Raw genomic sequence first — 96,159 nt, forward strand, 5'->3', positions numbered from 1 at the left:
CCGCCAGCGTTCGTCCTGAGCCAGGATCAAACTCTCCATTAAAGTAGTTCTTGATCAAAGCTTCAAAACTTGCTTGGCTAGTGTTTCTATCAAACATTTTACTGTTCAGTTTTCAAAGATCATTTTTCATTGCCGTCGATCATTTTCTCTCGCCGACAAGAATTAATTCTATCAGATTCTTTCGCTAAAGTCAACATGTTTTTTGAAAAAGTTTTTTCTTAACTTCTTTAACATCTTGTCTTTATTAGCCTCTCGTGAGGCGACAAGAAGTATCTTATCACGTCCAATACAGCTTTGCAACCCCTAATAATATATTCATATATTTCAAACTATAAAAGGAATGAAAAGAGACTCTAATAGATTATCCATGCCTTCAGAATCTCTTTCCTATTAAAATAAACAGCATGATATCCCCACTTAGTCTATTGTTTTTTTAATTGATTTATCATGTACACTTGTTCAATTCTTAAGGTAAAACCTAAATCAAGAAGTAAAGCATAAAGCCCCGTTTCTTCATATACAACCATATTGGTATTTCGTTCTATATTTTCTAATTCAGGACTTAGCACATATGTCAGCAATTCCTTCGTGATAACGTCCCTTTCCTCTCTGTCTAGTTGAGGATTCATTTCGCATTGCTGTAAAGTTATCCCTTCCATTTCGCCTGACTGATTAAACATTCTTCGGTATAGTGCATAGCCCACACATTGTCCTTCTTCGTTATAAGCAATTACCGATTCGCCATCCTGAATTCCCATAGCCTGAGCTTGATAAGGAGACCATATCTGATAAAAGGGGATCGTTAACGCCTCAGCAGCCATACCATGTTTCAAGATATATGAATGGGAAGGCTTATCTGGAATGATCCCCTTCTGTAGTGCGCCGCGTTGTTTCACCAAGACAATTCTGCCTGCAATCTGATACCCCATTTTTTCATAAAGAGATATCGCACTTCTATTCTCAGCAATCGCTTCTAAGGTAGCAATGTCTATATTTAGTTCCTCGTAGATGCTGAGCAATTCTTTCATCATCAGCTTCCCTATTCCACGTCCACGCCACTCTGGTTTGACTGCCGTTCCGCCATTCCAGGCCACCTTTTTCCCTTTGATCATACGCCAGCTGGTTAGAATAAACCCGATAGGCTCCTCGTCCTTACACGCTACAATAGATAAATCAGGAGAAAGCTCATCCTTACCTAAACGTTTCAAAAAAGAATCAGTATCAACCTGAATATCAACGAAATATTCAGAAAACCCTACATTCCAAAGCCGCACCGCTTCGTCAAAAGTCAGATGAGTCAGTCGTTTAAAAGTAATCATCTTCATCCCCCTTTAATCAATCATAAGCTACTTCAAAAGAAACGATGCTTCTAAATTTGTAACTCTTGCACAAAACAAGTTTATTCTCTCATTAGATTCTTCTTCATTCAATAAAAGCCGGATAAAGAAACTTATTTATCAAAAAAATCAAAATAAAATTCACCCGCTTCGCTTCATGCCTGCTGAACTACCCCACAGCCTCGGCTTACAAATTGATACACACTATCGGTAAGCTCCATGAGATCGTAATTTTGATCGTTCATGACCCAATTCGTCATCAAATCATCGACAACGCCAAAGACCATTCTACGAGTTACTTTAATATCCAAGAGTGGGTCGAATTCTCCATTCTCAATTCCCAGCTTTAATATCTTATCAATCATGGACAGATAATCCTTTAGAATCTTGTTGATTGTGCGCCGTACCTCTTTATCAGAATGCCTTAATTCTAATTGCGTTACCATCGCAAAATGAGGATTATTCGAGAATCGCGAAAAATGACCTTCTACAAATACTCGCAGCTTATCGGTCGCTTTGCTCGCCCGATCTATATCAGGAGACATTTCTTCTAAAAACTCTGTAATTTTATCTTCAAATAACGACAATAAAATGTCTTCCTTATTTTTAAAATATAAATAAACAGTACCGTCAGCAACACCAGCTCTTTTAGCAATCTTTGAAACGTGAGCCTGTTGAAACCCGTTTTCGGCAATAACGACAGTGGCAGCTTCTATAATCTTTTTATATTTCGGTTTTAATTTCCGCACGTTAACCCCTCACCTATTGATCCTGCTATTTATCAATCTCCCATTATTTTAGCCTATCATAACAGGCCTATCCCAACAATGCTTATTACATGTAATGCCAAAGGACCAATATCCCCTAGAACCATCCTATCTTTATACCCCTATGCAGCAAATCCTTGAAAGCAGACAAAGCTCTATAAAGGTACGTTGCCCGATATGTAGGAAAAGCCAGAAATACAATAAGTAAAAAGTCTTCTCCTGAATGCAGAGAAGACTTTTATACAACTATAGTAAAATGACATAAATAACCCCAAACAAACTGACTATACCTAATCCAAATAGTAGAGCAATTCCTTGAACGTCCAAATTCTGCTCCTTCCACCAAAGCTGCGCATATCGCTGACACTGACAGCGAATCCACTCCATAGACAGTCCCCCTTTCTCTCAACATATTCATTAGAGAAAAAGAAGGGCTAGACGTTTATCTGATAACGTACACCTATCTTTCCTTATGCTTGCGGTTCCTTCGCATAATGGTCAACTATTTGCTCACGTAATGCTCGTTTTAAGAATTTGCCTACAGATGTTTTTGGAATCTCTTTTACAAATAGGACATCATCTGGTAGCCACCACTTGGCAAATTTAGGTTTCAAATAGGCAAGCAGCTCTTCCTTTGAAACGCTTTGTCCTTCTTTTAATACAACGCACGCGATTGGTCGTTCTCCCCATTGCGGATGAGGTACACCCACGCAGGATGCCTCCGCTATAGCCTCATGACCCATCAGCGCATTTTCCACATCCACAGAAGAAATCCATTCTCCCCCACTCTTAATTAAATCCTTCGTGCGGTCAACTAGCTTCACAAATCCCTCTGCATCTACAGTCGCTACGTCTCCCGTATGTAGCCAGCCATCTTGGAATGTTTCTTCACTCCGCTCATCTTTATAATAGCTATCCGCAATCCATGGGCCACGAATTAACAGCTCGCCCATCTCTTTACCATCTGCCTTCACTTCTCCATTCGCCCCCACTATCTTCATCTGAAGGCCAGGAACCAATGTTCCCTGTTTGCAGAGGAAATCTAATTTTTCTTCCTCCGATAGATTTTCTTCCTGATAGCTTTTTAGCTTAGAGCAAGTAACTAACGGGCTGGTTTCCGTCATCCCATAGGCAACATAGAAGGGGATATTAAATTTTTTACGATACCGCTCTACTAAACTGCGAGGAGAGGCAGATCCACCGCAAACAACGGCTCGCAAACTGGAGGTTTCATATCGGCCATTCTCCAATTCCTGTAAAAGACCTAACCAAATCGTCGGCACTCCGGCTGTAATGCTGACTTTTTCTGTTTCAATCAAATCAGCTAAAATCTGAGGCGTAAAGCGCGGTCCTGGCATCACTTGCGTACAACCAAACCAAGTCGCTGCAAAAGGGAAGCCCCACGCATTTACGTGAAACATTGGAACTACTGGCATTGCGATATCTTTTTCAGCTAATCCTAGTGTATCTGCTAGCCCTATAGACATAGAGTGTAATACAATTCCGCGATGAGAATAGATAACGCCCTTTGGGTTCCCTGTAGTAGCGGACGTGTAACACATGCCTGCTGGATCTCTCTCTTGGATGTCAGTTGGATATTGATAGGAAGGGTCTGCTTCTTTTAATAGCTGTTCATAGGAATAAAGAGGTTGTAGATTTGAGGCAGGCAATTGATCGTGATCAGTCATCAGTACAAATGCCTTTACAGTGTGTAAGTGATCTTTTATCTGCTCGATTAAGGGAAGAATGTCATCGTCTATCAACAGAACCTGATCTTCTGCGTGATTAATGATATAGATGATATGCTCAGGAGATAAGCGGATATTAATGGTATGCAATACCGCCCCCATACTAGGAATAGCAAAGTAGGCTTCTAAATGTCGGTGATGATTCCACGCTAGAGTTCCTACTCGTTCCCCGCGTTTAATACCAAGTGTTTCAAGCGCACTGGCCAAACGTCTTGTTCTTTCTCCAATCTCCGTGTAGGTAAATCGATAGATACCAGTAGATGTACGTGATATTACCTGTTTTTTGCCAAACATTTTTTCTGCTCTTTCCATCATAGGCGCAAGTGTTAATTGTGCATTCATCATCGCAAACTCCCCCTATTCTATTTACTTTTTGGGACCGGAGCTCTTCTAGTTGCACGAACCGCCTGCAAATGTTTGCTTCTGAATATTCATTCTTGCTCATTCTTGTTTTTCCTTTCCCAAGCCTTAAAGAAAGTTGTAGAATAGTACAGATAAACAATTGTATATTTCTACCACAAAGGAGAATGTCAGCTATGGATATGATCGTTAAAATTTCTACAGAACAGCAATGGAATACTGCCCAAGAGCAAGGTACATACCTACATCCATCCCTAGACACGGAAGGATTTATTCACTGCTCTACTCCGGAGCAATTCGAAGGTGTTGCTAATCGAATCTACAAAGGACAACAACATCTGCTGCTCTTAGTGATTGATCCTACTCGGCTTAGCTCGGAATTAAAATATGATCTAGCGAAAGACGGACAATTGTATCCACATATTTACGGTCCTCTTAACCTAGATGCCGTCATTCGAGTAATATCGTTTTCATCTGACAAAAAAGGATATTTTTCCCTACCTGCCGAACTCTCTTCCTTGTAATGAAAGTAAAGTTATTAGAAGGGAAGTGTCAAAATGAACCCCGTTCAAAATTTTTTTGTCAAGCAAGTACCATTTGCTCAAACAATTGGAGTTACCATCACACAATCATCACCTGGTGAAGCATGTGCTAGGCTCCCCTTTTCACCTTCTAATGTAAATCATGTCGGCACCATACATGCTGGTGCCCTCTTTACATTAGCTGAATCAGCCGCTGCTGCTTCCATTTTGTCCACCTTTTCTGACTTAGTTCCTCATATTCTGCTACTGGTAACCAAAAGCTCTGTCGAATACTCTGCACCAGCTCAAGGTGATATTGTAGCGATAGCTTCTATTTCCAAGGAGACAGAACAACTGGTTCGTAACACACTTAATCAGCCCGGCGACCGGATACGTTTTACAGTACACACAGAAATCAAGCGAGAAGGAGCCGATGAAATAAGTGCATTGGCTCAATTTGAGATGTATATGAAACGTAACGAAGTCGATAGACAATAGGCTATCAACGTTACTAACACTGGATGAGACAGGTCGTGAATGATATGAATTTATTTTCTTCCGGTAACGATACGTTATTTCAGTCACTTATTGCCGAATCTCCGTTAGGCATCATTAGCGTAGCGGATACTGGTCACATCCTTAGCTGCAACCATGCAGCCAGTAGCACGTTTGGCTACCGGGAAGAAGAGATCATCGGCAAATCTTTTCCTATTTTATTTCCAACCATTCATGGATCTACCTTTCATTCTTTATTTCAGCAGGAAAACCAATCTATTCCCACGTACAATCAGGAATGGATTGGTCTACACAAGAATGGAGCTAGCTTTTCCATAGATGTACACACAACAATCATCACAAATAATACTCCACGAATTCTTGCTATCTATATTAAACAAAATCAGGCCCAGAAGTCTGACCTTTATCAATCCTTGTTTGAGCAGAATCCTTTCCTTGTATACTCTACAGATTTGCAAGGCAGAATTTTCAGTTTAAATCATGCGAGCGAACAGATTTTAGGCTACTCCGCACATGAATTAATCGGCCGTTCTTATCAGGATTTAATGATGTTTGAGGAAGATCGCACCGCTGAGAGTATCCGATTCCGGCGGGTTCTCCAAGGCGGACATTACAAACTAGAAATCCCCTTTTGCAATAAACAAGGACATCTTGTCTACATTTGCCTGATCAGCTTTCCTAAAGTATTTGAGTCACAGGTAGTAGGTGTCTATTTTATGGGATTCGATATTACCGCTAGAAAACAAACAGAACGCGCTCTCATGATGGCTCAGGAAGACTTAAAAAATACGCTTCAGATGCAAAAAGGCATGACCTTTAAATTCATTAAGTCTGGCAAGGAATTTATTTATACAATGGCAGATGGCGAATTGCTGTATCGTCTAGGTCTAACACCAGAATATGTAGTAGGCCGACGTATGCAGGACGTCCTCCCTTATTTGCAAAGTAAGCGAAGCTACTACGAAAGGGCTTGGCAGGGAGAGAGTGTTACCTACGAAGAAAATGTAGTAGGTGTCTGCTATGTAGCCTCCTTGCGTCCAATTGTCCGCAATGATCGTGTAGTCGAGGTAATCGCTTCATGCATTGATATAACGGAACGAAAAAAAGCAGAGGAAGAGCTACGTTCAACTAAGGATTTACTGGAATCTCTGTTTACCAACTCAACCGATGCGATCTATGTCTTAGATTTAGATGGTACTGTGCTACGAATTAATCGAGCTTTTGAAAAAATGTATGGTTGGAGTAGTGAAGAGGTAATTGGTCGACCTTTGCATGAATTTTTGCCAAATGATTCTCAGCAAATGATCTTTGTTTGCCGTGATAAGGAAGAAAATAATTACATTACCAGTTATGAAACACATCAAGAGCGAAAAGATGGTAGCAAGCTCTATGTCAGCCTGAGCTTATCTCCTATCCATGATGTAACTGGAAAAATTGTGGGAACAGCAGCTATTTCCCGAGATATAACAGAACGAAAAGCAACCGAGCAACTCCTGCTTAACTCTGAAAAATTGTCTGCTATCGGTGAACTAGCTGCTGGGGTAGCCCATGAAATTCGCAACCCTTTGGCAGCGTTACGTGGATTCGTACAATTGCTCCGTTCATCCGTAAAGGATTATCAGCCTTATTTTCAAATCATGCTGACGGAATTAGATCGTATTAATATGATTGTTAGCGAACTATTAGTTCTTTCAAAGCCACAGGTATTACGTTTACAACGGAAGAGCCTACAGCAACTGTTAACCAGCGTTGTTTTGCTGTTACAAACACAAGCCATTATTAGCAACGTCCAGGTGCTATTGGATTTTGGTGATGATGATCCTTATGTAGAATGTGAGGAAAATCAATTAAAACAAGTTTTTATCAATTTACTTAAAAACTCATTAGAAGCAATGGATAATGGTGGCATTATTCAAATTACGGTAAGTACAAAAGAAGAAAGTACTTATATTCAAGTAGTTGATCAAGGCTGTGGAATTCCCGACGAGCTTATCTCTCAGTTAGGTCAACCGTTCATCTCCACAAAAGAAAAAGGCACTGGGTTAGGATTAATGATTACACAAAAAATCATTAAAGAGCATCGTGGTAATTTGTCGATTAGTAGTGAAGTGGGCAAAGGTACAACCATCACAATCCGATTACCGCTCGCTCAATCCTCCAGCCTCTAAGAAAATAGCGGTCAAACTAACTCGCTTTCATGCCAGAATTACAAGCTTTTTTGGTGTCTCCTCTATGATCAATGAATTAGAGCCGATTTCGCCAATCTTGTAAGAGTAAGAGGAACGGCTCTTATTTTTAACATCCTTCTAATAATTAATCAAGAACAAGTATTGAACAAAAGGCTTCCATGACTTAAAGTAAAGATAACGTTTTCCTTTTTTATACTCAAATGGAAGAGTGTGCTCCAGTTTTTTAGAAGGTAGGGTGGTTTTTTTACATGAGTAACTTGAAAGCTCTCCCGTTCTTTTCCTCTGTATCGCATCAGGATATTCTTGATCATCTACCAACAGGAGTCATTCAGATCGATAGTAGAGGAATCATCGTTTATACGAACCATGTTTTACTCCAATGGATAGGGTATGCTGAAACCGAATTGATTGGTAGGCCGTTGCAAGAGTTTTTTCCTGACTTTACATTAAGAGACTGCGAAGAAGAGGCATCTCCTGTTGAACAGCATTATGAAATCAACACGATAGATAACGGCTCTCTTTATGTCAAAGCACTCATTCAATCCTACAGAAAGCAGGGCCAAACGACTCATCTCCTCCTTATTAGAAAGTTGGGCAAAAAAACGAAGTGGCGTGGAATTTTCGAAAAGTTCAAACAAAGCAACTCACACCTTTCACCTGATGATGCTTACATGACCCTAGATATTACAGGAGCTTTTCGGGATGTCAACGAGAAATGCAGTGTAATAACCGGATACACGGAATCTGAATTATTACAAAAAAACGTCTATGACCTACTACATCCAGATTATTGGACTGAAGCAAATCATATCTATGAACACCTTCAAACAGGGACTCCGTTTGCAACTACTCTTTCCATCCGGCATAAAAAGGGACACCCCGTGTGGCTACAGGTTATGTTTCTTCCCTTGCTTGCCTTTGATCAAATCGTTGGGATGCACGGAATCGCAAAAGAGTTTTCACACGAGCATATGTTAGAAGAAGCGTTATGGGAAAGCCAGCTTAAGTATCAAATTCTAGCAGATTATACTTCTGATCTCATCACTTTTCTAGATTCACGCGGTAAAGTAGTCTTTGTTTCCCCCTCTCATGAAACGATATTCGGACATCCTCTGCAAGACTACTATCAACAACACCCATTTGACTATCTGCATCCTGATGATATCCCTCATTTGCGCAAATGGTTTCATCATATATATGAAACAAAGCAAGTAGATGCTGATCCTATAGAATTACGGGTCAGGAATCATGACGGACATTTTCTCTTCATTCGTAATTCCTGTATTCCTATGCTTAGTAAAGACGGAGACATTCTGGGCTTTGCCCTCATCGGAGAGAACATTCATCATCAAAAACAAACCGAAAACCTTTTACAACAATCAGAAAAGCTTTCTCTGATTGGCGAATTGGCTGCGGGCATAGCTCATGAAATTCGTAATCCGCTTACGGCACTGCGCGGATTCACTCAGCTTTTGCAGACCCATCCTGAAGACAGCAATAAATATACAGACATCATGCTAAAAGAATTAGATCGTATTCATTTTATTGCAAACGAATTATTACTGTTAGCTAAACCACAGGGATATCAATTAGCGCCAAATGATATCTGCTCCTTATTGCAGGATGTAATTACATTATTAGAATCCCAAGCTATATTAGCTAATGTCACGATCTCTACTCATTGGGAACTGGATATCCCCTCTCTTCTCTGTGAACCCCGTCAGTTAAAACAAGTATTTATCAATATCATCAAAAACAGTGTAGAAGCCATGCCCGCTGGAGGTTGTATTCATATTGAAGTAACAAAGCTAGAGCATCATGTAGTAATCCGCTTTTCTGATGAAGGCTGTGGTATACCTCTGTCTACAATAGAAAAAGTAGGCAAACCATTCTATACAACCAAAGAAACCGGAACTGGGCTTGGTCTCATGGTTAGTTCCAAAATTATACGTGAGCACAATGGTACTCTTCAGCTACGCAGTGAAATGAATCAAGGAACTACCATTGAAATTACTTTACCCTACATGCCAGAAGTAACAAAGGAATGATAGAAAACGTGGGTTCTTTCCTTTTCAAAGACAGGAGCCTGATCCTAGCCCTGCCCTTGTATCGTGTTATTATAAAAAAATCACTCCCTAGTCCATATAAATTAGGGGAGTGATTTTGCTTGCGTCGAAACGCCGTTTTACTTCTTCGCGTCTTCCTCGAAGACAGGCTGTTCAATTTTACTGATGTATTTAATATCTGCATTTTTCACTAAAGTATGAATCCATTGATCAAAAAACTCTTTTTTGTGCTCGCTCATTGCCTTCTCTTTTACTTTATCTTTTACATTCTCATAAACAGCGTTATCACCAAATTCGGATTTATGCTGTTCAAAATATTTTTTTATTTCTTCGTCTTTCAATGGAATAGATGTAGCAAAGGCCTTCTCAGAAAGCTCGCTCATCTCCAAATCCTTACGCATGTCTGCTTCTGTAATTTTCTTGCGTTTTAAGAACTCTTCAAATTCTTCTTTCGTTCCCCAGCTTTTCTTAATCTGTTCTACTTCAGCATCTATTGCTTTTTGGTCAACTTGTACCCCAAGCTTTTCCGCTTCTTGTCTTATAACAATTTCTTTGATTGCATTTTCCATAACCTTTTGCTGACCTTTAGGGGTAAAGCCATTAATGACACGATCTTTTGTTATTGCCTCTCCGTTAACAGTAGCTACTGCTGGTTCTTGTGTTTCCTGCTTACCTGTCACACCTAGTATAACTAAACCTACTACTAGAATTGCAATAGTAAGCATGGTTACGTCAAATTTTTTCATCATTCTACTCCTTTTGCCATTCTATACTTTCCTTCCTAGTCTTCATCTAGTGTAACATAAAAGAAATAAGAACTTGTGTAAAAAATATGGAATCCTTGTAAGAAACTCAAACAAAAAACAACCTAACCGTGTCAGGTTGCGTAAACTTCTCCTGTTATGTTTTCTTAGGAAATACCGTAATCCTACGAATGACGACGTAGCAGTTGAAGTTGAACAATGTAGGTATCTAGCTGCTGGCTGATATGTACTACCCGCGAATCGACAAAATTACCTTTTTCTTTATAAGCTTGAATCATATCCGATCTTAAAATTTCGATTGTTGACTCTAACGTTACTTCTTCCATAACACCCTCCACACTTATACTTTCCTTACTAAGTATAGGTATGTTTCCAATTCTTTACTAGTAAAACCTTTCGACTTCCCATGTAAAAACATGCGAGAGCTTGTCATAATTACTCGTATTTCACTAATCAAAAAAAGTTTATCGATTGTTCCTTACCTATTTTCGAGAGAAAGCGCCAGCATTTCCTAATAAACAGACACTTTCGACACTTTCCCTCTCGTTGCTTATATTATCCTAATATATTCCAAATAAATCAATCTATTAATTGTTTTAAATGCTCGCTTCGATCCCACTCTTTTTGTAAAAGTTCCTCTAGATCACTAACAGACCCCTTTTTATACAGATCGTGTTTAACCATTCTTCTGACTCCATGCGGAAAAGCTAAGTCATGATACATGATCCACTGATCCGCTTGGGATAAAGCATTATTAGATAAATATTGGTCTATTAAAGTAGTAAAAGCTTTTCTGCTCCATCTAGCCTGTTTTTTTACAAGCAAATTAACCAAACGTTCCAAATCCTTAGAAGGAAAATCATGACGTGTAAATTCCCAATCAATCACCCAAAATTGCCCTCGACGCTTAAAAACATTTCCCCGATGAAAGTCCCCGTGACAAATCCACTGTTCAGCAACAGATCGGTATTTCAAATTAGCATAATAACTAGACCTCTGTAATGCTTGGTAAATCTCATAACCGGCCATCTGAAAATAGGGGAGATACTCGCACATCACCTGTTTTCGTTCCGAGGAGCTGTTCTTGTTTTTTTCATACCAGCGTTTCAAATAATACAGACCTGATTGATAGTGTTCATTCCAAGTATCCAATCCCATGTATTTTGGGCTCATGGGGGTGCTAAAACCATATGATGCACGATGCAACTGCCCTAATAAAACACCGCGCTCCCATATATTTTCTACGCTGGTTTCTCCCATGTCCGGATCAGTAGATGGATCACCATAAATGTATTGTTGCATTAAATAATATTGATTGTTCCAGATAAAATAGCGTTTTCCATCAACTGTAGGTAAAACATTTGGAATAGAAATACCCGTACTCCGAATTTGATCCTCTACTGCCAAGATAAACTGCAATCGTTCCTCATCCAGAATGATCCTCTTCAGGACGTAGTCTCCCTTTGACGTTTTCAAATGGATTACGATCGTTCTTCCCGTATCATGCAAAATATCCGTTTCTAGGATTTGCATACAATACGTATGTTCCACGGCTTTCCTTAACTCCGTGTTCAAAAGAATCACATCCCATCTGTTCATTCTCCTTCATCATACGCCGAGGGAATAGGAACGGATGGTAAAATGGACGAAAATAAGCACCCATTTTTCTTTTAAAAAAACTCTCCATCACTTAACGTGACAGAGAGCTTAAAAAGGTAAGATGTGTAGTTGGCATTGGCTTGGGTTGAAGCAGAGCTTGAAGGGAAGCTTTAGGATGGATCTCCATGCGACGAAGAGTATACATTCCTTGCTTTGGAATTGTCTTACTCGGAACAGTGGTAAATGCCATCTTATATCCCACTTCACGTACCGTTGGCAGCATGGCACGATTAAATCCTCCGTATGGATAAGCAAGAATGTCTATTTTTTTATGTAGTTTAGCCTCAAGCATGGCCTTGGACAGAGCTAATTCCTGATAAACAACATCAGGCGGTAGCTTATCTAGGTGAGCATGCGTCATTGTATGTGATTGAAAATCAATTAAACCACTGTTGTGCATTTCCTTTATGTGATCCCAAGTCATAAAGGAAGGTCTTCCTACTGATCCAGCTGTAACAAAAATTGTCGCTTTTTGCTTATATGCCTGAAAAATAGGATACGCAATCAGATAATTGTCGTCATATCCATCGTCAATTGTGATCACTACAGACTTGTCTGGCACCTGCTTACCTTCATTATAGTATTGAAGTAATTCAGTTGCTGTCAGAGTCTGATATCCTTCGTCATGCAACCATTTCATTTGTTCCTCAAACTCTCTAGGAGGTACACAATAGGGATTATCCGGCTTATCCGCAATAGAATGGTAGATCAATACAGGAATACCCTTCATTGAATATACAGCTCCCACAGAAGCTGGAAGCATGATTATTAATGCAATTACTTGCAAAAATAAAATTGTTTTCTTCATCAAAACCTCTCCCATGGTTAAAAATTACTCTTTCTGTTTGGCTTTCGCTTTTGCTTTCCCCACTTTTAACCGTGCATGCATTCGTTCCAGTTCTCTCTCTGAACGAATGTAATTATGTTTGAGCAATAGATATTGTTCAATTTCACTTAACAAATAAAAGAGCGAGGCCCTCACTTCAAATTCTTCACGTGTAACAGGCAAAGGCTCTTGGCGTACACGTTCTCTAATTTCTCGAATGCCATCTAAATATACATATGACGTATTGCCTGGATGTATTTTTACACTCAGCTCATCGAGAAAATCAGCAATCTGTTTTCCCTGAGGAACCTGTAAAGAGAGGCCTGAGACAATAGGCAGCATTCTCTCTAAAATATCGAATTGCTTCTCCCGTATACCAAAATAACGATAAATGGTTGATTCAGGTCGCAACAAATTATTTTCAACAATCAGTAAGGAAAGCTCTTTTGCTTTTTTTATCAAGACAGGTGTTTCCACCATTTCTGACCCTGGCCATCCATCTTCTCCATGGCGTAAATAGCCTGCCAATTCCTTTAAAATTACAGAGAAGTTTTTTTCTACTTTTTGCTGAAGCTCCCATAATTCCTTATCTTTGTTAGGCATATATAAATTCATCAGGAGCCCCATTCCTATACCGATCGTAACCAATTGTAATTCATTCCATAAGAAGCTCCAGCTTAAATCCTGCTTCAAATAGATATGTAACATAATAACGCAGCTGGAAATAAACCCCTCAATTACACGTAAGCGTACTAATGTCGGAATAAAGATCAACATCATCATCGTGATTGTGAAAGCATGAAATCCAACCCATTTAAAAAACAGAAGGCTGAAAACCATGGCGACTAAGCATGCGATAAATCGATCAATGGAAACGCTAAGCGAACGCTTTCGCGTAATTTGAATGCATAGGATCGTTAATGTACCCGCTGACGCATAGAACTCTAGTCCAAGTAATTGAGCAAGAAAAATTGATAATCCAGCACCAATTGCTGTTTTCAGTGTTCGGTAACCAATATACGGCATCTATTGCCCCCTTTCTTCCTCTTCTCCTCACTATACTATAAGCTTTTTCCTTTATTTGAAAAAGGACAGAAAAATCTTTTTCGAGCAAATAAAAAAACGGAGTGACAGGTAAAGTCTCCTCCGTTTGGCATTTCGATTCGATAATCCTACTCAATTTCAAACTGTACCGAAACAGTTGTTTCTACTTTAATTTGTCCAGGAGCGATTGAACTACCCTTAGCTGCTGAGTCCTGCATCGATAATTCATTTTTCGCTAGGATATAGGGACGTTCTACAACATTGCTCTCTGAAATGGTCAGTACTTTTTTCACTGTCACTCCAGATGCCTTGGCTAGCGCTTCTGCTTTAGCTTTTGCATTTTGAACAGCTAGTGTTAAGGCTTGCCCTTCATATTTGACTTGTTTATCTGTACTTAACTGAACGGAATCAATTCGATTAGCTCCGGCTGCTGACAGCTTATCCAACAAATTACCAATCTTATTGAGATTTCGATATGTTACTTTTACAATATGCTGGCTTTGGTAGCCTGTCAGGACAGGACCCGCTTTATCCTCGTAATTGTATTGTGGGCTAGTTGCAAATTGAATGGTTTGAATTTCTTTTTCAGATAAACCCTCCTGATTCAGCACCTTTTCCACTGCAGCAAAAATTTTTGCATTCTTTTCCTGTGCTTCCTTTGCTGTTTTCGCATTCGTCTCTACTCCTACTTGGAGATAAGCCACATCCGGGTCAATAGAGATACTACCTACTCCTGTCACATGAATGTTTCGAATAACCTGTGCCTCTTGAGCATGTGCGGCAGGTACAGCAGCCAAAAAACTTCCACCTGTTAACAATCCAAGTGTCAGAAATGACGCTACTACTTTATTCATTGCTTTTTTTCTCATGATTATTGCCACCTTTCACTCATGCGCTCGCTATTTCAGCATTCTGCCAATATACGCATTATCTGAATACCTGCTTTGACGAACCTATTGTTGAATTCGTTTCAACAGAAAAGATCACGCACTGCCACGTATGATAAACTTCAACGGTAGCTCTACTTTTTTAGTGACAATTTTTCTCTCCTTTAGCTTGTTTCTCCGCTCAAGAATCTGGTCGATAAATAACTGAAAAGCGACCTTGCCTGCTTCAAAACTAGGTACATTCATCGTGGTTAAATCAAGAATGCTTGCCAACGGTAAATTATCAAAGCCAATAATAGCCAAGTCCTCAGGAACACGCCATCCTAGTTTTTTTGCTTCTGTTATCATACCTGCTGCTGGCAAATCACCTGCAACCATAATTGCTTGTGGACGTTCCTTTAGCCGGGCTACTTGCTGCACAACCTGCGAACCATCCTCCATCTGATAGCAATTTTCAAAAATCCATTCTGGTCGAACAGGTTCTTTCAAGTCGGCAATCCCTTCTAAATACGCCTGCATACGTTTTTTTCCGTTATGAGTGCCGCTTGTCCCAAGAGAAAAGCCAATTTGTCGATAGCCTTTTTCCACTAAATAACGAAAGCATTCCTGCGTTCCCCTGTACCGATCAACATGTACATAAGAGATGACTTCACTGTCTACTTTTTCGCAAGCAACGATCGGTCCGTAGGAAGCATACGACTCTACCATCTCCCATTTGCCTTTTCTGGAAACAATGATCACTCCATCTATTTGCTTGGATTTAAGCATATCCAATACGCGCTTCTCTTCATTTTGATCATAATTGGTCTGGCATAAAATTAATCGGTAATTATTCAGCAATGCTTGTTCGGCAATTCCCTCCAGCACCATTCCAGCAAAGGGATGATTGACAAACGGCAATAGAACCGCCACCATTCCTGTTCGCCCTTTTACTAGATGAACAGCGTTACTATTTGGCGAGTAATTAAGCTTATGCACAGCATCCCAGACTGCCTGACGCTTAGCTTCCTGCACATAGGGATGATTGTTAAGAACGCGTGAAACAGTTGTAATCGAAACACCTGCTAGCTCGGCTATCTGTTTTATATTAGCCATGTGTCATCCCCCCTCTCTCCATTTTAAAATAAGCTGAGAATAGTTGCCATGTTCACATAGCTTGAAGAGAATCTGAAGAATTCTCTTGACCTGAAATGCTTTTCATACTGTAAGGTTTATCTTGTTAGTACCATCTGGTGTCGGCGTGACCGTTGGGCGTTACGACACAGTGGTATCCCTTAGATCAACTAGAAAAAGCGGAGGAAATTTACGTGGAGAGAAAAATCGTATTTTTTGATGTAGACGGAACCTTACTTACTGAAGATAAGCAATTACTGACAAGCACTCGCGATGCGGTACGTCGATTGCGTGAAAATGGAATCTATACTGCTATCGCTTCTGGTCGTATGCCTAAGCAATTAGAAGACATATGTAGAGAATTAGACATTCATTCTTATGTTTCCATAAATGGTCAATATGTTGTATTTGAAGGTGAAGAAATCTATAGTAATCCAATAGCGATAGAGCAGCTAACAGATTTAACTGATCTTGCCAACAAACACGGTCATGTCCTTACTTATGTAAATCATGAAATGCTATGCGCCAACCATCTTAACGATCCTCTTTTGGACGTAATTTATGGTGAACTACAATTGGCTAAGCCTTCTCTTGACCCTGATTTTTATAAGAAAAATCCAATTTATCAAAGCATTATCTTCTGCGCACCTGAGCTTGCTAAGGAGTATATGGAACGCTTCCCTCAATTTGGCTTTATTCATTGGCATGATTATGCCTTAGATATTATTCCATTGGGCAGCTCCAAAGCAGTCGGCATCCAAAAAATGCTGGAACACGGTCATTTTTCCCTTGAGCACACCTATGCCTTTGGTGATGGCTTAAACGATCTAGAAATGCTGGAAACCGTTGGACATGGTGTAGCCATGGGCAATGCCGTTTTGGAAGCAAAACAAAAAGCTCGTTATGTAACAGCAAGCTGCAATGAGGATGGGATTTCCAAAGGTCTCTCTATGTTAGGATTACTAGACTAATTGATTAAAAAAAGCTTCCTAAAAAAGCCGTTTTCTCTTTATACAGAAAACGGCTTTTTCTCCTATTGTCTTGTTACCTGTTTTATTTTATCCATCATCTGATTCGGTGTTAGTCCGTTTAATTCAGAAATTCCAGATCCCTCTAGAGCCACCGTTTTGCCCCCAAAAACAGGGTAGATTCCTTGCCATTTTTCTACGGTTGTGTAGGTATTGGAATCCATTTTTTTTAAGAATAAAAAATATTCACCATCCCCAAGTGCCCCTGGATACTGTAAATTTAAAGGGTCTCCTGCATCAGGCTTAGGCTCCAATCCATAAAATACAAGCCGGACTTGTCTCCCTACGCTCCCCTTCAGTGTTGCTTTTACTTGAAAGGTTTGTGTATATTTGACAACTTTTCTTCCTTGTACAGTTTGATTCGTCGCTTGTTCATGAACAGCCTCCAATGCTGTGGCACGAATGATTGCCTGAGAAGCATTGGTTAGTTCCTTGACAGAACTAAATTTTATTTCATTTTGGATCACCTGTACGTGCTGTGCCTCCTGAATAGATCTCCCCGTATCTGCGCCCCATTCTGTGTATCCGATCATTAATACCGTAAGCATCCAACTGCTGTACCACATGTTGTGCCTCCTGAACTTCATGTTTGCTGTTATTATGTGTTAGGACAGTATGAATATATACGATAGTTCTATGTAACCGGTTACACCCTAGAAGCATTTACCCATTGAACCTGCCATTCTTGATATTTATCTGCCCATTCCTCAGGTATTTCGCTATCACAAATAACTGTCTGAATGTCTTTTATATCTGCAATCTTATAAAAAGTCTGTAATTCCAATTTAGCCTGATCACACAGCACAATGCATTCCTTTGAATTCTCCATAAATTTGCGAACCAAAAAAGCTCGTTCGGCATCATGATGGCTCATTCCTTTTTGTAAGGATAATCCATCTACACACAGGAAAGCCTTATCTGCATGGAAATATTCCATCATTTTTTCTGTCATCAAGCCGCATACACGTGCATGCTTTTGATGGACCTTTCCACCTAAAAAGTAGATATCTCCTGTAAATTCGTCCTTTTTCTCCTGAAGAAAAAAGGCTTGCAGTAATCGCACAGAGCAAGTAATGATCGTCACGTCTTGTTTTTCTAATAAGTAGGGCAACATATATAGTGAAATGATCCCATCATCTAGAGCTACACTTTCCCCATGCTGCACCAAATTTGCTGCTGTCTGTGCAATATCTTTTACGCTGCTATAACAAACTTCTGAGTCGTCTTTATAAGAAAGCAGCTCGATGTCTCCGCTTACTTTGACGGCTCCCCCATACACCCGCCTGAGCCTCTGCTCTTGTTCTAGCTCTTCTAAATACCGACGTACGGATTCTGAAGAGACTTGTAGCTTTTCTACTAGCTCAGTTGTTTTTACTTTTCCTTCTTGTTGTAGTAGTTCTAAGATGAGCTCCTTTCTTTCCTCTCCCACTAATGACACACGAACCGCCCCTTTTTCGCCTCTTTTTGCTATTGTAACCCAACTTTTGTTTTTCAGATAGACTTTTGCTTAGATCATGGAGAAACTCTTACTAAAAATAGCCGACAAGCACTTTTGTAAATGTTTTCTCCTATCATACTTGATAAACAAACACTTTACAAACTTTTGTTTAAGTGATAAACTTTTGTTTGAAAGGAGGAGTGTCACATGGATAAAGAACAACAAATCTTGCACTATATCCGTTTGAATCCCTTCATCAGTCAACAAGAATTAGCCAATAAAATGGGAATTTCCCGCTCAGCCGTAGCAGGGTATATTGCCACTATGATGAAACAAGGCCAAATCAAAGGAAGAGCCTACATTTTAAAAGAAGAAGCTTCCATCACTTGCCTTGGGGGAGCCAATCTGGATCGCAAAGCTCGCAGCAAACAACAAGTCAAACTGCACTCTTCCAATCCAGTTAGCATCTCTCAATCATGTGGAGGAGTAGCCCGAAACATTGCTGAAAATTTGGGACGCCTTGGTTGCGTTACCTCTCTTATTACTAGCGTAGGCAATGACAAAGAGGGTGAATGGGTTCTTGCAGAAACCAAACAGCATGGGGTAGATGTTAGTCAATCCTGGATGCTCTCCTCTGAACAAACGGGTACCTACACAGCGCTACTAGATGTAGATGGTGAAATGTTCGTTTCCCTAGCAAACATGGATATTTATGAAAAAGTAACAACTGAGATGATCGCAGAGAAATGGGCTCATATCGTCGCTTCCGACATTGTGCTTCTAGATACGAACCTCCCTGAGGACGTGTTGGCATACATGATCAAACGCTGTCACGATGAGAACATTACTTTGTATATTGATCCAGTCTCTTCAGCGAAAGCCAAGAAATTACCCGAATCTCTCATGGGCGTCACAAGTATTTTGCCTAACCAGGAAGAAGCTGAGATTCTTTCTGGCATGAAGATTAACAATGTAGAGGATGTAAAAACAGCTTGCCAGTTCATTCGCAAACGCGGCGCTCTCAATGTCATCGTAACCATGGGTGAACAAGGTATTTTTGTTTCTTCCCCTGAACACGAGGTTTTACTTCCACCATATCCAGTGGATGTTGTAGATGTCACCGGTGCTGGTGATGCCTTTGCCTCGGGTCTGTTGCATGGTGTTCTACACGGTGAAGAGCTTTTAGACGCTTGTCGGTTAGGTCTTGCTGCATCAGCTCTGACATTGGTCACAGAACAATCTGTCTCTCCCGAATTACAGCCGGAAAAACTATATCAGTTCGTAAAGGAGAATGCACAATGAAAAACTACTTAACTTTTACTGAAGAGGTTGCACATGCTCTAGAAAATAAATTACCGATCGTCGCTTTAGAAACAACTATTATCTCTCATGGCATGCCGTATCCGCAGAACATGGAGATGGCGAAAAAGGTTGAGCAAATCATTCGCGATAACGGTGCTGTGCCAGCTACGATTGGTATCATGGATGGTAAAATTAAAATTGGTCTTACTGATCAAGAACTAGAAGAATTCGCTACTAACAAATCCGTCGAGAAAGTAAGCCGCCGTGATTTCCCTTATATCCTTGCATCAGGTAAAATCGGAGCGACCACTGTTGCCGGCACGATGATTGCTGCTGAACTAGCTGGAATTGAAATGTTTGCTACAGGTGGTATTGGTGGGGTTCACCGCGAAGGAGAGGTTACGTGGGACGTATCTGCTGACCTAACGGAATTGGCGAATACTAGCGTAGCCGTGGTATGCGCAGGTTGCAAATCAATCCTTGATATCGGACGTACATTAGAATACTTAGAAACCCAAGGGGTACCGGTTGTTGGATACAAAACAGACGAATTCCCTTCCTTCTACTCCCGTAAGAGCGGCTACGGCGTTGACTTTAAATTGGACACGCCTGATACAGTAGCTTCCGTGATGGATACAAAATGGAAGCTAGGTATGCAGGGTGGAATGGTCATCTCCAACCCTGTACCAGAAGAATCTGCTCTTCCATACGATCAGATTGAAGCAGCGATCCAACAAGCACTTGCTGAAGCGAAGGAAAATAATATCGCTGGCAAAAAAGTAACACCATTCCTACTTTCAAAAGTAAAAGAACTAACTGCTGGCAAAAGCTTAGAAACGAACATCGCACTTGTATATCACAACGCAGAGGTAGCAGCTAAGATTGCCGTTGAATACAAAAAGAAACAAAAGCAATAAGTTATCCACATCTAGTTAAATTTGTTGTAAACCATCTTGTTATAAACTCCTGACTATTTTAAAAAGGCAGTTCCAAAGTGATTTCTCTTTTGGAACTGCCTTCTTTTTATGTTAATAGCCTATCTATGATTGATTAGTAAGGACCATATCCAATGAACTGTGCAATAATGATAGCGATTCCCCCAACGACTATCTGCAAGCCAATTAGAGGCATAATCCATTTAAACCAGCGAATCCATGGAATTTTGGCTAAGGCTAGTCCAGCCATAAAATATCCAGAGGTAGGCGTCACAATATTAGTAAAGCCGTCTCCCAATTGAAAGGCTAATACGGCGGTTTGACGAGTGATACCCACCAAATCAGCTAAAGGAGTCATAATGGGCATTGTTAGTGCCGCTTGCCCACTCCCCGACGGGACAATCACGTTTAACAAGCATTGCAGAATAAACATGCCCGTAGCTGTTAAAGAGGAGGGTACTTGCTGAATCGCTTGAGCTGAATAGAACAGAATCGTATCCATTACCTGCCCCTCTGTCAGAACTAGCAAAATCGCCCGGGCCATCCCAATGATTAGTGCCCCTTCTAATAAATCTGCTGCTCCTCTCATAAAGCAAGTAACAAATTCATTTCCACTCATACGACAAATCAAACCAGATACCAACGCTAAACATAAAAAGATGGTGGCAATCTCTGAAATAAACCACCCTTGCTTGATGACACCAAAGGCAATTGTACCTAATGTCAGCATAAAGCTAAGCAGAACAACCTTGTGCTTCAAGAGAAATATTTTAGGGTCCTCGCCCTTTTGATTTTTTGCAGCCTGCAAAGTAGAAGACGCAAAATGACTATGATTCATCTCTTTACCAAAGCTATTCTCCACAAAGAAGCCTTTAGACGGATCTCTCTTCACTTTCATCGCATAACGATATACAAAGGTAACACTAACGATGTATAGAACCACGAATAGCCCAATTCGAAAGCTCATGCCAGAAAACAGTGGAAGCTCTGCTATCTTTTGAGCAACACCTATAGTAAAGGGATTAATAAGAGCGGTACTAAAACCGATTTGGGCCCCTACTAGTACAATCGCGGCACCTGTAATGACATCAAAGCCTAATGCCAAAGCCACCGGAATAAGCAATGCTAGATAGGGCAGGGTCTCCTCAGCCATCGCCATTAAAGAACCGCAGACGCCAAAGAATAGCATCATCAGTGGAACGAGCCACTTTTCCTGATTCCCCAATTTACGTGCCATGACTACTACCAAAGCTTCCATTGCGCCAGAATATGTAATAATTCCATATGTTCCTCCGACTATAAGGACAAAGAATATAATGTCGGCAGTCTCTACCATTCCTTTATGAATACTAATCAGCGTATCAAATGGATGGACAGGCTCAGATGGCAGAAAGTGAAAGCTAGCGGGATTGACCACGTTGCGCCCATCAACTTCAACGCGGGCATATTCTCCAGCAGGTACTATATACGTAAGTACAGTTGCTAATAATAAAATGCCTAGCAACAAGACGAAGACGTTTAATTCTCTAGGATGCTTGCTTCCTCTTTTCATCTTGAAAAATCGTGCATTCATGTAAAACAAAATCCCCCTTTCGCATCCGTCTATTATAACGTGAAAAAAGGAACTAACTTTTTTCAGTTCTATGACAGTTGGAAAAAGGGGGACTACTACCTATTTTGTTTCTCCAAAAAGCTCTTCATGCATCGCTTCACGAGCTGTCTTTACTGCCAGCATGATTTCTTCCTTGCTGGCTTGATCTATATGAATGCCTACAATAGCGGTAACTGTGCATTTTTGGTGTTCACAAGCTAGACTTGCACATTCAATCGCCAATTGATCTTCTTTATGACCAGGTAATGTGATAAGCTTCACTTTTACCTGCTCATCCTGCCAATAAGCGGTCGCAACTGCACCAATATGTACCACTCCCCCACCTATCAGGTAGACGATATCATCCCCCATCATCTGTCGACGCACTTCTATGTTAAACGGTCGTTTCTTCATTATGTAAACCCTCCCTCTGTCTTTATAGCTTTCATCCGTTTCATTTATTCTTTACTAACGCTACTAATTGGGTATCGACTGGTTTCAACGCTTGTCCCTCCTGCCTTACTCCCGTGCCAAAATGAACCTCCCTAACACCTGTTTCTTTTACAAAATCAGATACAGTCTCAATGGTTAAGCCGGCGCCCGCTAGTATGGTTACGTGTGTAGAAGCAGTTCGCTCTACCAACGCTTTCATCTGATCTACTGCTTGCAGGGCGCTTGACTTGCCACCAGATGTTAGAATGCGATCAATCTGTTTATAAGGCAGCAATTGTTCAAGCGCTGCTACTTGATCCTCTACCTCGTCAAATGCCCGATGGAATGTCACATGCATGTGTCCTGTTTCCGTTAATAAAGTCTCTAATGCTCGAAAATCAATGTGATGATCTGGCGTTAAAGCTCCCAGAACCACACCTGCTGCACCAAGTTCCCTGATAGTTTGTATATCTTTGAGCATCACATCTATATCGTTTGTCGTATAAACAAAGGATTGACTATGAGGACGCACCATCACACGTACGGGAATTTTCACCTGATTAACTACATTTTTTATGAGACCGTAGCTAGGAGTAAGTCCTCCTTCCCTAATACCTGTGATCAATTCCAATCGATCCGCTCCGCCTGCTTCTGCTCGCTTTGCATCATCTAGCGTAGTTGCAATTACTTCGAGTATCATGCTACCTTCACTCCCTTTTTGTACGCTTATTGATTTATTCCTTCTACTTTAGCATGGTAATTGACTACTATGCATCAAAAACGGCAAGAGTTCAACGACTTACCTTTTATCATTATGTAAGAGATGGCTTCGTTCAAACCATGCATGCACCAGTGTATAAAGATATAAAAAGAGAAGGCAGGACCCTTGTCGGATCATGCCCTCTTTATCGTGCTATTTTTATGATGATTATAGTTTTTTAATCTCATCTTTTAAAATCTCGGATTGTGTACCAAAAACAATTTGTACACTACCTTGACCTAAGCGCATCACACCTGCTGCACCTAGCTGCTTCAAGGCTGCATCATTTACCTTTTGGTCATCGTTTACTACTAAACGCAGACGAGTAATACATGCATCAATGTTCTTGATATTTTCTTTTCCGCCGATATTTGATAATACTTTTTCTGCTTTATCTCTCATAGCATCATTGGTTTTAGCCGTATTCCCATCGGCCGCTGCTGCGAAATCATCTTCGCGGCCAGGCGTTTTCAGGTTCAGCTTCTTAATCATGATACGGAACAAGAAGTAGTAAAGCACGAAGGTTGCAAGACCAATCGGCCAAAGCAGAAGTGGTTTTTGCGACCATTTAAAGTTAACAACGTAATCGATCAAACCAGCAGAGAATCCAAATCCTAGTCGTACGCCTAATTCAACAATAATAAAGGCAATAGCTCCTGTTAAAACGGCATGGATACCATATAGTAATGGAGCAGCAAACATGAATGCAAATTCTACTGGCTCCGTGATACCTGTCAAGAACGCCGCGATTGCTGTACTTAAGAAGATAGAAGCCACCGTTTTGCGGTTTTCAGGCTTCGCTGTGTGAACGATTGCAAGTGCGATCGCCGGCATCGCAAACATCATGATTGGGAAGAAGCCTGTCATAAATAGTCCGGCAGATGGATCTCCCGCAAAGAAGCGATTCAAGTCACCTTTTACGATTTCACCAGCCGCATCTGTAAACGTTCCAATTTCAAACCAAGCGATCGTATTAATAACATGGTGCAAACCAAATGGAATTAGTACACGGTTCGCGATACCAAAGATACCACTACCTACAGCCCCCATACTTACAACCGTATTACCAAATGAATTAAGCGCCTCTTGGACAGGACCCCACACAAGACCAAGCAGCAAACCTAACACGACCATGGTAGAGGATGTAATAATTGGAACAAACCGTTTACCACTAAAGAAGCCTAACCAATCGGGAAGCTTGATATTGTGGTACTTGTTGTAGAAGTAAGCAGCCAAACCACCGGACATAATACCGCCTAGTACGCCCATGTCCAATTTCATTGCATCGTCAATGAAAGCGAATGCAGGTGGAACCGCTTTCAATACATTAAGTAAAACCAATTGTGCAATTACTGCTGCTAAAGCGGCAACTGCGTCTCCTGCCAAACCAATGGCTACCCCGACAGCAAAGATTAAAGGTAAGTTATCAAAAATAGCAGAACCGCCTGCTTTCAGGAATGGAGCGATGTAATGATTTAAAAATTCACCAGTGGTGCCCATGTTAAAGTCTTTAACATAGTCGATCGCTCCAAAACGTAGCAATAGAGCGGCAGCTGGCAAGGTTGCGACCGGAAGCATCAAAGCTTTACCAATCTTTTGAAGAAAAGCCAACATATCATTTCCTCCTTTTGAAGTTATATATGAGTAGTGAAACCTCATGGCGTCCATAAGGTTTCACATCATATCGCTTGTTGTATGCGTTAGCCTTGAAGAATAGCCTCTCTGGATTCGTCTTGCAAAGGCAATAGCTCAGCCGTTGCACGATCTACCAATACGGTCAAATTAGGATGCAACTGTAAAATGGATACAGGCACTTGTGGATCAACTATGCCTGTGAATAAATGACGGACAGCTTCCGCCTTACTCTTGTCATTTACTAGTAACAGGACGTGGCGAGCCTTCATAATCCCACCAATCCCCATCGTCACAGCTTGCTTAGGTACCTCGGATATATCAGAGAAGAAGCGAGCATTTGCTTCGATGGTCTCAGACGCAAGTTCTACTACATGAGTAGATAATGTGAACGCTTGAGCCGGTTCATTAAAGCCAATGTGTCCATTATGACCAATACCCAATATTTGGATATCAACGCCACCTGCTTCTTCCATTGCCTTCTCGTATCGGGAGCACTCTGCCTTCGCATCGGTAAATATACCTGATGGAATATTCGTCTGTTCTTTTTTAATATTTACATGTGAGAACAAGTTATCCCACATGAAATAGCTGTAGCTTTGATCGTGGTCAGCAGTCAGCCCCACATATTCATCTAGGTTAAACGTGGTGATTTGACTAAAATCAACGTTTCCTGCCTGCTGCATGCTGATTAATTCTTTATACATCCCTATTGGCGTGCTTCCTGTAGCCAAGCCAAGCACAGATGTAGGTTTGTTTTCTATTTGTTCTGCCATGATTTCAGCAGCTTTTTTGCTTAGTTCCTGATAATTCTCTGATACAATTACCCTCATTACTTATCCCTCACTATCTACAAGATGTATAGTTGTTTAAAAGGATTAAGCTTTTAGCGTTACTTCAAGAACTTTTTCCTGACCACGAGTCACAGAAGCACCTACAAATTGTGTCATGCTTTCTACAGCATCGCTATTTGTAATAATAATTGGCGTGATTACAGGGTATCCTGCGTTTTTAATGATATCTAAATCAAATTCAATCAGGGTCTGACCCGCTTTTACATCTTGACCGGTCGTTACTTTTGCGGAGAAACCTTCGCCGTTTAAGTTAACCGTATCAATACCGATATGCATCAAGATTTCAGCACCATTAGCTGTCTGCAATCCGATTGCATGTCCGGTGTTAAACAAATGAACGACCTTCGCATCAACAGGTGCTACCAGAACACCTTCTGTTGGGTCGATAGCTAAGCCATCACCAGCAATTTTTTGAGAAAAAACAGGATCTGGTACTTCTTCTAAATGAACTGCCTTACCAGTAAGGGGAGCTAGCAGTTGAGTTGGCTGAACTTCTTTTTTACGAGAAAATAATTTGCTAAACATATAGGGCCTCCTTAGGTGTTCACTGACTTTATCAAATAGAAAAGGCATGAGCATAGAAAAATGGGTATGCCTAAACAAATTGATATCATTTAGGATACTCCATCCTCCACTGCTCATGCCTAGTCGAACTAGTAACACGCTGTGAAAAGACAATTATTCTTTTTTGTCCTTTACGAGTTGAAACAAGCGGAACAAATGCATAGCCATGTATCCCACTTCGTCCTCAGGGACTTTAACATCTAACTTTCGTGAAATGAGCTCTCCTAATTGCAAAGCAAGCTCATATGCCTCAGGAAGCATCGTTTTCACGCGATCCAATAAGGGATTTTCTATTGTTTTGCCTTCCATCAATCGTTCTAGAACGAAGCGGAAATGCGTAATCATTCGAGTATAATGCAAGCTTTCCTTTGTTACCTTCAATGTTAAACGCTCTTCCACCATCTGAATCATCTGTAGGATGAGGTTCGTATGCTTCACTGTCTGCGCTACTGGAATGTAGCTAACAGCTGAGTGAATATGCAGAGCCAAGAATCCGATTTCACTTTCTGGAACCGTAGTCGTGAAGGTGTCTTCGATTAAGGCCGCCGCTCGTTCAGCAAGGATGAATTCCTGCGGATACAGCGCCTGAATCTCGAATAGGAAAGGGTTTACAATTTCCATACCGCTTGACAAGCGATGCACAGCAAACTGGATATGGTCAGGTAAAGCAACGTGAATTAATTCATTGATCTCAGGCGTCATTTCATCACAAATCCATGAAATGATTTCTTCTGCAATTTCAATCACCGACTGATCAATTTGGGTCAGAAGCGATTGGAACTGATTTAAGTGAAGCTCATTTTCCATTCGAAAGCGCTTCTCAATACGTTCATCATTCTTCGCAATCGGGTTGCCTGCTTTTTGCCCAAATCCAAGACCCTTACCAAGCAAGACCATTTCTGTATTCACAGTTGGATCGCTTACCAAGACGACGTTATTGCTTAAAATTCGACTTATGTTATAATCTTGGCTTTTGTACACGCAGACACCACCATAGATCAGAATTACGAACTTGCATTGAGAATCCCTGCGTATCCTGCAACAGTCATAAAGTCAAAAAAGAGCCAACATCAGATTTTCTCCATGAAGAAACAAGAAAGAAAAATCCTTTGTGTGGCTCATGCCTGTCTGTAACAGTAACACGCCTGTAAACGCATTATTCGCTTCACATTCATTTTACTATAAAGTTGATAAAAGTCAATCATAACTTATCATCTTTATAGGACCTTCTAGCTAACGATATGCTTTAACGAAGCCTCATTTGTTCTCTGCCTCGTTTTTTATCCCAATATGGAAGTACTAGTCGATCTAAACCAAAGTATCCAGCATTGCGACCAGCAACTAAAATAAACGTGGTTAATAAAATCAAATATGGATTAATACTGACTGTACCACTAAATAAGAATGCGTAATTCATAGAAATGCCCATTAATCCAGCAAATGTGGTGAACAGCCCTAGTAATAACGCAAGTCCTACCAGGAATTCTCCCCAAGGAATTAAGAAATTGAAAAAGGAAGCTCCCGGCAATGCGAAATTTTCCAGAAAAGCAGCCCACCAGGCTTGAACAGAAGGATGATCACCAGTCGCTTTTTCAATCGCTCCTTTTAAGAAGCCCTCTGTCGCAAAGCCTCCCCCGCTTAACTTGCCCCAACCAGAGGTAATCCAGGTATACCCCAAATAAAGACGAACCAATAATAAAACAACGGAAGCACTTTGAGATTGTCGTAGCCAAGCTACCATACACACCACTCCTTTTTTCTCTGTAAAAAGCTTTTTGGTTTCTCTACATTTCTCTCTCCCACTACGTAAACCAATTACTCCTTGCTATGTTAAACAGATCTTTCTGCCTTTATCATACCCATGCTTCCTTATTTACACGGGACTCTTTTGGATATGTTGGCTGATTGACAAAGCTCCTTGAGCAACAAATGAACATTGTAAGATAGGGCTGTAATTCTTGTTTGTCATTACCGATAACCGCTATTTTATGTAGTCATTTAGACTTAAACCCTCGGCGCCTATCAGTTCTCTTTTCTTACTAGTATGCTTTGCTGCCAATTGACTTATTTCTATTATTTTTAGCAAGAAATTGGTTTTGGTGGTTATATTCTGCACAGCTAGAAATATTTCCTCTATTTCCCGATGTGCTTGTTGCAGCATTTCATATATTATTGTAGTCGTTACTCCATGTTGTAAAAATAGGTTCCTTGCTTCATTTTTCTTCGGTTCCATTGGTTCTACTAGAGTGCTATATGTTTGTATGTCTAGGTAAATCTTATTAACTGCTTCCTTGCATTCGTGCCAGATGACGGCAGACTTGTCCAGCAATTGCTTCACAGACTCTTTTATAGCCAAAGAAGCCTCATTGTCGTGATCATTTATTCGTTCACTATTCAACATGGTCTGTTTGGCCAAACGCTGTGTTTCTTTTGTTACTGTAGAAATGTCCAGCAGGATTTTTTCTAGTGCCTGAATATCACAATCACATTTTTGACTATTTGCAGCAAGCAATGGATTATTCTTTGTTTGACACTCCATTCGTGTAATAGTGTCTCCCTTCCTAACTTCTTGTATATACGTTATTTATCGAAATTTCTGCTGAACAAAAATAGGGTCATTTTACACAAAAATAAAAACACCAGGCAAAATTTACGTTTCACCTGGTGTCCTATTCTATTAATCATCGAATGCTATGAGAGTGGGCCAGCTATTTTTTGATTAATTCCAAATCAACTGGAATAAATTCTTCTACCTTTTCACCCTTGGATACTTTAATGGCAGTCTCTACCGCTTTTTTACCGATCTCAGATGGTTTTTGCGCTACAGTTGCCGCCAGTTTTCCATCCTTAACAGCAGCAACCGCATCCTCAGTAGCGTCAAAACCTACTACCTTCACTTCTTTTAAACCCGCTGCCTCCAATGCTTGTAACGCGCCTAAAGCCATTTCATCATTGTGGGCAAACACAGCTTGGATGTTTTTATTTCCTTGTAAAATGTTTTCCATAACACTCATGCCTTTTGCACGATTGAAATCTGCTGGTTGAGTAGCTGTGACTTTTAGACCATCTTTATTGTCTACCGCGTTGTGGAAGCCTGTACCCCGATCACGCGCCGCCGAGGAACCAGGGATACCCTCCAGCTCAACCACGTTCCCTTTACCGCCTAGGGAATCTAGTATGAATTGACCAGCCATTTCTCCACCCTTCACGTTGTCGGAAGCGATATGTGCGGTTACTTTCCCACCTTCTGCAGCACGGTCTACCGTAACTACCGGGATATTCGCTGTGTTGGCTGATTCAACTGCTGTGGAAATAGCTGCGCTATCGGTTGGATTAACCAAGATGACATCTACTTTTTTCTGGATTAAATCCTCTACTCCACTAATTTGCTTAGCAGTATCATCCTGAGAATCTACGACAATCAGATTTACCCCTGCCTCCTTGGCTGCCTTTTCTGCGCCTTCTTTTAATGTTACAAAGAATGGGTTATTTAAAGTAGAGATAGAGAGCCCGATGGTGACACCTTCTTTTTTCGCATCAGGAGCTGGTGCCTTGTTGTCCTCTAAGCTGGATTGGGTGGAACAGCCTGCTAGTACAGATAAAAGCATAGTGGATGCCAATGCTACTTTCACGTACTTCTTCATGTCGAAACCTCTCCTTTTTCTCATTCATTTATTTTTTAGAACGATCTAGCAAAACGGCAATCAAAATGACTGCCCCTTTGGCCACCAGTTGATAGAATGATGATACATTCAACAGGTTCAGACCGTTGTTTAGCACACCGATAATCATGGCCCCGATTAAGGTACCAACGATCCAGCCTTTACCACCAGACAGACTGGTTCCCCCTAGAACAACTGCCGCAATGGCGTCTAGCTCATAAGATGTTCCCGCCGTTGGTTGAGCAGAGTTAAGACGGGAGGTCAAAATAATACCCGCTAAGGATGCGAACAAGCCGCTGATAGAATATACCCAAATTTTAACCTTCGTGGTGGAAATCCCTGATAATCTAGTTGCCTCCTCATTGCTTCCTAAAGCATAGACATGTCGACCAAATGTTGTATGTTTTAAAATGAAATACAAGGCGACAAAGGAAAGTAACATCCAGATAACTGGCATCGGAATTTGTAAAAAGAAGCTTTTTCCTACCGATCCAAAGCTATCTGGCAGTCCTGTGATTGGTTTGCCCTCTGTATAAACTAGCGTTAATCCTCGAAAAACTGTCATGGTTGCCAATGTCGCGATAAAAGGAGCTACATTTCCCTTTGCGACCAAAATCCCATTGAATGCCCCCATTACCAAGCCTGCCAATAGTCCAACCACGATCGCTAGGAACGGATCGCCGCCACTAGCCATCAGCCCTGCTGACAATGCGCTGGATAAAGCTAAGGTAGAGCCTACGGACAGATCAATGCCTCCTGTTAAAATAACAAAGGTCATTCCAAATGCAATCAGCGCATTAATTGAAACCTGGCGTAGAACATTAAATATATTGCTTACCGTTAAAAAATCAGAGCTGACGATGGACAGGATAATCACTAACAGAAACAGTCCCAGTAACGGTCCCATTTGTTGCAAAAAGTTGCCTTTAAGCGTAAGCGTTGGTTTCGTTTGTGCTTGCAATGAAATGACCTCCTCCTGTTGCTGCGTGCATAATGCTTTCCTGAGTAGCTTCTTCTCTTGAGAATTCACCCGTTATTTTTCCTTCATGCATAACGATAATTCGATCGCTCATTCCTAAGACCTCAGGCAATTCTGAAGAGATCATGATGATCGCGACACCTTCCTGTGCCAAACGGTTCATCAAATCATAAATCTCTTTCTTGGCTCCAATGTCCACTCCGCGCGTTGGCTCATCTAAAATTAAAATCTTTGGAGCGGTAGCCAGCCATTTTCCAATCACAACCTTTTGCTGATTGCCCCCGCTTAACGAACCAACCCGTTGCTCACTGCTATGCGTTTTCACTACTAATTTATCGATTGTCTCTCTTGCTAGCTGCTGTTCCTTCTGCTTATGAAGGACCCCAAAGGATGAGAGACTGGACAGATTAGGCAACGCTATGTTTTCACGAACCGATAAGGACAGAACCAAGCCCTCTTCTTTTCGATCTTCCGTTACAAAGGCAATTCCTGCCGCAATAGCATCCTTGGGCTTGTTGATAGCTACAGACCTGCCTTCTACTTTTATGCTCCCTGCCTCCAGCCGTTCGAGTCCAAAAATAGCTTTAGCAACCTCCGAACGGCCTGCTCCCATTAATCCGGCAAATCCCAATATTTCGCCAGCTTTTACTGCAAAGGAGATATCCGTCAGTTTACCTTTAACAGATAGATGATCTACGCGCAGCTTCTCTTCGCCAAGGGACACCTTTACCTTTGGAAAGCGATCTGTAATTTCTCTACCTACCATCATTTTGACCAGCTCGTCCATGTTTGTCTCAGCCGTTACTTTCGTGCCAACATACTGACCGTCACGAAGAACTGTAATGCGATCGCTAACCTGAAAGATTTCCTCCATCCGATGCGAGATGTAAATCATGCCTACCCCTTTATTTTTAAGGGAGAAAATGACCTCAAACAAAGCATCGATTTCACGATTGGTAAGAGCTGCGGTTGGTTCATCTAGTACAAGGATGTCCGCCTGTAATGAAAGCGCTTTAGCAATTTCGATCATTTGTTGCTGACCAACCGATAAATCGCCCACCCTGGTATCGGGATCAACCTGAATGCCTAATTTGTCTAGATATACCTTTGCTTCCTGTCGTAGCTTTTTCCAATTCACAAATTTGGTTTTTCCATAGGTAAATTCGCGTCCCAAAAAAATATTTTCGGCTACAGATAAATGGGAAATCAGGTTCAATTCCTGATGAATGATTCCAATCCCCAGTTCAGCGGCTAACTTCGTGGTCATCTCCGGTACAGGCTGACCTTTAACCGTGATAGAACCGCTATCTTTGGTATAAATGCCACCTAGGATTTTCATAAGAGTAGATTTACCTGCACCATTCTCACCCATTAGCGCTACCAGCTCACCTGGACGCACTGTCAATTCAACCTGATCGAGCACCTTGACACCTGGAAACGACTTACAGATTCCCTTCATTTCTAACAATAGATCTGTCATACGTTCACACCGCCTTTAAAAAGTAACTCCAGCTTCTAAAATCACATTGGCATATGGCGTGCACTCTCCGGTACGTATGATTGCTTTCGCTTCATTCGTCCGTTTTTTAAATTCCTCATGACTGATGATGCTTTCTTCTACGTGAGGAAGCTCCTGTTTCATTTTTTCATAAAGAGCAGGGCTAACCTCGATCATCTCGTTCGCATAGTGGATACGCTCCACCTGCATTTCTTCTAATATTACTTGCAGCACATCCAGAAAGCTTGGCAAGCCTGCCTTGAGGGCCACATCAATTCGCTTCACCCCATCTGGAATCGGCAGGCCCGCATCGCAAATGACAATGCGGTCTGTATGTCCCAGCTTACTGATGATAGTTGATATTTCACTATTCATGATCCCGATTTTCTTCATGTTTCTCACCCTTTAGCTGTGTAAGAATTTCCCTAGCTGTAGCTGTTGCGACCCCAATCTGTCACGTCTAGCAAGAAGCTATTCCTTAGATTGAAACGCTAGGACTTCCTTCATTGTAGGCATTCCCTGCTGTGCTCCCAGCTTCGTTACAGCAAGTGCCGAGACAATGCTAGCAAACTCAACAGCTTCTGGAATGCTCTGTCCAGAGGCTAGTGCATAGGCGAGCCCTGCGTTATAAGAATCACCGGCCCCTGTGGTATCGACGACCTGCACTTTATGACTAGCAATCGTCCCAAAGGTCTCGCCATTCATTAAGTAGGCAGAACCCGTGGCTCCAAGTGTGGTAACCACATGCTTCACTCCTTTTGCATGGAGTGCCTTCATTGCAGCAGACAGTGTTGTTGCTTTGTCTGTCGATTGATTTTGTTCCAGCCCTGTCAAAAGATACAATTCTGATTCATTAGGTGTCATGACATCGATATAGCCAAATAATTCATCTGGAAGCTTCTGCGCTGGCGCCGGATTTAAGATGACCATTTTCCCGGCTTCTTTAGCTAGCTTTGCCGTGTGAACAACTGTCTCGATGGGGATTTCCAACTGTAGTAGCACGATGTCCGCCGCCTTTACCGTATCAGCATGCAGATCAACATCCGTCATAGAGGTATGCGCATTGGCCCCTGCCACTACAATAATTTGGTTATCTCCTTCTGCTAGTAAAATGGAGGCGATGCCGGTCGGAGCATTTTCAACACGTTTTATCGTACTTACCTGAATTCCTTCCTGCTTCATCGCTTGCTCCAAGGAATCTCCAAATGCATCTCTGCCTAAGGAACCAATCATGGATGTCTGGGCCCCTAGACGTGCGCAAGCAACCGCTTGATTCGCTCCTTTCCCCCCGGGGATAAAATGAACATGATCTCCGCTGATTGTCTCGCCCATTTTTGGCTGACGAGGTGCTTCTACTACAACATCCATGTTAAGACTGCCAATGACAGCTATGCGTGGTGGTTTCATGCTAATGGCTCCCTTCTGGTTGAACTGCGCTCAATAAAAATCGGCTCTAGTTCAAATACACTCGGTAATCCCTTTGTGCTCTCTATTTGTTGAGTTAACGTAAGTGCTGCTAGCTCCCCCATCTCGTAGATCGGTTGAGCTACCGTTGTTAATTCTGGTATTGTCATCGAGGCCAGAGCAATGCCATCAAATCCGCATACAGCTACATCATCTGGCACTCTTCTGCCAAGCTGATTCAAGCCTTTTAGCACCCCAATGGCCATTAAATCATTTCCGACAAAAATACCATCAATATCGGGATGCCTTCTCAGTAATTCCTTAACTGCTTCTTGGCCACCATTTAATTGAAAATATCCCGGTTCCATTAAGCTTGGTGAGTACCAGGAAAATCCTTGAACGCTTTCTTCATAGGCAAGCATTCTCTCCCTGGCAGTAATTAATTCCTGCGGGCCATAGATATGTCCAATCTTGCGACAGCCCTGCTCCACTAAATGAGCTACAGCTTCCTTTGCCCCCACGTAGTTGTTACATCTAATGACAGAACAATGTTGATTCTCGGGGGCACGGTCCATGACCACCAGGGGAATCTGATCCTGTTGCATCTTTTGAATGTCTTCGCTGCTCAAGGTTTGGGAAGCGATAATGATGCCATCAATATATTTTTTCTTGAGAACTTCAATATATGTTTTTTCCTTGTGCCCCTGATCATCAGAGTTACATAAGATCACCGTATAGCCTAATTCTCTGGCTTTGTCCTCCACACCGCGTGCCATCTCTGAAAAAAATGGGTTCGTGATATCTGGCAAGATAAAAGCAATCGTACTTGTGCGCTTACCCGCCAGACCTCGCGCGACCGAGTTGGGCTCATACTGGAGCTGTTGAATTGCTTTTTCAACCTTGCGACCCGTCTCTACATTTACATAGCCTGTTTTGTTAAGCACACGAGAAACGGTTGCCACAGATACACCTGCCAGCTTTGCTACATCGCGAATCGTTGCCATCATCCGTCACTCCACATTCGTAACCATCTATATGTGTAACCGGTTTCATATAAACGATATAAGACCAAATAAATCCAAAAAATACATGCACAAAATCTCATAGTTTTCCTTTTTTTCATAAATGTAACCGGTTTCACAATCTTACAACACAAATATACCCGGTCACAGATAGGGTGTCAAGCGAAAGTGATCACTGGTAGAAACTGCTTTATAACGACAATTCTGTCTCGTAAAATCAGAAGTAATAAAAGAAATTTCGCCTAAAATAAAAGAAAAAAGGAGCATATTCGCTCCCTTTTACTATTCATGAATATACTGTATTCAGACTATTCATTAATCCATGATAGCGCTATTGTTCCCTGCCCGGCATGCACACCAATCGTGGAACTAATAGGTCCAATCATCACTTCTACATCCTGATACTTCTCTTTTATTCGCTTTTTGAGAGCCTGAGCTTTTTCCATTACATTCCCGTGTAGAATTTGTACATTCTTAATTTGTTGTTTCTGCATTGCTTGATCAAGCTGTGCTAGCATGCGGACAATCGCTTTGTTTTCCGTTCTAATTTTTTCATAGACTTCAAAAATACCATCTCTAATACGCAGAATTGGTTTGATCTGAAGTAGATTACCCATGAAAAACTGTACGCCATTCATCCGTCCCCCGCGATAAAATTGATCAAGACTTCCGAGGAGGATGTAGCTCTCCGTTTTCTCAGCGATAAGACGCAACGAGCTTGCGATCTTCTCTGGTGAAGCTCCCGTTTTTGCCATTTTCATTCCTTGCAGAATCATATGTGTAATGGGATAGGACATCGTTTTAGAATCTACGACCTCTACTGGAAACTCCGCCAGCTTGGCCGCGCTCTGGCTGGCATTAAGTGTTCCACTTAGCTTACTCGATACATGTACAGCAATCGCACAATCATATTTTTGTTTGAGGGTCTCATATAACTCCACAAAATTGCCCAGCGAGGGTTGAGAGGTCTTCGGAACTTCTTGCGTTTTCTCGATTTTTTCGTACAGTTGCTCAGGCTTCATATCGAGGCCATCTCGGTAGGTACCGTCGGAGAAAATAATTTCGAGTGGCACGACATAAATATCGTGCTTTTCCCGAAGGTCAGCAGGTATATAGGCCGTACTATCTGTTACCCAAGCAATTTGTTTTTTCACTGAAACGCTCCTTTATGTTAAAAAGATATAAGTAAAATTATATATCCTTCTCTATCTGTTTCCTATTGCCTATTTCATAAGAGGAGTGAACACTTTCTCTCAACCTGTTCACAATTCGGGCCAAACCTTTCTGAAATAAAAAATATATTTCGGCAATTTTGTAACCTTTGCTGATATATGCCGACTATTACATAGAAAATAAGTAACCTTTTTAAAAGTAATATTGGAAGAGGATTTCACAAAAATAGAAAGCTAGCAAGAACTCAAAAGGATAATAGCTGGGACTCCGTTGCCTACACACGCTATGAAAGTGAAAGGAAGAACTACCAAAAGACGTCAATCCCTTTTCAAGAATTGACGTCTTTTTCTCAAACTTTATGTGTTTTCCGTTTTACTCATAAGCTACTTTTCCATCCTGCACCACAATCTGCCCATTTTTCACAACGGTTTTGACGTGATTGATGCCAAAATGATAAGGCAGATATGCAAGATTATCCGCATCATAGATGACCAAATCCGCCTGTTTACCCACTTCAAGGCTTCCAACCTGTTCTGCACGTCCAATCGCATGAGCGGCATTGATCGTCATGGCCGTCAATACCTCCTCTGGTGTCAGCCCCAGATTTAGGCAGCCTAGCGTCATCACAAGCTGCAATGACTCTGTAGGTGAACTGCCTGGATTGTAATCAGTGGAAAGGGCAACAGGAACACCTAACTCGATCATTTTTCTAGCGCGAGCATGCTTACTCAGTCGAAGATTAAAGGAGGTTGCTGGCAAGCAGACTGCTACAACACCTGCTTCCTTCATCGCAAGTAATCCCTCATCGCTTGCCGCTAACAAATGCTCAGCAGAAATGCAGCCTAGCTCGGCGGCTAATTCTGCTCCCCCCAACGGTTCAATTTCATCTGCATGAAGCTTCAATCTAAAGCCAAGCTTACGAGCTGCCTGCATAATAGCCCTCGATTGCTCTACACTAAACACCCCATGCTCGCAAAATACGTCACAGAATTCAGCCAATCCAGAACGTTTTACCTCAGGTAGCATTTCGTTAATAACCAAAGCAACATATTCATCTGTTTGTCCCTTATATTCGGTGGGGACTGCATGCGCCCCCATAAAAGTAGAGACTAAGTCGACTGGATGCGCTTTTTGTAACGCACTGGTTACCCGAAGCTGTTTTAGTTCTTCTTTCACGCTAAGGCCATAGCCGCTTTTTGCTTCTACGGTAGTTGCACCGAATTGCAGCATTTGATCCAGGCTCTTCTTTGCCTTTACAAACAGTTCCTCTTCAGTAGCCGCACGCGTAGCTCGCACCGTGCTTAAGATTCCCCCGCCCTTTTCTAAAATTTCCAGATAGCTGGCTCCATTTAATTTAAGGGATAATTCATGCTCACGAGAGCCTCCATGCACCAAATGCGTATGCGGCTCGACTAATCCAGGTGTAACTAGCTTTCCCTTTGCATCCCATTCTGTAGAAATGTCAGCCCCTTGGATTTGTTTTTGCACGTCCTCTTCTCGTCCAACTGCCACAATTCGTCCATCTACCACGGCTACTGCCCCGTCTTGAACCAATCCAATCTCTTTCATCTCAGCCCCAGAACGTGCCCCGGCTGGCCCAGCCATTGTGACGAGTGCTTTGATATTATGCACAAGCAAATCGATTTGCGACATCACGCTTTCCTCCTATTCCCTTTTACTCCGTTGCTTTTTACATATCAAGCATCGGTACTCGAACCCCACGCTCTTTCGCTGTTTTAACGGCTAATTCATAGCCTGCGTCAGCGTGGCGAATAACTCCCATGCCCGGATCGGTTGTAAGTACACGTTTCAGTCGTTCTTCTGCTTCCAACGAACCATCTGCGACAACTACCATTCCTGCGTGCAAGGAATACCCCATTCCTACACCGCCGCCATGATGGACGGAGACCCAGCTTGCACCCGCAGAGGTATTGACCAGCGCATTTAAAATAGCCCAGTCTGCCACTGCATCACTGCCGTCCTTCATTGCTTCTGTCTCCCGATTTGGAGAAGCAACAGAACCACAATCTAAGTGATCTCGTCCAATGACGATTGGTGCTGAAATCTCACCGCTTCGTACCATTTCATTGATAGCAAGCCCCATTTTGACACGCTCTCCGTACCCTAACCAGCAGATACGGGCGGGCAAGCCTTGGAATGCTACTCTTTCCTGGGCCATCGTAATCCAACGGCGGAGATGCTCGTTCTCTGGGAACAGCTTTAACACAAGCTCATCTGTCTTATAAATATCATGTGGATCGCCTGACAAAGCAGCCCAACGAAACGGCCCCTTGCCCTCACAAAATAATGGGCGAATATAGGCTGGAACAAATCCGGGAAACTGAAAAGCATCCTCAACCCCTTCATCAAAAGCAACCTGACGAATGTTATTCCCGTAATCAAAGACGATCGACCCTGCCTTTTGCAAATCAAGCATGCCCCGTACTTGGGTAGCCATTGAACGTTTTGCTAATTGAATGTATTGATTTGAATCGCTCTCTCTTAATGATTTTGCCTCTTCTAATCCATAACCGATGGGTACATATCCATTCAAAGGATCATGTGCCGAGGTCTGGTCAGTGACGAATTCAGGCGTTAGCCCACGTGCAACCATCTCTGGAAAAATCTCTGCGGCATTACCGACCAAGCCAATGGCCAAGGCTCTGCCTTCGTTCTTCGCTTCTGTTGCTATCCGCCATGCTGTATCTAAATCATGCACCATCACATCGCAGTAACGAGTATCAATCCTGCGTTGGATGCGAGCAGCGTCAATATCAACTGCGATGACCACACCTTCATTCATCGTAACAGCTAATGGTTGAGCTCCCCCCATGCCGCCCATGCCTGCTGTTAGAGTGATGGTGCCTTTTAACGTGCCATGATTATGCTGGCGTGCAGCTTCTGCAAAGGTTTCATACGTACCTTGCAAAATTCCTTGTGTTCCAATATAAATCCAGCTACCTGCTGTCATTTGTCCGTACATCATCAGGCCTTTTTGATCTAATTCACGAAATGTCTCCCAATTTGCAAAAGCAGGAACCAACACCGAGTTCGATAACAGCACACGTGGGGCTTGGGAATGGGTACGGAATATTCCTACTGGTTTACCCGATTGAATTAACAATGTCTCGTCTGCTTCTAATTCTTTTAAGCATTCAACAATTTTGTCAAAACTAGCCCAGTTACGTGCCGCTTTACCAATCCCTCCATACACAACCAAATCCTCAGGGCATTCTGCAACCTCTGGGTCCAAGTTATTCATCAGCATGCGCAAAGCCGCTTCCTGTTCCCAGCCTTTCGCGTTTAATTCATTGCCGCGCGGAGCTCGCACTACTCTTTTATTGGTTGTTGTCATACTACATTCCCCTTTCGTATAGGCAAACATTGACTTACAAACACAACGGGCTTGCTAGCTGTCGATTGGATGGGCACATCCCGTTCAGAAGGATATATTATGATTTCGGAAAGCTCGTACCGTCACTTCCCATGAGCCTTTAAGTGGATCGAAGCAGATGATATCAAAGCCCTTTCCCTTAGGATGGTTGTCTAGCACCGTCTGTAATTATGTGACTTTTCCTAAAAAACTGTTTATTTGTTTCAGTTTACCGGAAAGCGCTTACGTTGCATCTAGCCTAATTTGCGAAAAACTAGCACAATCTTGCTGTACGATATTCACGCGGACTCATGTTCATTTGCTTTTTAAATAGGCGACTAAAGTAATTCGCATCCTCAAATCCTAGTTCAAAGGCAATCTCCTTAATAGATAAATCTGTTGTTTCCAAATAAATAACAGCCTTTTGCAGCTTCATGCGATGAACGTATTCAAGAAAGCTGTATCCCGTTTCTCGTTGAAAAAGATGGCTAAAATGATAGACACTCAAACAGCAATTTTGTGCTACTTCTTTCAATCCTATCTTTTCACCCAGATGCTCCTTCAAATACGTAATAGCGCTTCGAATAACAGGGGAATATTTTTTCATGCCTAACTGTTCTACTTGCCGAACCAAATGGATGCTGTACCGCTCGACTTTTTTCAGGAAAGTGTCATAGCGGATTGTTTGATAGAGATCCTGAATAAATCGCGCATTCTCCGCCAAAATAGTGGAAGCATCTGCCCCTAGCTCCAGAACCGTTCTCGACATAGCTGTTATTACCTCAACGACCTCCGATTGAAAGCTCTCCACATCCTGCTGATCGACCATCGTCCTATCTTGAAGCAACTTGTGCAAGGCTTCTAGCACAGCGTGTTCATCGCCAATTCTCACACTTGCGATAACATCTGCTCGATTTTTGCTAGGTATGGAGGAATTTCTTCTGCTTCTGCTATCCCGATCTCGCTTCGTTCTTATGGGCAAAATCAACTGATTTCCTTGAAAAAAACGATCCTTTAAAGCCATTTGTGCCTCTTCATAGGAATGCTGCATATACAGCGGATTTTCATAGAAGCCCCCCATGCCAATGGAGACGGATATCCTTTTCTCATCAGCATGCTGAACAATCTGAGAGGCAATCTGACGTGCCTTTTGATCAGCAAAAGTCTGTTGCCTATTCTTTGTCTCATCGAGTAGCTCCAGTAATACGACAATAACTCCTTCTGAAACCCAGCACCATACAAAAGGAACAGCTAAAGCCTGATGCAATACCCCAAGTAACTCTTGTCCAATTTCTTGGCGCCAGCCAGCAGGCTGATTCACTGCTACATCAGGATAACGATCGAGTGATATCACCAATGCAAGCTCAGGACGAATTGTCATTTGAAGCTGTTGCTGTCGTATCGAAAACTCTGCCTCATGCACCATTGTTCCGGTTATCAGTTCGTGAGCAAATGTTGCCTGTACCGCTGCTGCTTGCTGTAAAGTAAGCATCTGGCCTCGCTCCTTGTCCTTTTATTCTAGGCAAGTACAAAAATAGACGATCATTTCCGTGTTTTTTATCGGAATTGACCGCCCATTAATTGTTGCGTTGTTACTTTTATTATATTGCTTTTTCGTTTTATTCGCGATCTAAAAGAGATGCCCCAGCTATTCCCGGATGCGTCATTTCATACGGGTCTAAAATAATGTCGAGCTCCTCTTCCGTCAATACATTGTAGTCTAGGCACAGCTCACGTACCGATCTACCAGTCAGGGTTGCCTCTCTGGCAATACGCGCTGCTGGTTCATAGCCTAAATGCGGATTAAGTGCAGTAATAATGCCCACGCTATTTTCTACGTACTGGCGGCACCGCTCTATATTTGCTTCAATACCTTCCAGACAGTTTTTCTGGAATACGGTAAATACATTATTCATAATGGTCAAGGATTGGATCAGATTAAATACAAGTACAGGCCCCATCACGTTCAGCTCTAATTGACCCGCTTCAGAAGCTAAGCAAATCGTATGATCATTCCCAATCACTTGGAATGCTACCTGATTCACTACCTCTGCCATTACTGGATTTACTTTCCCCGGCATAATGGAAGAGCCTGGTTGACGAGCAGGCAAACTAATCTCACCTAATCCAGCACGAGGACCGGAAGCCAGTAAGCGTAGATCGTTAGCGATTTTAGACATATTGATCATACAAACCTTCAAAGCCGCAGATACCTCTGTATAAGCATCAGTATTTTGCGTTGCATCGACTAAATTTTCTGCGCTTACCAATGGCAATTCGGTCAGCTCTGCAAGAATTTTAACGACCCGCTCGATATAGATTGGATCGGCATTTAGCCCTGTACCTACTGCTGTTGCCCCCATGTTTACTTCATACAGGTGCTGACGAGTCTGCCCAATTCGTTTAATATCTCGATCTAATACTCTGCTGTATGCTTCGAATTCCTGGCCCATCCGAATCGGAACAGCATCCTGTAAATGAGTGCGCCCCATTTTAATGATATGATCAAATTGCTTTGCCTTGTCTATGAATGCATCTCGCAACGCTTCCATAGTACCGAGTAGCTGATTAATCAAACGCAGAACCGCAATATGTACGGCTGTAGGAATCGCATCATTTGTAGATTGCGCTTTGTTTACATGCGTATTTGGGCTTAGGGAAAAATAGTCGCCTTTCACCGCACCCATGATTTCCAATGCACGGTTTGCTATTACTTCGTTAGCGTTCATATTGATAGAGGTGCCGGCACCACCCTGAATAGGATCAACGATAAATTGATCGTGCCATTTGCCATCAATCAATTCCTGAGAAGCTTGTACGATTGGATCACCTAATTTGGAAGAAAGCTGCTTTACTTCCATATTGGCTAGAGCCGCGGCTTTTTTTACATAGCCGAGTGCTTTAATTAGCTCCCCATCAATACGATAGCCTGTGATCGGAAAATTCTCTACAGCACGTAACGTTTGAATGCCATAATAAGCATGCAATGGTACCTCTTTTGTTCCCAGAAAATCTTTTTCCTGACGTGTTTCTTGACTGATACTCATGGTTAGTCCCCCGCCTATGATCGCTCTAGCTAGAGCCGTATTGATTGTCAGTTCACTTATGTATCTATCATATACCAGTTTGCCCCATTCCAACAGGTCTGACCACCTGATATTGTGCAAAAAGGTAAAAAAGCAAAAAACCGATAAGCCTTTGCTCACCGGTTTCTTTTAAAGGAACATTCATTATTTAAAGTGCAAACATTTTTCGTAGAGCTTCTTCATTTACATAGTTACCGACCAAGAAGGTCCCGAACTCACCATAACGAGCACTTACTTCATCGAATCTCATTTCATATACAATGTGTTTCAATTCAATTGGGTCATGAGCAAATAAGGTAACGCCCCATTCCCAATCGTCATAGCCCACAGAACCGCCAATGATTTGCTTGATTTTACCGGCATATTTACGGCCAGTCAATCCGTGAGTCTGCATCAATTCACGACGCTCGTCCATTGTCATGGAATACCAATTGTCTTTTTCTCCACGTTTTTTGTTCATCGGATAGAAGCAGAAGTGATTCCATTTTGGCAGAATTGGATACAAACGCTCACGTACATGCGGATTCGCTTTAGGGTCTTGACCAGGATTGTTTACATAGTTGCTTAACTCTACCACGGAGATGTAGGAGTAATCCGTCTCTGTATAATCTGCAAAGCGAGTTTTATTGATCGCTGTTTTTAACTCATCAAGCTCACCCATTGTAGGGCGTAAGAAGATAAAGCATAGATCGGCTTTATGTCCCAGTACAGAATAAACAGCCGTGCTACCACCAGTCTCGGATTCTGCATCATTCCATACACGCATGAGGGAAGTTAGTTCGTCAAGAGCCGCTTGGCGTTCTTCGCTAGATGCTTTTTTCCATTTTTCCCAGTTCATTTTACGGAAGTCATGATAGGTAAACCATCCTTCCAACGTGAGCAATGCTTCATTGGCTGACATGTGACACAACTCCTTCTTATGGTTTAGCGTGAGCCTTTGCTCCGCCTATGTACATACACAAAAAGTCCCTGTTTCTTGTAAGAGACCTGTCCCTCTTTTATCTTACTGATAACTTTTGGAAAAGACAATGATTGTAAGGTCATGTCATACAGTTGTATATTCTGTGACAAAACCTGCGTCTGCTCACAGCTTTCGTAGCATCACCTGTTTAATAGCATGTTGTTTTCCCTTCGTCAAAATCAAATCAGCGCGATAACGAGTAGGTAAAATATTTTTATGTAAATTAACTGCATTGATTTCCCGCCAGATGTTATTTGCTACATCCAGCGCCTCTTCATCCGATAGCTGCGCATATCGATGGAAATAAGAAGCCGGCTTCTGAAAGGCCGTCTGTCTTAGCAATAAAAAGCGATTCAAGTACCACTCGCGTATGTCTTTTTCATCGGCATCCACATAGATGGAGAAGTCAAAGAAATCAGAGACAAACACCTGAGGCATATTTTCATTATCCATCGTACGTCCTACCTGCAAGACATTTAATCCTTCCACAATCAAGATATCGGGCTGCGAAACGATTTGCTCCTGATCATGCAAAATATTGTAGGTCAAGTGGGAGTAAAGTGGACAACTCACTTCTTTTACGCCAGATTTTACGTCTGCTAAAAAATTGATCAGCTTTGTTGTATCATAGCTTTCCGGAAAGCCCTTACGTTTCATCAGCCCGCGTTCTTCCAAAATCTCATTTGGATAAAGGAAGCCATCCGTAGTAACCAGCTCCACCTTTGGATGATTAGGCCAGCGTTTCAACAAGGATAACAACACCCGTGCTGCTGTGCTTTTTCCAACGGCGACACTACCAGCGATTCCAATGATAAACGGTACCTTTTCTGAACGATTCCCCAGAAAAGTATCGGCAGCCTTGTACAACTCTTGTGATGCTGCTACATATAAATTTAACAGCCTGGAGAGAGGCAGATAGATTTCACTGATTTCCTCTAGTGATAGTTTCTCATTAAGCCCTTCTAGATCAGCTAAATCTTCTTCACAGATGGATAAGGGCGTTTCATTTCGCAGGCCCCTCCACTCTTCCCTTGAAAAAATCATATAAGGGGAATAAATTCGTCTGTCGGCATAATTCGCCACGGTAAGTCCTCCTTCTCAGGCACTGCCTCAAAAACAATGTCCACTCCATAATACATTCCTAGCCTCGATGCTTCCACTTCGAATTCTACAAAAAACGATCTTTTTCGCATTTTACTATGAATTCCAAGGAAAAAACTGTTAAAATAGTCAGAGATACAATGAGACTAGGAGGTTCCCTCATGGAAGATAAATTAGTCAAAAGTGCAACATATGGCTTTCTTGTTGGCTTAGCTATCATGATTCTCTTGGTGCCCGAAAAGCGCGAAATCACGCTATATTCTGGTCGGATGACTACTCAAGATCTGACTTGGATGGAATACATCCTTCGTGTGGTGAGATATACCATTATCTTTACCAGTGCTGTCGTTCTCATGACATTTTTCCGAGAGAAAAAAGGCTGCCAAAACTCTGGTTTGCCTTGGGTGGTAGAAAAAATATTATATATTGTGTTAGGCTTCTTAGTTGTCACAGCAGTTGGTATTATGCTGTCACTTTTCATTCCTTTTCTGTATCACCTATTCTCTTAACTCCTATGCTTGTACCACAATGTACGATAATCCACATGTCCTTGGCGATTAATTCTGATTCCGTGCAGACGCGGGTCAACCATTAACCCTATCCGATTGCGGTAAAGGGGTAGATAAGCTATCTGTTGCTGTAGTATTTGCTCTATTTTGGCGATCGCCTTCTGTTGATCTATCCCTGATTGAAGGCTTTGTAGGTGAGTAATCGCCCTGTCAATGCTGTGCCGATCCTTATCCTTCATATGAGAATAAATAAAACTGTTATATGATAAAAAAACTTCTAATAAAGACAGCTCGGTATCATCGCCCACTGTGGCACTATCATGAATCAAATCAGCCTGCTCAATAGTGATAGGCCGCAGTAACTCACTCACCGCATAATAATGAACTTCGATGCTTATCCCATACATCGCACACTGCTCTTTAATCCATTCGCAATCTTCCACATGATCTCGATCGGTAAAAGTATGTAAACGAAGAGATTCTCCTTGATAATTGCTTTGTTGTAGTAACAAACGCACATGCTCAAAAAGACACAGCTCAGATTCTCGTTGGCTCTCTTCTTTCGGTAAGCTATCTCTTTTCCAAGAAGCAAAGCACGTAGCTACTTCATGGCGTGCCCCTCCCAGTTTGTGCAGCATCTGTTTGGGGGATAAAATCAGTTGCAGCGCCTGTCGAAAGGAGAGATTTGCCGTAGGTCCTGTTTTTCGCTGATTGCAGCTTAGATACTGAACACACCAATCATCGCTCGTTGCCCTTTGCCACTCCCCGCTGTCCCCCTCTCCTGTTTGCTCTACATTAACTACTTCATCCATTTCATACCACATACCATACGTTGTTATCTGTTCGTTTTCATCAGTCTTTTTTTGCAACGCAATAAACTGCACACGATCCAGATGGGGTCTAACACCGAAATAGCTTTCAAAGGCTTCAAGTATGACCAGGCCATCATCGTTGCGAATCAGTTTAAACGGCCCCGTTCCTACCGGCATCCTAGCAAAATCGGTACCTACCTGCTCTACATAATCCCTTGGAACAATGGCAAGATGGTCATTTCCTAGATAACGATCAAACAAATGATTAGGACCTGTAAGCCTTATTTCAATTACTCGATCGTCGCGCTCGATCATCTCACTTATTTCTCGCGTAAGCCATTGATAAGGAGAATTCTCCCTTGCTAAGCGATGAAAGCTATAAATGACATCGCTTGCTAGTAGTTCCCGCCCATGGTGAAACAAGATTCCTTTGCGCAAAAAAATCGTCCAGCAATCCCCAGATTCATTCTTTTCGATATGGTAGGCTAGGTGAGATTCCATTCTTCCAGATGTCTTATTATAGCGAAGCAACGTTTCACAAATATGCTGACTGATATGGCACTCGGAGCGTAAATAAGCGTGGATAGGGTCAACTACAGATAATGGTTCACCTAAAGGAAGACGCAGTGTCTCGATCCGTTTGCCTTGCTCCCGTTCCCACTGTAATCCAAATTGTCCTCGAAACCATCGCTGGAATCGTTCATTAGCCCTTGGCAGAGTAACCGTATATTTTTGCATAAGGGTCAGTGCTTCTGCTACCTGTCCTGAATAAATCATCTGTTGCGCATGGCTGACTACTATTTCATCTGGCTCAACTAGAAAGGAAAGCTGTGAACGATTTCCCCTTCCTTTGCCAGGTATCCATGCAATCCATTGAAGAGCAATCCATTTCTGCAAAATAAACCTACTATTCCGGGTAGTGCAGCACAACAAAGTAGCAATTTGCTCAAGAGAAATCGAAATAGGCTCTTTTAATGGAACATGAATCAATTCCGTTCGAAATCGAATAAAATCATCTATGATATACATATCGACTCTTCCTTTTCCCTTGTTCAACTACCACTACAACCTCTATTTCTCATCATTGACTCCTGATATAAATGATTCGGGGGTCCCCCCCTTACGAAAAGAGGAAAAAGTAGAGCTTTCTCTTCTTCTCTTTTTCTTGTCTCCCTTATGCCATACAATCAGCAAAACAAAGGGGGATCAAGTTATGAAATTACGTCATCCATTGAAAAAAAATGGGACTCACCGCTATCATATCACCATCTGGATCAGAATGTTTGGAGCATTCATAACCAGCCTATCTGGCTCAATGCTTGCCCCATTTTTATTATTATATCTGCATGATAAATTAAATGGTGCTGTGCTAGTACCTATGCTTATAGTCGGATTACAGCCGTTAACCGACATCATGGTTACACTGCTCGGAGGCGGCATTACCGATCGATTAGGCCGTAAACCCGTGATGTTACTTGCTCTGATTATGCAAAGTATAGCAATGGCAGGTTTTATGTTTGCTGACTCGGTACTTAGCTTTGCCCTGCTGTACATGCTGCATGGAGCGGGACAATCATTGTTTGTTCCTGCCCAACGTGCCCAAATTGCTGATGTAACAACAGAGAATCAACGCGTGGAAGTGTTCGGATTACTCAATACCATTAGCTATACTGGTCTTGCATTAGGTCCTGTTGGGGGAATGCTGCTATACCAGTATGATCCTACCTGGCTATTTGGTATAGAAGCGTTATCCATATTTATCTACATGCTTGTATGCTGGTGGAAATTGCCTGAAACAGCTCCTGTCTCAGCTACTGCTCCCTCTTCCTCGTCTGATCAGGTAGAGGTGTCGGAAACAGCGGAGAAAGAAACCAAATCTTCCGAGCGCATTGGAGTAAGCCATGCTTCTAAAGGAACGGGTAAGCATCGTTACTTATCATTCCATCGAATGACTGCACTGATCACGAGATACAAACATGTACTCAAGCTGATGATCTACACTCTACCAATCAGTTTTTTCTATGCTCAAACGGAGACTAGCTTCCGTATCTATTTGCAAGAAAGCTTTGTTAACTATGTATCTATTATTGCAACTCTCTCAACCATTAAAGCCATTTTAGCTGTGATATTACAGCTCCCATTAGTCAAGCTTACAGAACGATTATCCTTTCAGCGTGTGATGCTGTTATCCTGCTCATGCTTTATGGTAACCGCGGCCGCCTACGGATTTTCTAAAAGCATACTCGTCCTTATCCTCGTTCAACTATCTTGGACTGTGGGAGAAACCATCGGACTAACACGCTTGCATACGTACATTTCCGATATTGCTCCTCCAGAGGAACGCGGCCGTTATTTCTCTTTACACGGCATTCACTGGGATATTTCACGCACATTTGGTCCTTTTTTAGGCGGAGTTGTGTTGCTTACCTTTGGTGGCGAAATCTTATTTAGCATTTGCCTTATCCTGTTGCTCTTATCGGGAATCTTATTCTTCCGATCACCAAATTTTCACAAATTGACCAGACAAGACGTGGACTTTCGAAAGTAAACTGTAATAAAATAGTGTTAATTATCGAAAGTCATAGCTATATTCTTTATATTTTAGAAAGAGAGGGTCGAATCCATCTATGCTAAAAACCGTTTTGGGACGTGTTCGTGTGGTTGGCTTTTTAGAAGGTCTTTCCTTCTTACTTCTGCTGTTTATCGCGATGCCACTAAAGTATTATGCTGATCTGCCAATTGGTGTACAAGTGATCGGGCCCTTGCATGGTGTTCTGTTTGTTCTCTATCTATTCGTTATCGCTCATGCTACTTTTGCGTTAAGATGGTCATTCATTCGTGCGATAGGTGCTGTGCTAGCATCGGTTATCCCATTTGGAACCTTTGTTTTAGATGCCCGATTAAAAAAGGATGCTTAGCTAAAAAAATACTAGTAGGAATACATGATTTAGCATGCTTGAGAAGAGGCTACCGATAAGCCTCTTTTTTTCGTTTTGAGAGAAGGATTTTGTAAGATATTTGTAACCCTTCCGGATAAATATTTTCTTAGAATAAGGGTTTAGTGACCCAAATCTATTCTCCATCCTACATTTGTCACTTTTTCTTAGCTGTACCGTCTTATAAATTGATAAATCTAGTTTTTGAGGTGAATAATGGTTCAACAAAAACCGAGTCGTCTTCAAATCAGACGTAACAAAAAGAAGCAAGAACAGCGTAAGCGACTCCGCCTGCTTATTTTGGCAAACACTGTTCTGTTAACAGTAGGCCTCCTAATCGTCGCTTGTATCTATCTTCCCGAAAAAATTGACAACTTCTTCTCCTCTCAAAATGGCGCATCTTCAGACTCAACAAAACCTACACCTGACAATGTTCGTCTTACGTTTGCAGGCGATATCATGATGTCTGGACATGTGGAGACTTTATTAAAGGATAAAGGATATGATCATGCCTTTACGCATGTAAAAGATATATTCCTAGCCGACGATTACACAATCGGCAACTTGGAGACTCCTATCACCGAAAAAGGGTCTCCGGCCGCAAACAAGCAGTTTGTCTATAAATCATCGCCTGAAGCAGTCACGGCTATGAAGAAATCAGGGATTGATCTCGTGAATCTAGCCAACAATCATTCAATGGATCAGGGAGAAGACGGATTATTAGATACGATGTACACGTTAGACAAGGAGAAGATCGCGTATGTAGGAGCTGGTGTTAATGCTGATCGTGCCTATTCCCCTGTTTTTGTAGAACGTAATGGGATTAAAATGGCATTCTTCGGCTTTAGTCGTGTCGTTCCAGAAATTAGCTGGTATGCCGGCAAAAATAAGACAGGCCTAGCGGTAATGTATGATCCTAAACGGGCAGTGGAGGCTGTACAAGCTGCCAAAAAGGAAGCTGATCTAGTCATTGTCATCGCTCATTGGGGAAAGGAAAAGGTAGATTTTCCTGTAGAGCACCAAAAGGAATTGGCTAAAGCTCTTGTGAGCGCAGGGGCTGATCTTATTGTTGGTGGTCATCCTCATGTTCTCCAAGGCTTTGAGCAGCTTGATGGAAAATGGGTTGCATACAGCATGGGAAATTTCATCTTTACCCGCGCCACACAGCCGAAAACCTGGGAAACCATGTTGCTACAAGCTACCCTGACGAAGGAAGGCGTTAAGGAACTGAAAATGATCCCATACCACGCAGAGCTTGGTCAGGCTGTTCCGATGAATGAAGAAAATTCTCGTCAATTGATCAAGCGGATCGAGTCAATCTCTTCAGGTGTTACCATTGCAGAGGATGGTACCATTACAGCTTCAGAGAAACGGGCAAACACCATGAATAATCAGAGGGAATAGTCTGTTCAGGGAATTTATACATTGCAGGCAGAAACATTCCAGCTTGACACAGGAATGAAGGCAACAATACAGATTTCATCATTCATCAAGACTAATTTAAAATAACTTACATGTATCCAACGCTTTAAACGTTGGATACATGTATATAAAGTATAAAATGCGTACTTTAAAAAGGAAAAGGCTCCTCACAGAGCCTATTTTATTCCTAAAACCTTCAATAACCGCAACGGCGGACTAAGAAGAGAAAATAAAGTCCTAGACTGCCTCTGTTGTGTCTGCCACTTTTCAACTATCGAACCCGTTAGTTGAACATGAAACATACTTTTTTAGGTCTAGTTCGTATGTTCCGTTGTTGTGAAAAAACAATTCCTTATTTATATGTTTACAATTTAAAGAAAATATTATAAAGATTACCTTTCAAGATCTCATAAACCCTTAAAAAATTTCCTGCAATCCTCATAATATGGAACAAGTGACGGTCGGACACTGGGTCTTTTTTTGATTGTCTCTACATAAATGACTTTCTTTTCTGCCAAGTAACCCGAATAATTTCAAAATTCTCTTCTTTATATCGGCTCCATATATTATCGGTCGTAGAAAAAAAGGTTGCCGATTGATGTCTCGACAACCTTTTGCTTCTTCTCATTCACCCCTAGCCATGCAAACTCCCCTCCAATCGGGACCTCGGACGATAGGGACCAACCGGAATCTGGATCAAGCTGGTTTTTCCATGCGAATCCATCCGATTGAGATTATCACAAGACTCCACGTCATAGCCAAGCAGTGGGTGCCCGCCCATGCCGAGAGCAGTAGCCGCCAAAAGTAGACGTTGCACAAGCATGCCCGCCTCCATCTGCTGGATGCGATATCCTCTGTACCCCAGTGCTGCTTTGAGGTGATCTTTATCCCCTGCCACATGAAAGCAGAGCGGTACCTGAAACAGATTTACATTGTCCAGATTCATGCCTTGTTGCAGGTAAAGCCGATGATCGCCAAGACGTATCTGCCGCAACGCATGAGCTTCACTGTCATAGCGGTAGGCACCATCTGGAATGTCTTCTACGTTGTACAAACAGCAATACAGGAAGACACGGGGTTGGCGATTCTCCTGGTCCTCATCCAAATCGTTTCGATATTGGAAGGAAGCAGTCGCCTCTTGTAATAAAGTAGCCAATTGCTGTTGGCTTACCTTGCCTAAAACAAAACCCATTTCTGGCGAAACCCGTTTTCTGCAGACCGAGCCCAGATCATAAAAGAACCGTCCTACTTGAGGGAGTGCCACTGTGCTACCCTCATAGGTAATGTTCTCTTCTCCTTCAAACCGCCGAAACGATTGTAGAGATTCCAGTTGGGACGCTTCGGTCATTTGGATCAGCATCGGGTATGGCAAAACCCGTTGAGACCGTACGTAGTGATCATGCTCTACCGTTAGCAACTCCCGACACAATTCAGCGGCCGTGACGCTTTCATTTGCGCCATTCCCTTTCCCAAACCACGTACTTCCCGGCTCCACCGACAGCGGGATGACCGCATAGACGCTCTCCTCCTGTTCTGACAGCCCCAGCAGATGGTTAAGCGCACGATCGAGAAACTGGAAATATACCCCCGATTCATAGCCAAACCGTTTCGAAACTTCGAGTAATTGCCCTATCAGCACGCCAGCATCCAGGCCTTGCAGGCGATAGGCGAAGTTATTGTATTTAAAGAAATTTTTCCAAAACATGGTCGTCACAAAAACGGTCGCAAAACAAGTCGATAGATCACAGCGATTGCCGAGAGCACGAGCCATATAATCATCGAAATTTCCTTTACGCAATAAAACCAATCGCTGGTGAGCGACATCATAATGGTAGATACCGGTATGGGCACCTTCCAGCTTCAGATATACGTATATTTCGTTTGGATACCTCGCACCGCCAGACGGAACAAACCGTCGGTACGATTGTATCGGTCCAAAAGCTTGTTCCATCGTATTCAGATCAAGGACAGACCCGCTGAATTGAGTCAGACCGTATACGTACCAGAGAAAATGACTTATTTCTCGTAGATCTGGTTTCGTGATCGCTTGTCGCTCCTCCAGCATAAGCGGTATTTCCGCAGACAACGGGATGACAGGCAAGCCACGGTAAAGCTTAAATGGCAAGGGTGCGTCTTCCCAGTCCACCTCGAAGTCAGGTGGTATTGCCTTTTCTGTATCGAAATGAAGAGTGTGCAGAAACGTATCCAGCCTCATCCTTTTCCCTCCCTATCACGATTTATGGAAACGGATGCGGATGTGGATTGAGCTGTTCATACGTTAACGGCTGCTTCGTATACCCAAGCTCCATGGGCACTTGTAGTACCCGATCCAGTCCTTTAACGCGGGTCAGGTGATGTCCGAAAGTCATCGGCAACATCCCCGGAATCAGTACTTTTACGCAATGCAGTCCGTTCCGCAAGATTTCAGGTGTCGTCTGATCCACCACGATCACATCGAGATTCAATCGGCGGAACGTCTGGAGAAGGGACTTCAAATCATCCGTTAAGTCGCCATACTTTGGCTTCGGTATGAATTCCTCTTCAAACGTTCGCAATGGACGATAATCATTCAGCAAAAATTGCAGGCGCTCTTCCGCTTCCGTCAAAGCGTACAGCATAGAATGATGCTCCATCTTTTTCACCAGAAACGGATCGTGGAACATACGCACATACTCTTCACGGTTAGCCTCAAACTTCTCGTTCAATGTCAGTAGCATAGCGGCCAATTCGTGGATTGAGCTTTTCAACGCCCGCACAGGGTCTGGATGAGCGCCGCCCGCACAGATCAGATTGACTCCCTTTTCTTTTCTGTTTTTCGCCAGTGTCCAAACGCTGGGAATCCCATTCTCCATCGTCGCGTTAAACACATAGACATCATAACCGGCCACCGCCTGCAAACGGTAGAGCATCAAGTGCAATTCCTGATCGTGAATCGAAAAGGGGTCAATACGCGGAAGAGGAAGCTCCCCATACCAGGTCATCAGGAATGAATCACGTTCCACCACTTCCAAAATGGCGTAGAAAATCGCCTCTTCCAGACTGCCGCCCAACGCGCATCCGTTGGAAGTTTCAAACACAAAGCAATCCTTATCACCCATCCCGTAATAGGCAAGCATCTCCGGAACCAAAATCGAGCGCTCTTGCAAGAACGAGTAGCCCCATACCCAATACATTGGTCGGTCAGGATCAAACCGTACGAACGGAAAATCAGGTCTCTCATGCTGTTCCTCGGTGTGTAGCCCTACCTTGACGGGATCGAGCGCTTGATCCGCAAGATTGTGGAAACTGTCACGGATCACGGTCCGCTTGCCGCGAGGTGCAATTCCGCAGTACCGCTCCAAGCCCTCCAATATGGCTGTCATCTCGCTATCCTCATACGAATGCGTCCGCCCTGCTGTCCCCTCGTCCCCAGTGAACAACGGCAGACTAACACTTACATCGGCAAACGGCGACACCAGATCACGCAGTTTTTTATTCAAAAAGCCTGTTCGGTAATCCAGATACTCTTTACCCAAAACCTTCTTGAGATCGTCCATGGAGCGAGAGCGGTAACTGTCGGCGCTGATCTTCGGATTAGGTTTTAGTGATATACGAGCTGCAAGCGCCGAATCTTCGGGCATCTGACCGCAAACCTCACATGACGGGTCAGGCAGAATGAAGTGGCGAGAACTCCTTAACATTTTCAGGTTGATCAAAAATAACCGACCTTCCAAGTGGGCTTGCTCGCCTGTTAGCACCCGCTGTACCTCTGCCACGAGCACGTGAGTCATCTGCAAAAGCCCCATGTGCGATGCCCATGCATCACGTGAGATATTCCCTTGCTCGCCCAGCCGTTGTTGCAGCTCCCATATCTCTTGACGCTCACGTCCCGCCATCAGATATCGCAGATCAGCACACTGCGAACACCCCGGCGTACCAGGACGCACCAGCGGCCCAACCACGCCTTCACCAAACGAAACGAAACCGCGCAGCCAAGGGATGCCAGATGTTTGCAACACCGCTTCCACCTCGCGATGTACGAAAGGATTCCAAGCATCGTGCAACACCAAAGCTATTTCCGCTGTTTTCGGTATTTGGGCCTTCAAATCCGTCTGACGAACGACCTCGTATGGGCCAGACAATTCTTTGCACACGAGATCCGCCAAGAGCCCTTCTCCGACAACCAAAACGACTGAACTCACCGGGACTCCTCCTCCCGCAGTAAAACCCCATATACTCCTGCCAGTTCCTTTTTCAAAAAGGACTCCTGCGCCAAATCCAAGAGGAAGAGCCGCTTCTGATTTCGTTTCAAAACCTGTAGAGCGGACTGCAATATCTCTGTTTGCGCTTTTTCGTCTAGTCCGGGAATCGCCAGACTGTTTTGCTCCTGTTCTTCCAAAATAACGGATGCACGGGACAACACAAGCGGTATGCGAAATTCCGCCTGATTTTGTGCCACTAGCAAGGCATACTGCAACGAATTACGCAACGCCATGGTCACATTTAAACCTACACTGCCATACCAGCGTTCACCTGTACCGACCCACACCGCAGGGAAACCAAACACTTCTGCTCCCACTCCGATCCTCGGTGTTCCTTGCATGGTGATCAATGCTTGCAAATAAAACCGGCAATACTCATCTTCTACTGTACTCAATTGCACCTGATTAACAGAAGGTTTTTGATCCATATGCTGCGTGCTCAGTTCTTGGAACAAACACTTTTGCAACCCGCGGCTGACACCCTCCACTGCGGTCTCCCCCGCTCCGACTCCGACAAAATCATGTGGCTCTAGCATTTGTTCCGTCAAGAACGTGGGAACCATACGCGATACATACGCTTCTATTCCGGTCAGCGCCGCATCCTTCCGAGCCTCCTCATGCGTCATCCCTGTGCACACCATCTCCGGCAACAGCTCGGCCGGTCCCTCCGACAGCGGGTCAGTTGCCTGAATTCGGCACTGGGCCAATGGAAGCTGCTTTAAGTTCCCCTCCTCCCAGATGTGGAAAATCCCTGATTCTGCTGATGTCAATGTGCTGAAATAAGGGATCAGACCATTCGAATCACTTGAGTCCTTTTTTTGTTCGAGGTGTTCATTAAGATCTTCTATCCATTTGACTTTCGTTTTTCCTGTCACCAACGGGTGAGACATGAACGAATGCCAGTTTCCTTCCAACGTCTCCAGATCAAGAAGGTAGACCTTATTCTTCGGTTCCGATTCGTTCACCGCCGTAATGGTCTTGAACAATTCAAACACGATTACATTTGCCAGCATCGCTCCCGCTGTAGAGGAAAACGTGTGTAGCTTTTCGTCTTTGCAGAGCACGGATTGGTGTATACGGCGCCACGCCGACTCCCAACATTCCTCGGAGTCTGGATGCACAATCGGTCCCGCTACCCCCACCTGCTGTAGACATATCGCTGGCAGCAGCACCTTGCCCTCTTCCCTGCAAACAGCTTGGAGAACCCGCAGTTCCTCTACATTGCCCTCCTGAGAAACGTACAAAATCGCATCAAACGGCTGCACAGCCTCGCGCCAAGTATTTACTACCTCCGCCTGCAACGCAAGCTCCTCTATGGCTACCTCGGGGTCCGTTTTGCGGGCATGAGACGCCAGCTCCACTATCCGTTGTCGATCCGTCGGCAGCGAACGATTGACCAGCATATGGAACCTGGACAAGCCGGAATCAAGCAACGCCACAATCAATGAGACAAAGATCGGACCGGAGCCGATCGCTAGCACTTTAGCCTGACGATAAGACATGAAACGATAAGCACCAGAATCAGCCAGATTACTTAAAAATTCAATTTGTGAAGCATACCTTTTGCAAATCTTGTCCGTAAGCTGATGCGGACGATCTTGGCTCACATCCTGAACAAAACCATTTTGGAATAAATTTTCTGCGATTTCAAACACACGATCCCGATATTCTTTCGGCAATCTGTCCGTCAGCTCGCCCAACGTGTTCTCCCCGTTAAACACCGGCAACAGTTTTTCAATCCACTGACCAATCCCATTTCCTTCCATACGAAATGAGCCCACATTATTCCGAAAATACACATTTCCCTTTGCATCAGGGAGAAAAAAAGTATCCTTTTTCACTTTCAGACGCATAGAAGAGTCTAATCGTGTCATGTCACTCCTCCTTACCGTTAGCCGTTCCCAAAATGACGCGTAAGCACCCTTCACCGTAATCTTATGTATGGCTATTTGTCCCTCATACCTCAACTTTTAGAGAGATAGCCCCTGTAAGCCAAACACCTTGACTATACAGGGGCTATCTCTTTTTCTCAGGTAGCTCGAAGTTGCCTTTAGGACCCTAGAAGCAACGGGAACAACGACTGCATCGGAAGCAATTGAGGAAGATGCAAAAGCAGCTACAGGAACAACTGCACGAACAACTGCATGAGCAGCTACATGAACAACTGCACGAGCAGCGATGACACCGTCCGCATCTTCTCTGAACTAGCATTGCATCTTGCTGACTTTCATTTTCCCAAGGCGATACATCTCCCCCCTGGAATTTGTCAACTTTCAACTTTTTAAGTTCGTTTTGGAAATCATCCATAATTACTACCTCCAGTATCCAAATATACTACTTAGTAAACTTTTGCCGAACGGGTGAAGCTATCCAATACACGAATACCCTTCAGCGAATATACACTACATGTATGAAAGACCATCCTTGATTGGCTCCTCCTGCATAAGCCTATTTTTTGGGGCCCTTAAAAAAACACAAGAAAAGAGCCACCTTCCTAGTGGAAAGTGGCCCTTCATTTAAACTGCTCACCGATGTGGAAATCCCCATACCCAGCTAACGTGTGTGGGGATTTGTTTTTACGCCTGTATGTGTCGTTCGCTTTTATCTATAAATTTGTCCATCAGTTGCTCGAGCAAATAAAGCCGCCCTCACAAAGTGCTAAATCCTCCTGGGCATGCCTCAACCAACCAATGAAATCACTTAATAAATCAAGACTTACATCTTCATAAACCTTCCTTTCCTCATTAAGGAATTTGAAATACAGCATCAGATGATAGCAATAGGATTTTAAGGTATTTTCAGCTTTTCCAAGATTGTCTAGGTATTTTAAATATTTTATGACAGGGTACGATGGATTGGTTATCTAAATTAAGGAGTATATATCGACGTTTTGTAACACCAAAATGATCTTATAGCCTAACTTCCCGGACCTTCATTATATCCCCCCTGAAAATTGTTTTCGTCGATTCGATTGTATGTCTTTAGCGCTGGTATTTACAAATTGATACAGAGTGTCTATTCAATGTTACCTATAATTTCGGTAAACCTTTCGTTTAGATAAAGAGTTTTTTAGCAAAAAAAATAGGCAGATTACAAACGTAGAATACGTTGTAATCTCCTTCAAATTATAGTCTATATAACACAGCTATTATCATTACATCTTTTCTATTAGAAAAAGGGCTGCTTCTCAAATTAATCTGAGCGAGCAAGGCCCCTTTTTTTATTGAATGATATAAAAAATTATGCTTGTCTAGATTAGATGCATGCTCTGCTAAGATATGTAACGCGATCATTATCTGAAAAACGCTCAACTGACATCACCTTTCCATATGTACAAGTTCTTGATGATATCATATTCGGAGTGAAAACATGTGAAAAGTCTTTAGCGATTTTTTAACTGATCAATAGCATACGTGGTAGTTATCGTAATGTTATCCGGCAATTCGTCGATAGGGAACCACTCTACTTTCTCTAAAGCGTGCGGCTCCAGATTTTGAACCTCGCCGCTGCTGATATGGGCGATAAAAGTTGGGGCAACCCAATGGACACTTTCTGCTTGAACAATATGATTGGTCACACACAATAGGCTGTCAATGACGATATCTATATTAAGCTCCTCTTTTATTTCACGTATCACGGCATCTTCAATGGTTTCCATGTAGTCCACCTTACCTCCAGGTAGACTCCAGCACCCGGCTTCTGGTGCTTTTTTGCGCAAGACAAGCAGAATTCGTCTATTGTCATCTATGATTGCGGCTCCTACACCCACTCTGGGAATATTGTTATTTATCATAAAAGAACCTCCTTTAGTTGAAATATTCTTTATTTTCCATAATAAAGAGGGGGCTATTTAGCCTCCCACTTTATATATTAGTCCCACGCGTATGTTTGCTCTTTGAAGGGGTCTCCCTACATTCATATAAGTAATGATTATAATCTATTATATACGAATCCCTACTACATCTTCTACAGGTATCCATCAGAATCCTCATTACGTTATTACGTGTCGGCTTTATCAATGCTTTGACGAGTAAATGGAGGTTTTGACGAAAAAAGCCCCCGCTTGGTCGATACTGGCGGGATTTGCTGATGTAAACCACTAGTTTACATGCATTGTTACCAATGGTTTCTTTACTAATTATTTCTTTATATGCAATGATGATACAAAAAAGGATGAATGAAATGAGTTTAGGTCAGCAATTGAAAAAGTTCCGTGAATTAAAGTCTCTTTCACAAGAAGATATAGCTCAAAAAATTGGTGTGACTAGGCAAGCTGTCTATAAATGGGAAAATGACAAAAGCTATCCTGACATTGATAATTTGATTTTACTTAGCGAGTTATACAATGTAACACTAGATGAGTTAATAAAAGGAAACGAAAGCTCCAAAAAAAAGATAATCATCGCCGATCACAAAGATACTGGTTTGTACGTAGGATTTGTTATTATGTTTATAGGGTTGTTTATTAATGCTGGATCAATTTCAGCATTAATAACAATATTAGGATTTCTGACAATGGTTTTTTATGATGATTTTAATAAAATAATAAAATCCATTTTTAGTTGGTGGGATAGCCAGAAACTTAGTTAAGGCTACTCGACAATAACATAAACACCCCATCATAACTCTTATTCGATGGGGTGTTTGCTGTATCCCTGTTCCCACAGGTAATATATTCTATGTAGCTGTAAGAGGCACTGCTTAGGCTTCTACACTAATCACAGCTTCTACAGGTATCCACCAAAAATCCTCATCGTTTTTTAGCTTGATCTGTTTAAACGTTGAATCAAACTTATCTACCCATCCCCAAGCGGATTCAATTGCTCTCCTACCTTTCTTTTGTTTCTTTCCACCAGCTAATTGTAAGAGCATAATCATACTGACATGGGTCAGAAATCCTGTAACTAAACCCGGCTAGCTCGTCCTCTTCCATGATCGGTTTCTCGATTAGTTTCTTATCCCGTGAAGCTGACGTACCATTTCTACGTATTAAGGTAAAAGTGAATCCAAGAATTTTAATAAGCTATCACCTTTTTATATATGCATTTTTTTACTAAAAAAATATATTTTTTATTTAATTCTAAATATTCCCATGTAATCTTCCGATATATTATTTGGGTATATTTGTATATCTACTATTATTTTAAAAAATATTAGGAGGATGACCATGGCATCAGTTTCTAGTGCTTCAAATTCTTACAGGCAAAATATGAACGGCGCAAGAGAAGTAATGGCCTTGAGAAATCAACAAGAGCAACGTAACAATGATCATCTGCAAGGTAATATTCAAAGCGATAGGGTACAAATATCAAAAGAAGGTAAACAATTGTATCTAGCTAGCGCTTCAGCTCGTTCTAATTCATGGTGGGATGATTTAAAAGATACGGCCTCTGATTGGATTGACTCTAGTAAGAGATGGCTAGTTGATGCTGGTAATTTTTTATTAGACGCTGCCAAAGCAGGACTGGACTTCTTAATTTTAGATGATGTAAAAACAATTTTTGATCCAAAAGCTAGTGATGCAGAGAAAGGATTCGCAATTCTCTCTCTATTCCCTGCAGGAAAGGGAGCAAAAGTCGGTAAAAAAACGTATGACCTACTAAAAAGATACGGTGATGATATAGTCGATCTTACCAATGATGTCTTAAAAGGACGTCAGAAGATTGGTAAATATTTTGTAAAATCTAGGATCGATGAAGATAGAGTGATCTTAAAAGAAACAGAAAAAGCTATGAAAAGCCCTATTATTCAAAGGGAAGCAAATAACTTGGTCGAAAAATACTTAAGAGGCCTAAATCCAAATAAAGGTTCAAGACATTTATTTAGAGATGTGTATGAACTTAGAGGAGAAGAGGGAGCAAGAGTATATTATAGAATGAAAGGAGATACTTTTGAAATTTTAGGGAAATCTGATAAACATAATCAACAAACAGTTATTGATCGATTGAGAAAGATTTATAATTAGATATTTAGTAAAAGGGGTTCTATAGATGAATCATTTAAAGAAATATCAGAAAAAAAACATTTGGATTAGATCAGAAATTGGTGAAGGAAAGTTTGATCCCTATGATGATAATACAGATGTCATCGTAACCTTCCCTAATCGAACAAGATACATTGCCTCATTCTTTACCTATAAAAACATTGAAAGCATAAGACAAAATAATAAAGAATATGGTGAAAATATGAATGGACTGTATTTCTGGTCAAGCGATATGGTGATAGTCGACAATATCAAAACCAAGACGATTACATCCATTATCGATCAATTAATCTCAGAGGATAAATTTGAAAGTTTATTTACTAAAATCGAAGATGTATCCCCTGAATCTGACCATTTGTATGAAGAAGGATTTTTTGATTTTTAAATTGCTATTATGAAATGCACCTCTTTAAGTGAACAGTGGAAATCTCCAATCGTTAACAAGAAATACAACATCGGACCTTTCAATTCTAGAAAAGACTTCATTAGCTACAGTCATATTGAAAGCTTTGAAGTTCAAGAATACAGTAGATAATAAGATACCCCTTCCTACATACGGAAGGGTTTCTCATGTTTTTTTAAAATCTATTCTTTAACTAACCAATGTTTGGTTGCAAGATTTCATAAAAATAAGCAAAATGGTTGCAGAGATGGTTGTCTAAGAAAAAGAATGAAAAACCTCGCGATTAATGAAGGGTTTTATAGTTATTTATTCTGCGATTCCTGCCCACTTAATCCTTACCCGATCGTCAAGCTCCCAAGGGTTATCGACCATTATTATGATTAGCCCACCGTATACAAACATCCATAAAATCTGCCATGATGCAGTTAAAACTTCTAATAGGTGAAGCCTTAGGTGAGCCTGGACGGCGGACTCCAATAAAAATAACATCATTTAAAGTAAATTAAAGAGGCGGTTTTCCGCCTCTTTTTTAGATCCCAATTAATCCCATTCATATCTTTGTTGTAGCCACGGATCTCCGTACATATGATAGCCATTCTTCTCCCAAAACCCTGGCTTATCCTTATCCAAAAACTCAATCCCACGAACCCATTTTGCGCTTTTCCAAAAGTAAAGATGCGGGATAACAAATCGAAGCGGATATCCGTGGTCAGGTGTCAAATCCTCACCATTATGCTTAAACGCAAATAAGTTCCCTTTTGCCATAAAATCCTCCAATGGCATATTGGTTGTCCAGCCTTCTTCTGCATGGAGCATCACATATTTGGCTTCTGGCTTAATGGTAACCAACTTCACTACTTCCTCTACCGGAACACCCTCCCAGACATTATCTAGCTTAGACCAGCCTGTCACGCAGTGGATGTCATTGCGTACTTCTCCGACTGACAGCCCTTTAAATTCAGAGAAACTTAGCGTCTTCTCCTCCTCTACTGCTCCAAAAATTCGAAAATCCCACTGACTCAAGTCTTTGTACTCTGGCACATTACCATAATGAAGCACAGGAAAGCCTGTCGTTACCTTTTGATTAGGTGGAACGCGATCATCTTTTGATCCACGGCTTAATCCATAAAACACATCTCATCGCTCCTTTATTTGCGTACCAAAATGGCATGGTCTACCTTGATGCAATGGTCCATAACCGCTGTTATCCCTTGCTCTTCTACTAGCTGAGCTGCTTCTTCGTTATAAATTCCTTGCTGTAGCCAAAAGACCTTAGGCTTATGAGCCATCTTGATGGTATCTTCTGCAACAGGCAGAGTATCTTCACTGCGACGGAACACATTTACAATGTCAACCGGAGTTTTAATATCAGCAAGGGACGCAATCACTTTCTCACCCAATACCGTTTCCCCTGCAATAATCGGGTTAACGGGGATTACGTGATATCCTGCATGCTGTAAAGCCTCGGCAATCATATAGCTCGTGCGATCTGGCCGATTAGAGCAGCCTACTACTGCAATCGTTTTTGCCTCTTCTAAAATTGTTCTGCGCTTGTCATTGGTTGGATTTGTAAATGCCATCTTTTTTCACCTCGTTTATATTATGAACACCTTAATTGGCGCGTTGTAACAAAAATTGAGCAATAGAGCGAACCATTGCACCCGTAGCACCTATTGGGCCTAACGGAGTCGTTTTACTCTGAGAAGCAGTCCCAGCAATATCTACATGCACCCATGGAGTCTCTTCAGCGAACTCTTGTAAAAATACGCCAGCGATAATTGCATGACCATATCTTCCACCCGAATTTTTTAGATCAGCAACATGGCTTTTATTTAATTCACGATACTCTGGGAATGTTGGTAATTGCCACAAACGCTCTCCGCAGTACTGAGCAGCTTGGAGCATTTCATTAGCTAATTGCTGATTATTCGTCATCAAACCTGTCGCAACGTGCCCTAGCGCCACTACAATTCCACCTGTTAACGTAGCGCAATCCACTAGGCAGGATACCCCTTGCTGCTTGGCATACGTGATACAATCTGCTAATACCAAACGTCCTTCAGCATCCGTGGTGATAATCTCTACAGTTTTACCGCTCATCGTGGTTATGACATCGCCAGGTTTATATGCCGTTCCAGAAGGCATATTTTCCACGCAGCCAATGACCATCATGATATTAACGGCTGGTTGCAAGCGACCGATTGCTTCCATAGCACCAATCATCGCTGCGCTTCCACCCATATCTGTTTTCATTTCTTCCATTCCAGCTACCGGTTTAATCGAAATACCACCTGTGTCAAAGGTTACCCCTTTCCCAATTAAACCAATGACATCTTCCCACTGCTCTTTCCCTTGGTATTTGATAACAACCACATACGGCAATTCGGCACTGCCCTGCGCGACAGATAAGACACCGCCCATGTTTAGCTCTTCCAGCTTATCTTTTGCCAGAAGCTCATAGCTCATTCCATAACGTTTTGCTACCTCAATCGCTCTATTTGCTAATTCATGTGGAGGCAAATAATTTCCAGGCTCATTCACTAACGTACGCGCTAGATTCGTTCCTGTACTAAATGCTTGAGCCAGCTGTAATCCTGTTTCTGCTTTCGCTTCTTGCTCTTGATGGACTACAATTTCCACTGTTTGAAAAGATGGCTTGTGTTTCGGAATCGCTCGATAGCCCTCATATGCATAGGTTCCAAGTAAAAAGGCCTCACCTACAGCTTGGGTCAAGCGCTCTGGGTCTAGATTGGTTTGTTCTGTCAAGAGAATGGCAAGGCTTTTCTCAGATGCTTCCGTTTTGAGCTGTTGCACGGCTTTGGCAAACGCATCTCTTGCGGAGATAAAATCTAATTCAGCCATTTCTCCCATCCCGAGAAATACTAGTCGAGTGGCTGTCAATTGTCCTAGTGTATGCAGGATGGTTACTTTGCCCTTCTGATCACTAATCTCACCTGTTTGTAGCATCTGTGACAGTTGCTGATGGAAGGTTGCATCTAGCTCGCTCCATTCCTGGGTATGTAGAGTCTGATTCCGATATACGGGCAGGATGAAATAATCTATTCGTTTTTCTAAATAAGAAGGATTTTTTGCTTCAATATGTATCAATGCTGTTCCCTCGTTTCTTGAATGTACACCCTATATCTCCTTATCACTTAGACTTGATATACGTGCCATTTTATTTTCTATTTCTATTGTCCCTCGTCTGTATTCCCCTCCGTAATCAATTGAAATGTCTGATAGGGGAAGTCCAGTTTTTCTACTTCATCATACGGAATCTTTTCAGAAGATGGCAAGGCTTGTAGACACTTCTCTAAATAGCGAAGCACCTCATCCACCGACAAATCCCAATATTGTGGTGAATATGCTCTTAGATATTTGTGGGCATTTGTAAACATCCACCGTGCCCCTTTTATATTTCCACATTCCAAATGATACAAGCCTACAGCCATTTGGAGCAAACCCTGTAAAAACTTATTGGTTTTTTGCTCCATCCAAATGTCCTCCAGCAGATCATGACAATCGTAAAATTCTCGTTGATTAAATTTCTTAAGGAATTGAAGATATTGCTCGGGATATCGCTCTTGCATCGTGCTCCCTCCCGTACCTTTTCCTTAAATCATATCATATATCGAGATATCCACATTGGCCCCTCTCCCTTATTGAGCAAGAATCTTCCTCTAGTTAGAGGTTATGAAGTTGTAAATAATATTTACAGGATAGATGCGCAATCTTTATCATCTATAAGAAAAAGTTAAGGAAGTATATATTCAGTTTCTGTTACAATAACATGTAGGATTAAGTCTATACGAAAGGAACGGAATATCTGCATGACCATCTTAGACAATTTCCCTTTGTGGTCGGCGCTTTTGGCGATTGGGTTGGCCCAATTCATCAAAATCCCCCTGAATTATCTGGCGACCCGCGAATGGAGTTGGCCACTGATGTTCAGCACGGGGGGCATGCCCAGTTCCCATTCCGCCGCCGTCACCGCACTTTCTACTGCTGTAGCCCTTGAAGAGGGTTTATCCAGCAATGCCTTTGCTATCTCAGCAATCATCGGCGTCATCGTGATGTTTGATGCAACTGGTGTTCGTCGCCATGCTGGTATGCAAGCTGTTGTGTTAAATAAGCTCGTAGAGGAATTTAACCATTTGCTTGAGGGTATGAAAACCTTCAAAGTACATCCGCGCACAGAAAAAACGAAAAAGCTAAAAGAGCTTCTGGGTCATCAGCCAATCGAAGTGTTTATGGGTGGCTGGTTAGGTATTATTGTCTCACTGTGCCTACATCCATTCTGGTAAACATACTCACATGGGGAGGAAGTAGATGTGAGAATTATCTCGATTTGCCCAAGTAATACTGAAATTTTGTATGCTTTGGATGCAGGTGAACACGTTATCGCACTTGATGATCATTCCGATTGGCCTTTGGAATGGCAACACCTTCCGAAAGTTGGTCCAGACCTGAGCATTGATATGGATAAAGTCGAAGCTCTGCAACCTGATCTGGTAATAGCATCACTCAGTGTCCCTGGTATGGAGAAGAATATCGAAGAGTTAAAGAAACGCAATCTTCCTTATATTATCCTTAATCCTGCTCACATCTTTGATATCGCAGATAATATTCGTGAGGTGGGTAGATCAATTCATCGGGTAGAAAAAGCAGAACAGGTAGCTACACATTTTATGAAACGTATCGAGCAAATCCGCTTGCTAACCCAAAATATAAGCGAGCGCCCCAGACTTTATTGGGAATGGTGGCCCAATCCAATTTATACACCTGGTCGTACAAACTGGCTAACCGATGTAAGTGAATTAGCAGGAGCCATAAATGTGTTTGCTGATTACAATACTGATAATGTAAAATCCACCCATGAGCAAGTAGCAGAGAGAAACCCTGATCATGTCATGGTGGTATGGTGTGGAATTGAAATCAAAAGAATAAAGACTTCTATGATTACAGATCGTCCAGAGTGGCAACAGATGACAGCCATCCGTAATAATAACGTACATATTTTAGAAGAAGGACTATATTGTCGCCCCTCTCCGCGATTATTGGAAGGATTGGAACAGCTAGTAAACATCCTCTATCCTTCTCTAGGCGCTTCATTAGACTCGCAGATAACTACACCTTCTGCTCCACCAAAGCTATAGCTATCCTAATACGAACTTTTTAACATGAAACAACCTTTATTACATGAGAAAAAGACCTGGCACAATGAACTGCCTCAGGTCTTTTTCTTGTTAATTCGTAATTCTTGCAAATGCTTCTACACCATCTTTATTCAAGGCCTTCATCATTTCCTCGTTTACAAAACCTTTTCCACGATGGATTACAAAGACCTCCACTTCACGCTTACCCCACTGGCTGTATACGTCATTTTTTGTATCGAAATACAAATCGAGCTTCTTACCACGGATCGCTCCACCCTTATCTGCAACTACGCCATACCCATAGCCGGGAACGTACAATACCGTCCCAAGCGGGAAAACTTGCAGATCAGCAGCAATCGTGGAGTATGTCCCGCGATGTACCTTTATACCAGAATACGTGATTCCATACGAGGGATGTCCCGGGCTTTTTCCAGTTGATTCTACACCTGCATAATAACCAGTAGCCACCACCCGTACCTTAGGATATTGGTTTAAAATAGCTGTTTCATCTGATTTATTTATTCTATTTCCTAATTTTCTGTTCTGCGGTTGATCGTTTTTTTGGGTGTCCATATTTGTTTCTGTCATGGAGCTAGAAAGCACATATCTTTTTTTAATCATTTTGTAGCCTTCTTTTTTCTCGTGCAAACCAAGTGAACTGGTGGTGCCTCCTGCATCAATGATGGTAGAAGAATAACCGTATGACGTAAAATTAAGCAGGAATGCCATACTAATCGTGAGTGAACTCACAAAACGTACCCATTTCATCTTCTATTTGCCTCCTCTCATCATCTAGTCATTTCCAATAGTGAGAGAGGATATACATTATTTACTAGGACACAAAAACACCCCCTGATTACTCAAGGGGTGCTAACCAATTAAAACATCCGATATCCTTTTCTACGTAAGGTCTGAATCGTCCAGCCACTGGCAAAAGTCCCTACGATTCCAGCATACAATACAACATAATCCCAAATAGATGGGGGTGTATCTTTTACAATAAGGGAAATGACTACATAACCAATTAGTCCAATCGTAAGAGCAAAAGGAAGCCATGTCGTTCTTAAAAGCATATTTAAAATAAAACCGATGCCAAAGCCTAAAATACTAAATAACACAATAGAGATTATAAGTGTTATTGGATTTAATGCCATAAACATAGCAGGAGATACCTCCGAATTTGGTTTATATTCTGACTTTAGTGTATCCAAAAGTGCTTTAGCGGTCAATTGAACAACTTCCAAAGAAAATGCTTATCAAGGCTCCCAGCTTCTTATGTCCCGAAAAGGAGTAAATAGAAATGATAGAAACGAAAAAAGTAGCCCTGCATCCTCTGATGTAGTGGGCTACTTCAAAATATGTTCCATTCAAATTCCATTCATACTCTCTTCCATTCTATCTCCTATTTTTTGCCCTAATGCTTCTTATGATTGGAGCGGTTGAAGTTCCTTATACAATTCGCTATTCATCCCATTGCCCTTGCAGCTTGGACAATTTTCTGTTCCGCCAACCGCTACATGAAAGTAGCCCTGACCGTTACAATATGGACATGCTTCTTCAGTATTTTTCCTCATTGTTCCTCTCCCCATTTCGTATTCTATTATTTTCAGATAATTTAGTTTTTAAAATAATAACAGCATTTCTACGTAATTTCCACCTTTATTTCCTTGGAAAAAGAATCAAAAAACCTGATGTAAGCGGAATCATCAGGTTTTTTCTGATTATTTCAGAGCGTATTTCAATAAAGCTCGGCATCTTGTACAGCATTTAGGTAAAAATTTTATAACTTGAGTAACCAAATATAGGATCAGGTACATATGATTCTCCCACGAGATAGGATGACATCGTAGGAATATGAGGCAAGATAATCTGAATATACTCTGTCGCAAGCGGATCTGTAAGCAAGTCATTAATGGGCATAAAGGTAGCGATTTCAATCTCACCTTCCTGAGGCTGTGGATCACCTTCAACATAATCCATCAGAAATACAATCATGTTATCGCTAATCTCTTTACGAATTACGCCTGTGCGCAAGGCTGCAACCTGACGTACACGTGCAACTATACCTGTCTCCTCCAACACTTCTCGCACCGCGGCTTCGTCAACTGTTTCATTCGGTTCTACAAAACCAGCAGGAAAAGACCACTTCCCCTTTAATCCACCATATGTTTTCTTTACAACCAAAACTTCATTGCCTTTAACTACGATGCCGCCAGCAGCAAGCCATACCTTAGATTCTCGCATTGTATCCTCCTATCTGCTTCTTTCATGTAGTATACGCTATCCGTACAACACAAAAAAACCCTCCTATCTCTAACAAATCCCTAGAGACAGGAGGGCTTACCGTCTTTCCTATTACGAGCTAAGGTTATTCTTCCTCATGAATATCCAATAAACCATGGTCAATCATGTACCGCAAATTCTCCTGATCACGCTCTCGACCTTTTTCTTTTAAGCGTTCAATGGCCGGCATTATCAGACGATCCACTTCACTTTGAATGTGGTGGGACAAATCATAACGTTCTTGTTGCTCCAAATATGCCCCAATTTCCATAAGCGCATTATATCGGTCTAACTCTTCGCGTGTAAGAAGTCCTCTTACCTGTACACTAGCATGGCGCATTCGCTACTCTCCTAGAGACGAATTTTTTTCATGACCATTCCAATACCACCGATTTTGTAAAGGTAACGAACATCACTACCTTTTTTCATCAATGCGGCAGATAAACCAAATAATTTTTTCTTATTAAAGATGATACCCATTCCCTCACCTTTACCAAGTGAAGCAAGAGTACCTTGTAAATTCGGTACAAAAGGTGCCATTGTTAGTTTTTCGCCACGAACCAAAGCTTTTAGGTTGCGAGCTACGTTCTCGCCCTCTTGAATTGAAATTTGAGCTGTTGGAGGATATGGACGACCTTCAGCATTAAATATCAATGCGCAGTCACCCACGACAAATACATTCTCATAACCAGGAGCACGCATGAATTCATCTACTTTAACACGTCCGCGCATTACTTCAAAACCAGATTGTTCAACTACAGCATTTCCGCGAACTCCACCTGTCCAAATGACAGTTTTCGATTTAATTTCTTCACCCGTAGCCAAGATTACACCGTCTGGCGTGCATTGTTTGATAGGTGTATTGATCTTGAATTCTACACCTTTGCTACTCAATAGATTCATTGCATAGTCAACTAGATCCTTATCAAATCCAGGCAATGCGGTTGGAGCTGCTTCAATGCTATATACTTTCACCAATGATGGGTCAATGTTATATTCACGGCAAAGCTCAGGGATGCGGTTTACCAATTCACCTGAGAACTCAATTCCAGTGAACCCTGCTCCGCCAACTACAAATGTCAAATAATCTGTACGTTCCGGTTCACTATTATAAGAAGCAAACATATATTCAATGTGTTCTTTAATCTTTTGAACCGCATTGATGCTGCGGATTGTAAGTGCATTTTCTTTAAGACCTTCGATACCAAATGTTTCTGGATCGCTACCAAGACCAATAACCAAATAGTCGTATTCTAGCTCTGTTCCGTCTTCAAGCGTTACTTTTTGTTGTTCGCCAGAAATGTTAGAAACGGTACCTTTAATTACATTTACTTTATTTTTATCAATGATTTCATTTAAGAAAATTTGAGCTCGACTAGCTGGCATTGTACCTGCTGCCGGCTCATGAAGCCATGTAGTTAAATAGTGATAGTCATGCTTGCTGACTAGAGTCACTTCTGCTTCATTATGATTTAATTTTTTTTGCAATTCACAAGCGGTGGTAACCCCGCCATAACCTGCCCCCAGGATTAGAATCTTTGGTGTGCTCATGGATAAACTCCTTCCATCTCTCGTTACAAATTTTAAAAAATCATCTTACATCATGTGTTTTTTTTCACGATAAAAGATAGTATTTATACTGTTCCCTGCATCATAAAAAATAATTGCAATAGTGATTATCTAAAATAATTACAGTGAAAATTAAGCATGTCACAGTGAAAAAGATCAAATATCTGTGAAAAATTGCACATATTTCACCAACACAAACTAATAATAGAGACATTTTTCATGGTTTGCAAGTAGTTTTTGACACAAAATTGCCGAATTTGACTCTAAATTGTTGTTGATTCATACTTCCTCTTTTTTTTCAGGTGTTCGGCTGTATATAATAGAAAGTGGCTTAGCATTTTTATAGTGAATATGGAGGTGTATGGGACTTTGAGTTCATTAAAAAGAGATGAGCAGGTATACGATCTAACAATTATTGGTGGAGGTCCCGCTGGTTTGTTTACGGCTTTTTACGGCGGTATGCGTCAAGCGAGCGTGAAAATCATCGAAAGCATGCCACAATTAGGCGGACAATTAAGTGCGTTATACCCCGAGAAGTATATTTATGATGTAGCAGGATTTCCAAAAGTACGAGCGCAAGAATTGGTAGATGGCCTTAAGCAACAAATCTCTCATTTTACCCCTACCATTTGCTTAGAGGAAAAGGTTGAAGATGTAGCAAAGCAAGCAGATGGAAGCTTACAAATTACTACAGACAAAGGGATGCATTACTCAAAAGCTGTTATTATTACGGCTGGAGTCGGTGCGTTTGAACCTCGTCGTCTGGAGCATCCCGACTCCATGAGCTTTGAAAAAACAAATCTGCATTATTTTGTTACTGATTTAAACACCTTTAAAGATAAACGTGTTGTTCTATTTGGTGGTGGAGATTCCGCTGTTGACTGGGCAATGATGCTGGAGCCGATTGCGAAAGAAGTACATATCGTTCATCGTCGCGATAAATTCCGCGCACATGAGCATAGTGTAGAGAAAATGATGGCTTCTCGGGTGAATGTACTCACTCCTTATGAACTATCCTCCATTAAATCAGACCAAGGCAGAATCACGGGCCTTACGATTGAGCATAACATCAGCAAAGAGTTAACTGAAATCGAAGTAGACGATGTCATTGTGAACTTCGGCTTCATTTCATCCCTAGGACCTATTAAAAATTGGGGAATTCAGCTAGAGAAGAATTCCATTGTTGTTAACTCAAAAATGGAGACTAGTGTTCCAGGCATTTATGCGGCAGGCGATATTGCTACCTACCCAGGTAAAGTTAAGCTGATTGCAGTTGGGTTTGGTGAGGCTCCTACGGCTGTTAACAATGCGATTGCCTATATCAATCCAAATGCCAAGCTACAACCGGGCCACTCCTCCAGCATGAATTTATAAAACAGCTTCAAAAACCGCTTACCGATATAGACAGAACATTGTCAATTCACAAACTTCTTTTCAACCCCCTTCCCTTTTCATTAAGAAGGGGGTTTTTTGCATAACGTTTCTTCAGCTCGCACACTCTATTTCTAGGAGGTGCGATATGAACAGCTCCATATGCCCCATTTGCAATGGATTTCGGGAATTATTAGAACGCTGTCCCAATTGCCGTAGCTATTTTCAAGACAAAGGAAAACTCTCCGATTATCAAGGCGATTACAGTCCGTATGTCTCCATTGACGATAGTAAGAGATCAAACGGCTATGCCGATTTAATTCCTCAGCTCTGTTTACATATATGTAGCTGTACAGAGTGTGGATGCTCGAAAATAGTACCCGTGCAGGAGCAAAGCTTAGCTTCCATTCACTTAGAGTAGGCACACTCATATTGAGTTTGTGCCTTTTTTTATGTTCTGCACTTCTTTTTTACCTTCCATTTCGAGTAAAATAAGAAAGGAACAGCGTATAAGGGGCTTTTTGTAAACGTCTCATCAGGCTTTGAGCAAATGAGAAACAATTTCTTGTTTCCTAAATGAAACTTCTCTCGACTACAGACGTAATACAGAGTATAAGCGCTAAAATGCTAGGGCCTATGGGCCTAACTAATATGTTTGCTACTAACAAGGAGGAATGCTTTGTGTCATTCTTTAAACGTCTACGTGATTTAACCATGTCTAACTTGTATGCTCTAATTGAAAAAGCAGAAGATCCAATTAAAATGACTGACCAATATCTACGTGATATGCAGCAGGATTTAGAGGATGCTGAGAAAGCTGTAGCTGCTCAAATCGCTCTTGAAAAAAAATTCAAGCTGCTGTATGAGGAACAAGAAGCATTGGTTCAAAAGCGTGAGGAGCAAGCACACATTGCCGCTCAAGCTCAAAACATTGATCTTGCTCGTCGTGCATTAGAAGAGAAAAAATCAGCTACTGCAAAAATGGAAGAATACAAAGCGAGCTATGCAAAAAATAAAGAAGCCGCCGACAACCTGCGCTTGAAGCTAGAAGAAATGCGTAAGCAAGTGGTGGAATTGAAAAATAAACGTGAAACACTAGTGGCTCGCGTGAATGCAGCAAATGCGCAAAAAAATATCAACAAAAGCATGGCTGGATTTAACAGTGATACAGCGATGGCTGGCCTTAAACGTATGGAAGATCGTGCCCTTCAACTAGAAGCTGAAGCAGAGGCAAGCGGTGAAATTTACAAAAAACAAACCTCGCTAGATGATGAAATTGCCCAATTGCATAAAGATAAAGTAGTAGAGGATGAACTAGCTGCGCTACTAAAAAAATATCAGGGGTAAACCGCTTTATGCGGCCCCCCTTTCTTCTTTCTGTTACTTATTCCACGTTTTTTCACTGGATATTACACGCATCATGCGTCAAAATGATAAAGGAGGTTTCGTATGCTCGGAGATTTGAATATTTTACGAATGATCGTCTGGACTGCCTCAGGCGCTCTCTTGCTATGCCTCTTGATGTGGATCGACACTCTATTCACCAAGTATAAGGACATGGAAGAGATTAAGCGAGGAAATGTAGCCGTCTCCACTCGCTTTATTATGAAACTGCTTGCTCAAGGCTATATATTATCGCAATCATTATCTTTATCTAACGATTTAATTCAGGGACTACTCGTTTCAGTCGTGTCTTTCGTGTTATTATTTGTTCTCGAAAAAATCGTTCAATTTAGCGTATACCAGATAGCAGGTCTTGACTTGAATAAAGGAACACAGGAAGGAAAAGTAGCCCATGCTCTCTTTTCTGGCTCTCTTCATGTTACCGGCGCCTTTATTATTACCGCTTGCCTGCTGTAGGAGGAAATGCATATGAGTTTTTTTCAACGTGTTAAAAATATCCTAAAAAAGCCTGAGCCTCCCCTTGTTGAAAAAAGTATCCTGACTGTAGGATCAGGCGATATTGTGGAAGTCTCATTCGTTACCTACCAAGTTGTAGGGCGCACTCGTAATCCGAAACGAAACGCAATTATGCTAACCTTACAGGATGGTAACACCCTGCGTTATTTAAAAATTGAAGAACGCGAGAAAACCAGCTATGAATTGTATACCCCTATTGACGGTCGACTTGACTCTCCTGATGAGGTTCCTACTATTATCGAGTTAGATGACATTGAGTATCATTTGGAAGAGCAATACGATGGAAGAATGACGGCACAAGGAAAAACACCATTTTCTTCGGATGGTGAACAATATGTCTGGGAATTCCAATCCGATAACCGCAAGCTATTGCGCATTGAATGGCAAGACGGACGCTTTATGTTGTATGAAGGAGAATTTATCATCCCCGCTGATGTAAAAGTACTCCGGGGAGTGTAGGAGGGAGGCCTCATGTGGCAAGCATTGTCAAAATTCTTAAAGACAACCCTCGTCCTCTCTCTGGTCGCCGGACTCTTAGCTGGTTGCGCCGATCAGTCGGTTGGATCATCTTATCCACTAGAGAAGATTACGAAAAACGGGGCCGAATCATCGCGCATTTATCGCGCGACAGACAAAACGGTTCCTGAGGTTGCCAAGGAGCTGGCTGAAAAGCGACAGCCCAAGGAAATTTCCAAGGAAGATCTAGACCACATGTTTCTTATCTATTCCGATGAATGGTATCATCTGCAAAAGGATGAAGCTAATCCGAGCGATACCATCATTGAAGTAGATAGTAAGGAATTCGTTCAAAAAAATTATAATATGTCTTTCCTAGAAGGTTACTTCTTTGCCTCTGTTTTAGGTGATCTGTTTGATTCGATGAAATCCAAGGGGCAAGGTAACTATCGTGGCTATTCTAGTCGAGATATCTATAAATCAGGGACCGATTACCAAACCCCCACAAAAGAGGACAAAAAGACATTTGCTCCTATTACTACAGAAGGCAAGGGCTCAATTCTGCGCCGTTCCTCTGATAATAGTGGAAAATCGTCTTCCTCTGACGGTAGTATTTTTAAGAAATCTGATGCTGACACAACGAAATCTAAGGGGAAAATCATCCGAGATTCTCAAAGCGACAGCGGAGGCAGTTCATGGTTTGGCAGCTCTTCGTCCTCCAAAAAGGACTCCTCCATGTTTGACCGCCCACGCACCAATTCTCCACCAAAGGTTAAAAAGGGATTCGGTAGCATTAAGCGGCGTCGATGATTTGTCATCGCGGACAATAGATAGCTATAGCTTAAAAGGACCCAAAGAGACATCCTCTCCTGGGTCCTTTTGTTATTCATCTGGTAATCCTCTGTAACGTGCCGTGCGCAATTCTTTTTTGTAAGCCGCTAGTTCATCTGCTGGAAGCCCCTCATCAATCGCTACTTGAATAGCGATTTCTACATCATACGGAACACGTACAATTGACATTGAGAAACTATTTGGTTGTCGCTTATGTAGTTCGCCCTCCAATACCATATAAGAAGGCTGTGTCATATCCAATGGATTTCCAACACTTCCCGTATTACATAACGATTTTGCTTTTAATCCTTGAATAAATGCATGATGCACATCTCCGTAGATGACTACATCAGGTGTATGTTCTCCTTTTCCCGTTGCTTCTGTGTTATCAAACATAGCCAGACGCTCCTCCAACGGGGCAGTGAAGCGAACCCGATGGAAGACACTATCTGCAGAAGCGTGAAACAATCGAATCAATCTGCCACTCATCCAAAAATCATATGAAAAAGGCAGGGTATTCAGATAACGAATCCGCTCTTCTCCTAAGCGTCGTTGTTGCCAGACAAACGCCTCATCCTCTGTAGGATTTCCGATGAAGTCATCCCAGTTACCACGCACTGTAACGGAACACTTTTCTCTTATCATGTCGACCGCTTTTTCTGGTTCAGGTCCTTTTCCAGCCAAATCTCCTAAGCAATAAATCTCTTTAATTCCGCGCTTCTCTATGTCGTTTAGCACAGCTTCCAATGCTGGTATGTTTCCATGAATATCAGAGATTACGGCTATCCTTTCCACGTATTCTCCTCCCTCTCTCACTCAAGTAACAGCTTCTTGATTCCATTCTCTCGTGTAGTAAAAAAATAAAGAGAAGCCTCTTGCTCATGTATGAATTCCCCTACACAAGGCAAGAAGGCCTTCTCTCTGATTGCGGAGCTCGCTTGTTAGTACAAAGCACTTACTCGCATTTTTCAGCTTTTCCCTCGTAATCACGCGTACGGAATGAAGCACCACATCCACAAGAAGCAACGGCATTCGGATTCTCCATCGTAAATCCGCCGCCCATCATGGATTCCTTATAATCAATTACGAGTCCTTCAATATATTTATAGCTCTCGGCATCAACCGCTACTTTAAAACCCTCATACGTAAAAATCTGATCGCTCTCGCTCGTTGATTCATCCGTTCCCATGCCATACGAGAAGCCGCTGCATCCACCTTCTCTTACGCCAACGCGCAAAAGGATATTGGGATTATTCTCCGCTTCCAGCAATTCACGAATTTTAGCACTTGCTTGAGGTGTGAAGTTGATCATGCTATTCCCTCCTCGATCAACAATTATAAAATCCTGTTTTTTTATTATAAAACAGCTTCCCTTAAGTATACAAAGAATTATATAGTGCAACAAGGTAACGATGCACTTCTCTAAGTAAGAATTTTCGAAAACAAAGTGAAATAAAAAGACAACGCCTGTAAGACGCCGTCCATAAAGTGTATAGTGCAAACCTCAAGCGAAATGGGTTCGATTCTCAAATATATGAAGGTGGAAAGGCTTATCATTGCAGAAGGTTACTTCTTTTTCCATTTGTAAAAGCTGATTGTGTAACAAATCAATTTCCCGGCTACAACGTAATACCTCTGGGTGATGTAACCCATATTGGGTCCCAATTTCTACCATCTGTTGGCGAAGGAGTTCCATTTTCTCGAGTAATTGTTCCCGCATTTTCTCTCCCCCCTCATGTAGCTATATCTCACATTTTACTTTAGAATAAAACCCTCTGCAAACAAAAGACACTATTTGTTCTGTATATTTTGTACAATTTTGTGTGTTGTTGTCAAGTTTTTAACTTGTCACAGTAAAAACTTAGAAGGTTGTTGCATTTATCAAAGAAGCTTATAATAGAGATACTTTAATTGATGGAACGATCATTGGATTGTGTATTATATAACTATTCAGGAGTTGAAAATATGTCCTTGCTTACAATAGCTTCGCAAGATAAAACGCTGGCATCGATTGCTGAAAAAGTCTTACATCGCGAGCGTCTTACCATAGAAGATGGGCTAGCCCTTTATGAATCAGACGATGTGTTTAGTATTGCTCAACTAGCTAATTTGGTGAACGAGCGTATAAATGGAAATAGAGTTTACTTTGTTCAAAATATGTATATTAATCCGACCAATGTATGTGAAGCTAAATGCCGCTTTTGTGGTTTCCGCCGCGATCAGGATCAAGAGGGCGCTTACACGATGAGTTCAGAAGAATTGCTTCACTATGTAGGAACTCGTTTTAACGATGGCATTCGTGAGTTCCACATCGTTGGCGGTCATAACAATCATGTTCCTTTTGACTACTATGTTGACACCCTTCGCACCTTAAAGAAGGCTTATCCAGATGTAGCACTCAAAGCTTACACCGGAGCAGAAATCGAATTTTTTAGCCGTATAGCTGGCATCAGCATGGAAGAAGTGCTAAAAGAATTGATGAATGCAGGTCTTGAGAGTTTGACAGGTGGCGGTGCCGAAATTTTAACGGAACGATACCGTCTTAAAATGAGTCCTGAAAAAGCAAGCACAGACGATTGGTTGCTTGCACACCGTACAGCTCACGGACTGGGTATGCTGACCCCATGTACAATGCTATACGGCTCCATCGAAACGAAAGAAGAGCGGTTAATTCATATGTCGCGTATCCGTGAATTACAGGACGAGACAAATGGATTCCAGGTCTTCATTCCTTTAGCTGTCCAACCAATGAAAGCTACAGCAGGTATTAGACGCCGTACTTCTGCGATGGACGACATCAAGACGATTGCGATTAGCCGCCTCATGGTCGATAACGTAGATCATATTAAAGCCTACTTTATTAATATCGGTACACAATTAACCCAGCTAGCTTTACGTGCTGGTGCATCAGACGCCCACGGTACCCTAGTAGAAGAACGTATCAGTCATGCTGCTGGTGCTTTATCTGACCAAGGGATCACCAAGGAAGACCTGATCTGGTTAATTAAAGGTGCAGGTAAAATTGCTGTAGAACGCGACACGCACTATAACGTGATTAAAGAGTACTAATAACAAAGAACGCTTGATTGAAGATGACCACTGAAGTGGACTTTTCAACAAGCGTTCTTCTTTTTAATGAACATCCCTCGGCCGATTATTGCCATTCCTGAACAAATTCCTGTATTTTTTCTTTAATTAATGTCAAAAGCGAATCCGTCGTTTCCGCTGTGATGAAATCTCCATTAACTAGCGCAAATGGTTGCATGTAGCATTCGCCACAGTGTCCTAAACAGCCATATTCCACTACATCCACATCCAAGTCAGGATCATTTTCTAGTGCATCCATGACTGTTTTGGTATAAGAAATGACATTGCTTGAACAAAATTCCACTAAAGCTTTCATGGGCCCCTCCTATTCAAAAATTATTGCAGTTATGTGAATATTGGAACTCGACCTAAACAGACGGTAGAGTTATAATGATTGGGGACGACTTCAAATTATATCATTTTCCTTATGCGTTTAAAAGTTTCTGTTGCACTTCCATTGTTTAAAATGGAACCGTTTTAAATATGGCATAGAAAGGATAAGACTTCCTATGAGACGACTAGTTATCTTAGGTGGTGGCTATGGGGGCCTACGCATCATCGAACACATACTTACCCCAGACTTGCCGGCAGATGTTTCGGTGACGCTAGTAGATCGTATGCCTTTTCACGGTTTAAAAACCGAATACTACGCGTTAGCAGCCGGAACAGAACCAGAAAGTAAAGTGCGAGTGCCCTTTCCAAGCGACCCACGCTTACAGATTAAACACGGAGAAGTTATTGACATCAACCTAACTGAGCGCTTGATCCATTTTGAAAATGAAGAAGAATTAGAATACGATTGGCTCATTCTTGGATTGGGCTGTGAGGATCGTTATCATAATATTCCGGGAGCCGATCTATACACACACTCTATTCAAACATTGGGCTCTACTCGTCGCGCTTATGCAGCGATCAATAATATTAACCCCTATGGTTCAGTTACTGTTGTCGGCGGTGGTTTGAGCGGTGTAGAAATAGCTGCTGAATTACGCGAGAGCCGTCCAGATCTGACCATTCGTTTATTGGATCGTGGGCCAAGCATTTTAAGCCCTTTTCCGAAAAAATTGCAGGATTATGCTTCTGAATGGTTTATTAAAAATGACGTTGAACTTATTAATATGGCTAATGTAACCTGTGTTGAGGATGGTGTGGTTTATAACAACAATCAACCTATAGAAAGCAATGTCATCGTCTGGACAGCAGGTATTCAAGCCAATCGCATTGTACGTAATCTGCCTATTGAGCATGATAATAGCGGACGAGCAATCCTCAATCCTTATCACCAGATACCTGATTATACCAATGTGTACGTCGTGGGTGACAGTGCCAGCTTACCTTATGCCCCAAGCGCCCAGCTTGCCGAGATGCAAGGAGAACAAATCGCCATGGTATTAAAAAGTGAGATGAAGGGCGAGGGTTATCCTAGCGTAATGCCTGCTATTAAGCTTAAAGGGACACTAGGCTCTCTTGGCAAAAAAGAAGGTTTTGGCGTAATGGGCAAAATGTCGCTTGTAGGTCAAATGCCGCGTGTAATGAAAAGCGGTGTCCTTTGGATGTATAAAAACCATTTAGGTTAACTTAATTGAATGAATTTTGATACAACGACCGTTCTGACTTTTTAAAGGAGCGGTTGTTTGTTTCTCTGCTCAGCTATAACTCCATATTATAATATCAAAATATTTATACTATTACATTATATTAAATCGGCAAATTGCATCTTGAGGAAGTGAAAAAAGAAAACCCGGATTATATACCGGGTTTTTTGTCTATTATGATGCCTTGTTATTTGCTTACATTCTCCAATAAATTAGCAAATTCATTTGTATGAAGCGGAGGACTAAAATAAAACCCCTGCATCTCATAGCATTGCTTTTCCGTTAAGAAGCTCTTCTGTTCTTCTGTCTCTACTCCTTCCGCAATTACATTCAGCTTTAAACTCCTAGCTAATGCAATGATATAGGAAACAATCTCTGCATCATCAGGATCAACTGTAATGTCACGAATAAAGGAACGATCTATTTTAAGAGTATCCACGGGAAATTTCTTCAGATAGCTAAGGGAGGAATACCCCGTCCCAAAATCATCAATAGATAAATGAATACCTAATTCCTTGAGCTCATGCAAGGTAGTAATAGCCGTCTCTACCTTATGCATAGTGACACCCTCTGTAATCTCCACCTCTAAATATTCCGGAGCAAGATTGGTTTCTTGCAAAACTTTGGCAATGGTTGCAACGAGGTTACGCTGTTGAAACTCAACAGGAGAAATATTAACAGCTACGCGTACTGGCTTTAATCCAGCTTGCTGCCATTTTTTATTCTGAATACATGCTGCTTTGAGAACATATTCATCCAACGTGACGATGAATCCCATCTCTTCGGCTAATGGAATAAAATCACCTGGTGAGATCAATCCTAGCTTAGGATGCTGCCATCGTACTAATGCCTCCATCCCAATTAACTCTCCTGAGCTTAAATCAAAACGGGGCTGGTATTGTAAAAAAAGCTCATTACGATCGATTGCATAACGTAAATCCTGCATGAGAGTCAGCTTCTGAAAAGCACTTTGCATCATAGCAGGCGTATATAATTGATAAATATTTCCGCCCTTTTCTTTTGATCGGTATAAAGCCGCCTTGGCATTTTTCACTAATTCTAGCTGTGTGGTTCCGTCATTTGGGTACAAGCTAATGCCAATGCTGCAAGTCATTGTTAAACTTTGACCCTCCATCTCAAAAGGAAGCGCAATCTTATCTAGTAGCTCTTGTGAGAGTTGAGCGACATCCTGAAGGCTAGATATTTCCGGGAAAATGAATTGGAACTCGTCTCCTACCAAGCGGCAAAGGGTATCCCCCTCACGCATATGATCAGCCAAACGTGCGGCGACTAATTGCAGTAGACGATCTCCTGCCGCATGCCCCAATGTATCATTAAATACCTTAAAGCAATCCAAATCTAAAATGACCACAGCTAGCATACTCTCCGTGCGCTTTGCCTGAGAAATAGCTAGGAGTAGACGATCATCAAACAATACCCGATTTGGCAACCCTGTCAGCGAGTCGTAAAAAAGCTTTTGGCTCATCATCTCTTCGTGTTTTTTCCGATCTGTTAAATCCTTGAATATCCAAATTCTCCCGTAATCATGCTGTTGAGATGAATCAATCGGTCCTGAGTAGACCTCGTATACTCGTCCATCATAAAAGCTTATCTCCACTGTGTCAGGTTGTAGCCTGTTCACTTGAGCAAGATCAAAAAGGGCTGTTGCCTGATGATTATTCTTAATTTGCGACAACATGTACATGAGCCAATGATTGGCATTATTTTGTTGCTCCACATGTTCAGGTATCTTCCACATTTCCCTACATTTTCGATTGTAATGTACAATTTGATCCCATTCATTAACAATCAGCATACCGTCCATCATCGATTCGTGTGTCGCTCGCAAAATAGCATTATTTTTAATGAGCTGCTCTTCTGCCAATTTGCGTTCTAGCTCAGCAGTGGCTCTGGACGTAAATACATGTAACATGGAATCAATTAATCCTGGATTGGTGATTGGCTTGCGGCTCATAACAGCAAGAATCCCCATTGGACTGCCATTAGAATCATATAAAAGCTGTCCCATTAGGGCTTCCGCTTTAAAGAAACGAAGCGATTGATCGAGCGGATATATCTGCTGTACACCTTCTACCACACAGATTTCCCCAGATTTAATCACCTCTTCAGTAGGAGAATGAGCAATATCGTACTCGATGTTCTCTAAATAAGCTTGCTTATCACTTATGGATATCGTAACTGCACGACCTGGTTTACCCTTATGTAATGCTGCAATAAATGCGTAATCCACTTCCAAAACATCTATCAATGAGCGACTTAGATAGTGAAAAAACTCTTCCCCCATCTTATTTGTAATCCCTTGAGTCACTACGTGTAGCATTTCTTCAACTTGCTTTTGCTCAGTCACATCGGTTAAAAAACCAACAATTTCTGTTATTTTTCGATTATTTGTATCACAATTCTGAATGATTACGGGTTTTAGATGTCCATAATACAGCCTGTTATCAAGTGAAATTTGAAAATCTACTGTTTCTTGCAAAAAGGCACGCTCTACATGACTTTTTATTATTTTTACCATGTTCGGTAGCATTACATCTTCAAGGGACCCCTCTTTTATGCCCACTCCAAAACGCTTAGTAAGTGCTCCCTCAAATAATGTAACGGTAATTTGGTTATCTTCTCGTTTTTCAAAGGAAAACAGGACGTGAGGCAGAATCGATAAACTAGTTTTACATTTTTGTGCATACAGTTTCTTTTTCTGCTCCACACGCTTTAACTGCGTAATATCTAACACTGTACCGACAATCTCGGTTACTTTATCGCCTTCCAAAAGGGGGGAGATTTGCGTAATATAAAAGCGTTCATTCTGCTCAAATTCAAACCACACACAGCATCCAGAGAATGCTTCTTCAAATTTTTGCTGAACAAAGGGGGCTATATCAGGACGAAAAATTTCGATAACAGTTTTCCCCTCTACATCCTTTGTTGTAACTCCTAAATCCTCTGCAACCTTACCTTCCGAAAAGGTGAGAACAAAAGAGCCATCCTCTTGTCGTTTACCTGCAAAAATTTGAGTTTGTAGTGTTTCAAAGATTCTTCTATGCTGCTGTGTTAGTTCCAGTAGCTTATTTTCCATTTGAGCTATACTTCTTTGTAAATTAGCAATTTGACTCTCCTGCTCTCCAATGGTGTGAAGACGCTCGTAGTTCCTCAATTGTTGCGGGGAATCATAATCTCTGTCAGACATGAGCTACCTCCTACCCTTACACCTTTTCCTATGAATGTGGATGTTATTCTATCCACTCAAATACTCCTCATTACCATTCAAACTATCTGTTTGATCTAGAGTAGACTTGCTTTATACATGCTGAAGGCTAGTAAAGATCGCATCAATAGCACTTTGATATTCGACTTTTTTCATATTAATTCCTGCCTTGTGTCCCAAAAAAACGGGTTTTTCTTCCTATATATTTATAAGTAAATGATATATTCTTTATTATGCATATATTTCATTATAATGTTCTTTTTCGAAATATTTTACCCTTATGCCCACTTATCTAGCAAAGGCAAGATTTTTGTTATCTCTGTCATCTTTACAACGTAAACAAAGCTACAGATGCCACCTACTGTTCTCACAATAAGTAGACCCCTGTAGCTAAATGACTCTTGAGCAGTTAGTTATCCCGTTCATTTTGCATTCTGGCTTCTTCGTTCGTTTTGCTTCCGGTAACGTAATTTTTTACTTATCATTTCTCAGAATTTTTTCCTTGTCAGCAAGCCACATGGCATAGGCTAAGGGATTACGAACTGCCTTTTTATACAGCTTAGCTTTTCCCATTCCTAAAAAGATATCGCGGCCCGGTTTTGGATTCACCTCTATTAGCCAAATTTGCCCTGCCGTATCTATCCCGATATCCAAACCAAATTCCAACATTCGACCATACTTTTCCTCTAATTTCTGGACTGTGTAATAAGCTAATTCATGACATTCCTGTAAGATTTTTTTACCTTTATCTTCACCAAATCTGTTGTTCATGAAGCTGGTAAAGTCAGTGGCCTTACCACCGTTATGCAGATTAGAGGTAGCACTGTTCAACAGTCCAACCCTTACCCCTAAACCCGTAACACTCCACTGTCCCTGCTGATTTTTCTGAATTAATAAGCGCGTATCACTTGGCCTGTTGGGCAGTAATTCTAAATCTAGACCTTGTTGAACCATAAAATGACCGTTACGAATTCGTTCCTGATCCACCCATAGATTGACCCGCTCGACCAAAGCATCTCTAGATGTTACCTGCCATGCTTTACGTTGCAAATTCCGATTCCTGCCAACTAGTAAAAAACCACCGTTTCCTTTAGAAATTTTAAGAACACTGCGGCCACCTGTACCGTTACCGGGTTTCACATAAACAATCGCAAAATTCTCTACATATTCCTGTAAGGCCTCTTTTGAATACATTTCGGTTTGCGGCATCCATTTTCTCATGGCTTTATCTGTCCATAGATATTTTGTTATATTCCATTTGTTAGAGAAAATGCTATTTGCATATAAAAAATGCTGCTTACGGCGAAAGGATAAGTATCCGGGTTGCCTAGTCCGGCAACGATCTATGACTGCATCTGGCCATCTAAACCACTTACTTCTCCAGCCACCATGTTTATCCGGTACATATCCCCTGACTCGTTGTTTTTTGACCAATACATCACGATGGGAAAATAGAAATACTGATGCGCCTAGCTTTTTCCCCTGATGGATCAAATTCCGAAAGTATTTGGGTTCCTTAAACGTCGTTCCTTCTCTGCTTGTTAAAATTCCAATCAGTTTTTTATTAGCCATTCTCATCCACCTTTTTTATCCTTGCTATCTCCAGATTATGAATAGGCCGACACTGAAGTGAATTGAAACATAACACGATTTTGTCTACTAACAAAAGCTCCGTGAATAGAAAAAAACCTACCTTGTTCCCAAAAGTAGACGGGTAAGGTAGGTTTTCTGTTGCTCATTCATTGATCAATTCTTTACCGGGTGGGAAAGATGTAAATCTCCGTATAAGTGTCAAAATACTGTAGGTCAAATGTTGCCGTTTCTGTTTTCCAATGAGCAGAGTACGAGGAAGGAGCGCCTATTTCTTTACGTTGTTCTCCCTCGCCAAGGAGACTTGATATCTGTTTAATTAGATCATGCACCTTTGTACTTTTCTCATAGGTTAAGGTAATTTGCATTACTTTGTTATTATTGATAATATATTGAGCTCTCGCTGGCTCTTTCCATTGAAACCACGTTTCCTTGTATTCAATAGCCGATAGGAATTTTCCATCCGCATTATAACCATAATCCTTTTTCCCTTCACCTTTTTCTGCAAATAATTGCTGTATTGTCATTCCAATTACTTTACTAGGATCAATTGGCATTATATCTTTTTCCCATTGTTTTTCGATTCCTTCTTGTTTCACAATAGGTGAGGGATTGCTTATGGATTGCGGTTTATCAGGCTGCTCTGGCTTTGCAGGTTCATTTGGCATTTGGTTCGACATCTCTAAAGTTGTATTCTCTGCACTAGCATTCGATAGCAACGCGGGATTGGTTAACGCCCGATCACTACATCCAGTGACAAGCAAAAGGCCAAGGGTTAAAAGCCCTATCCATTTATGGTTTTTCATTCATCATCTTCTCTTTCTGTTATGATTGCATCTTCATCATAACGTTTTCCCTGTGAGGAAGTCTTTACAAAAAGGTTACACCTTATTTTTTCCATTTCCTAAACGCTTTCGATCGGTTGAACGCCTGCTTTTTCTAAAGCTTCATACACCTGCTTTAGCTTTGGATTTCCTTCTCCGACAATTTCCCCGGAAATTACGACAAGTGGATACCACAAATCTTCCTCTTCAATTCTTTTTGCCCATAATTTATCCACTTCTGTCGTTGGATGTAAGAAATCACAGTAGCGTACGACAAATTGATCCTGTACAAACTTTCTTCCAGCAGCCGCTTTTAGCCATACTGCTGTTTCTTTAGCTGAAGATAGATTCACACAGCTTGCGCATAATTGCTCCGTTCCATATACCAGGATTTCTACGTTCATTTGAACCCCTCCGCTTCCCTGTTTGTCTTCATTATATTGTTTTTGGTTTACAGCCGTCTATGTCGATTGAACATTCAAATCTTTCTCAAAAAATAACATTTCAAGGTTAATACAAGCATGTACGACAGAGTGTATTATTTACATACTTATATTTTTGCAGCATCTCTTAGAGTTTACTCGAACAAATACGATACCATGCATCTAGCCAAAGTAAGCGTGCTGTATATGCGAAAAAAGCCAACCCAACATTTTTCGCTGTTTGGGTTGGCTTCTTGATTTTATCACTAACAACTATATTTTTTTACGATAAAGCTTGTTCCAGATCTTCCATTAAATCTTCTACATCCTCAATACCTACAGAGATACGAAGCAATCCATCTGTTATCCCTAGCTCTGCACGTCGTTCGGCAGGAATCGAGGCATGTGTCATACGAGCAGGTAATCCGATTAAGCTTTCAACTGCTCCTAAGGATTCAGCAAGAGTGAAGTACTTTAATTTAGATAAAACTTCTTCTGCACGTTTATCGCTGCCTACATCAAAAGAAATCATGCCGCCAAAGCCTCGTGCTTGTTTTTTCATTTGCTCATGGCCTGGGTGAGATGCAAGGCCTGGATAAAGCACACGGCTGATCGAAGCTTGTTCTTGGAGCCACTTCGCTAATTGATTTGCGTTCTTCTCATGCTCCTCCATGCGGAGTCCCAGAGTCTTAGCTCCACGTAGCAACAACCATGAATCCTGAGGACCTAAAATCGCCCCAATGGCATTTTGCTGGAAGTGCAATTGTTCACCAAGCTCAGCTTCCTTCGTAACAACAATACCAGCTACTACATCACTATGCCCACCTAAGTATTTTGTTGCGCTATGGAAGACAATATCGGCACCCAAATCCAATGGGTTCTGCCAATAAGGAGTCATAAAGGTATTGTCTACTACAAGTAAAACTCCTTTAGATTTTGCAATAGCGGCTACCGCTCTTACGTCTGTTACGTTTAACAAAGGATTGGTAGGTGTTTCCATAATAATCATTCGAGTATTAGGACGTAATGCCTTTTCGACAGCAGCGAGGTCAGTCGTATCGACGTAGGTAGCCTCCAAGCCCAATTTTGAGAAAACGCGAGTAATTACGCGATAAGTACCGCCGTAAACATCATCTCCTACAACAAGATGATCCCCTTGACTGCATAGGGATAGAATAGTGGATAGAGCTGCCATTCCCGAACCAAACGCTAATCCGCGTGCTCCACCTTCTATATCAGCCATGTAGGTTTCTAGTGCGTGGCGTGTCGGATTACCTGTACGAGAATATTCATAGCCTTTATGAACGCCAATTCCTTCTTGTTTATAGGTACTCACCTGATAAATCGGTGTAGATACTGCTCCTGTATGAATATCTCCCTCAATACCACCGTGAATTAATCGAGTTTTCATTCTCATGTCATAGACCCCCCTGATAGATTTGTTTCGATAAATATCGCTCACTACTATCTGCAAATAGTACAACAATATTCGTTCCTGGAACAGATTTTTCTGCTTCCTGCAAAGCCGCATGTAAAGCTGCACCCGCTGAGCTACCAGCCAAAATACCTTCTTTACGCGCTAATTCTTTTACAAGAGAGAAAGCTTCCTCGTCCAAAACGGTATATATGGCATCAAAATAAGAAGTATCCATAAAATCTGGGATAAACTCCATCCCAATTCCCTCTGTTTTATGTGGACCAGATTCTCCACCGTTTAAGATAGATCCCTCTGGTTCAACTATAACAGTTCTGATCGATGCACGCTGTTCTTTTAAATAACGTGCCACTCCCATAAAGGTACCACCAGATCCTGCACCAGCCACAAAGGTATGCACTTGGCCATCCATTTGATCCCAAATCTCAGGACCTGTTGTTTTATAGTGAGCCTCTGGGTTTGCTGGGTTGGCAAATTGCTGCGGCACAAATGCTCCTGGAATGGACTCAGCTAATTCCTTTGCCTTAGCTATTGCTCCCTTGATTCCTAATTCCGTTGGTGTATTTATCACTTCCGCCCCCAAGGCGCGCATAAGCTCTTGCTTTTCCATTGAAAATTTTTCAGGTACACAAAAAATTACACGATAAGAGGTATTAACTGCGGCCAGCGCTACACCAACCCCTGTGTTCCCTGCTGTTGGTTCAATAATAGTCCCGCCAGGCTGCAAAAGACCACGTTCTTCTGCATCTCGTATTAATTCTACTCCGAGACGATCTTTTACACTACCCCCTGGATTATAGGACTCCAATTTAGCAAACAGACGAACTCCTTCTGGTAAAGCAAATTGCGTCAGTTCAACAATAGGTGTATTTCCGATTAATTCCTTTATGTTGCGATAAACCTTCACGTAGATCTTCCTCCGATCCAATGTTTATATGCAGGAATATATAAGTACAAGTAGGAACGCCATTAGTATACCATGCTTTCAACAAACTTTTTGCATTTATCTTAATATTGTCCGCTCAGGAAGGACTTTCTCATGAACCAGCAACACTTGTGCATTTCTCCCCTATTTTTGATAAAGGAATGATAATAAGTATAGAAACTCATGGATTTTCGTAAGTAGGGGGATTATAATAGAATGGAGTTGAAAAGGAGTGATTATCCATGAAAGAACAAGTACAAGAAGTACTAGAAAAGCTTCGTCCGTACCTTCAACGCGATGGCGGTGACGTTGAGCTTGTTGACGTTGAAGATGGCATCGTTAAACTACGTTTGATGGGTGCTTGCGGTAGCTGCCCTTCTTCTACCATCACCCTAAAAGCCGGTATTGAACGCGCATTAGTTGAAGAAGTACCTGGTGTTGTAGAAGTTCAACAAGTATTTTAAGATTATTATACGATTGAAAGCATTCATGTGCCTATGCCTTGAATGCTTTTTTTGTGTAAAAACCGATGCAGCATATAGGAAAAGTCCGATTTTACTTATTCGGACTTTTCCCCACAAAGCGATCAAAAAACTGAATTACTCGACGAGAATATAATGCTCTATCTCTTGTATAACACCGCACATGATCGGCTTCTGGAACTAGCCATAATTCTGCTTCGGGGTGCATGGCTGCTTCATATAATTTTTCGCTTTCCTTATAAGGAATCGTCTTATCCTCTCTGCCATGAATAAGAAGCAACGGTCTAGAGCCGTATCGTTTGACTGCCTCTATAGGCTTCACCTGCTTTGGGCTTGCCCCCACCAAGATCGGTATGACAGTTAGGATAATCGATGTAAACGGAAAGGAAGGGAGTCTTGTCCACACTGGCAAATTGTTAGAAAGATAATCAGATAGCAAAGCAAAGGGACAATCTGCAACCACCGCATTCACACGTTCATCTTCCCCTGCAACCAGCAGAGCAGTAGCCGCCCCCATAGAAAAACCAATCAAACCAATAGAATGATCTGGAGCGTAGTTTGTAGCAAAATCAATTGCTCCTAACAAATCCTTCTGCTCCTCTAATCCAATTGTAGTTAAATTCCCTTCTGATTCCCCAGCATTTCGAAAATCAAAAAGGAGTGTATCATACCCAGCTTCTACAAAGGATTTAGCAAGCGTTAATGCCGGTAAATGCTGTTCTAAGCGATTTTGGCTATAGCCATGGGCAACAATAATCGTAGCATTTCTAAGTGGTTGTACAGAATTGTTTTCCTGTTTAGCCTCTGCTGTTCCTTTATCTATTTGATTCAAAAGTGCTTCTCGGTGCTTCGCAGCAGAAAAATACCAGCCCTTGATCTGCAACTGATCACGACTTGGAAATGTAATACAGTCATATGCAGGTAAACCGTAATCCTCAGGATGAACATTAATCGGCTTACGTCTTGGATGCAGTAATTTATGGCCAACATACATGCTAATTACCACTAGCAACACTATCACTAGGAAGACGAAACAGACCAAAGACATCAAAAAGGTTGGGTTCATACAGGAGTAATCGCCTCGCCTTTCGAAAGTACAGCCACTAGATTTTCAGAGACAAGCATCGCCATACGATCTCGCGTTTCATAAGTAGCACTACCGATATGTGGAAGAGCGACTACATTTGGAAGGGATAGGAGGGGATGATTTGTTGGGATCGGCTCCTGCCCGAAAACATCTAAACCAGCCGCCCAAATCGTTCCCTGTTTCAAAGCTTGGTATAGAGCCTCTTCATCTACCGTAGCTCCACGCGAGGCATTAATAAAGACTGCCGTAGACTTCATCATTGCAAATTCCTCTGCACCCATTAGACCTTTCGTTGCCTCCGTTAATGGTGTTAATAGCACGACATAATCAGATTCACACAATAAATCAGGTAATGAGCAATATGTAGCCCCATAGGTCTGTTCTGCCTCTACTCTGCGGCTCCGATTATGGTATAAGATACGCATATCAAAGCCAGTTGCTCTTTTGGCAACAGCTTCACCAATCCGCCCCATCCCTATGATTCCAATCGTTGCACCATGAATGCGCTGGCCCGCCATGAAATAAGGACTCCATGTTTTCCATTCTCCATTCATCAGCACTCTGTTTGCTTCTATAAAACGTCTCCCCGCCGCCATTAACAATCCAAAAGTCAGATCAGCCGTAGCATCCGTTAGCACATCTGGTGTATTCGTTACAACAATACCTTTCTCTTTGCAAGCTTCTAAATCAATATTGTCATATCCAACAGCAAGGGTAGAAATTACTTTTAAATGAGGGGCAGCATCAATGATTTCACGATCGATCCGGTCGGACAGCATAACATATAAGCCGTCCGAGCGTTTCGCTTTTTCTAATAAAATATCACGGGGGACAGGGTATTCCTGATCCCATACCTCAACAGTCGCTATAGTCGCTAAAAGATTCATAGCTTCCTCCGCTACTTTCCGTGTCACATATACAAATGGTTTTGTTGTCATCTTCAGGTAACCTCCATAGCCAATGTATCTCGGGAATTTCAACGCCGAAGTACTGACGAATTGCTTCTGGATATTGCCCAAGCACTTGTTCCATGGTAGCAAGCTCTTCATCAAGCGGGGTTTGCCAATCCTCTCCCACTAATGCGCGCTCCTCATCGCCCATGAGGCTATAAATCTCCACTGTTTTTAAAAAGCGAGAGGGATACAGCAGCATTGCAAAAATAAAGCAATATTCCTCAGGGTAGAGCTGTGCTATACATTGATAACCCACTAAAAATTCTATTACTTTATCTTCTTGCCATCCATTTTTGCGAACAATCCATTTAATACCTTGCCCAATATCACGCGTACGCATATCCAGTACCCAGCTATATTGTCCCGCGATGTATCTTTTTCCACTTTCATGAAACAAAATATGACCATCTTGAAAATTCTGAAAAGCTATCTTTCCTTGCTTACTTATCGCATTGGTTAATCGTTTATAACCACTACCTTTTAAATAATCAATAGCGGTGGATGAAGATACTTGTATATACGTAAACATTGTAAATAAATAAACCTCAAAGGGGTTGAATGCTTTCGATCTTTCCAAACTATCGAGTAAACTTTCATAGGTTTTACATTTCTTTTCCCACATCTCTGGCCATGTACCTATGGAGCGGTATGGTAAATAGAGCTTATCCCATGAAAGCGTGCGAGTCGCTTGGTGAAACTCCGCCAGTGACCTACCCAGATTAAAATAATGACGCTCCCACGTTGTCTCCCTCATGCCCTCTTGCAGATAGTACAGAACTTCTCCATCTTTCATATGATAATTATCATCATTAGCTTTACAAATGGGTAAGACTTTTAGATCACAATTTTTATGGATCACATCCATTGCCTTCTCAACTAAAAAGCCCTTTGCCCGGTACGATGTGGGACAAGTGTGGATGTAGTGTAATCCTCGATCCGTATACAGCAGCTTGCGTCCATTCTCCTCTTTCCACTCTACATCTACAAAAGAGTACTCCTCACAAAACCTGCCCAATAGTTCTTCCATTATCTAGACCTCCTGCCCTGAATCTGTTGAAATAGCTTATGACATTTCATGGGCATAGGTGAGTGCATAGCCTACCTAAAAAAGACAAATGCTATCTGTATCTAGGCTAGAAAGAGGCGATTATTTGTTGAATCAACAGCAGCATATTTGGAGTGAACAAGTTTACTCTAAAGCAATTGAACTTTTGCATGAGCGAGGGGTACGCCTTGAAGATATTGGTGAAATCGTAATGTTTCTTCAAGAAAAATATATTCCCAATCTACAAATGGAACAATGTATAGAAAGCGTAAATGCCGTCCTACAAAAGCGTGAGGTACAAAATGCACTCTTAACAGGCATTCAGTTAGACATACTATCTGAACAGAATAAGCTACTATCCCCTTTGCAAGAGATGCTTGCGACTGATGAATCTCTCTTTGGAGTAGACGAGGTTCTGGCGCTCGCAATTGTCAATATTTACGGAAGTATTGGATTTACCAATTATGGGTATGCCGACAAGCTAAAATACGGTGTGCTAGAAAAATTAAACGATAAAAAGTACGGTGTACATACCTTTTTAGACGACCTGGTAGGCGCAATTGCAGCTGCAGCATCCAGCCGATTGGCCCACCGGCGGCGGCGTCAGGAAGAAGAAGAGCTTAAAGCTAAGAGCGTATCTTATCCATCCAAGTAAGTAGACTTTGTTCTACATACGTAGGTGGTTCATCATGTTTATCTGCATCCTCCAGCGTGGAATATCCTGAGAGCACAAGCAGGGTGTCAATGCCGCTATTGATGCCCGCTTGAATATCTGTGTGTAGGTTATCTCCCACAATGATGGTCTCCTCTGGTTTGGTTCCCAGCTTTTCTAATGCGTACGTAATAATAATGGATTCTGGTTTTCCAATAATAGTAGGACGCTCGGCTGATGCAGTCGCTACAGCAGCTACTAATGCTCCATTTCCAGGCATGAGACCGTGTTCTGTTGGTAGAGCAGGATCTGCATTGGTAGCAATAAAGGTGGCTCCATTTCGAATGGCACGCATAGCTGTTGTTAATTTTTCATAGGTAATGTCTCGATCAATACCGATGATGACATAGGAGGGATTTTCTTCTGTAAATGAAAATCCTGCCTCCTCCATGGCTGTCTGTAGCCCCTCTTCCCCTAAAGCAAAATACGTTTTGGGCCGTTCTTTTTGTTCTGTTAAATATTTTGCTGTAGCCATGCTAGTTGTATAAACCTGATCGGGCGTGGTAGGTAAGCCCATGTTGCTTAGACGTTCTGCCACCTTTTCAGGAGTGGTTGATGAATTGTTTGTAACATATAGATAGGGAGTATTTGTTTCCTGAAGATATGTTATAAAAGTGACAGCTTCAGGTATAACACGGTTCCCATGATAGATGGTACCATCTAAATCAAGCAGATATCCTTTATATGTTTTCATGTAGTCTCTCCCTTCACCTAGCCTTACTCTATTGTACTTGCTTGATTTGAGCCTGACAAATGACATCCTCTTGTACAAAACAAAAAACCACCCGCAGATGAGTGGTTTGTTAGCTCTTTATTCAGCCTTTTGTTTAATTTTGTACAGGCATTTGTCTCCACCTTTGGCCATACAGGAGGCCTGTTCTACCTCTGTACCTAATACGCGTTTAAATAATGACAATTCACAACTACATGCCTGATTAAACTGGCGAGCTACCTGAGAGATTGGACAGTTAAACTCTTTAATAAAATAGTCCCCTGTCTCCTCGTCTCTACCCCATTCCACCATGTAGCCCTTCTGATTTTGTATATCCGCTAATGCAGCTACCTTTTCTTCCAATTCGCCTTGAATATAGGGACGATACGTTTCTTCGAGTCGATCTTCTCGTCTACGAAACAAGGTTGCTACCTTGTCCGCTCCGTCTATATCAACTAAATCTTGAAGGAAGTCTAGCGTAAGATCATGATAGTTACGCGGAAATAATTCATCCGCTTGCTGTGATAAGGAGTATACATTAGTCGGACGACCCATCGCTTGACGTACCAGCGAGGACTTGATCAGATTGTCACGCTCCAACGTGTTCAAATGGCGACGTACTGCCATCTCCGTGATGCCCAAATCCAATGCAATATCGCTAACTGAAAGGGAACCTTTAACTTTTAACATATGCAGAATTTGATCACGTGTGGAAGTCTGTTCCTTTGACATAACAATCACCGTCCTTTCTCTCCTATTCTACAGGAAGGAATAACATTAGTAAACTAATGAAAGGTTTTTGTTTAAAAAATCCACTTTTGTTACTAGCCTATTTGCCTTGTTTATTCCTAAAATAATTCCTTTTGAATGTATGTCCGAACAGAGGGTGCAAATGTTGTTAATATTGGTAGAGCTTCTCTAACTAATGCACTCATATCCAAGACAGAAATCTCTGAATAGGTAACAAGTGGTTTGCGAAATTCCATAACACGATGTAGAACTGTAGCCTGCTCGTCTGTCAGAACAGTTTCGTCACGAAGGATTTCTACAATATCGGTATAGCTACCAGGGTCACGCATGATAAATCCATCTATAAGAGCGTTTCCTACATCAGCAATTCCTTCTATACATATATGCAAAGCGCGTTCGATTGCTAATTGTTTGATTTGGTCACAAGCCAGTTCTTCATCAGAATAAGTAATATTTTGAGATAAAAGCGTTAGCATGCGTTCCATATAAGTAAGAACCTGCTCGACTTTTGCTGTATTTACATCGTACATGTTGTCTTCCCCCGCTTAATCATCTATTTTTTGCGTTTTTTAGAAGCAAGCCTTGCCCAAAGTACAGTTCCAAAAAACGTGAATACAACCATCAGCAATACAAGTAAGCTCATCCCAAGGTCTTCCGTCAACAAACTCACCTCATTTCCTTGTCCCATTATAACAAAAATACTGAATGAAATAACTTATCTAACAGCTCAGAGGTGATTTCCGTACATTATCTTCCCTATCCAAACATTTCTTTCGCTTTTCATTAGGAGAACACCTGTTGTTTTTCAGATGATATGATAAAATGAAGTCGATAAAGCACGTTTTAGAGAAAACGATAACAACGATTGTTACAGGAGGATCAGATGGAAAGAGAATTAGCGTTAGAGGTTGTTCGTGTTACAGAGGCAGCAGCGCTCTCTTCTGCACGCTGGATGGGGCGTGGCAAAAAAAATGAAGCTGACGACGCTGCGACATCAGCAATGCGCGCCGTATTTGACACAATTTCCATTCGCGGTACGGTTGTCATCGGTGAAGGAGAGCTTGATGAAGCACCGATGCTGTATATTGGAGAAAAACTAGGTAATCAATCAGAGGATTCTCCAGAGGTTGACGTTGCCGTAGATCCTTTGGAAGGAACAACCATTCTTGCGAAGGGCCATAATAACGCCATGGCAGTTCTTGCAATTGGAGATCGTGGCACTATGCTGCATGCACCAGATATGTACATGCAAAAATTAGTAGTAGGGCCTGCCGCAGCCGGTTTAATCAATCTAGATGATCCAATCGAAAAAATGATAGAAACAGTTGCAAAAGCAAATCAAAAACGCATAGAAGACGTCACTGTGATTGTTCAGGAACGGGAGCGCCATCAGGATATCATTAACGCGATTCTAAAAGCTGGGGCTCGTGTCAAGCTATTTGGAGATGGTGACGTAGGTGCCGCTATTGCTGCTTCTATGCCAGAAGAATCGGGAATTGATTTGTTTGTAGGCATTGGCGGAGCTCCTGAGGGCGTCATTAGTGCTGCTGCTATCAAATGCTTAGGCGGAGATATGCAGGCACGATTAAAGCCACAAAACGATGAAGAACGCGAACGCTGCCGCCAAATGGGACTCGATGACCCTGAGCAGCTCTTGACAATTAATGATTTGGTTTCTGGTGATGATGCCATTTTTGCCGCAACTGGAGTTTCAGACGGTGAACTATTGCAAGGGGTTAAGTTTCTAAGCAATAATATAGCTAAGACTCATTCCCTAGTCATGAGAGCAAAAACGAGAACGATTCGTTTCGTAGAGGCTAGACACAGTCTAGATCATAAACCAAACTTAGTATGGAAGTAGGGTAATATAAATGTCCCACGAGCCTTTCTATCTGTATGATGAAACGGAAGAAACAACTACTCGATTTGTGAGTTTTATGGGCGATTCCACACGTTTTGATCTGGCAATTATCAAAACAAGTCGTTTTTATGGCAAAAAGCTGGTTGTCAATATTCAGAACGGTCGTAGTGCGATTATCGGCCCAGATGATTTAGAAGAAGAAGGATACCTAGAGTATGCCTATCAAATCACTGAGGCAGAAGCGGAAGAATTAAAAGAGTTTTTAGTTCGAGTCATTGGGTAATAACACTGAGTCCTCTGCAATGCCAGAGGGCTTTTTTCTTTGCCTTTAGTGCCCATTTTACATATGGACATACGCCAAATGCCTATTTTCCTCGTATACTGCTCCCATAAATAGAAAATAGAAAATGTGAGGAGTGTATCGTTGATTATGGAAAGTCAATTCGAAAGCCAACCAATCCAAGGTCATTGTCCCCAACAGCCTGAGCCCAGAGATCAGATTCAACATTCAGAGTACAATGTAGGAAATACTTGCAACTATGCAGGTAGTTATCCTCATTATTATTCCCCAGCCAACACACCCTATATGATTCCTGAGTATTCTCCTTATCAATACGTTCCTGTACAAAGACACGATTGGCATCACGCTAGTTCACATCATCATCATAGACATCACCACCACCCGCATTATTTCAGCCCATATCCACCCTTTTATCCGTCCTTTTACCAACCCCTTTATTCACCGTTTACCTACAGTAGTGTCGATGGACCAGTGTATGGGGAAGAAGGATTTGGATATGAGTCCGTATAACTAACCAAAAAAACACCTGCTGAGAATCCTTGGGACTGACCCCCGTTTGTAGGACAGGGATCAAAACACCTTACAAGTTTAAGCAGCCAGTCGTCGGAATTCAACCGGTGACTGGTTGTTTAGTTTTGTTTGAATGCGAATTGAGTTATAGTAAGAGA

Annotated in this window: 98 protein-coding genes and 1 pseudogene; 29 read left to right on the forward strand and 70 right to left on the reverse strand. The window is 41.8% G+C overall.

What is annotated here, in order from left to right:
* Positions 1–422 precede the first annotated feature (422 nt).
* The 4 genes from O0550_RS19110 to O0550_RS19125 all read right to left on the reverse strand — a co-directional run bounded on the left by O0550_RS19110 (position 423) and on the right by O0550_RS19125 (position 4,197).
* A complete protein-coding gene (locus O0550_RS19110; RefSeq protein ID WP_258427069.1) occupies positions 423–1,319 on the reverse strand; it encodes a GNAT family N-acetyltransferase in 897 nt (298 codons plus the stop codon).
* Between the two features lie 173 nt (positions 1,320–1,492).
* Complete coding sequence (gene fadR / locus O0550_RS19115) at positions 1,493–2,086, reverse strand: fatty acid metabolism transcriptional regulator FadR (RefSeq protein WP_003334729.1); 594 nt, start codon at positions 2,084–2,086, stop codon at positions 1,493–1,495.
* Between the two features lie 264 nt (positions 2,087–2,350).
* Positions 2,351–2,491 (reverse strand): hypothetical protein, encoded by a 141-nt coding sequence (locus O0550_RS19120; RefSeq protein ID WP_003340726.1) that lies wholly within the window; start codon positions 2,489–2,491, stop codon positions 2,351–2,353.
* 83 nt (positions 2,492–2,574) lie between these two features.
* On the reverse strand, positions 2,575–4,197 hold the full coding sequence (locus O0550_RS19125; protein ID WP_022585756.1) for a long-chain fatty acid--CoA ligase: 1,623 nt from the start codon (positions 4,195–4,197) through the stop codon (positions 2,575–2,577).
* 191 nt (positions 4,198–4,388) lie between these two features.
* Between O0550_RS19125 and O0550_RS19130 the strand changes: the two genes are divergently transcribed.
* From O0550_RS19130 to O0550_RS19145, 4 genes are all read left to right on the forward strand, one after another.
* Entirely contained in the window at positions 4,389–4,736 is a 348-nt protein-coding gene (locus O0550_RS19130) for a DUF952 domain-containing protein (protein WP_003334726.1), read from the forward strand.
* A gap of 33 nt (positions 4,737–4,769) precedes the next feature.
* On the forward strand, positions 4,770–5,231 hold the full coding sequence (locus O0550_RS19135) for a YiiD C-terminal domain-containing protein (RefSeq protein ID WP_003340728.1): 462 nt from the start codon (positions 4,770–4,772) through the stop codon (positions 5,229–5,231).
* Between the two features lie 44 nt (positions 5,232–5,275).
* Positions 5,276–7,417, forward strand: a complete 2,142-nt coding sequence (locus tag O0550_RS19140) for a PAS domain S-box protein (protein ID WP_003334724.1) — start codon at positions 5,276–5,278, stop codon at positions 7,415–7,417.
* Between the two features lie 269 nt (positions 7,418–7,686).
* On the forward strand, positions 7,687–9,486 hold the full coding sequence (locus O0550_RS19145) for a PAS domain S-box protein (RefSeq protein WP_258427070.1): 1,800 nt from the start codon (positions 7,687–7,689) through the stop codon (positions 9,484–9,486).
* Between the two features lie 137 nt (positions 9,487–9,623).
* Here the strand turns inward: O0550_RS19145 and O0550_RS19150 are convergent, their stop codons facing one another.
* The 7 genes from O0550_RS19150 to O0550_RS19180 form a co-directional block, all read right to left on the reverse strand.
* The gene (locus O0550_RS19150; protein ID WP_022585752.1) at positions 9,624–10,250 is read right to left on the reverse strand and encodes a SurA N-terminal domain-containing protein; all 627 of its coding nucleotides are present in this window, start codon (positions 10,248–10,250) and stop codon (positions 9,624–9,626) included.
* 182 nt (positions 10,251–10,432) lie between these two features.
* Positions 10,433–10,606 carry an aspartyl-phosphate phosphatase Spo0E family protein gene (locus O0550_RS19155; RefSeq protein ID WP_003334721.1) on the reverse strand — a complete coding sequence of 58 codons (174 nt, stop codon included), beginning with the start codon at positions 10,604–10,606 and terminating at the stop codon, positions 10,433–10,435.
* Positions 10,607–10,847: 241 nt separating this feature from the next.
* Entirely contained in the window at positions 10,848–11,867 is a 1,020-nt protein-coding gene (locus O0550_RS19160) for a phosphotransferase (protein WP_240470242.1), read from the reverse strand.
* 91 nt (positions 11,868–11,958) lie between these two features.
* Positions 11,959–12,735, reverse strand: a complete 777-nt coding sequence (locus O0550_RS19165; protein WP_035318412.1) for a polysaccharide deacetylase family protein — start codon at positions 12,733–12,735, stop codon at positions 11,959–11,961.
* Between the two features lie 24 nt (positions 12,736–12,759).
* Complete coding sequence (locus O0550_RS19170) at positions 12,760–13,779, reverse strand: aromatic acid exporter family protein (RefSeq protein ID WP_003334718.1); 1,020 nt, start codon at positions 13,777–13,779, stop codon at positions 12,760–12,762.
* Positions 13,780–13,925: 146 nt separating this feature from the next.
* A complete protein-coding gene (locus tag O0550_RS19175) occupies positions 13,926–14,666 on the reverse strand; it encodes an SIMPL domain-containing protein (RefSeq protein ID WP_258427071.1) in 741 nt (246 codons plus the stop codon).
* A gap of 114 nt (positions 14,667–14,780) precedes the next feature.
* Positions 14,781–15,779 (reverse strand): LacI family DNA-binding transcriptional regulator, encoded by a 999-nt coding sequence (locus tag O0550_RS19180; protein ID WP_003340735.1) that lies wholly within the window; start codon positions 15,777–15,779, stop codon positions 14,781–14,783.
* Between the two features lie 212 nt (positions 15,780–15,991).
* On the opposite strand from O0550_RS19180, the gene O0550_RS19185 reads away from it, so the two are divergent.
* Positions 15,992–16,768, forward strand: a complete 777-nt coding sequence (locus O0550_RS19185) for a Cof-type HAD-IIB family hydrolase (RefSeq protein WP_258427072.1) — start codon at positions 15,992–15,994, stop codon at positions 16,766–16,768.
* A gap of 62 nt (positions 16,769–16,830) precedes the next feature.
* Here O0550_RS19185 and O0550_RS19190 read toward each other — a convergent pair whose 3' ends face one another.
* Both O0550_RS19190 and O0550_RS19195 read right to left on the reverse strand, forming a co-directional pair.
* A complete protein-coding gene (locus O0550_RS19190; protein WP_258427073.1) occupies positions 16,831–17,391 on the reverse strand; it encodes a hypothetical protein in 561 nt (186 codons plus the stop codon).
* Positions 17,392–17,471: 80 nt separating this feature from the next.
* Positions 17,472–18,263, reverse strand: coding sequence for a DeoR/GlpR family DNA-binding transcription regulator (locus tag O0550_RS19195; protein WP_003340738.1), 792 nt, complete (start codon positions 18,261–18,263; stop codon positions 17,472–17,474).
* A gap of 207 nt (positions 18,264–18,470) precedes the next feature.
* Here O0550_RS19195 and O0550_RS19200 point away from each other — a divergent pair, with 207 nt between their 5' ends.
* Both O0550_RS19200 and O0550_RS19205 read left to right on the forward strand, forming a co-directional pair.
* Positions 18,471–19,565, forward strand: coding sequence for a carbohydrate kinase (locus O0550_RS19200; protein WP_003334711.1), 1,095 nt, complete (start codon positions 18,471–18,473; stop codon positions 19,563–19,565).
* Positions 19,562–20,482, forward strand: a complete 921-nt coding sequence (locus O0550_RS19205; RefSeq protein WP_101669115.1) for a pseudouridine-5'-phosphate glycosidase — start codon at positions 19,562–19,564, stop codon at positions 20,480–20,482. The genes O0550_RS19200 and O0550_RS19205 overlap by 4 nt, the downstream gene beginning before the upstream one ends.
* Before the next feature lie 133 nt (positions 20,483–20,615).
* On the opposite strand, the gene O0550_RS19210 is transcribed toward O0550_RS19205, so the two are convergent.
* The 22 genes from O0550_RS19210 to coaA form a co-directional block, all read right to left on the reverse strand.
* Positions 20,616–22,073: a YfcC family protein gene (locus O0550_RS19210; RefSeq protein ID WP_258427074.1), complete on the reverse strand. Its 1,458-nt coding sequence runs from the start codon at positions 22,071–22,073 to the stop codon at positions 20,616–20,618.
* Between the two features lie 99 nt (positions 22,074–22,172).
* Complete coding sequence (gene lpdD, locus O0550_RS19215; RefSeq protein ID WP_258427075.1) at positions 22,173–22,505, reverse strand: prenylated flavin chaperone LpdD; 333 nt, start codon at positions 22,503–22,505, stop codon at positions 22,173–22,175.
* Positions 22,506–22,545: 40 nt separating this feature from the next.
* Complete coding sequence (locus tag O0550_RS19220; RefSeq protein WP_258427076.1) at positions 22,546–23,223, reverse strand: copper homeostasis protein CutC; 678 nt, start codon at positions 23,221–23,223, stop codon at positions 22,546–22,548.
* Positions 23,224–23,451: 228 nt separating this feature from the next.
* Positions 23,452–24,897, reverse strand: coding sequence for a PTS transporter subunit EIIC (locus O0550_RS19225; protein ID WP_003340744.1), 1,446 nt, complete (start codon positions 24,895–24,897; stop codon positions 23,452–23,454).
* Between the two features lie 86 nt (positions 24,898–24,983).
* On the reverse strand, positions 24,984–25,748 hold the full coding sequence (gene nagB / locus O0550_RS19230; protein WP_003340746.1) for a glucosamine-6-phosphate deaminase: 765 nt from the start codon (positions 25,746–25,748) through the stop codon (positions 24,984–24,986).
* A gap of 45 nt (positions 25,749–25,793) precedes the next feature.
* Positions 25,794–26,294, reverse strand: a complete 501-nt coding sequence (locus O0550_RS19235) for a PTS sugar transporter subunit IIA (protein WP_003334704.1) — start codon at positions 26,292–26,294, stop codon at positions 25,794–25,796.
* A 153-nt stretch (positions 26,295–26,447) separates the two neighbouring features.
* Positions 26,448–27,314 (reverse strand): glucose PTS transporter transcription antiterminator GlcT, encoded by an 867-nt coding sequence (glcT, locus tag O0550_RS19240; RefSeq protein ID WP_022585738.1) that lies wholly within the window; start codon positions 27,312–27,314, stop codon positions 26,448–26,450.
* Between the two features lie 265 nt (positions 27,315–27,579).
* Positions 27,580–28,074 carry a DoxX family membrane protein gene (locus tag O0550_RS19245; RefSeq protein WP_003334702.1) on the reverse strand — a complete coding sequence of 165 codons (495 nt, stop codon included), beginning with the start codon at positions 28,072–28,074 and terminating at the stop codon, positions 27,580–27,582.
* Between the two features lie 240 nt (positions 28,075–28,314).
* On the reverse strand, positions 28,315–28,872 hold the full coding sequence (locus O0550_RS19250; RefSeq protein WP_258427077.1) for a hypothetical protein: 558 nt from the start codon (positions 28,870–28,872) through the stop codon (positions 28,315–28,317).
* A gap of 169 nt (positions 28,873–29,041) precedes the next feature.
* Positions 29,042–29,977 carry a ribose ABC transporter substrate-binding protein RbsB gene (gene rbsB, locus O0550_RS19255; protein ID WP_101669121.1) on the reverse strand — a complete coding sequence of 312 codons (936 nt, stop codon included), beginning with the start codon at positions 29,975–29,977 and terminating at the stop codon, positions 29,042–29,044.
* A gap of 28 nt (positions 29,978–30,005) precedes the next feature.
* On the reverse strand, positions 30,006–30,902 hold the full coding sequence (locus tag O0550_RS19260; RefSeq protein WP_258427101.1) for an ABC transporter permease subunit: 897 nt from the start codon (positions 30,900–30,902) through the stop codon (positions 30,006–30,008).
* A 19-nt stretch (positions 30,903–30,921) separates the two neighbouring features.
* A complete protein-coding gene (locus tag O0550_RS19265) occupies positions 30,922–32,454 on the reverse strand; it encodes a sugar ABC transporter ATP-binding protein (protein WP_258427078.1) in 1,533 nt (510 codons plus the stop codon).
* Positions 32,455–32,469: 15 nt separating this feature from the next.
* Positions 32,470–32,865 carry a D-ribose pyranase gene (gene rbsD, locus O0550_RS19270; protein ID WP_022585733.1) on the reverse strand — a complete coding sequence of 132 codons (396 nt, stop codon included), beginning with the start codon at positions 32,863–32,865 and terminating at the stop codon, positions 32,470–32,472.
* A 78-nt stretch (positions 32,866–32,943) separates the two neighbouring features.
* Positions 32,944–33,879, reverse strand: coding sequence for a ribokinase (rbsK, locus tag O0550_RS19275; protein ID WP_181748103.1), 936 nt, complete (start codon positions 33,877–33,879; stop codon positions 32,944–32,946).
* Positions 33,876–34,880, reverse strand: a complete 1,005-nt coding sequence (locus O0550_RS19280; protein WP_258427079.1) for a LacI family DNA-binding transcriptional regulator — start codon at positions 34,878–34,880, stop codon at positions 33,876–33,878. Before O0550_RS19280 ends, rbsK begins: the two co-directional genes overlap by 4 nt.
* Positions 34,881–35,206: 326 nt before the next feature.
* Positions 35,207–36,052 carry a DegV family protein gene (locus O0550_RS19285; RefSeq protein WP_258427080.1) on the reverse strand — a complete coding sequence of 282 codons (846 nt, stop codon included), beginning with the start codon at positions 36,050–36,052 and terminating at the stop codon, positions 35,207–35,209.
* A 391-nt stretch (positions 36,053–36,443) separates the two neighbouring features.
* Positions 36,444–37,724: an imidazolonepropionase gene (gene hutI, locus O0550_RS19290; RefSeq protein WP_258427081.1), complete on the reverse strand. Its 1,281-nt coding sequence runs from the start codon at positions 37,722–37,724 to the stop codon at positions 36,444–36,446.
* 37 nt (positions 37,725–37,761) lie between these two features.
* Positions 37,762–39,426, reverse strand: coding sequence for a urocanate hydratase (gene hutU, locus O0550_RS19295; RefSeq protein ID WP_258427082.1), 1,665 nt, complete (start codon positions 39,424–39,426; stop codon positions 37,762–37,764).
* Positions 39,427–39,718: 292 nt separating this feature from the next.
* The gene (locus O0550_RS19300) at positions 39,719–40,936 is read right to left on the reverse strand and encodes an AraC family transcriptional regulator (RefSeq protein ID WP_003340774.1); all 1,218 of its coding nucleotides are present in this window, start codon (positions 40,934–40,936) and stop codon (positions 39,719–39,721) included.
* A 127-nt stretch (positions 40,937–41,063) separates the two neighbouring features.
* The gene (aspA, locus tag O0550_RS19305; protein WP_003340776.1) at positions 41,064–42,491 is read right to left on the reverse strand and encodes an aspartate ammonia-lyase; all 1,428 of its coding nucleotides are present in this window, start codon (positions 42,489–42,491) and stop codon (positions 41,064–41,066) included.
* Between the two features lie 187 nt (positions 42,492–42,678).
* Positions 42,679–43,431, reverse strand: a complete 753-nt coding sequence (gene hemQ, locus O0550_RS19310; protein WP_003340780.1) for a hydrogen peroxide-dependent heme synthase — start codon at positions 43,429–43,431, stop codon at positions 42,679–42,681.
* Between the two features lie 183 nt (positions 43,432–43,614).
* Positions 43,615–44,574: a type I pantothenate kinase gene (coaA, locus tag O0550_RS19315; RefSeq protein WP_003334684.1), complete on the reverse strand. Its 960-nt coding sequence runs from the start codon at positions 44,572–44,574 to the stop codon at positions 43,615–43,617.
* A 179-nt stretch (positions 44,575–44,753) separates the two neighbouring features.
* On the opposite strand from coaA, the gene O0550_RS19320 reads away from it, so the two are divergent.
* Complete coding sequence (locus O0550_RS19320; protein WP_003340785.1) at positions 44,754–45,101, forward strand: hypothetical protein; 348 nt, start codon at positions 44,754–44,756, stop codon at positions 45,099–45,101.
* Here the strand turns inward: O0550_RS19320 and O0550_RS19325 are convergent.
* Positions 45,098–46,942 (reverse strand): ABC transporter substrate-binding protein, encoded by a 1,845-nt coding sequence (locus O0550_RS19325; protein WP_258427083.1) that lies wholly within the window; start codon positions 46,940–46,942, stop codon positions 45,098–45,100. The genes O0550_RS19320 and O0550_RS19325 overlap by 4 nt on opposite strands.
* A 184-nt stretch (positions 46,943–47,126) precedes the next feature.
* On the opposite strand from O0550_RS19325, the gene O0550_RS19330 reads away from it, so the two are divergent.
* The 3 genes from O0550_RS19330 to O0550_RS19340 all read left to right on the forward strand — a co-directional run bounded on the left by O0550_RS19330 (position 47,127) and on the right by O0550_RS19340 (position 50,253).
* Complete coding sequence (locus O0550_RS19330; RefSeq protein WP_258427084.1) at positions 47,127–48,461, forward strand: MDR family MFS transporter; 1,335 nt, start codon at positions 47,127–47,129, stop codon at positions 48,459–48,461.
* Positions 48,462–48,540: 79 nt separating this feature from the next.
* Positions 48,541–48,831, forward strand: a complete 291-nt coding sequence (locus O0550_RS19335; RefSeq protein WP_003340791.1) for a DUF3817 domain-containing protein — start codon at positions 48,541–48,543, stop codon at positions 48,829–48,831.
* 234 nt (positions 48,832–49,065) lie between these two features.
* Positions 49,066–50,253, forward strand: coding sequence for a CapA family protein (locus O0550_RS19340; protein WP_003340792.1), 1,188 nt, complete (start codon positions 49,066–49,068; stop codon positions 50,251–50,253).
* A gap of 652 nt (positions 50,254–50,905) precedes the next feature.
* Here the strand turns inward: O0550_RS19340 and O0550_RS19345 are convergent.
* The 6 genes from O0550_RS19345 to O0550_RS19365 form a co-directional block, all read right to left on the reverse strand.
* Complete coding sequence (locus tag O0550_RS19345; protein ID WP_258427085.1) at positions 50,906–52,486, reverse strand: SagB family peptide dehydrogenase; 1,581 nt, start codon at positions 52,484–52,486, stop codon at positions 50,906–50,908.
* A gap of 22 nt (positions 52,487–52,508) precedes the next feature.
* Positions 52,509–54,452, reverse strand: a complete 1,944-nt coding sequence (locus O0550_RS19350) for a TOMM precursor leader peptide-binding protein (protein WP_258427086.1) — start codon at positions 54,450–54,452, stop codon at positions 52,509–52,511.
* Positions 54,449–56,386 carry a putative thiazole-containing bacteriocin maturation protein gene (locus O0550_RS19355; RefSeq protein ID WP_258427087.1) on the reverse strand — a complete coding sequence of 646 codons (1,938 nt, stop codon included), beginning with the start codon at positions 56,384–56,386 and terminating at the stop codon, positions 54,449–54,451. The genes O0550_RS19350 and O0550_RS19355 overlap by 4 nt, the downstream gene beginning before the upstream one ends.
* Before the next feature lie 184 nt (positions 56,387–56,570).
* Positions 56,571–56,819, reverse strand: a complete 249-nt coding sequence (locus O0550_RS24745) for a heterocycloanthracin/sonorensin family bacteriocin (protein WP_096888030.1) — start codon at positions 56,817–56,819, stop codon at positions 56,571–56,573.
* 313 nt (positions 56,820–57,132) lie between these two features.
* Positions 57,133–57,375, reverse strand: coding sequence for a site-specific integrase (locus tag O0550_RS19360; RefSeq protein ID WP_309304392.1), 243 nt, complete (start codon positions 57,373–57,375; stop codon positions 57,133–57,135).
* 519 nt (positions 57,376–57,894) lie between these two features.
* Complete coding sequence (locus tag O0550_RS19365; protein ID WP_258427088.1) at positions 57,895–58,305, reverse strand: NUDIX hydrolase; 411 nt, start codon at positions 58,303–58,305, stop codon at positions 57,895–57,897.
* 389 nt (positions 58,306–58,694) lie between these two features.
* Between O0550_RS19365 and O0550_RS19370 the strand changes: the two genes are divergently transcribed.
* A complete protein-coding gene (locus O0550_RS19370; RefSeq protein WP_258427089.1) occupies positions 58,695–59,102 on the forward strand; it encodes a helix-turn-helix domain-containing protein in 408 nt (135 codons plus the stop codon).
* 111 nt (positions 59,103–59,213) lie between these two features.
* Here O0550_RS19370 and O0550_RS24575 read toward each other — a convergent pair.
* Positions 59,214–59,492, reverse strand: a pseudogene (locus tag O0550_RS24575) (YolD-like family protein).
* Between the two features lie 187 nt (positions 59,493–59,679).
* Between O0550_RS24575 and O0550_RS19380 the strand changes: the two are divergent.
* Entirely contained in the window at positions 59,680–60,477 is a 798-nt protein-coding gene (locus O0550_RS19380) for a hypothetical protein (protein ID WP_258427091.1), read from the forward strand.
* Between the two features lie 25 nt (positions 60,478–60,502).
* Entirely contained in the window at positions 60,503–60,880 is a 378-nt protein-coding gene (locus O0550_RS19385; protein ID WP_258427092.1) for a hypothetical protein, read from the forward strand.
* Between the two features lie 558 nt (positions 60,881–61,438).
* On the opposite strand, the gene O0550_RS19390 is transcribed toward O0550_RS19385, so the two are convergent.
* The 5 genes from O0550_RS19390 to O0550_RS19410 form a co-directional block, all read right to left on the reverse strand.
* A complete protein-coding gene (locus tag O0550_RS19390; RefSeq protein ID WP_003334666.1) occupies positions 61,439–62,032 on the reverse strand; it encodes a sulfite oxidase-like oxidoreductase in 594 nt (197 codons plus the stop codon).
* Positions 62,033–62,046: 14 nt separating this feature from the next.
* The gene (locus O0550_RS19395) at positions 62,047–62,478 is read right to left on the reverse strand and encodes a CoA-binding protein (RefSeq protein ID WP_258427093.1); all 432 of its coding nucleotides are present in this window, start codon (positions 62,476–62,478) and stop codon (positions 62,047–62,049) included.
* Positions 62,479–62,509: 31 nt separating this feature from the next.
* Positions 62,510–64,006, reverse strand: a complete 1,497-nt coding sequence (locus O0550_RS19400) for a leucyl aminopeptidase (protein WP_258427094.1) — start codon at positions 64,004–64,006, stop codon at positions 62,510–62,512.
* An 83-nt stretch (positions 64,007–64,089) separates the two neighbouring features.
* On the reverse strand, positions 64,090–64,488 hold the full coding sequence (locus tag O0550_RS19405; RefSeq protein WP_003340821.1) for a DUF309 domain-containing protein: 399 nt from the start codon (positions 64,486–64,488) through the stop codon (positions 64,090–64,092).
* Positions 64,489–64,652: 164 nt separating this feature from the next.
* A complete protein-coding gene (locus O0550_RS19410; protein ID WP_018673480.1) occupies positions 64,653–64,793 on the reverse strand; it encodes a hypothetical protein in 141 nt (46 codons plus the stop codon).
* Here O0550_RS19410 and O0550_RS19415 point away from each other — a divergent pair.
* On the forward strand, positions 64,729–65,202 hold the full coding sequence (locus O0550_RS19415; protein ID WP_031309465.1) for a divergent PAP2 family protein: 474 nt from the start codon (positions 64,729–64,731) through the stop codon (positions 65,200–65,202). The genes O0550_RS19410 and O0550_RS19415 overlap by 65 nt on opposite strands.
* A gap of 27 nt (positions 65,203–65,229) precedes the next feature.
* Entirely contained in the window at positions 65,230–66,054 is an 825-nt protein-coding gene (locus O0550_RS19420) for a cobalamin-binding protein (RefSeq protein WP_258427095.1), read from the forward strand.
* Positions 66,055–66,144: 90 nt separating this feature from the next.
* Here O0550_RS19420 and O0550_RS19425 read toward each other — a convergent pair whose 3' ends face one another.
* The 6 genes from O0550_RS19425 to O0550_RS19450 all read right to left on the reverse strand — a co-directional run bounded on the left by O0550_RS19425 (position 66,145) and on the right by O0550_RS19450 (position 69,888).
* Positions 66,145–66,822, reverse strand: a complete 678-nt coding sequence (locus O0550_RS19425) for a 3D domain-containing protein (protein ID WP_003334659.1) — start codon at positions 66,820–66,822, stop codon at positions 66,145–66,147.
* Between the two features lie 110 nt (positions 66,823–66,932).
* The gene (locus O0550_RS19430) at positions 66,933–67,214 is read right to left on the reverse strand and encodes a YuiB family protein (RefSeq protein WP_003334658.1); all 282 of its coding nucleotides are present in this window, start codon (positions 67,212–67,214) and stop codon (positions 66,933–66,935) included.
* Between the two features lie 264 nt (positions 67,215–67,478).
* On the reverse strand, positions 67,479–67,628 hold the full coding sequence (locus tag O0550_RS19435) for a YuiA family protein (protein WP_258420047.1): 150 nt from the start codon (positions 67,626–67,628) through the stop codon (positions 67,479–67,481).
* A gap of 193 nt (positions 67,629–67,821) precedes the next feature.
* The gene (locus O0550_RS19440) at positions 67,822–68,298 is read right to left on the reverse strand and encodes an NUDIX domain-containing protein (RefSeq protein ID WP_003334656.1); all 477 of its coding nucleotides are present in this window, start codon (positions 68,296–68,298) and stop codon (positions 67,822–67,824) included.
* Positions 68,299–68,422: 124 nt separating this feature from the next.
* The gene (locus tag O0550_RS19445; protein ID WP_003340837.1) at positions 68,423–68,677 is read right to left on the reverse strand and encodes a hypothetical protein; all 255 of its coding nucleotides are present in this window, start codon (positions 68,675–68,677) and stop codon (positions 68,423–68,425) included.
* 11 nt (positions 68,678–68,688) lie between these two features.
* Complete coding sequence (locus O0550_RS19450) at positions 68,689–69,888, reverse strand: NAD(P)/FAD-dependent oxidoreductase (protein WP_003334654.1); 1,200 nt, start codon at positions 69,886–69,888, stop codon at positions 68,689–68,691.
* A gap of 369 nt (positions 69,889–70,257) precedes the next feature.
* Here O0550_RS19450 and O0550_RS19455 point away from each other — a divergent pair, with 369 nt between their 5' ends.
* The 6 genes from O0550_RS19455 (at position 70,258) to O0550_RS19480 (ending at position 74,463) form a co-directional block, all read left to right on the forward strand.
* On the forward strand, positions 70,258–71,280 hold the full coding sequence (locus O0550_RS19455; protein WP_258427103.1) for an NAD(P)/FAD-dependent oxidoreductase: 1,023 nt from the start codon (positions 70,258–70,260) through the stop codon (positions 71,278–71,280).
* A gap of 145 nt (positions 71,281–71,425) precedes the next feature.
* A complete protein-coding gene (locus O0550_RS19460; RefSeq protein WP_138976941.1) occupies positions 71,426–71,698 on the forward strand; it encodes a hypothetical protein in 273 nt (90 codons plus the stop codon).
* Between the two features lie 260 nt (positions 71,699–71,958).
* Positions 71,959–72,624: a PspA/IM30 family protein gene (locus O0550_RS19465; protein ID WP_003334651.1), complete on the forward strand. Its 666-nt coding sequence runs from the start codon at positions 71,959–71,961 to the stop codon at positions 72,622–72,624.
* A gap of 102 nt (positions 72,625–72,726) precedes the next feature.
* On the forward strand, positions 72,727–73,137 hold the full coding sequence (locus O0550_RS19470; protein ID WP_022585707.1) for a DUF350 domain-containing protein: 411 nt from the start codon (positions 72,727–72,729) through the stop codon (positions 73,135–73,137).
* Positions 73,138–73,149: 12 nt separating this feature from the next.
* Positions 73,150–73,656, forward strand: coding sequence for a DUF4178 domain-containing protein (locus O0550_RS19475; protein ID WP_003340842.1), 507 nt, complete (start codon positions 73,150–73,152; stop codon positions 73,654–73,656).
* Between the two features lie 12 nt (positions 73,657–73,668).
* Positions 73,669–74,463 (forward strand): DUF4247 domain-containing protein, encoded by a 795-nt coding sequence (locus O0550_RS19480; RefSeq protein WP_258427096.1) that lies wholly within the window; start codon positions 73,669–73,671, stop codon positions 74,461–74,463.
* Between the two features lie 72 nt (positions 74,464–74,535).
* Here O0550_RS19480 and O0550_RS19485 read toward each other — a convergent pair whose 3' ends face one another.
* From O0550_RS19485 to O0550_RS19495, 3 genes are all read right to left on the reverse strand, one after another.
* Positions 74,536–75,279, reverse strand: coding sequence for a metallophosphoesterase family protein (locus tag O0550_RS19485; protein WP_258427097.1), 744 nt, complete (start codon positions 75,277–75,279; stop codon positions 74,536–74,538).
* A 160-nt stretch (positions 75,280–75,439) separates the two neighbouring features.
* Positions 75,440–75,796: a HesB/IscA family protein gene (locus tag O0550_RS19490; protein WP_003334645.1), complete on the reverse strand. Its 357-nt coding sequence runs from the start codon at positions 75,794–75,796 to the stop codon at positions 75,440–75,442.
* Positions 75,797–75,988: 192 nt separating this feature from the next.
* Positions 75,989–76,204, reverse strand: a complete 216-nt coding sequence (locus O0550_RS19495; protein WP_003340846.1) for an aspartyl-phosphate phosphatase Spo0E family protein — start codon at positions 76,202–76,204, stop codon at positions 75,989–75,991.
* A gap of 245 nt (positions 76,205–76,449) precedes the next feature.
* Here O0550_RS19495 and mqnE point away from each other — a divergent pair, with 245 nt between their 5' ends.
* Positions 76,450–77,553 carry an aminofutalosine synthase MqnE gene (mqnE, locus tag O0550_RS19500; protein ID WP_003334643.1) on the forward strand — a complete coding sequence of 368 codons (1,104 nt, stop codon included), beginning with the start codon at positions 76,450–76,452 and terminating at the stop codon, positions 77,551–77,553.
* Positions 77,554–77,638: 85 nt separating this feature from the next.
* Here mqnE and O0550_RS19505 read toward each other — a convergent pair whose 3' ends face one another.
* Complete coding sequence (locus O0550_RS19505) at positions 77,639–77,887, reverse strand: YuzB family protein (RefSeq protein ID WP_003334642.1); 249 nt, start codon at positions 77,885–77,887, stop codon at positions 77,639–77,641.
* Positions 77,888–78,080: 193 nt separating this feature from the next.
* On the opposite strand from O0550_RS19505, the gene O0550_RS19510 reads away from it, so the two are divergent.
* The gene (locus O0550_RS19510) at positions 78,081–79,148 is read left to right on the forward strand and encodes an NAD(P)/FAD-dependent oxidoreductase (protein ID WP_022585703.1); all 1,068 of its coding nucleotides are present in this window, start codon (positions 78,081–78,083) and stop codon (positions 79,146–79,148) included.
* A gap of 205 nt (positions 79,149–79,353) precedes the next feature.
* Here the strand turns inward: O0550_RS19510 and O0550_RS19515 are convergent, their stop codons facing one another.
* From O0550_RS19515 to cysK, 6 genes are all read right to left on the reverse strand, one after another.
* Positions 79,354–82,374, reverse strand: a complete 3,021-nt coding sequence (locus O0550_RS19515) for a sensor domain-containing protein (RefSeq protein ID WP_258427098.1) — start codon at positions 82,372–82,374, stop codon at positions 79,354–79,356.
* A 492-nt stretch (positions 82,375–82,866) separates the two neighbouring features.
* The gene (locus O0550_RS19520; protein ID WP_258427099.1) at positions 82,867–83,964 is read right to left on the reverse strand and encodes a YheC/YheD family endospore coat-associated protein; all 1,098 of its coding nucleotides are present in this window, start codon (positions 83,962–83,964) and stop codon (positions 82,867–82,869) included.
* A 182-nt stretch (positions 83,965–84,146) separates the two neighbouring features.
* Complete coding sequence (locus O0550_RS19525; RefSeq protein WP_003334637.1) at positions 84,147–84,788, reverse strand: hypothetical protein; 642 nt, start codon at positions 84,786–84,788, stop codon at positions 84,147–84,149.
* Positions 84,789–84,886: 98 nt separating this feature from the next.
* Positions 84,887–85,210, reverse strand: coding sequence for a YuzD family protein (locus O0550_RS19530; RefSeq protein WP_258427100.1), 324 nt, complete (start codon positions 85,208–85,210; stop codon positions 84,887–84,889).
* A gap of 301 nt (positions 85,211–85,511) precedes the next feature.
* Positions 85,512–86,645 carry a bifunctional cystathionine gamma-lyase/homocysteine desulfhydrase gene (locus O0550_RS19535; RefSeq protein ID WP_035318430.1) on the reverse strand — a complete coding sequence of 378 codons (1,134 nt, stop codon included), beginning with the start codon at positions 86,643–86,645 and terminating at the stop codon, positions 85,512–85,514.
* A gap of 1 nt (position 86,646) precedes the next feature.
* Positions 86,647–87,570, reverse strand: coding sequence for a cysteine synthase A (gene cysK, locus O0550_RS19540; protein WP_003340857.1), 924 nt, complete (start codon positions 87,568–87,570; stop codon positions 86,647–86,649).
* Between the two features lie 260 nt (positions 87,571–87,830).
* Here cysK and O0550_RS19545 point away from each other — a divergent pair, with 260 nt between their 5' ends.
* Positions 87,831–88,052, forward strand: a complete 222-nt coding sequence (locus O0550_RS19545; RefSeq protein ID WP_003334633.1) for a NifU family protein — start codon at positions 87,831–87,833, stop codon at positions 88,050–88,052.
* A 91-nt stretch (positions 88,053–88,143) separates the two neighbouring features.
* Here the strand turns inward: O0550_RS19545 and O0550_RS19550 are convergent, their stop codons facing one another.
* Genes O0550_RS19550 through O0550_RS19560 form a run of 3 tightly spaced genes read right to left on the reverse strand, consistent with a single transcriptional unit; the run spans position 88,144 to position 91,137 of the window.
* A complete protein-coding gene (locus tag O0550_RS19550; protein WP_035318432.1) occupies positions 88,144–89,136 on the reverse strand; it encodes an alpha/beta hydrolase in 993 nt (330 codons plus the stop codon).
* Complete coding sequence (locus O0550_RS19555) at positions 89,133–90,095, reverse strand: 2-hydroxyacid dehydrogenase (RefSeq protein ID WP_035318434.1); 963 nt, start codon at positions 90,093–90,095, stop codon at positions 89,133–89,135. The genes O0550_RS19550 and O0550_RS19555 overlap by 4 nt, the downstream gene beginning before the upstream one ends.
* Positions 90,013–91,137, reverse strand: a complete 1,125-nt coding sequence (locus tag O0550_RS19560; protein WP_003340864.1) for a protein kinase family protein — start codon at positions 91,135–91,137, stop codon at positions 90,013–90,015. The genes O0550_RS19555 and O0550_RS19560 overlap by 83 nt, the downstream gene beginning before the upstream one ends.
* Positions 91,138–91,261: 124 nt before the next feature.
* Here O0550_RS19560 and O0550_RS19565 point away from each other — a divergent pair, with 124 nt between their 5' ends.
* Positions 91,262–91,810 carry a phosphatidylglycerophosphatase A family protein gene (locus O0550_RS19565; protein ID WP_022585695.1) on the forward strand — a complete coding sequence of 183 codons (549 nt, stop codon included), beginning with the start codon at positions 91,262–91,264 and terminating at the stop codon, positions 91,808–91,810.
* Here the strand turns inward: O0550_RS19565 and O0550_RS19570 are convergent.
* The 3 genes from O0550_RS19570 to O0550_RS19580 form a co-directional block, all read right to left on the reverse strand.
* Positions 91,782–92,561 carry a TIGR01457 family HAD-type hydrolase gene (locus O0550_RS19570; RefSeq protein WP_003340869.1) on the reverse strand — a complete coding sequence of 260 codons (780 nt, stop codon included), beginning with the start codon at positions 92,559–92,561 and terminating at the stop codon, positions 91,782–91,784. The two genes, O0550_RS19565 and O0550_RS19570, sit on opposite strands and share 29 nt — an antisense overlap.
* Positions 92,562–92,678: 117 nt before the next feature.
* Positions 92,679–93,311 (reverse strand): helix-turn-helix transcriptional regulator, encoded by a 633-nt coding sequence (locus O0550_RS19575; protein WP_003340871.1) that lies wholly within the window; start codon positions 93,309–93,311, stop codon positions 92,679–92,681.
* A gap of 116 nt (positions 93,312–93,427) precedes the next feature.
* Positions 93,428–93,859 carry a DUF86 domain-containing protein gene (locus O0550_RS19580; protein WP_003334626.1) on the reverse strand — a complete coding sequence of 144 codons (432 nt, stop codon included), beginning with the start codon at positions 93,857–93,859 and terminating at the stop codon, positions 93,428–93,430.
* Positions 93,860–94,212: 353 nt separating this feature from the next.
* Here O0550_RS19580 and glpX point away from each other — a divergent pair, with 353 nt between their 5' ends.
* The 3 genes from glpX to O0550_RS19595 all read left to right on the forward strand — a co-directional run bounded on the left by glpX (position 94,213) and on the right by O0550_RS19595 (position 96,001).
* A complete protein-coding gene (gene glpX / locus O0550_RS19585) occupies positions 94,213–95,190 on the forward strand; it encodes a class II fructose-bisphosphatase (RefSeq protein WP_121472933.1) in 978 nt (325 codons plus the stop codon).
* A gap of 10 nt (positions 95,191–95,200) precedes the next feature.
* Complete coding sequence (locus tag O0550_RS19590; RefSeq protein WP_003334622.1) at positions 95,201–95,473, forward strand: DUF3055 domain-containing protein; 273 nt, start codon at positions 95,201–95,203, stop codon at positions 95,471–95,473.
* 147 nt (positions 95,474–95,620) lie between these two features.
* On the forward strand, positions 95,621–96,001 hold the full coding sequence (locus O0550_RS19595; RefSeq protein WP_158642195.1) for a hypothetical protein: 381 nt from the start codon (positions 95,621–95,623) through the stop codon (positions 95,999–96,001).
* Positions 96,002–96,159 lie beyond the last annotated feature (158 nt).

It is taken from the genome of Brevibacillus halotolerans (assembly GCF_026891775.1).
Classification (GTDB): Bacteria; Bacillota; Bacilli; order Brevibacillales; family Brevibacillaceae; genus Brevibacillus_B; species Brevibacillus_B halotolerans.

What these genes read in the sequence shown, in the direction of transcription:
- O0550_RS19110 (WP_258427069.1), bottom strand. Translation starts at nt 1,319, where the DNA reads ATGATTACTTTTAAACGACTGACTCATCTGACTTTTGACGAAGCGGTG.
- O0550_RS19120 (WP_003340726.1), bottom strand. Translation starts at nt 2,491, where the DNA reads ATGGAGTGGATTCGCTGTCAGTGTCAGCGATATGCGCAGCTTTGGTGG.
- O0550_RS19125 (WP_022585756.1), bottom strand. Translation starts at nt 4,197, where the DNA reads ATGATGAATGCACAATTAACACTTGCGCCTATGATGGAAAGAGCAGAA.
- O0550_RS19130 (WP_003334726.1), top strand. Translation starts at nt 4,389, where the DNA reads ATGGATATGATCGTTAAAATTTCTACAGAACAGCAATGGAATACTGCC.
- O0550_RS19135 (WP_003340728.1), top strand. Translation starts at nt 4,770, where the DNA reads ATGAACCCCGTTCAAAATTTTTTTGTCAAGCAAGTACCATTTGCTCAA.
- O0550_RS19140 (WP_003334724.1), top strand. Translation starts at nt 5,276, where the DNA reads ATGAATTTATTTTCTTCCGGTAACGATACGTTATTTCAGTCACTTATT.
- O0550_RS19145 (WP_258427070.1), top strand. Translation starts at nt 7,687, where the DNA reads ATGAGTAACTTGAAAGCTCTCCCGTTCTTTTCCTCTGTATCGCATCAG.
- O0550_RS19150 (WP_022585752.1), bottom strand. Translation starts at nt 10,250, where the DNA reads ATGAAAAAATTTGACGTAACCATGCTTACTATTGCAATTCTAGTAGTA.
- O0550_RS19160 (WP_240470242.1), bottom strand. Translation starts at nt 11,867, where the DNA reads ATGAACAGATGGGATGTGATTCTTTTGAACACGGAGTTAAGGAAAGCC.
- O0550_RS19165 (WP_035318412.1), bottom strand. Translation starts at nt 12,735, where the DNA reads ATGAAGAAAACAATTTTATTTTTGCAAGTAATTGCATTAATAATCATG.
- O0550_RS19170 (WP_003334718.1), bottom strand. Translation starts at nt 13,779, where the DNA reads ATGCCGTATATTGGTTACCGAACACTGAAAACAGCAATTGGTGCTGGA.
- O0550_RS19175 (WP_258427071.1), bottom strand. Translation starts at nt 14,666, where the DNA reads ATGAGAAAAAAAGCAATGAATAAAGTAGTAGCGTCATTTCTGACACTT.
- O0550_RS19180 (WP_003340735.1), bottom strand. Translation starts at nt 15,779, where the DNA reads ATGGCTAATATAAAACAGATAGCCGAGCTAGCAGGTGTTTCGATTACA.
- O0550_RS19190 (WP_258427073.1), bottom strand. Translation starts at nt 17,391, where the DNA reads ATGTGGTACAGCAGTTGGATGCTTACGGTATTAATGATCGGATACACA.
- O0550_RS19200 (WP_003334711.1), top strand. Translation starts at nt 18,471, where the DNA reads ATGGATAAAGAACAACAAATCTTGCACTATATCCGTTTGAATCCCTTC.
- O0550_RS19205 (WP_101669115.1), top strand. Translation starts at nt 19,562, where the DNA reads ATGAAAAACTACTTAACTTTTACTGAAGAGGTTGCACATGCTCTAGAA.
- O0550_RS19210 (WP_258427074.1), bottom strand. Translation starts at nt 22,073, where the DNA reads ATGAATGCACGATTTTTCAAGATGAAAAGAGGAAGCAAGCATCCTAGA.
- lpdD (WP_258427075.1), bottom strand. Translation starts at nt 22,505, where the DNA reads ATGAAGAAACGACCGTTTAACATAGAAGTGCGTCGACAGATGATGGGG.
- O0550_RS19220 (WP_258427076.1), bottom strand. Translation starts at nt 23,223, where the DNA reads ATGATACTCGAAGTAATTGCAACTACGCTAGATGATGCAAAGCGAGCA.
- O0550_RS19225 (WP_003340744.1), bottom strand. Translation starts at nt 24,897, where the DNA reads ATGTTGGCTTTTCTTCAAAAGATTGGTAAAGCTTTGATGCTTCCGGTC.
- nagB (WP_003340746.1), bottom strand. Translation starts at nt 25,748, where the DNA reads ATGAGGGTAATTGTATCAGAGAATTATCAGGAACTAAGCAAAAAAGCT.
- O0550_RS19235 (WP_003334704.1), bottom strand. Translation starts at nt 26,294, where the DNA reads ATGTTTAGCAAATTATTTTCTCGTAAAAAAGAAGTTCAGCCAACTCAA.
- O0550_RS19245 (WP_003334702.1), bottom strand. Translation starts at nt 28,074, where the DNA reads ATGGTAGCTTGGCTACGACAATCTCAAAGTGCTTCCGTTGTTTTATTA.
- O0550_RS19250 (WP_258427077.1), bottom strand. Translation starts at nt 28,872, where the DNA reads ATGGAGTGTCAAACAAAGAATAATCCATTGCTTGCTGCAAATAGTCAA.
- rbsB (WP_101669121.1), bottom strand. Translation starts at nt 29,977, where the DNA reads ATGAAGAAGTACGTGAAAGTAGCATTGGCATCCACTATGCTTTTATCT.
- O0550_RS19260 (WP_258427101.1), bottom strand. Translation starts at nt 30,902, where the DNA reads ATGGGACCGTTACTGGGACTGTTTCTGTTAGTGATTATCCTGTCCATC.
- O0550_RS19265 (WP_258427078.1), bottom strand. Translation starts at nt 32,454, where the DNA reads ATGACAGATCTATTGTTAGAAATGAAGGGAATCTGTAAGTCGTTTCCA.
- rbsD (WP_022585733.1), bottom strand. Translation starts at nt 32,865, where the DNA reads ATGAAGAAAATCGGGATCATGAATAGTGAAATATCAACTATCATCAGT.
- rbsK (WP_181748103.1), bottom strand. Translation starts at nt 33,879, where the DNA reads ATGAAACCACCACGCATAGCTGTCATTGGCAGTCTTAACATGGATGTT.
- O0550_RS19280 (WP_258427079.1), bottom strand. Translation starts at nt 34,880, where the DNA reads ATGGCAACGATTCGCGATGTAGCAAAGCTGGCAGGTGTATCTGTGGCA.
- hutI (WP_258427081.1), bottom strand. Translation starts at nt 37,724, where the DNA reads ATGTCGCAAATCGATTTGCTTGTGCATAATATCAAAGCACTCGTCACA.
- hutU (WP_258427082.1), bottom strand. Translation starts at nt 39,426, where the DNA reads ATGACAACAACCAATAAAAGAGTAGTGCGAGCTCCGCGCGGCAATGAA.
- O0550_RS19300 (WP_003340774.1), bottom strand. Translation starts at nt 40,936, where the DNA reads ATGCTTACTTTACAGCAAGCAGCAGCGGTACAGGCAACATTTGCTCAC.
- aspA (WP_003340776.1), bottom strand. Translation starts at nt 42,491, where the DNA reads ATGAGTATCAGTCAAGAAACACGTCAGGAAAAAGATTTTCTGGGAACA.
- hemQ (WP_003340780.1), bottom strand. Translation starts at nt 43,431, where the DNA reads ATGTCAGCCAATGAAGCATTGCTCACGTTGGAAGGATGGTTTACCTAT.
- O0550_RS19320 (WP_003340785.1), top strand. Translation starts at nt 44,754, where the DNA reads ATGGAAGATAAATTAGTCAAAAGTGCAACATATGGCTTTCTTGTTGGC.
- O0550_RS19325 (WP_258427083.1), bottom strand. Translation starts at nt 46,942, where the DNA reads ATGTATATCATAGATGATTTTATTCGATTTCGAACGGAATTGATTCAT.
- O0550_RS19330 (WP_258427084.1), top strand. Translation starts at nt 47,127, where the DNA reads ATGAAATTACGTCATCCATTGAAAAAAAATGGGACTCACCGCTATCAT.
- O0550_RS19335 (WP_003340791.1), top strand. Translation starts at nt 48,541, where the DNA reads ATGCTAAAAACCGTTTTGGGACGTGTTCGTGTGGTTGGCTTTTTAGAA.
- O0550_RS19340 (WP_003340792.1), top strand. Translation starts at nt 49,066, where the DNA reads ATGGTTCAACAAAAACCGAGTCGTCTTCAAATCAGACGTAACAAAAAG.
- O0550_RS19345 (WP_258427085.1), bottom strand. Translation starts at nt 52,486, where the DNA reads ATGAGGCTGGATACGTTTCTGCACACTCTTCATTTCGATACAGAAAAG.
- O0550_RS19355 (WP_258427087.1), bottom strand. Translation starts at nt 56,386, where the DNA reads ATGACACGATTAGACTCTTCTATGCGTCTGAAAGTGAAAAAGGATACT.
- O0550_RS24745 (WP_096888030.1), bottom strand. Translation starts at nt 56,819, where the DNA reads ATGGATGATTTCCAAAACGAACTTAAAAAGTTGAAAGTTGACAAATTC.
- O0550_RS19365 (WP_258427088.1), bottom strand. Translation starts at nt 58,305, where the DNA reads ATGATAAATAACAATATTCCCAGAGTGGGTGTAGGAGCCGCAATCATA.
- O0550_RS19370 (WP_258427089.1), top strand. Translation starts at nt 58,695, where the DNA reads ATGAGTTTAGGTCAGCAATTGAAAAAGTTCCGTGAATTAAAGTCTCTT.
- O0550_RS19380 (WP_258427091.1), top strand. Translation starts at nt 59,680, where the DNA reads ATGGCATCAGTTTCTAGTGCTTCAAATTCTTACAGGCAAAATATGAAC.
- O0550_RS19385 (WP_258427092.1), top strand. Translation starts at nt 60,503, where the DNA reads ATGAATCATTTAAAGAAATATCAGAAAAAAAACATTTGGATTAGATCA.
- O0550_RS19395 (WP_258427093.1), bottom strand. Translation starts at nt 62,478, where the DNA reads ATGGCATTTACAAATCCAACCAATGACAAGCGCAGAACAATTTTAGAA.
- O0550_RS19405 (WP_003340821.1), bottom strand. Translation starts at nt 64,488, where the DNA reads ATGCAAGAGCGATATCCCGAGCAATATCTTCAATTCCTTAAGAAATTT.
- O0550_RS19415 (WP_031309465.1), top strand. Translation starts at nt 64,729, where the DNA reads ATGACCATCTTAGACAATTTCCCTTTGTGGTCGGCGCTTTTGGCGATT.
- O0550_RS19410 (WP_018673480.1), bottom strand. Translation starts at nt 64,793, where the DNA reads ATGAATTGGGCCAACCCAATCGCCAAAAGCGCCGACCACAAAGGGAAA.
- O0550_RS19425 (WP_003334659.1), bottom strand. Translation starts at nt 66,822, where the DNA reads ATGAAATGGGTACGTTTTGTGAGTTCACTCACGATTAGTATGGCATTC.
- O0550_RS19430 (WP_003334658.1), bottom strand. Translation starts at nt 67,214, where the DNA reads ATGTTTATGGCATTAAATCCAATAACACTTATAATCTCTATTGTGTTA.
- O0550_RS19435 (WP_258420047.1), bottom strand. Translation starts at nt 67,628, where the DNA reads ATGAGGAAAAATACTGAAGAAGCATGTCCATATTGTAACGGTCAGGGC.
- O0550_RS19440 (WP_003334656.1), bottom strand. Translation starts at nt 68,298, where the DNA reads ATGCGAGAATCTAAGGTATGGCTTGCTGCTGGCGGCATCGTAGTTAAA.
- O0550_RS19445 (WP_003340837.1), bottom strand. Translation starts at nt 68,677, where the DNA reads ATGCGCCATGCTAGTGTACAGGTAAGAGGACTTCTTACACGCGAAGAG.
- O0550_RS19450 (WP_003334654.1), bottom strand. Translation starts at nt 69,888, where the DNA reads ATGAGCACACCAAAGATTCTAATCCTGGGGGCAGGTTATGGCGGGGTT.
- O0550_RS19455 (WP_258427103.1), top strand. Translation starts at nt 70,258, where the DNA reads ATGGAGGTGTATGGGACTTTGAGTTCATTAAAAAGAGATGAGCAGGTA.
- O0550_RS19460 (WP_138976941.1), top strand. Translation starts at nt 71,426, where the DNA reads ATGAACAGCTCCATATGCCCCATTTGCAATGGATTTCGGGAATTATTA.
- O0550_RS19470 (WP_022585707.1), top strand. Translation starts at nt 72,727, where the DNA reads ATGCTCGGAGATTTGAATATTTTACGAATGATCGTCTGGACTGCCTCA.
- O0550_RS19475 (WP_003340842.1), top strand. Translation starts at nt 73,150, where the DNA reads ATGAGTTTTTTTCAACGTGTTAAAAATATCCTAAAAAAGCCTGAGCCT.
- O0550_RS19480 (WP_258427096.1), top strand. Translation starts at nt 73,669, where the DNA reads ATGTGGCAAGCATTGTCAAAATTCTTAAAGACAACCCTCGTCCTCTCT.
- O0550_RS19490 (WP_003334645.1), bottom strand. Translation starts at nt 75,796, where the DNA reads ATGATCAACTTCACACCTCAAGCAAGTGCTAAAATTCGTGAATTGCTG.
- O0550_RS19495 (WP_003340846.1), bottom strand. Translation starts at nt 76,204, where the DNA reads ATGCGGGAACAATTACTCGAGAAAATGGAACTCCTTCGCCAACAGATG.
- mqnE (WP_003334643.1), top strand. Translation starts at nt 76,450, where the DNA reads ATGTCCTTGCTTACAATAGCTTCGCAAGATAAAACGCTGGCATCGATT.
- O0550_RS19505 (WP_003334642.1), bottom strand. Translation starts at nt 77,887, where the DNA reads ATGAAAGCTTTAGTGGAATTTTGTTCAAGCAATGTCATTTCTTATACC.
- O0550_RS19510 (WP_022585703.1), top strand. Translation starts at nt 78,081, where the DNA reads ATGAGACGACTAGTTATCTTAGGTGGTGGCTATGGGGGCCTACGCATC.
- O0550_RS19515 (WP_258427098.1), bottom strand. Translation starts at nt 82,374, where the DNA reads ATGTCTGACAGAGATTATGATTCCCCGCAACAATTGAGGAACTACGAG.
- O0550_RS19520 (WP_258427099.1), bottom strand. Translation starts at nt 83,964, where the DNA reads ATGGCTAATAAAAAACTGATTGGAATTTTAACAAGCAGAGAAGGAACG.
- O0550_RS19525 (WP_003334637.1), bottom strand. Translation starts at nt 84,788, where the DNA reads ATGAAAAACCATAAATGGATAGGGCTTTTAACCCTTGGCCTTTTGCTT.
- O0550_RS19530 (WP_258427100.1), bottom strand. Translation starts at nt 85,210, where the DNA reads ATGAACGTAGAAATCCTGGTATATGGAACGGAGCAATTATGCGCAAGC.
- O0550_RS19535 (WP_035318430.1), bottom strand. Translation starts at nt 86,645, where the DNA reads ATGAGAATGAAAACTCGATTAATTCACGGTGGTATTGAGGGAGATATT.
- O0550_RS19545 (WP_003334633.1), top strand. Translation starts at nt 87,831, where the DNA reads ATGAAAGAACAAGTACAAGAAGTACTAGAAAAGCTTCGTCCGTACCTT.
- O0550_RS19550 (WP_035318432.1), bottom strand. Translation starts at nt 89,136, where the DNA reads ATGAACCCAACCTTTTTGATGTCTTTGGTCTGTTTCGTCTTCCTAGTG.
- O0550_RS19555 (WP_035318434.1), bottom strand. Translation starts at nt 90,095, where the DNA reads ATGACAACAAAACCATTTGTATATGTGACACGGAAAGTAGCGGAGGAA.
- O0550_RS19560 (WP_003340864.1), bottom strand. Translation starts at nt 91,137, where the DNA reads ATGGAAGAACTATTGGGCAGGTTTTGTGAGGAGTACTCTTTTGTAGAT.
- O0550_RS19570 (WP_003340869.1), bottom strand. Translation starts at nt 92,561, where the DNA reads ATGAAAACATATAAAGGATATCTGCTTGATTTAGATGGTACCATCTAT.
- O0550_RS19575 (WP_003340871.1), bottom strand. Translation starts at nt 93,311, where the DNA reads ATGTCAAAGGAACAGACTTCCACACGTGATCAAATTCTGCATATGTTA.
- O0550_RS19580 (WP_003334626.1), bottom strand. Translation starts at nt 93,859, where the DNA reads ATGTACGATGTAAATACAGCAAAAGTCGAGCAGGTTCTTACTTATATG.
- glpX (WP_121472933.1), top strand. Translation starts at nt 94,213, where the DNA reads ATGGAAAGAGAATTAGCGTTAGAGGTTGTTCGTGTTACAGAGGCAGCA.
- O0550_RS19590 (WP_003334622.1), top strand. Translation starts at nt 95,201, where the DNA reads ATGTCCCACGAGCCTTTCTATCTGTATGATGAAACGGAAGAAACAACT.
- O0550_RS19595 (WP_158642195.1), top strand. Translation starts at nt 95,621, where the DNA reads ATGGAAAGTCAATTCGAAAGCCAACCAATCCAAGGTCATTGTCCCCAA.